Annotated in this window: 99 protein-coding genes, 1 tRNA gene and 1 pseudogene (2 of these 101 running past the window's edge); 36 read left to right on the forward strand and 65 right to left on the reverse strand. The window is 62.7% G+C overall.

Annotation, left to right across the window (positions count from 1 at the left end; genetic code table 11):
* From CAF70_RS05260 to gnd, 3 genes are all read right to left on the reverse strand, one after another.
* Window positions 1–239, reverse strand: the 5' end (the start) of a protein-coding gene (locus tag CAF70_RS05260) for a glycoside hydrolase family 15 protein (RefSeq protein WP_085621907.1). Its footprint begins 1,558 nt before the window's first position; the window shows 239 of its 1,797 coding nt (coding positions 1–239); its start codon is at window positions 237–239; its stop codon lies beyond the left edge, outside the window.
* A gap of 252 nt (window positions 240–491) precedes the next feature.
* Window positions 492–1,997: a glucose-6-phosphate dehydrogenase gene (zwf, locus tag CAF70_RS05265; RefSeq protein ID WP_085621906.1), complete on the reverse strand. Its 1,506-nt coding sequence runs from the start codon at window positions 1,995–1,997 to the stop codon at window positions 492–494.
* Window positions 1,994–3,001 (reverse strand): phosphogluconate dehydrogenase (NAD(+)-dependent, decarboxylating), encoded by a 1,008-nt coding sequence (gene gnd, locus CAF70_RS05270; RefSeq protein ID WP_371915940.1) that lies wholly within the window; start codon window positions 2,999–3,001, stop codon window positions 1,994–1,996. The genes zwf and gnd overlap by 4 nt, the downstream gene beginning before the upstream one ends.
* A gap of 180 nt (window positions 3,002–3,181) precedes the next feature.
* On the opposite strand from gnd, the gene CAF70_RS27655 reads away from it, so the two are divergent.
* From CAF70_RS27655 to CAF70_RS05310, 9 genes are all read left to right on the forward strand, one after another.
* Window positions 3,182–3,349 carry a DUF6026 family protein gene (locus CAF70_RS27655; protein WP_256573245.1) on the forward strand — a complete coding sequence of 56 codons (168 nt, stop codon included), beginning with the start codon at window positions 3,182–3,184 and terminating at the stop codon, window positions 3,347–3,349.
* Between the two features lie 514 nt (window positions 3,350–3,863).
* Window positions 3,864–5,423 (forward strand): glycogen synthase GlgA, encoded by a 1,560-nt coding sequence (gene glgA / locus CAF70_RS05275; RefSeq protein ID WP_085621904.1) that lies wholly within the window; start codon window positions 3,864–3,866, stop codon window positions 5,421–5,423.
* A gap of 14 nt (window positions 5,424–5,437) precedes the next feature.
* Window positions 5,438–7,180 carry a malto-oligosyltrehalose trehalohydrolase gene (gene treZ / locus CAF70_RS05280; RefSeq protein ID WP_085621903.1) on the forward strand — a complete coding sequence of 581 codons (1,743 nt, stop codon included), beginning with the start codon at window positions 5,438–5,440 and terminating at the stop codon, window positions 7,178–7,180.
* A complete protein-coding gene (malQ, locus tag CAF70_RS05285) occupies window positions 7,177–9,246 on the forward strand; it encodes a 4-alpha-glucanotransferase (protein ID WP_085621902.1) in 2,070 nt (689 codons plus the stop codon). The genes treZ and malQ overlap by 4 nt, the downstream gene beginning before the upstream one ends.
* Complete coding sequence (locus CAF70_RS05290; RefSeq protein ID WP_085621901.1) at window positions 9,243–12,017, forward strand: malto-oligosyltrehalose synthase; 2,775 nt, start codon at window positions 9,243–9,245, stop codon at window positions 12,015–12,017. The genes malQ and CAF70_RS05290 overlap by 4 nt, the downstream gene beginning before the upstream one ends.
* A 14-nt stretch (window positions 12,018–12,031) precedes the next feature.
* Window positions 12,032–12,316: a DUF2934 domain-containing protein gene (locus CAF70_RS05295; protein WP_085621900.1), complete on the forward strand. Its 285-nt coding sequence runs from the start codon at window positions 12,032–12,034 to the stop codon at window positions 12,314–12,316.
* Between the two features lie 149 nt (window positions 12,317–12,465).
* Entirely contained in the window at window positions 12,466–14,619 is a 2,154-nt protein-coding gene (gene glgX / locus CAF70_RS05300; RefSeq protein ID WP_085621899.1) for a glycogen debranching protein GlgX, read from the forward strand.
* A gap of 178 nt (window positions 14,620–14,797) precedes the next feature.
* A complete protein-coding gene (locus tag CAF70_RS05305) occupies window positions 14,798–15,592 on the forward strand; it encodes an endonuclease/exonuclease/phosphatase family protein (RefSeq protein ID WP_085621898.1) in 795 nt (264 codons plus the stop codon).
* A gap of 316 nt (window positions 15,593–15,908) precedes the next feature.
* On the forward strand, window positions 15,909–16,985 hold the full coding sequence (locus CAF70_RS05310; RefSeq protein ID WP_085621897.1) for an autotransporter outer membrane beta-barrel domain-containing protein: 1,077 nt from the start codon (window positions 15,909–15,911) through the stop codon (window positions 16,983–16,985).
* A gap of 100 nt (window positions 16,986–17,085) precedes the next feature.
* Here the strand turns inward: CAF70_RS05310 and glgB are convergent, their stop codons facing one another.
* The 3 genes from glgB to CAF70_RS05330 all read right to left on the reverse strand — a co-directional run bounded on the left by glgB (window position 17,086) and on the right by CAF70_RS05330 (window position 24,805).
* A complete protein-coding gene (gene glgB, locus CAF70_RS05315) occupies window positions 17,086–19,296 on the reverse strand; it encodes a 1,4-alpha-glucan branching protein GlgB (protein WP_085621896.1) in 2,211 nt (736 codons plus the stop codon).
* On the reverse strand, window positions 19,297–22,614 hold the full coding sequence (treS, locus tag CAF70_RS05320; protein ID WP_085621895.1) for a maltose alpha-D-glucosyltransferase: 3,318 nt from the start codon (window positions 22,612–22,614) through the stop codon (window positions 19,297–19,299).
* Window positions 22,615–22,786: 172 nt separating this feature from the next.
* Window positions 22,787–24,805, reverse strand: a complete 2,019-nt coding sequence (locus CAF70_RS05330; protein ID WP_085621893.1) for an alpha-1,4-glucan--maltose-1-phosphate maltosyltransferase — start codon at window positions 24,803–24,805, stop codon at window positions 22,787–22,789.
* A gap of 141 nt (window positions 24,806–24,946) precedes the next feature.
* On the opposite strand from CAF70_RS05330, the gene CAF70_RS27660 reads away from it, so the two are divergent.
* A complete protein-coding gene (locus tag CAF70_RS27660; protein ID WP_170030651.1) occupies window positions 24,947–25,108 on the forward strand; it encodes a hypothetical protein in 162 nt (53 codons plus the stop codon).
* A 139-nt stretch (window positions 25,109–25,247) separates the two neighbouring features.
* On the opposite strand, the gene CAF70_RS05335 is transcribed toward CAF70_RS27660, so the two are convergent.
* Entirely contained in the window at window positions 25,248–26,930 is a 1,683-nt protein-coding gene (locus CAF70_RS05335) for an AMP-binding protein (protein WP_085621892.1), read from the reverse strand.
* Window positions 26,931–27,252: 322 nt separating this feature from the next.
* On the opposite strand from CAF70_RS05335, the gene CAF70_RS05340 reads away from it, so the two are divergent.
* The 4 genes from CAF70_RS05340 to CAF70_RS05355 are packed head-to-tail and all read left to right on the forward strand — an operon-like array spanning window position 27,253 to window position 32,810.
* Window positions 27,253–28,416, forward strand: coding sequence for an isovaleryl-CoA dehydrogenase (locus tag CAF70_RS05340; RefSeq protein WP_085621891.1), 1,164 nt, complete (start codon window positions 27,253–27,255; stop codon window positions 28,414–28,416).
* A gap of 19 nt (window positions 28,417–28,435) precedes the next feature.
* Complete coding sequence (locus CAF70_RS05345) at window positions 28,436–30,043, forward strand: carboxyl transferase domain-containing protein (RefSeq protein ID WP_085621890.1); 1,608 nt, start codon at window positions 28,436–28,438, stop codon at window positions 30,041–30,043.
* 2 nt (window positions 30,044–30,045) lie between these two features.
* Window positions 30,046–30,861, forward strand: coding sequence for a gamma-carboxygeranoyl-CoA hydratase (locus tag CAF70_RS05350; protein ID WP_085621889.1), 816 nt, complete (start codon window positions 30,046–30,048; stop codon window positions 30,859–30,861).
* On the forward strand, window positions 30,858–32,810 hold the full coding sequence (locus CAF70_RS05355) for an acetyl/propionyl/methylcrotonyl-CoA carboxylase subunit alpha (RefSeq protein WP_085621888.1): 1,953 nt from the start codon (window positions 30,858–30,860) through the stop codon (window positions 32,808–32,810). Before CAF70_RS05350 ends, CAF70_RS05355 begins: the two co-directional genes overlap by 4 nt.
* Window positions 32,811–32,948: 138 nt before the next feature.
* On the opposite strand, the gene CAF70_RS05360 is transcribed toward CAF70_RS05355, so the two are convergent.
* A complete protein-coding gene (locus CAF70_RS05360) occupies window positions 32,949–33,602 on the reverse strand; it encodes a LexA family transcriptional regulator (RefSeq protein WP_085621887.1) in 654 nt (217 codons plus the stop codon).
* Window positions 33,603–33,732: 130 nt separating this feature from the next.
* On the opposite strand from CAF70_RS05360, the gene CAF70_RS05365 reads away from it, so the two are divergent.
* The 3 genes from CAF70_RS05365 (at window position 33,733) to CAF70_RS05375 (ending at window position 36,666) form a co-directional block, all read left to right on the forward strand.
* Complete coding sequence (locus CAF70_RS05365; RefSeq protein WP_085621886.1) at window positions 33,733–34,044, forward strand: DUF6124 family protein; 312 nt, start codon at window positions 33,733–33,735, stop codon at window positions 34,042–34,044.
* A 436-nt stretch (window positions 34,045–34,480) separates the two neighbouring features.
* Complete coding sequence (locus CAF70_RS05370) at window positions 34,481–34,996, forward strand: DUF4880 domain-containing protein (RefSeq protein ID WP_085621885.1); 516 nt, start codon at window positions 34,481–34,483, stop codon at window positions 34,994–34,996.
* A gap of 443 nt (window positions 34,997–35,439) precedes the next feature.
* Window positions 35,440–36,666: a hypothetical protein gene (locus CAF70_RS05375; protein WP_143491521.1), complete on the forward strand. Its 1,227-nt coding sequence runs from the start codon at window positions 35,440–35,442 to the stop codon at window positions 36,664–36,666.
* A gap of 38 nt (window positions 36,667–36,704) precedes the next feature.
* Here CAF70_RS05375 and CAF70_RS27665 read toward each other — a convergent pair whose 3' ends face one another.
* On the reverse strand, window positions 36,705–36,935 hold the full coding sequence (locus CAF70_RS27665) for a hypothetical protein (RefSeq protein ID WP_178076342.1): 231 nt from the start codon (window positions 36,933–36,935) through the stop codon (window positions 36,705–36,707).
* Window positions 36,936–37,397: 462 nt separating this feature from the next.
* Here CAF70_RS27665 and CAF70_RS05380 point away from each other — a divergent pair, with 462 nt between their 5' ends.
* Together CAF70_RS05380 and CAF70_RS05385 are read left to right on the forward strand one after the other, a co-directional pair.
* The gene (locus tag CAF70_RS05380) at window positions 37,398–37,802 is read left to right on the forward strand and encodes a hypothetical protein (protein ID WP_085621883.1); all 405 of its coding nucleotides are present in this window, start codon (window positions 37,398–37,400) and stop codon (window positions 37,800–37,802) included.
* A 44-nt stretch (window positions 37,803–37,846) separates the two neighbouring features.
* Window positions 37,847–39,334 (forward strand): hypothetical protein, encoded by a 1,488-nt coding sequence (locus CAF70_RS05385; RefSeq protein ID WP_085621882.1) that lies wholly within the window; start codon window positions 37,847–37,849, stop codon window positions 39,332–39,334.
* Between the two features lie 132 nt (window positions 39,335–39,466).
* Here CAF70_RS05385 and CAF70_RS05390 read toward each other — a convergent pair whose 3' ends face one another.
* From CAF70_RS05390 to CAF70_RS05490, 21 genes are all read right to left on the reverse strand, one after another.
* Window positions 39,467–39,913 (reverse strand): hypothetical protein, encoded by a 447-nt coding sequence (locus tag CAF70_RS05390; protein ID WP_085621881.1) that lies wholly within the window; start codon window positions 39,911–39,913, stop codon window positions 39,467–39,469.
* Window positions 39,903–40,622, reverse strand: coding sequence for an oxygen-regulated invasion protein OrgB (locus CAF70_RS05395; protein WP_178076352.1), 720 nt, complete (start codon window positions 40,620–40,622; stop codon window positions 39,903–39,905). The genes CAF70_RS05390 and CAF70_RS05395 overlap by 11 nt, the downstream gene beginning before the upstream one ends.
* Window positions 40,594–41,166 (reverse strand): hypothetical protein, encoded by a 573-nt coding sequence (locus tag CAF70_RS05400; protein ID WP_085621880.1) that lies wholly within the window; start codon window positions 41,164–41,166, stop codon window positions 40,594–40,596. The genes CAF70_RS05395 and CAF70_RS05400 overlap by 29 nt, the downstream gene beginning before the upstream one ends.
* Complete coding sequence (locus CAF70_RS05405; protein ID WP_085621879.1) at window positions 41,150–41,872, reverse strand: EscJ/YscJ/HrcJ family type III secretion inner membrane ring protein; 723 nt, start codon at window positions 41,870–41,872, stop codon at window positions 41,150–41,152. Before CAF70_RS05405 ends, CAF70_RS05400 begins: the two co-directional genes overlap by 17 nt.
* Window positions 41,869–42,132, reverse strand: coding sequence for a type III secretion system inner rod subunit SctI (gene sctI, locus CAF70_RS05410; RefSeq protein WP_256573244.1), 264 nt, complete (start codon window positions 42,130–42,132; stop codon window positions 41,869–41,871). The genes CAF70_RS05405 and sctI overlap by 4 nt, the downstream gene beginning before the upstream one ends.
* Before the next feature lie 113 nt (window positions 42,133–42,245).
* Window positions 42,246–42,506, reverse strand: coding sequence for an EscF/YscF/HrpA family type III secretion system needle major subunit (locus tag CAF70_RS05415; RefSeq protein ID WP_085621878.1), 261 nt, complete (start codon window positions 42,504–42,506; stop codon window positions 42,246–42,248).
* 15 nt (window positions 42,507–42,521) lie between these two features.
* Window positions 42,522–43,688, reverse strand: a complete 1,167-nt coding sequence (locus CAF70_RS05420; RefSeq protein WP_178076358.1) for a PrgH/EprH family type III secretion apparatus protein — start codon at window positions 43,686–43,688, stop codon at window positions 42,522–42,524.
* A 128-nt stretch (window positions 43,689–43,816) separates the two neighbouring features.
* Window positions 43,817–45,202 carry a winged helix-turn-helix domain-containing protein gene (locus CAF70_RS05425; protein WP_085621877.1) on the reverse strand — a complete coding sequence of 462 codons (1,386 nt, stop codon included), beginning with the start codon at window positions 45,200–45,202 and terminating at the stop codon, window positions 43,817–43,819.
* Window positions 45,202–45,699, reverse strand: coding sequence for a type III secretion system translocator chaperone SicA (gene sicA / locus CAF70_RS05430; protein ID WP_085621876.1), 498 nt, complete (start codon window positions 45,697–45,699; stop codon window positions 45,202–45,204). Before sicA ends, CAF70_RS05425 begins: the two co-directional genes overlap by 1 nt.
* Before the next feature lie 139 nt (window positions 45,700–45,838).
* Window positions 45,839–46,870, reverse strand: coding sequence for an EscU/YscU/HrcU family type III secretion system export apparatus switch protein (locus CAF70_RS05435; protein WP_085621875.1), 1,032 nt, complete (start codon window positions 46,868–46,870; stop codon window positions 45,839–45,841).
* Between the two features lies 1 nt (window position 46,871).
* On the reverse strand, window positions 46,872–47,651 hold the full coding sequence (gene sctT, locus CAF70_RS05440; RefSeq protein WP_085621874.1) for a type III secretion system export apparatus subunit SctT: 780 nt from the start codon (window positions 47,649–47,651) through the stop codon (window positions 46,872–46,874).
* A 6-nt stretch (window positions 47,652–47,657) separates the two neighbouring features.
* Window positions 47,658–47,912, reverse strand: a complete 255-nt coding sequence (locus tag CAF70_RS05445; RefSeq protein ID WP_085621873.1) for an EscS/YscS/HrcS family type III secretion system export apparatus protein — start codon at window positions 47,910–47,912, stop codon at window positions 47,658–47,660.
* A 9-nt stretch (window positions 47,913–47,921) separates the two neighbouring features.
* A complete protein-coding gene (locus CAF70_RS05450; protein ID WP_085621872.1) occupies window positions 47,922–48,584 on the reverse strand; it encodes an EscR/YscR/HrcR family type III secretion system export apparatus protein in 663 nt (220 codons plus the stop codon).
* Window positions 48,577–49,485, reverse strand: a complete 909-nt coding sequence (locus CAF70_RS05455) for a FliM/FliN family flagellar motor switch protein (protein WP_085621871.1) — start codon at window positions 49,483–49,485, stop codon at window positions 48,577–48,579. The genes CAF70_RS05450 and CAF70_RS05455 overlap by 8 nt, the downstream gene beginning before the upstream one ends.
* Window positions 49,482–50,462: a hypothetical protein gene (locus CAF70_RS05460; RefSeq protein ID WP_178076354.1), complete on the reverse strand. Its 981-nt coding sequence runs from the start codon at window positions 50,460–50,462 to the stop codon at window positions 49,482–49,484. The genes CAF70_RS05455 and CAF70_RS05460 overlap by 4 nt, the downstream gene beginning before the upstream one ends.
* Entirely contained in the window at window positions 50,459–50,914 is a 456-nt protein-coding gene (locus CAF70_RS05465) for a hypothetical protein (RefSeq protein WP_085621870.1), read from the reverse strand. The genes CAF70_RS05460 and CAF70_RS05465 overlap by 4 nt, the downstream gene beginning before the upstream one ends.
* Complete coding sequence (gene sctN / locus CAF70_RS05470) at window positions 50,898–52,184, reverse strand: type III secretion system ATPase SctN (RefSeq protein WP_085621869.1); 1,287 nt, start codon at window positions 52,182–52,184, stop codon at window positions 50,898–50,900. The genes CAF70_RS05465 and sctN overlap by 17 nt, the downstream gene beginning before the upstream one ends.
* A gap of 11 nt (window positions 52,185–52,195) precedes the next feature.
* Window positions 52,196–54,247, reverse strand: coding sequence for an EscV/YscV/HrcV family type III secretion system export apparatus protein (locus tag CAF70_RS05475; protein WP_085621868.1), 2,052 nt, complete (start codon window positions 54,245–54,247; stop codon window positions 52,196–52,198).
* A gap of 21 nt (window positions 54,248–54,268) precedes the next feature.
* Complete coding sequence (sctW, locus tag CAF70_RS05480) at window positions 54,269–55,372, reverse strand: type III secretion system gatekeeper subunit SctW (RefSeq protein ID WP_085621867.1); 1,104 nt, start codon at window positions 55,370–55,372, stop codon at window positions 54,269–54,271.
* 1 nt (window position 55,373) lies between these two features.
* Window positions 55,374–57,032 (reverse strand): type III secretion system outer membrane ring subunit SctC, encoded by a 1,659-nt coding sequence (sctC, locus tag CAF70_RS05485; RefSeq protein WP_256573243.1) that lies wholly within the window; start codon window positions 57,030–57,032, stop codon window positions 55,374–55,376.
* Complete coding sequence (locus CAF70_RS05490; protein WP_371915936.1) at window positions 57,022–57,570, reverse strand: helix-turn-helix domain-containing protein; 549 nt, start codon at window positions 57,568–57,570, stop codon at window positions 57,022–57,024. The genes sctC and CAF70_RS05490 overlap by 11 nt, the downstream gene beginning before the upstream one ends.
* A gap of 306 nt (window positions 57,571–57,876) precedes the next feature.
* Here CAF70_RS05490 and CAF70_RS27565 point away from each other — a divergent pair, with 306 nt between their 5' ends.
* Window positions 57,877–58,041, forward strand: coding sequence for a hypothetical protein (locus CAF70_RS27565; RefSeq protein ID WP_158090308.1), 165 nt, complete (start codon window positions 57,877–57,879; stop codon window positions 58,039–58,041).
* Window positions 58,042–58,555: 514 nt separating this feature from the next.
* Here CAF70_RS27565 and CAF70_RS05495 read toward each other — a convergent pair.
* The 3 genes from CAF70_RS05495 to CAF70_RS05505 form a co-directional block, all read right to left on the reverse strand.
* Window positions 58,556–58,966: an SRPBCC family protein gene (locus CAF70_RS05495; RefSeq protein WP_085621865.1), complete on the reverse strand. Its 411-nt coding sequence runs from the start codon at window positions 58,964–58,966 to the stop codon at window positions 58,556–58,558.
* 72 nt (window positions 58,967–59,038) lie between these two features.
* Window positions 59,039–60,049, reverse strand: coding sequence for an aldo/keto reductase (locus CAF70_RS05500; RefSeq protein WP_085621864.1), 1,011 nt, complete (start codon window positions 60,047–60,049; stop codon window positions 59,039–59,041).
* Window positions 60,050–60,232: 183 nt separating this feature from the next.
* Window positions 60,233–61,153 (reverse strand): LysR substrate-binding domain-containing protein, encoded by a 921-nt coding sequence (locus tag CAF70_RS05505; protein ID WP_085621863.1) that lies wholly within the window; start codon window positions 61,151–61,153, stop codon window positions 60,233–60,235.
* A 196-nt stretch (window positions 61,154–61,349) separates the two neighbouring features.
* Here CAF70_RS05505 and CAF70_RS05510 point away from each other — a divergent pair, with 196 nt between their 5' ends.
* The 4 genes from CAF70_RS05510 (at window position 61,350) to CAF70_RS05525 (ending at window position 65,337) form a co-directional block, all read left to right on the forward strand.
* Window positions 61,350–62,099: an SDR family NAD(P)-dependent oxidoreductase gene (locus CAF70_RS05510; protein ID WP_085621862.1), complete on the forward strand. Its 750-nt coding sequence runs from the start codon at window positions 61,350–61,352 to the stop codon at window positions 62,097–62,099.
* 74 nt (window positions 62,100–62,173) lie between these two features.
* Window positions 62,174–63,472 (forward strand): MFS transporter, encoded by a 1,299-nt coding sequence (locus CAF70_RS05515; protein ID WP_085621861.1) that lies wholly within the window; start codon window positions 62,174–62,176, stop codon window positions 63,470–63,472.
* A 21-nt stretch (window positions 63,473–63,493) separates the two neighbouring features.
* Complete coding sequence (locus CAF70_RS05520) at window positions 63,494–64,342, forward strand: transketolase (protein ID WP_085621860.1); 849 nt, start codon at window positions 63,494–63,496, stop codon at window positions 64,340–64,342.
* A complete protein-coding gene (locus CAF70_RS05525; protein ID WP_015271019.1) occupies window positions 64,339–65,337 on the forward strand; it encodes a transketolase family protein in 999 nt (332 codons plus the stop codon). The genes CAF70_RS05520 and CAF70_RS05525 overlap by 4 nt, the downstream gene beginning before the upstream one ends.
* 209 nt (window positions 65,338–65,546) lie before the next feature.
* On the opposite strand, the gene mdeB is transcribed toward CAF70_RS05525, so the two are convergent.
* Together mdeB and CAF70_RS05535 are read right to left on the reverse strand one after the other, a co-directional pair.
* The gene (gene mdeB / locus CAF70_RS05530) at window positions 65,547–68,207 is read right to left on the reverse strand and encodes an alpha-ketoglutarate dehydrogenase (protein ID WP_085621859.1); all 2,661 of its coding nucleotides are present in this window, start codon (window positions 68,205–68,207) and stop codon (window positions 65,547–65,549) included.
* Between the two features lie 103 nt (window positions 68,208–68,310).
* A complete protein-coding gene (locus CAF70_RS05535) occupies window positions 68,311–69,342 on the reverse strand; it encodes a D-cysteine desulfhydrase family protein (RefSeq protein ID WP_178076355.1) in 1,032 nt (343 codons plus the stop codon).
* 102 nt (window positions 69,343–69,444) lie between these two features.
* Here CAF70_RS05535 and CAF70_RS05540 point away from each other — a divergent pair, with 102 nt between their 5' ends.
* A complete protein-coding gene (locus CAF70_RS05540) occupies window positions 69,445–70,326 on the forward strand; it encodes a LysR substrate-binding domain-containing protein (protein WP_085621858.1) in 882 nt (293 codons plus the stop codon).
* A 51-nt stretch (window positions 70,327–70,377) separates the two neighbouring features.
* On the opposite strand, the gene CAF70_RS05545 is transcribed toward CAF70_RS05540, so the two are convergent.
* Genes CAF70_RS05545 through CAF70_RS05560 form a run of 4 tightly spaced genes read right to left on the reverse strand, consistent with a single transcriptional unit; the run spans window position 70,378 to window position 73,220 of the window.
* Entirely contained in the window at window positions 70,378–71,112 is a 735-nt protein-coding gene (locus CAF70_RS05545) for an amino acid ABC transporter ATP-binding protein (protein ID WP_046615618.1), read from the reverse strand.
* Complete coding sequence (locus tag CAF70_RS05550) at window positions 71,099–71,746, reverse strand: amino acid ABC transporter permease (RefSeq protein WP_063912638.1); 648 nt, start codon at window positions 71,744–71,746, stop codon at window positions 71,099–71,101. The genes CAF70_RS05545 and CAF70_RS05550 overlap by 14 nt, the downstream gene beginning before the upstream one ends.
* Window positions 71,747–72,412: an amino acid ABC transporter permease gene (locus tag CAF70_RS05555; protein WP_085621857.1), complete on the reverse strand. Its 666-nt coding sequence runs from the start codon at window positions 72,410–72,412 to the stop codon at window positions 71,747–71,749.
* A 22-nt stretch (window positions 72,413–72,434) separates the two neighbouring features.
* A complete protein-coding gene (locus CAF70_RS05560; RefSeq protein WP_085621856.1) occupies window positions 72,435–73,220 on the reverse strand; it encodes a transporter substrate-binding domain-containing protein in 786 nt (261 codons plus the stop codon).
* A 263-nt stretch (window positions 73,221–73,483) separates the two neighbouring features.
* Here CAF70_RS05560 and CAF70_RS05565 point away from each other — a divergent pair, with 263 nt between their 5' ends.
* Window positions 73,484–74,170 carry a FadR/GntR family transcriptional regulator gene (locus tag CAF70_RS05565; protein WP_063912641.1) on the forward strand — a complete coding sequence of 229 codons (687 nt, stop codon included), beginning with the start codon at window positions 73,484–73,486 and terminating at the stop codon, window positions 74,168–74,170.
* On the opposite strand, the gene CAF70_RS05570 is transcribed toward CAF70_RS05565, so the two are convergent.
* The 13 genes from CAF70_RS05570 to CAF70_RS05630 all read right to left on the reverse strand — a co-directional run bounded on the left by CAF70_RS05570 (window position 74,171) and on the right by CAF70_RS05630 (window position 91,536).
* Window positions 74,171–75,553: an MFS transporter gene (locus CAF70_RS05570; RefSeq protein WP_085621855.1), complete on the reverse strand. Its 1,383-nt coding sequence runs from the start codon at window positions 75,551–75,553 to the stop codon at window positions 74,171–74,173.
* Entirely contained in the window at window positions 75,550–76,761 is a 1,212-nt protein-coding gene (locus tag CAF70_RS05575) for an acyl-CoA dehydrogenase family protein (protein WP_085621854.1), read from the reverse strand. The genes CAF70_RS05570 and CAF70_RS05575 overlap by 4 nt, the downstream gene beginning before the upstream one ends.
* A gap of 240 nt (window positions 76,762–77,001) precedes the next feature.
* Window positions 77,002–78,714, reverse strand: a complete 1,713-nt coding sequence (locus CAF70_RS05580) for an ABC transporter ATP-binding protein (protein ID WP_085621853.1) — start codon at window positions 78,712–78,714, stop codon at window positions 77,002–77,004.
* Window positions 78,711–79,574 carry an ABC transporter permease gene (locus CAF70_RS05585; protein WP_085621852.1) on the reverse strand — a complete coding sequence of 288 codons (864 nt, stop codon included), beginning with the start codon at window positions 79,572–79,574 and terminating at the stop codon, window positions 78,711–78,713. The genes CAF70_RS05580 and CAF70_RS05585 overlap by 4 nt, the downstream gene beginning before the upstream one ends.
* Window positions 79,571–80,557, reverse strand: coding sequence for an ABC transporter permease (locus CAF70_RS05590; protein ID WP_085622667.1), 987 nt, complete (start codon window positions 80,555–80,557; stop codon window positions 79,571–79,573). Before CAF70_RS05590 ends, CAF70_RS05585 begins: the two co-directional genes overlap by 4 nt.
* Window positions 80,554–82,188, reverse strand: coding sequence for an ABC transporter substrate-binding protein (locus tag CAF70_RS05595; protein WP_085621851.1), 1,635 nt, complete (start codon window positions 82,186–82,188; stop codon window positions 80,554–80,556). The genes CAF70_RS05590 and CAF70_RS05595 overlap by 4 nt, the downstream gene beginning before the upstream one ends.
* A 313-nt stretch (window positions 82,189–82,501) precedes the next feature.
* Complete coding sequence (locus CAF70_RS05600) at window positions 82,502–84,151, reverse strand: ABC transporter ATP-binding protein (RefSeq protein WP_085621850.1); 1,650 nt, start codon at window positions 84,149–84,151, stop codon at window positions 82,502–82,504.
* Window positions 84,148–84,996 (reverse strand): ABC transporter permease, encoded by an 849-nt coding sequence (locus CAF70_RS05605; protein WP_085621849.1) that lies wholly within the window; start codon window positions 84,994–84,996, stop codon window positions 84,148–84,150. The genes CAF70_RS05600 and CAF70_RS05605 overlap by 4 nt, the downstream gene beginning before the upstream one ends.
* 140 nt (window positions 84,997–85,136) lie before the next feature.
* Window positions 85,137–86,192, reverse strand: coding sequence for an NADP(H)-dependent aldo-keto reductase (locus CAF70_RS05610; RefSeq protein WP_085621848.1), 1,056 nt, complete (start codon window positions 86,190–86,192; stop codon window positions 85,137–85,139).
* A 99-nt stretch (window positions 86,193–86,291) separates the two neighbouring features.
* Entirely contained in the window at window positions 86,292–87,614 is a 1,323-nt protein-coding gene (locus CAF70_RS05615) for an LLM class flavin-dependent oxidoreductase (RefSeq protein ID WP_085621847.1), read from the reverse strand.
* Between the two features lie 14 nt (window positions 87,615–87,628).
* On the reverse strand, window positions 87,629–88,873 hold the full coding sequence (locus tag CAF70_RS05620; RefSeq protein ID WP_085621846.1) for an acyl-CoA dehydrogenase family protein: 1,245 nt from the start codon (window positions 88,871–88,873) through the stop codon (window positions 87,629–87,631).
* Between the two features lie 21 nt (window positions 88,874–88,894).
* Window positions 88,895–89,827, reverse strand: coding sequence for an ABC transporter permease (locus CAF70_RS05625; RefSeq protein ID WP_085621845.1), 933 nt, complete (start codon window positions 89,825–89,827; stop codon window positions 88,895–88,897).
* Window positions 89,824–91,536: an ABC transporter substrate-binding protein gene (locus tag CAF70_RS05630; protein WP_085622665.1), complete on the reverse strand. Its 1,713-nt coding sequence runs from the start codon at window positions 91,534–91,536 to the stop codon at window positions 89,824–89,826. Before CAF70_RS05630 ends, CAF70_RS05625 begins: the two co-directional genes overlap by 4 nt.
* A gap of 386 nt (window positions 91,537–91,922) precedes the next feature.
* Between CAF70_RS05630 and CAF70_RS05635 the strand changes: the two genes are divergently transcribed.
* The 5 genes and pseudogenes from CAF70_RS05635 to CAF70_RS05650 all read left to right on the forward strand — a co-directional run bounded on the left by CAF70_RS05635 (window position 91,923) and on the right by CAF70_RS05650 (window position 98,550).
* Window positions 91,923–94,034 (forward strand): TonB-dependent receptor domain-containing protein, encoded by a 2,112-nt coding sequence (locus tag CAF70_RS05635; protein ID WP_085621844.1) that lies wholly within the window; start codon window positions 91,923–91,925, stop codon window positions 94,032–94,034.
* A 200-nt stretch (window positions 94,035–94,234) separates the two neighbouring features.
* Complete coding sequence (locus CAF70_RS05640; protein ID WP_085621843.1) at window positions 94,235–94,552, forward strand: hypothetical protein; 318 nt, start codon at window positions 94,235–94,237, stop codon at window positions 94,550–94,552.
* 165 nt (window positions 94,553–94,717) lie between these two features.
* Window positions 94,718–96,964 (forward strand): bifunctional diguanylate cyclase/phosphodiesterase, encoded by a 2,247-nt coding sequence (locus CAF70_RS05645; protein WP_085621842.1) that lies wholly within the window; start codon window positions 94,718–94,720, stop codon window positions 96,962–96,964.
* Window positions 96,961–97,290, forward strand: a pseudogene (locus CAF70_RS28075) (PAS domain-containing protein); the annotation flags it as partial. The gene CAF70_RS05645 and the pseudogene CAF70_RS28075, both read left to right, overlap by 4 nt.
* Window positions 97,291–97,410: 120 nt before the next feature.
* A complete protein-coding gene (locus tag CAF70_RS05650) occupies window positions 97,411–98,550 on the forward strand; it encodes a methyl-accepting chemotaxis protein (RefSeq protein ID WP_371915941.1) in 1,140 nt (379 codons plus the stop codon).
* A 350-nt stretch (window positions 98,551–98,900) separates the two neighbouring features.
* On the opposite strand, the gene CAF70_RS05655 is transcribed toward CAF70_RS05650, so the two are convergent.
* The 8 genes from CAF70_RS05655 to CAF70_RS05690 all read right to left on the reverse strand — a co-directional run bounded on the left by CAF70_RS05655 (window position 98,901) and on the right by CAF70_RS05690 (window position 103,965).
* Window positions 98,901–99,164 carry a hypothetical protein gene (locus CAF70_RS05655; RefSeq protein ID WP_085621840.1) on the reverse strand — a complete coding sequence of 88 codons (264 nt, stop codon included), beginning with the start codon at window positions 99,162–99,164 and terminating at the stop codon, window positions 98,901–98,903.
* A gap of 152 nt (window positions 99,165–99,316) precedes the next feature.
* Window positions 99,317–99,392: transfer RNA gene (locus tag CAF70_RS05660), tRNA-Gly, on the reverse strand.
* A 63-nt stretch (window positions 99,393–99,455) separates the two neighbouring features.
* Window positions 99,456–100,016: a CDP-diacylglycerol--glycerol-3-phosphate 3-phosphatidyltransferase gene (gene pgsA, locus CAF70_RS05665; RefSeq protein ID WP_085621839.1), complete on the reverse strand. Its 561-nt coding sequence runs from the start codon at window positions 100,014–100,016 to the stop codon at window positions 99,456–99,458.
* Window positions 100,017–100,048: 32 nt separating this feature from the next.
* Window positions 100,049–101,872 (reverse strand): excinuclease ABC subunit UvrC, encoded by a 1,824-nt coding sequence (gene uvrC / locus CAF70_RS05670; RefSeq protein ID WP_085621838.1) that lies wholly within the window; start codon window positions 101,870–101,872, stop codon window positions 100,049–100,051.
* Between the two features lie 6 nt (window positions 101,873–101,878).
* Window positions 101,879–102,517 (reverse strand): UvrY/SirA/GacA family response regulator transcription factor, encoded by a 639-nt coding sequence (gene uvrY, locus CAF70_RS05675; protein WP_003251380.1) that lies wholly within the window; start codon window positions 102,515–102,517, stop codon window positions 101,879–101,881.
* Window positions 102,518–102,580: 63 nt separating this feature from the next.
* Complete coding sequence (locus CAF70_RS05680) at window positions 102,581–102,970, reverse strand: helix-turn-helix domain-containing protein (protein ID WP_085621837.1); 390 nt, start codon at window positions 102,968–102,970, stop codon at window positions 102,581–102,583.
* 117 nt (window positions 102,971–103,087) lie between these two features.
* Window positions 103,088–103,519, reverse strand: coding sequence for a GNAT family N-acetyltransferase (locus tag CAF70_RS05685; RefSeq protein ID WP_085622663.1), 432 nt, complete (start codon window positions 103,517–103,519; stop codon window positions 103,088–103,090).
* A gap of 59 nt (window positions 103,520–103,578) precedes the next feature.
* Complete coding sequence (locus CAF70_RS05690; RefSeq protein WP_085621836.1) at window positions 103,579–103,965, reverse strand: DUF488 domain-containing protein; 387 nt, start codon at window positions 103,963–103,965, stop codon at window positions 103,579–103,581.
* Window positions 103,966–104,093: 128 nt separating this feature from the next.
* On the opposite strand from CAF70_RS05690, the gene CAF70_RS05695 reads away from it, so the two are divergent.
* On the forward strand, window positions 104,094–105,710 hold the full coding sequence (locus CAF70_RS05695) for an inorganic phosphate transporter (protein ID WP_085621835.1): 1,617 nt from the start codon (window positions 104,094–104,096) through the stop codon (window positions 105,708–105,710).
* A gap of 135 nt (window positions 105,711–105,845) precedes the next feature.
* On the opposite strand, the gene CAF70_RS05700 is transcribed toward CAF70_RS05695, so the two are convergent.
* The 3 genes from CAF70_RS05700 to CAF70_RS05710 form a co-directional block, all read right to left on the reverse strand.
* Window positions 105,846–106,541: a glutathione S-transferase N-terminal domain-containing protein gene (locus CAF70_RS05700; RefSeq protein ID WP_085621834.1), complete on the reverse strand. Its 696-nt coding sequence runs from the start codon at window positions 106,539–106,541 to the stop codon at window positions 105,846–105,848.
* Window positions 106,542–106,628: 87 nt separating this feature from the next.
* Window positions 106,629–107,126, reverse strand: a complete 498-nt coding sequence (locus CAF70_RS05705; protein WP_085621833.1) for a PaaI family thioesterase — start codon at window positions 107,124–107,126, stop codon at window positions 106,629–106,631.
* 57 nt (window positions 107,127–107,183) lie between these two features.
* Window positions 107,184–108,566 carry an amino acid permease gene (locus CAF70_RS05710; RefSeq protein WP_085621832.1) on the reverse strand — a complete coding sequence of 461 codons (1,383 nt, stop codon included), beginning with the start codon at window positions 108,564–108,566 and terminating at the stop codon, window positions 107,184–107,186.
* A 255-nt stretch (window positions 108,567–108,821) separates the two neighbouring features.
* On the opposite strand from CAF70_RS05710, the gene gcvA reads away from it, so the two are divergent.
* The gene (gcvA, locus tag CAF70_RS05715) at window positions 108,822–109,718 is read left to right on the forward strand and encodes a transcriptional regulator GcvA (protein ID WP_015271044.1); all 897 of its coding nucleotides are present in this window, start codon (window positions 108,822–108,824) and stop codon (window positions 109,716–109,718) included.
* Window positions 109,719–109,953: 235 nt separating this feature from the next.
* Window positions 109,954–111,204: an aspartate aminotransferase family protein gene (locus CAF70_RS05720; protein WP_085621831.1), complete on the forward strand. Its 1,251-nt coding sequence runs from the start codon at window positions 109,954–109,956 to the stop codon at window positions 111,202–111,204.
* A gap of 3 nt (window positions 111,205–111,207) precedes the next feature.
* On the opposite strand, the gene CAF70_RS05725 is transcribed toward CAF70_RS05720, so the two are convergent.
* Window positions 111,208–111,510 (reverse strand): hypothetical protein, encoded by a 303-nt coding sequence (locus tag CAF70_RS05725; RefSeq protein ID WP_015271046.1) that lies wholly within the window; start codon window positions 111,508–111,510, stop codon window positions 111,208–111,210.
* Window positions 111,511–111,755: 245 nt separating this feature from the next.
* On the opposite strand from CAF70_RS05725, the gene CAF70_RS05730 reads away from it, so the two are divergent.
* Window positions 111,756–112,181 (forward strand): hypothetical protein, encoded by a 426-nt coding sequence (locus CAF70_RS05730; RefSeq protein ID WP_085621830.1) that lies wholly within the window; start codon window positions 111,756–111,758, stop codon window positions 112,179–112,181.
* Between the two features lie 73 nt (window positions 112,182–112,254).
* Window positions 112,255–114,366, forward strand: a complete 2,112-nt coding sequence (fusA, locus tag CAF70_RS05735; protein WP_085621829.1) for an elongation factor G — start codon at window positions 112,255–112,257, stop codon at window positions 114,364–114,366.
* 113 nt (window positions 114,367–114,479) lie between these two features.
* On the opposite strand, the gene CAF70_RS05740 is transcribed toward fusA, so the two are convergent.
* On the reverse strand, window positions 114,480–115,343 hold the 3' portion of the coding sequence (locus CAF70_RS05740) for a SulP family inorganic anion transporter (RefSeq protein ID WP_085621828.1). The gene runs 579 nt beyond the window's last position; the window shows 864 of its 1,443 coding nt (coding positions 580–1,443); its start codon lies beyond the right edge, outside the window; its stop codon occupies window positions 114,480–114,482.

Below are 115,343 nucleotides of genomic sequence, written 5' to 3' on the forward strand. Positions count from 1 at the left end.
GTAACCCAGGTGGTTTCCAGCACCAGGGTGTCGTCCAGGTACTGGCGGCTGCTGTGTTCGACCGGGTCACAGGGGGCCAGGCGCCAGCGGCCGTTTTCTTCGTTGCCCAGTAGTGCGGCGAATACCGCGGGGGCGTCGAAGCGTGGCAGGCACAGCCAGTCGAGCGAGCCATCGCGGCTGACCAGGGCGGCGCTGCGGCAGTTGCCCAGCAGGGCATAGTCTTCGATGTGGGCAGGCATCAGGGCTCCTTTGAGTGGCTGCCTGTGACGGCCTCTTCGCGGGCTCGCCCGCTCCCACAGGTACATCACAGGCCTTGAAACCAGTTGCATATCTGTAGGAGCAGCCTTGTGCTGCGAAGAAGGCAGCAAGGCCGGCACATCTCAACTGGCTTACTGGCCCTTTCGCAGCACAAGGCTGCTCCTACAAGTAGGTGGTGCACCTGTGGGAGCGGGCGTGCCCGCGAAAGGGCCGGCACAGGCTTTACAGAAACCTCACCCCAGGCGATGCCACTCGCGCTTGTCCCGGGCCAGCAATTCATTGCCGGCCTCGGGCCCGTCTTCACCGGCCGGGTACTCATGCACCTCGCCGCCCTGGGCCCAGGCATCGAGGAACGGCTGCACCGCGCGCCAGCCGTTCTCGATGTTGTCAGCCCGCTGGAACAAGGTCTGGTCGCCGGTCAGGCAGTCGTAGATCAGCGTCTCGTAGCCGGTCGCCGGGGTCATCTTGAAGAAGTCCTTGTAGGCAAAGCCCAGCTCGACATTCTCCATCACCAGCTCCGGCCCGGGGCGCTTGGCCTGCAGGTCGAACCACATGCCTTCATTGGGCTGGATCTGGATTTTCAGGTAATTGGGCTTGGGCCGCTCCAGCTCCGACTCGCGGAACTGCGCATAAGGCGCGGGCTTGAAGCAGATGGCGATTTCAGTATCACGCACGCTCATGCGCTTGCCGGTACGCAGGTAGAACGGCACGCCGGCCCAGCGCCAGTTGTCGATCATCACCTTCAGCGCCACATAGGTTTCGGTCTGGCTGTCGGCTGCGACGTTGGCCTCGTGGCGGTAGCCGGGCAACTGCTTGCGCCCCAGCTTGCCGGCGCTGTACTGGCCGCGCACGGAGTTTTTCAGGGCCATCTTCACCGACCACGGGCGGATGGCGCCGACCACCTTGGCCTTTTCGCTGCGCACCGCATCGGCGGCGAACGCGGCCGGCGGCTCCATGGCCACCATCGCCAGCAGCTGGAACAGGTGGTTGGGCACCATGTCGCGCAGCGCCCCGGTGCTGTCATAGAACGCACCACGGGTCTCGACACCGACGGTTTCCGCGGCAGTGATCTGCACATGGTCGATGTAGTGGTTGTTCCAGAACGATTCGAACAAGCCGTTGGAGAACCGGCTGACCAGGATGTTCTGCACCGTCTCTTTGCCCAGGTAATGGTCAATGCGGTAGATCTGCCGCTCGCCCATCACCTTTAGCAGGCAGGCATTGAGCGCCTCGGCGCTGGCCAGGTCGGTGCCGAAGGGCTTTTCGACCACGACGCGGCGAAAGCCGCCGGCCGATTCGTCGAGCAGCCCGGCCTGCCCCAGGCGCTGCGCCACCTCGGGGAAGAAGCGCGGCGAGGTCGCCAGGTAGAAGATGGCGTTGCCATGGCGGGTTGTGTCGATGCGCTTGGCGAGCGCCTGGTAGGTGGCCGGGTCGAGGAAATCGCCGGTCTGGTAATCCAGGCGCTTGGCCAGGCGTGCCCAGAGCTTCTGATCCAGGCATTTGGCCTTGCCCTCGCTACCTTGGTCACGCTCGGCCATGAACGCATGCAGGCGCCCGGCGAATTCCTCGGCAGTGGCGGGGTTATGGTCGACACCGACAATGCGCAGGTTGCGGTCCAGCAAACCGTCACGGCTGAGGTTGTACAGCGCCGGCATCAGCAGGCGCTTGACCAGGTCGCCATTGGCGCCGAACAGGAACAGGGTGCATGGTGGTGCGGCCGGAATGCGCTGTTTGGTCATTCGCCTTTCTTCTCGACGTGGCCACCAAAGCCCAGACGCATGGCCGAAAGAATCTTGTCGCCATAGGTGCCCTGCTGCTGGCGCGAGCGGAAGCGGGCGAACAGCGCGCTGGACAACACCGGCACCGGTACCGCCTGTTCGACCGCGGCGTCGATGGTCCAGCGGCCTTCACCACTGTCGGACACCGAGCCACTGAACTGCGACAGCTGCGGGTCGGCCACCAGCGCATCGGCGGTAAGGTCGAGCAACCACGAGGTGACCACGCTGCCACGCCGCCACACTTCGGCGATTTCCGCCACGTTCAGGTCGAAACGCTGGTCCTCGGGCAGTTCGTTGCCGCCCTTGCTGCGCAACAGGTCGAAGCCTTCGGCGTAGGCCTGCATCAGGCCGTATTCGATACCGTTGTGCACCATTTTCACGTAATGCCCGGCGCCGGGTGGGCCGGCATGAATGTAGCCGTGTTCGGCACGCTGGTGCTCGCCACTGCGGCCATGGGTACGCGGAATGTCACCCACGCCCGGGGCCAGCGCCTTGAACAGCGGCTCCAGGCGCTCGAATACGTCCTTTTCGCCCCCGATCATCATGCAGTAGCCACGGTCCAGGCCCCACACCCCGCCCGAGGTGCCGACATCCAGGTAATGCAGCCCGCGCCTGGCCAGCTCGGCGGCGCGGCGCACGTCGTCCTTGTAGAAGGTGTTGCCGCCATCGATGATCGCATCGCCCGGTTCCAGCAATTCGGCCAGTTGGGCAATGGTCTGCTCGGTCGGCTCGCCGGCGGGCAGCATGACCCACACCGCACGCGGTGCTTTCAGCTTCTGTACCAGCGCACCAAGGTCGTGCGCGCCTTGGGCGCCCTCGCCCTCCAGGCCATCGATGGCCTCGCGGTTGCGGTCATGCACCACCGTACGGTGGCCGGCGCGCATCAGGCGCCTTGCGATATTGCCGCCCATGCGGCCCAGCCCGATGATTCCCAGTTGCATGAGCCGATGCTCCCCTTTCGAAATAAATGACAACACAATCCAGCTTTTCAGATTAGTCCAGCGAACCGATGGAGGGTTCAGCGACGAACGGCGAGACCACGATAAACAAAAAAGTTCCCATGGCCTGTAAAAGAATTCAAAATGCGCCCCGCGTGAAGCGTCTACGCTTTAACTTGTCACCAGCCAAAACCGCGAGGTGTGCTAATGGGTACCTTGATGCCTGCAACCCCAACCCAGACCCTCTATGTCTCCGTGCGCCGTGATGAGCTGCGTAAACTGAAGGACGAACGCGACCAACTGCGTCAGCAGGTCGCCCAACTGAACCTGCTGCTGGCGCAACAGCGCGCTGAAGACAACACCGTCAGCCTCTGATTCTACCTTCTTCCTGTGGGAGCTGAATGGCTCCCACCCCTGCTGATTGCTCTCTCGCCCCATTCTGGTGCATCAGCACCGCAAAGCCACTCTTTGGCGCATCCCTCAAATACCTCGGCTTGTCCCTGTTCACATCCGGTCACATACGCCAACGTTTGCGTCTATTTCGCGCATGGCAATAGTGACCAGCGGGTCACCTTTTTGCCTTTTTCTCTCCTACACTCGGATTTCGGCCCGCCATTTGCTCAGTGGAAGAGTGACGAAAAAAAGTCGAACTTTCGGGAACACCGGCAGGTCAGGAACTAAGTAGGCCAAACGCAAGGGACATTCCCTGGCTCGGCCCACCCATCCCAACCAGTCCAATCGCCTTCGGCCGGAGTGCTGATCGCGTTGTGCCTGCGCGCACGACCCTGGGGCATGGAACGCACTACGCAGAATTCAGAAACAGAGAGAACCAGCACGAAACATCGCCACGGGTGCCAGCACCCGACCAAGCATAGGGACGGAGAGAAGTATGATCAGTGCCGCTGTCGAGCCACACGTAGATTCATTCAACCCGGACAACCGCGAACCGCTCACCCCGGACTTCGCCACGACAGGCAAGGCACCCGGCGCCCAGCGCCAGCACAACCGCAACAAGCGCAAGATACTGTTCGTGACCTCGGAAATCGCCGACCTGGTGAAAACCGGTGGCCTGGGTGACGTGTCCGCCGCCCTGCCCCGCGCCTTGGCGCACCTGCACGATGTGCGGGTGCTGATCCCCGGTTACCGGCAGGTGATGGAAAGCGACAACCCCATCCACATCGTCGGTGAACTGGGTGGCCACGCCGCCCTGCCACCGTGCAAGATCGGGCGCATGGACATGGCCGACGGCCTGGTCATCTATGTGCTGATCTGCCCCGAGCTGTACCAGCGCGACGGCACCCCCTATGGCGCCAACAACGGCCGCGACTGGCCCGACAACCACATCCGCTTCGCCCGCCTGGGCCTGGCTGCCGCCGAAATTGCCGCCGGCGAAGGCAGGATCCACTGGAAGCCCGAAGTGGTGCACGCCCACGACTGGCCTGCCGGCCTGGCACCGGCCTACATGCACTGGCGCGGGCTGAGCACGCCAACCCTGTTCACCATCCACAACCTGGCCTACCAGGGTGTGTACAGCCGCGGCTGCAGCCCGGAACTGGCAATCCCCGAGCATGCCATGCAGCAGGAAGGCATGGAGTTCTACGGCAAGCTGTCCTTCCTCAAGGCCGGGCTGGCCTATGCCAGCCACATCACCACGGTCAGCGCCACCTATGCCCGGGAAATCACCACCCCGGAGTTCGGCTGCGGCCTGGACGGTTTCCTCGCCAGCAAGGCCCAGCAAGGCCTGCTCGGCGGCATTCCCAACGGCATCGACGAAAGCTGGGACTCGGCCACCGACAAGCACCTGCAGCACAACTTCAGCATCAATGACTGGGAAGGCAAGGCGCGCAATGCCCAGGAAGTGCGCGAGTTGTTCAAACTGCAGCCCTCCGAAGGCCCGCTGTTCGCCGTGGTTTCACGCCTGGTCTACCAGAAAGGCCTGGACCTTACCCTGGGCGTGGCCGACTACATCGTCGAGCAAGGCGGGCAGATTGCAATCATCGGCCGTGGCGAGCCGGAAGAAGAACAGGCCATGCGCGAGTTGGCGCTACGCCACCCGGGCCGCATCGGCGTGCGCATCGGCTTCAACGAAACCGATGCCCGGCGCATGTTCGCCGGCAGCGACTTCCTGCTGATGCCGTCACGCTACGAGCCATGCGGCCTCAGCCAGATGTACGCGCAGCGCTTCGGCTCGCTGCCGGTGGCGCGCAAAACGGGCGGCCTGGCCGACACCATCGAGTGCGGTGTAACCGGCTTCCTGTTCAACGAGTCCACCGTCGAGAGCTATCGCCAGGCCCTCAGCCGCGCCTTCTATGTATACGGCAAGAAGGACCTGCTGAACGCCATGCGCTGCCTGTCGATGACCCAACCGTTCAACTGGTGCCAGGCCGTGGAACCCTACGCCCGCCTGTACGAAGACCTGGTCAAGCAGGCGCAGCACAGCCACTACTGAACGGGGAGCAGAAGATGCACAGGCATGGCGCACACCTGCTGGACGCCACGTCGGCGCGCTTCGCCCTCTGGGCGCCGGATGCGCGCAGCGTGAGCGTGGAACTGGAGCAACAGCCGGCCATCGAGCTGTTGCCCGATGATGAAGGCTGGTACACCGGCGTGGCCCCGTGCCAGGCCGGTGACCGTTACCACTACCGTATCGACGGTGAACTGCAGGTAGCCGACCCGGCCTCACGCTACCAGCCCGATGGCGTGCAGGGGCCGAGCCAGGTGGTGGATGTGGCCAGCTATGCCTGGCAGCACCCCTGGCAAGGCCGGCCTTGGCACGAGGCGGTCATCCAGGAGCTGCATGTGGGCCTGCTCGACGGCTACGCCGGGGTCGCCCGGCAACTGCCGCGCCTGGCCGAGCTGGGCGTCAGCGCCATCGAACTGATGCCGCTGGGGCAGTTCCCCGGCGAGCGCAACTGGGGTTACGACGGCGTGCTGCCCTATGCGCCGCAAAATACCTACGGCAGCCCCGAGCAGCTGTGTGCGCTGGTCGACCAGGCACATGGCCAGGGGCTGATGGTGCTGGTCGACGTGGTGTACAACCACTTCGGCCCCGACGGCAACTACCTGCACCAGTACGCCAGCCCGTTCTTCCGTGAGGACCGGCAGACCCCATGGGGCGCAGCCATCGACTTCCGCCGCCCGCAGGTGCGCGAGTATTTCATCCAGAACGCCCTGATGTGGCTGTGCGACTACCGCTTCGATGGCCTGCGCCTGGATGCCGTGCACGCCATCGACCAGCCCGACTTCCTGGTCGAGCTGGCGCAAAGGGTACGCGCTGCCGTGGAGCCGGGCCGCCACGTATGGCTGGTCCTGGAGAACGAGCACAACCAGGCCTTCCTGCTGGAACAAGGCTTCGATGCCCAATGGAACGACGACGGCCACAATGCCCTGCATGTGCTGCTGACCGGCGAAACCGAAGGCTACTACGCCGACTACCAGCAGCGCCCCATCGACCAGTTGGCCCGCTGCCTGGCCGAAGGTTTCGTGTTCCAGGGCCAGGTCAACCGCCATGGCACGCCCCGCGGCGAGCCAAGCGGGCACTTGCCGCCCAGCGCCTTCGTGCTGTTCCTGCAGAACCATGACCAGGTCGGCAACCGCGCCCTGGGCGAGCGCCTGACCCGCCTGTGCCCGCCGCAGGCGCTGCGGGCGGCCACCGGGCTGTTGCTGCTGGCGCCGATGATTCCGCTGCTGTTCATGGGCGACGACGATGGCAGCTGCCAGCCATTCCTGTTCTTCACCGACTTCCATGACCAACTGGCCGACGCCGTGCGAGAAGGCCGGCGCGGCGAGTTCGCCCATTTCGCCGCCTTCGCCGACCCAGAGCAGCGCCAACGCATCCCCGACCCCAACGCAGTACAGACATTCGAGGCCTCCCGCCCGCAAGCCAGGGAAGTGATCGCTGGCTGGCACGGCTTGTACCAGCACCTGCTCGAACTGCGCCGCCGCCATGTCATCCCGCACCTGCCCGGCAGCCGCGCGCTGGGCGCCGAAGTACACGGCGACAAGGCCCTGACCGCACGCTGGCGCCTGGGCAACGGCACCACCCTGCGCATTGACCTGAACCTGGCCGCCACCCCGCAGGAGGTCGCGTTGCCGGCGCCAGCCAACCGCCTGTTCGACAGCAGCGACACCCGACACCCCGATACCCATCTGGCCGCATACAGCTGCGTGGTCAGCCTGCTTTCCCCTGCCCAGGAGCGCCCATGAGCGAAACCGCCCTGCACCGTCTGGCGACCCGCGTCGGGCTGAGCCGCGACTGGATCGACGCCAACGCCCGGCCCCAGCGAGTCAGCGACGAGGTACTGCGCAACATCCTCGAAGGCCTTGGCCACCCTGCCACCGATGACGCCGCCATTGCCGCCAGCCTGCGCGCCGTGGACGCGGCCGAAGACAGTGAGCACCTGCCGCCGCTGCTGACCGCCGACCTCGGCCAGCCACTGGCACTGGCGCGCTATTTCAGCGCCGCCAGCGTCGCGCACTGCACCCTGGAGGACCACAGCGCCCTCACCCTCAGCCTCGACGACCAGGCCCGCCTGCCCGGTGCGCTGCCCATCGGCTACCACCAGGTGGAAATCGACAGCCGCCGCTTCACCGTGGCCGTGGCCCCGCCACGCTGCCACAGCCTTGAGGACCGGGTGCAGCAGCCGCCAGCGCGCTGCTGGGGCCTGGCGGTACAGCTGTACAGCCTGCGCCGCCCCGGTGATGGCGGCTATGGCGACTGCCTGGCCCTGGAGCAACTGGCCCGCGCGGCCGCCGAGCGCGGTGCCGATGCCTTGGCCATCAGCCCGATCCACGCGCTGTCGGCCATCGACCAGACGCACTACAGCCCCTACTCGCCCTCCAGCCGCCTGCTGCTCAATACCCTGTACGCCAGCCCGGCCGCGCTGCTGGGCGAGCGGGAGGTGCGCGTGGCCATCGAAGCCTGCGGCCTGGAGCAACAGCTGGAAGACCTGGAACAAGCTCCGCTGGTCGACTGGCCGCGTGCCGCCAGCGCCCGCCTGCGTCTGCTCGAAGCCCTGTACCAGGGTTTCAGCCAGGGCGACCACCCGCTGCGCAAGGACTTCGACAGTTTCCGCGAAGCGGGCGGCCAGGCGCTGGAGCTCCACTGCCGCTTCGAAGCGCTGCAGGCCCAAGCAGTGGAGCACGGCCTGGGTGCCGACTGGCGCCACTGGCCCAAGGCCTGGCACGACCCGTACCACCCGGAAGTGGAGGCCTTCGCCAACACCTACCCGGCCAGGATCGAGTTTCATGCCTTCTGCCAATGGCTGACCGAACGGGGCTTGCAACGCGCCCAGGAAGCGGCCCGCGGCAACGGCATGGCGGTCGGCCTGATCGCTGACCTGGCGGTGGGCGCAGATGGGGCCGGCAGCCAGGCCTGGAGCCGCCAGGACGAGCTGCTGGCAGGCCTGAATGTGGGCGCGCCACCCGACATTCTCAACCGTGCCGGTCAGGACTGGGGCATTTGCGCCTTCTCGCCCGAGGGCCTCAAGCGCAACGGCTACCGCGCCTTCATCGAAATGCTGCGGGCCAACCTCGCCCACGCCGGCGGCCTGCGCATCGACCATGTGATGGGCCTGCGCCGGCTGTGGCTGATCCCGCAGGGAGCCAAACCCAGCGAAGGCGCCTACCTCAACTACCCGCTGGACGACCTGCTGCGCCTGCTGGCGCTGGAGTCGGTGCGCCACCAGGCAATCATCCTCGGCGAAGACCTGGGCACCGTGCCGGACGGCCTGCGCGAACAACTGGCGGCCAAGGCCGTGCTGGGCATGCGCGTGCTGCCCTTCGAGCAGACCCAGCCTGGCCATTTCAAGCCGATTCTCGACTGGCCGGACAACGCCCTGGCCACCACCGGCACCCACGACCTGGCGCCGTTGGCCGGCTGGCTGGAAAACCGCGACATCGACTGGAGCCACCGCCTGCAACTGATCGATGCGGCCGCCGAACTGCACTGGCGCCACGAGCGGCAGAAGGAGCACGATGGCCTGCGCCGCACCCTGGAGGCCAACTACGGCGCCCTGGCGGACAACGACGCGTTTATCGACGCGGCCATCCGCTACGTTGGCCACACCCGCGCACCGCTGGTGCTGGTACCGCTGGAAGACTTGCTGGGCTGCGACGAGCAACCCAACCTGCCCGGCACCACCGCCGGCCACCCCAACTGGCGCCGACGCTTTGCCCGGCCGGTACGTGAACTGCTCGACGACGCTGACGCAGCAAGGCGCCTGGAACTGCTGGCCCAGGCCCGCGAACAGGCCTGGGAGCGTGACCGATGAAAGCGCTGACCGCGACCCTGCGCCTGCAGTTTCACAGTGAGTTCACCCTCGATCACGCCGTGCCACTGGTGCCGTATTTTGCCCGGTTGGGCATCAGCCACCTGTATGCCTCGCCCATCCTCAAGGCCCGCGCCGGCTCGCGCCATGGTTACGACGTGGTCGACCCGACTTGCGTCAACCCCGAGCTGGGCGGCGAGGCGGCGCTGCAACGGCTGGTCGCCGCCCTGCGCCAGCACGGCATGGGGCTGATCCTCGACACGGTGTCCAACCACATGGCCGTGGGCGGTGCCGACAACCCCTGGTGGCAGAGCTTGCTGGCCTGGGGACGACGCAGCCCGTACGCCGAGTTCTTCGACATCCAGTGGCACTCCAGCGACCCACTGCTGGCCGGCCAGTTGCTGTTGCCGTTCCTGGGCAGCGACTATGGCGTGGCGCTGAAAAATGGCGAGATACCGCTGGAGTTCGACAGGCAAACCGGGGTGCTGCAAATCGCCCACTACGAACACCGCTTCCCGATCTGCCCGGTCGACTACGGCTGGATTCTCGCGCTCAGCCCGGACCCGGCCCTGAATGCCCTGGCCGAACGCTTCACCGCGTTGAACGCAGCGGCCACGCCACTGGCCGACGCCCTGCCCCTGCACGCCGAACTGGCGCGCCTGGTCGCTGAAGGTGCCGACCTCGAATCGGCGCTGCAGGCCTTCGACAGCCGCAACGAGCATGGCTTCAAGCGCCTGCACCTGCTGCTGGAACGCCAGACCTACCGTCTGGCCAGCTGGCGTACTGCCGCCGATGACATCAACTGGCGGCGCTTCTTCGACATCAACGAACTGGGCGGCCTGCGGGTCGAACGGGCGGTGGTGTTCGAGGCCACCCACGCCAAACTGTTCGAGCTGATCGAACGCGGCTTGGTAGATGGCCTGCGCATCGACCATATCGACGGCCTGGCCGACCCGCGCGGTTACTGCCGCAAGCTGCGCCGGCGGGTCGATGGCCTGCTGGCGCGGCGGCCGTTGAACGCCGCCCTGGAGCACTTCCCCATTTACGTGGAGAAGATCCTCGGCGCCAACGAACACCTGCACCGCGACTGGCTTACCGATGGCACTACCGGCTATGAGTTCATGAACCAGGTCTCGCTGCTGCAGCACGACCCGGCGGGCGAAGCAGCGCTGACCGAGCTGTGGGCCAATGTGAGCGAACGCCCGGACTTCCCCGAAGAAATTCGCCAGGCCCGTCACCTGGTGCTCAATGCCAGCCTGGCCGGCGACTGCGAGTCAGTGGCCCAGGCGCTGTTGCAGGTGGCGCGCAACGACCTGATGACCCGCGACCTGACCTTGGGCGCTATCCGCCGCGCCTTGCAGGCGCTGGTGGCGCATTACCCGGTGTACCGCACCTACTTCAATGCCTGCGGGCGCCCGGCCGAAGACGAAGGGTTTTTCCAGCAAGCCCTGGCCAATGCCCGTCAGGACCTCGGTGAAACCGACTGGCCGCTGCTCGAGCAGCTTGAACAATGGCTAGGCGGGCAAGCCTGGCGCAACCTGCCAGCGGGCCGGGCGCGCAAGCAGCTGCGTCACGCCTGCGTGCGCTTCCAGCAGCTGACTGCGCCAAGCGCCGCCAAGGCCGTGGAAGACACCGCGTTCTACCGCAGCGCACGGCTGCTGTCGCGCAACGACGTGGGCTTCGACGCCGAGCGCTTCAGCGCCCCGCTCGAGCACTTCCACAACGAGGCCCAGCGACGCCTGCGCGACTTCCCCGACAACCTGCTGGCCAGCGCCACCCATGACCACAAGCGCGGCGAAGACACCCGTGCGCGATTGGCCGTGCTCAGCGAGCGCGGCCCGTGGCTGGCCAGCCGAGTGGAACACTGGCGCGAACTGGCCACGCCGTTGCGCACGCCACTGGACGACGGCCTGGCGCCGAGCCCCGGCGACGAGCTGATGCTGTTGCAGACCTTGCTCGGCAGCTGGCCGCTGGACCTCGACCTGCATGACGAAAATGCCCTTGGCCAGTACGCCGAACGCATTCGCCAGTGGCAGCAGAAGGCCCTGCGCGAGGCCAAGCTGCGCAGCAGCTGGAGCGCGCCGAACGAGGCCTACGAAAGCGCCTGCGCGCGCTACATCGACGGCCTGCTGCTGGACAGCGAGAATCAGCAACTGCGCAAATCCCTGGCCGATGCCGCACACCTGCTGGCCTGCCCCGGTGCCCTCAACGGCCTGGTCCAGGCCCTGCTGCGCATGACCACACCCGGTGTGCCCGACCTGTACCAAGGCAACGAATACTGGGATTTCAGCCTGGTCGACCCGGATAACCGCCGCGCCGTGGACTACGCTTGCCGACGGCGCACCCTGGACGATGCAACGCCGGTGGCCGAGCTGCTGGCGCACTGGCGCGACGGCCGCCTCAAGCAGGCGCTGATCGCCCGGGTGCTGGACTGCCGCCAGGCTCACGCCGAGCTGTTCCGCCGTGGCGCCTACCTGCCGCTGACCGTGCATGGCCGGCATGCCGACAAGGTGGTTGCCTTTGCCCGCCTGGGCGACGGCGAACGGGCCGTCATCATCGCGCCACGCCTGGCCAGTACCCTGCTGGCGGATGCACCGATACCCCTGATCCCGGCACAGAACTGGGACGACACCCGGGTAAGCCTGCCGTTTGCCTTGTCGCCTGCCAACTCGACGGGACTTTTCCCCAGTGCTGCGGTCAGCTCTTCCAGGGAGCTGCTGTTGAGCGCCGTGCTGGCGGAGTTTCCGGTCAACCTGCTGATACAACAATCTTGAGCATCAGGAGCGTCATGATGAGTGTTGATGAAAAGCGTATCCGCGAATTTGCCTACCAGATCTGGGAGTCCGAGGGCAAGCCCGCCGGCCAGGAAGACCGCCATTGGGACATGGCGCGCAAGCTGGCCGAAGCCGAGGCGCTGGCACCCAAGGCAGCGCCGCGCAAGCGGGCCCCGGCCAAGCCAAAGGTAGCGGCTGAGCCGACGGCGCCTGCCGAACCCAAAGTGGCCGCCCTGCCGGGGGTTAAACCGGCTGTGGCGAAAAAGACCCGGGCGGTGAAAAAGCCTTCTGCCGGTTAAGCCTGTCCCGGCCCTATCGCCGGCAAGCCGGCTCCCACAAGTACAGCGCCCGTTTCGAGACCTGTGGAGACCTTGTGGGAGCTGGCTTGCCGGCGATAGGGCCAGGACAGGACTACGCTCCCCTTCACCACGGCCATTAGAGGACCGCCATGAGCCCCCGTACCCCGAAGAAAACCCGCTCGGTCGCCCCGTCGCGTATCCGCGAAGGCCTGCCCTTCCCCCTCGGTGCCACCTGGGATGGCCTGGGGGTCAACTTTGCCCTGTTCTCGGCCAACGCCACCAAGGTCGAGCTGTGCCTGTTCGACTCCACTGGCGAGCATGAGATAGAACGCATCGAGCTACCCGAATACACCGACGAGATCTACCACGGTTACCTGCCCGACGCGCACCCAGGGCTGGTCTACGGCTACCGCGTGCACGGTCCCTACGAACCGGAGAACGGCCACCGCTTCAACCCCAACAAACTGCTGATCGACCCCTATGCCAAGCAACTGGTTGGCAGCCTGCAATGGTCCGAAGCACTGTTCGGCTACACCATCGGCCACCCCGACGGCGACCTGTCGTTCGACGAGCGCGACAGCGCGCCCTTCGTGCCCAAGTGCAAGGTGATCGACCCTGCCTTCACCTGGGGCCGCGACCAGCGTGTGCTGATCCCCTGGGAACGCACGATCATCTACGAGGCCCACACCCGTGGCATCAGCATGTGCCACCCGGCAGTACCGGAAAACCTGCGCGGCACCTTCGCCGGCCTGGCCAATGACGAGTTGCTCAAACACATCAAGGAACTGGGCGTTTCCAGTATCGAACTGCTGCCGATTCACGCCTTCGTCAACGACCAGCACCTGCTGGACAAGGGCCTGAACAACTACTGGGGCTACAACAGCATCGCCTTCTTTGCCCCGCACCCGCGTTACCTGGCCAGCGGCAAGATCGCCGAATTCAAGGAGATGGTCGCGCACCTGCACGACGCCGGGCTGGAGGTGATCCTCGACGTGGTCTACAACCACACCGCCGAAGGCAACGAGCGCGGCCCCACGCTGTCGATGCGCGGCATCGACAACGCTTCGTACTACCGCCTGATGCCGGACGACAAGCGCTACTACATCAACGATTCCGGTACCGGTAACACCCTGGACCTGAGCCACCCCTGCGTGCTGCAGCTGGTCACCGACTCGCTGCGCTACTGGGCCGGCGAAATGCATGTGGACGGCTTCCGCTTCGACCTGGCGACCATCCTTGGCCGCTATCACGACGGCTACAGCGAACGCCACGGCTTTCTCGTCGCCTGCCGCCAGGACCCGATGCTAAGCCAGGTAAAGCTGATCGCCGAGCCGTGGGACTGCGGCCCGGGTGGCTACCAGGTGGGCAACTTCGCCCCGGGCTGGGCAGAGTGGAACGACCGTTTCCGCGACACCGTGCGCGCCTTCTGGAAAGGCGACGAAGGCCAACTGGCCGACTTTGCCTCGCGCATGACCGCCTCGGGGGACATGTTCAACAACCGTGGCCGGCGCCCCTATGCCTCGGTCAACTTCATCACCGCCCACGACGGTTTCACCTTGCGCGACCTGGTGTCGTACAACCACAAGCACAACGAAGACAACGACGAGAACAACCAGGACGGCACCGATAACAACCTGTCGTGGAACTGCGGTGTCGAGGGCCCCACCGACGACCCGGGCGTGAATGCCCTGCGCATGCGCCAGATGCGCAACTTCTTCGCTACCCTGCTGCTGGCACAGGGCACGCCGATGATCGTCGCTGGCGACGAGTTCAGCCGCACCCAGCACGGCAACAACAATGCCTACTGCCAGGACAGCGAGATCGGCTGGGTGAACTGGGACCTGGACCAGGAGGGCCAGGAACTGCTGGCCTTCGTCAAGCGCCTGACCCGCCTGCGCCTGGCCTACCCGGTACTGCGCCGCTCACGCTTCCTGGTGGGCGACTACAATGAGGCAATCGGGGTCAAGGACGTGACCTGGCTGGCACCGGATGGCAACGAGATGAGCGTGGAACAATGGGAGGACCCGCACGGGCGCTGCCTGGGCATGCTGATCGATGGCCGCGCGCAGGTCAGCGGCATTGCCCGGCCAGGCGCCGAGGCCACCGTGCTGCTGATCGTCAATGCCCACCATGACACCGTCCCGTTCAAATTGCCGACCGTGCCCGAGGGAGATTACTGGAGCTGCTTGGTCGATACCGACCGGCCAGAGCTGCGCAAGGGGCAGCATCTGCAGTTCGACAGCACCTTCGAGGTGAAGGGGCGGTCGTTGCTGCTGATGGTGTTGCAACGCGATGAGGAGTGAACCGTAATGGCGCAGGCAGGTCGTAAATTTTGATCGCCCCATGCTATCCCTGTGGGAGCGGGTTTACCCGCGAATGCGCCAGTCCAGACAACCCAAATGCCTGATTGGGCCTCTTCGCGGGTGAACCCGCTCCCACAGGGTTTGGTCATATCAGTCAGGAACACCAGCAGGAGTAACCGTGAACCCCGAAGCCGGCAGTAAAGGTTTCGCCAGCATCAACCAGGCTCCGGCCGTGAAGCGACTGCGGGTGCTGACGGTGAATACCCACAAGGGCTTCACCGCCTTCAACAGGCGCTTCATCCTGCCGGAACTGCGCGAGGCAGTGCGCAGTACCCAGGCCGACATCGTCTTCCTTCAAGAGGTACTCGGCAGCCACGACCGCCACGCCGCCCGCTACCCCGGCTGGCCGCAGACCTCGCAGTACGAGTTCCTTGCCGACAGCATGTGGAGCGACTTCGCCTATGGCCGCAACGCGGTCTACCCCGACGGCCACCACGGCAATGCGCTGTTGTCGAAATACCCGATCATCGAACACCGTAACCTCGACGTGTCGATTACCGGTCCCGAACGTCGTGGCCTGCTGCACTGCATTCTCGACGTGCCCGGCGAGCGCCAGGTACATGCCATCTGCGTGCACCTGTCGTTACTGGAAAGCCACCGCCAGAAGCAACTGCAACTGCTGCGCAAGCTGCTCGAATCCCTTCCCGCCGACGCCCCGGTAATTATCGCCGGTGATTTCAACGACTGGAAATCCCATGGCAACCGCACCTTGGGCTTGCAACGTGACCTGCACGAGGCCTTCGAACGCCACCATGGCCACCTGGCCCGCACCTATCCCGCGCGCCTGCCACTGTTGCGTCTGGACCGCATCTACCTGCGCAACGCCGAAAGCCATGGGCCGCGGATTCTGGGGCACAAACCTTGGTCGCACCTGTCGGACCACCTGCCGTTGGCAGTGGAAGTGAGGCTCTAGCAATCATTCTTCATAGCCACGGCACGGCAAATAACGAACCCCGCTATGCCTTACACATTCGTTCGGCAATTCAACAAGTTGAATAAAACCACGAAACCTGAACACCGCCTTCACGCTTTCTTGACGCAAGCGGCGCGCTCTCCTTAGATGAACATATCAAAGCAGTAATGATCTCGCGCCGGGCCTCTAGCCCGCGCCTTCGTGCGCGCCCGCGAAAGCTGGCGTGCTGGTTTGGGTCGCCCACTGTTTTTGCCGTACAGCTCGTGACCTCAGGCCAGGTCCCAGGGCTGTAACCCAAAAACAAAGGAGATCCGCCATGAATAGCACCTCGAACCTCTTGCGCTTCGACAGCATTTTCTACGCGGTTTCCACGTCGCTGCTTCTGGCAACCCCGGTGGAAACTATCGCGTATGAACTGCAGGACGACCCGACCTCGCCCGGCTTCCTGCACCAACCGGCAGTACCACAGCTATCGCTCGACCCGGTCAGCGCCAGTGGCTTGAGCATGGGTACCTTGAACGCATTCTCGCAAAAGATGAGCGAGCGCCACGGGCAGGCTGCACCGGACATGGTCGCCAGCCAGTGGGCGCAGTTCTTTCCGACCACCCCACGCAATGGTGCGCAGCCGCCAGACCAGCTTGAATCCCCGAGCCAGCAACTGACGATCGGCCCGGACCTGTTCGTGCGTGAAACTGCGGCGGGCAACGTGCACCGCGCAGGGATCTTCGTCGGGCAGAACAACCTGCAGACCAGCTTCAACGGCATGCGCCGGCAGCTGGGCGACAAGCAGCGCAACGCGGTGAACCTCAGTGGCGAAAGCCTGGGGGTGTACTGGAGCATGACCCATGAGCAGGGCTGGCACCTGGATGCCGTGGCCATGGGCTCGCGCATCGACGTCAATGGCCGTGGCGAGAATGGCCAGCGCCTGGACGACAGCGGCCATGCGATGACCTTCTCGCTGGAGGGCGGCATCCCCATCGGCCTGGGTGGTGGCTGGGTGATCGAGCCGCAGGCGCAATTGATCAACCAGCAATTCTTCCCCGGCAGCCGGGCGCAGGAGGAGACCTTGCAGGCCTTCGACAGCCAGCCGAGCTGGAGCGGCCGGGTAGGTGCCAGGTTGTCCGGGCGCTACGATGTGCGCGGCATGCCGATCGAGCCCTATGTGCGGACCAACGTGTGGTATGACTTCAGCAATGCCGATGAGGTGAAGCTGGACCAGGTCGACAAGATCTCCGGCTCGCGCTACTCGACCACGGTGGAGCTGGGCTTGGGGCTGGTGGCGCGGATGACGCCTTCAGTGGCGCTGTTTGTCAGTGCCGATTACAGCAGTGACGTGGACGACAATGACCTGAACGGGTTGATTGGCAGTCTTGGGGTGCGGATGCGGTGGTAGGCAGGTTCGGCCCTTTCGCGGGCACGCCCGCTCCCACAAGGCACGGTGCGATACCTGTGGGAGCGGGCATGCCCGCGAAGAGGCCAGTACAAGCAATACATCAAGCGGGTTTCATTATCAGAACCCCAAGTGGCGGCAGGTTCAGGGCCAGCGACTGCGGCTGCCCATGGCTGGCTATCTGGTCACTCTGCACAACCCCCAGGTTGCCGACATTCGACCCGGCATACAGCTCGGCATCGCTGTTCAGCAGCTCCTGCCAGCGTTCGCCGAACGGCACGCCAATGCGATAGCCCTCGCGCGGCACCGGGGTGAAGTTGGCCACCACCAGCACCGGCTCGCCACTGCTGCTCCAGCGCAGCCAGGCGTACACGCTGTTCTGGGCATCATCACCGATCAGCCACTGGAAGCCCTGCGGCTGACAATCCTGTTCATGCAGCGCTGGTATATCCCGGTACAGCCGGTTGAGGTCGCTGACCAGGCGCTGCACCCCCTGGTGCTCAGGGTACTGCAGCAGGTACCAGTCCAGCTCGCCATCGTGGTCCCACTCACGCCACTGGCCGAACTCACAGCCCATGAACAGCAGCTTCTTGCCCGGATGCGCCCACATGAAGGTGAGGTAGGCGCGCAGGTTGGCGAACTTCTGCCAGCGGTCGCCGGGCATCTTGTCGATCAGCGAATGCTTGCCGTGCACCACTTCGTCATGGGAGATGGGCAGGATGAAGTGCTCGGAATAGGCATAGATGAGCCCGAAGCTCATCTCGTTGTGGTGGTAGGTGCGGTGCACCGGGTCGTTCTGGATGTAATGCAAGGTGTCGTGCATCCAGCCCATGTTCCACTTGTAGGCAAAGCCCAGGCCGCCCTGTTGGGTCGGCTGGCTGACGCCGGGCCAGGCGGTGGACTCCTCGGCGATGATCAGCGTGCCCGGGGCCTCATGGGCCGCCACGCCGTTGAGGTGGCGGATGAAGTCGATGGCCTCCAGGTTCTCGCGCCCGCCGTGGCGGTTGGGCACCCATTCGCCGGCCTTGCGCGAATAGTCACGGTACAGCATCGAGGCCACCGCATCCACGCGCAGGCCGTCGATGTGGAAGTGCTTCAGCCAGTGCAGCGCCGAGGCCATCATGAAGCCGCGCACTTCGTTGCGGCCAAGGTTGTAGATCAGCGTGTTCCAGTCCTGGTGGTAGCCCTCCAGGGGATTGTCGTATTCGTACAGGGCGGTGCCGTCGAAACGCGCCAGGCCGTGTTCGTCGGTGGGGAAATGCGCCGGTACCCAGTCCAGCAGCACACCGATACCGCCTTGGTGGCAGGCGTCGATGAAGGCGGCAAAATCCTCGGCGCTGCCGTAGCGCGAGGTGGGCGCGAACAGCGACAGCGGCTGGTAACCCCAGGAGCCGCCGAACGGGTGCTCCATGATCGGCAGCAGTTCGATGTGGGTGAAGCCCAGCTCCTGAACGTAAGGCACCAGGCGCTCGGCCAGCTCGCGCCAGTTGTAATAGCGCCCGACCTCGCCCGCCTCATCCAGCTCGCAGCGCCACGACCCCGGGTGCAGTTCGTAGATCGACAGCGGCGCGCTATAGGCATGACGCTGCGCGCGTTGCGCCATCCAGTCGTGGTCCTGCCAGTCGTGGCTGAGCGCCCCCGCTACCTTGGAGGCGGTGCTCGGCGGCAGTTCGGTGGCGCGCGCCAGCGGGTCGGCCTTCAGCGGCAGGATGCCGTCCTTGCCCAGCACCTCGAACTTGTAGGTTTCACCCACGCCCAGGCGCGGCACGAACAGCTCCCACACCCCGGCGCTGTGGCGCAGGCGCATGGGGTGACGACGGCCATCCCAGTTGTTGAAGTCACCTACCACCGACACCCGCCGGGCGTTCGGCGCCCATACCGAGAAACACACGCCGTCGACGCCATCGACCTGGATGGGTTGAGCGCCGAAGCGCCCGGACAGGTCGCGATGGTTGCCTTCGGCGAACAGGTAAAGGTCCATGTCGCCCAGTTGCGGGCCGAAGCTGTAGGGGTCTTCGGTAATCTGCTCGCCACCGGCCCAGCCGATCTGCAGCAGGTAGGGGTGCGCCTCATCGAGGTGCGCGGTGAACAACCCGGGCAGGCTGCCCTGCTCCATTTCGGCGAGCATGCGCCCGTCATGCCGGGCCAGAATGCGCACATTCAGGGCATTGGGCAGGAAAGCGCGGACCACCTGCCCGCGCGTACCATCGCCATGGGGGCCGAGTACCGAAAATGGATCGGCGTGCTCGGCGCGGGCCAGGGCATCGAGGTCCCGTTGCCGAAGGCCGCCGTTTTCACGCGTGGTTGCATTCATCTATGACTCTCCCCAGGTACTGATCAGTCCATGCAGGCCATGCAAAGGCACGGCCAGCCAGCTCGGACGGTTCTCGGCTTCGTATGTGATTTCGTAGGCGGCTTTTTCCAGGCAGAACAGCTCCAGTGCAGCCCGCTCGCCCTCGGCCTGCTGCCAGGCGTGAGGCATGGCCGCGGTGGCCAGGCCATAGGCTTCGACAAAGGCATGCCGCGATTGGTGCAGATACTGCCTGGCAACACGTTGCCGGGCTTGGCGTGCCGGGTCGGAAAGGTCGACCGCAGAGGCGTTGCGCAAGATCATGGCAGCAGCATAGTCGAAGGAGCGCAGCACGCCGCTGACATCCTTGTACGGGCTGTGTTTTGCCCGGCGCTCTTGTAGCGGCCGGGCCGGTTCCCCTTCGAAGTCGATAAGGTAGGCGTCACCCTGCACTACCAGCACCTGGCCCAGGTGCAGGTCGCCGTGTACGCGCATCAGCAAGCCGCCCTGGGCCTGGCCGGTCAGGTTGGCGATGTGCTGGGCCAGGCCGTCGCGCTGTTGCTGCAAATCGTCGACCAGCGCCTGGCTTTCGCTGTCGAGGCTGTCGCGGTTCTGGGCCAGCAAGTCGAGGGCATGGGTGAGTTCGGCACTGATCTGCGCACTCCAGCGTTCGCTGTCGTCGGCATCGCTTGGGCGCGGCTGGAAGGCCTCGTCACTGGTCGGTGCGGCCAGCAGCAGGTGCATCTCGCCCAGGCGCTGGCCGAGCAAGGCGGCAAAGCCGGTGAGTTCAGCCAGTGCATCGGTGTGCACATCGGTATCCAGGCTGGACGGCTCCATCTGGTCGCGAATGGCTCGCTCCAGGGTGTTCTGGGTCCAGGCCCAGGCATCACCCTGGTTGCTCAGGTAACCCTGGGCGATCATCAGCAAGTGCGGCGCGCCCTGCTCGTCCACCCGGCTGACCCAGGCCAGCAGCGGCGAAATGTTGGCAAAGCCCGCGGCGGTCAGGTAGGCACTCATTTCCAGCTCCGGGTGCACACCCGGGTTGACCCGGCGGATCATTTTGAGCACCACCTGGTCGCCGATCACCACCGAACTGTTGGACTGCTCGGCGCTGAGGTAGCGCACGCTGCTTTCTTCGTTCAACGCCAGGCCCGCCAGTTGCTGCGTGCTTTCAAAGCGCAGCTCGCCCTCGCCATTGCCACAAGGCAGATGCATGCCCTGCTCACAGGCACGCAGCACCGCACGGATGAAGGGCTCGAGGACAAAGGCGTCGGTAATCAGGCCCACCTGATGGGCCCGGCGCACCCGTGACAGCGCCAGTTGCTGCGGCAGTGCGCTGTTGATCTGCTCCTCGGGCAACAAGCCGAACGGCAGCTGGTAGCGGTTGGCCACGCCGTCGCTGAGTACTTCGATTTCACCGAGCAGCACCGGTGTGGTGGCCGTGCCGAAGCGTACGCCGTAGCACAGGCGCACCGCGTCGATCGGCCCTTCCTTGCCGGCGAACCAGCGCCGCTTGGGCAGGTACTGCGGCAGGATGGCGCTTTGCAGGGTATCGCTGGCGGGGGCTTGCAGCAGTTCTTCCATGCGTTTGCGCAGTACCAGTGTGTTCAATTCGGGTAACCCCTCGGTGGCCTGGATGTGCCAGCTGGGCATGCGGTCGTGGCTGGCCAGCAGGAACCAGTAGAAGGCGTAGGGTGGCAAGGTCAGCAGGAACGGCAACTGCCCGATCGGCGGAAAGGCGCTGCCGCCGAGCATCTCCACCGGTACCTTGCCGGCATACTGTGACAGTTCCAGTTCCGCCGCCTGGGCGGCGCGGGAGACGTTGGCCACGCACAGGATGACTTCGGTGTTGCCATCAGCGTCGGTGTACTCGCGCAGGTAGGCGAGGATGCGCCGGTTGTTCGGCGTGAGGGTACGCAGGCTGCCGCGGCCGAAGGCCTTCTGCTGCTTGCGCACCGCCAGCATGCGCCGGGTCCAGTTCAGCAGCGAGTGCGGGTCGGTGGCCTGGGCTTCGACGTTGACGGTCTGGTAACCGTACAGCGGGTCCATGATCGGTGGCAGCACCAGGCGCTGCGGGTCGGCGCGGGAGAAACCGCCGTTGCGGTCCGGTGACCATTGCATGGGCGTGCGCACACCATCGCGGTCGCCCAGGTAGATGTTGTCGCCCATGCCCAGTTCGTCGCCGTAATACAGGGTGGGTGTGCCGGGCATCGACAGCAGCAGGCTGGTGAGCAGCTCGATGCGGCGGCGGTCGCGCTGCAGCAGCGGTGCCAGACGCCGACGGATGCCCAGATTGATGCGGGCGCGGCGGTCTTCGGCGTAGTAGTTCCACAGGTAGTCGCGCTCGCGGTCGGTGACCATTTCCAGGGTCAGCTCATCGTGGTTGCGCAAGAAGATCGCCCATTGGCAGTTGGCGGGGATCTCCGGGGTCTGGCGCAGGATATCGGTGATCGGGAAGCGGTCTTCCATGGCCAGCGCCATGTACATGCGCGGCATCAAAGGGAAGTGGAAAGCCATATGGCATTCGTCACCCTCGCCTTCGCCGAAATACGGGCGGGTGTCTTCGGGCCACTGGTTGGCCTCGGCCAGCAGCATGCGATCGGGGTAGTTGGCATCGATTTCGGCGCGGATCGCCTTGAGCACGTCGTGGGTTTCGGCGAGGTTCTCGTTGTTGGTGCCGTCGCGCTCGATCAGGTACGGGATGGCGTCCAGGCGCAGGCCATCGACACCCAGGTCGAGCCAGAAGCGCATAACACCGATCACGGCCTTGAGCACTTGCGGGTTATCGAAGTTGAGGTCGGGCTGGTGCGAGTAGAAGCGGTGCCAGAAGTACTGCCCGGCGACCGGGTCCCAGGTCCAGTTGGACTTTTCGGTGTCGAGGAAGATGATGCGGGTGCCGTCGTACTTCTGGTCGTCATCCGACCACACATAAAAGTCCCGCGCCTTGCTGCCGCGCTTGGCATGGCGGGCGCGCTGGAACCAGGGGTGCTGGTCGCTGGTGTGGTTGATGACCAGCTCGGTGATGACCCGCAGGCCGCGCTTGTGCGCCTCGGCGATGAAGCGGCGGGCATCGGCCAGGTTGCCGTAATCGGGGTGCACGGCCTTGTATTCGGCGATGTCGTAGCCGTCGTCGCGGCGTGGCGACGGATAGAACGGCAACAGCCACAGGGTGTTGACGCCCAGCTCGGCGATGTAGTCGAGCTTGCTGATCAGGCCAGCGAAATCGCCGATGCCGTCGTTGTTCGAATCGAAGAACGACTTGACGTGCAGCTGGTAGATAACGGCGTCCTTGTACCACAGCGGGTCGTCGATGAAGGCTGCCGGGCGGGAACGCTTGGCCATGTGCGACTCCTTTCAATTCCAGGTTGCTCTGGCCCCGAGGCACACGCAACTGACTTGAGACGATCCCTGTGGGAGCGGGTTTACCCGCGAACACCGGCGAAGCCGGTGCCATGATCCGCGGCGCCTGCTTCGCGGGTAAACCCGCTCCCACAGGGGATGGCGTATCCCGGCGCTAACGGGCCTTTTCGATACGCCAGATACCGAACGGCAGGTGCCAGGGTTCGATGCGCATCCATTGGGTCTTGCCGTACCACGACCAGCGGTGGCCGTTCATCAAATCCTCGCCATGGGTTTCGGCGTTGTCGTCAAGCCCAAGCTCCCACAGCGGCAACTCGAAATGCGCCTCCTGGGCGTTGTGCGGGTCGAGGCTGACTGCCACCAGAATGTAGTTGTCGCGCTCGGGCGTGCGCTTGGCGAAGTACAGGATGTTGTCGTTCCAGCAGTTGAAGAACGCCACGCCCAGGTGAGTCTGCAGTGCCGGGTTCTGCCGGCGAATGCGGTTGAGCTGGGCGATCTCGGCAATGATGTTGCCCGGCTGGGTGTAATCGCGCGGGCGGATCTCGTACTTCTCCGAGTCCAGGTACTCCTCCTTGCCCGGCAAAGCCGCCGCCTCGCATAGTTCGAAGCCCGAATACATGCCCCACAAGCCCGACCCCATGGTTGCCAGGGCGGCCCGGACAAGAAAGCCGGCGCGCCCGGAATGCTGCAGGAAGAATGGGTTGATGTCCGGCGTGTTGACGAAGAAGTTGGGCCGGTAGCATTGGCTCCAGGGCGGCTGGTTGAGTTGTTCGAAGTACTCGCGCAACTCTTGCTTGGTATTACGCCAGGTGAAATAGGTGTAGCTCTGCGCGTAGCCGACCTTGCCCAGGCGCGCCATCATCGCCGGCTTGGTGAACGCCTCGGCGAGGAAGATCACGTCCGGGTAGTGGCTGCGCACATTGGCGATCAGCCATTGCCAGAACGGCAGTGGCTTGGTGTGCGGGTTATCGACGCGGAAGGTCTTCACCCCCTCCTCGACCCAGCCGATGATCACGTCGCGCAAGGCCAGCCACAGGCCTGGCACCGCATCGGGGGCATAGAAGTCGACGTTGACGATGTCCTGGTACTTCTTCGGCGGGTTTTCGGCGTAGCGGATGGTGCCATCCGGGCGCCAGCTGAACCAGCCAGGGTGTTCCTGCAGCCACGGGTGGTCCTGGGAGCACTGGATGGCGAAGTCCAGGGCAATTTCAAGGCCGTGCTGGGCGGCTGCCGAGACCAGACGGCGAAAATCTTCCCGGCTGCCCAGTTGCGGGTGAATGGCGTCATGGCCGCCCTCCGGACTGCCGATGGCATACGGGCTGCCGGGGTCGCCGGGCTGGGCCTGCAGGGAATTGTTGCGGCCTTTGCGGTGCTTGGTGCCAATCGGGTGGATGGGCGGGAAATACAGCACATCAAAGCCCATGTCGCGGATCATCGGCAAGCGTTGGTGCACATCATTGAAGGTGCCGTGGCGCTCGGGGCTGTCGGTGCAAGAGCGCGGGAACAGCTCGTACCAGCTGGCGAACTGCGCGGCCGGGCGATCCACATCCAACGGGTACTCGATGCTGCGGGTCAGGTAGCTGCGGTGCTCGGCTTCGGCCATCAGCCGCGTGGTCTCGGCCCCCAGGAACAAGGCGACCTGGTCGTCTTCAGCGAGACTCGGCAGCCGGTCGGCGAGCGCCCGCAACTGGTCGCGCAAGGCACCGCCGCTCAACTCGATACCCTTGCCAAGCAGCAGGCGCCCTTCTTCGAGTTCGAGCCTGATATCGACGCCGGCCTGGTACTTTTTCTCCAGGTCGTGGCAATAGGTGGCAAAGGGGTCGATCCAGGCCTCGATGCTGAACAGGTGTGGGCCGATTTCGGTGGGTATTAACTCGGCCAGCCACAGGTCGTTGCCCGCCGGGGTCATCGGCACGCAATGAATGCGCCGGCTGCCGGCCTGGCGCCAGTTCAGCATCACCGCCATGCGGTCGTGGCCGTCGCTGAATACCTTGCTGCTGACCGCAACCGGCTGGTTGCTGATGGCCTTGGCCGCGAATGCGCCGCCTTCGAGCACCGGCTGGGTGTCTTCGATGACAATGCGCGGCGCCAGCAGGGCCTGGGACAGGCTGATGACCTGGTCCGGGTGGTCATTGGCCATGGGCACGCTTTCGAAGGGCTCTTTCAGAGACATCAGGCCTTGCTCCCTTGGGCTGGTGGCAGTAAGGGTTCAGAGCCATGCGCAGGCGCGGGGGTTCAAAAAAATTGAGCGAACGGCAGCTGCCAGGTGTCGAAGCCTGCAGCACCTCTTCAATTACCCACGCGAGGTCAGGCCATGAACATTCCCATTCCACCGGAGACGCCCGATCCCAACATCGACGACCCGAGCCTGCCGCCACCGGTGCCGGAAGAGGACCCGGACGAGCTGCCGATCAAGCCGACCGTGCCGCCGACGGTGGGTGACCCACCAAGCCAGGAGCCACCGGTGAAGGGTTAAGGGTAGACCAGGATTTTGTGCTGACAGGGCCGGCCTCTTCGCGGGCACGCCCGCTCCCACAGGTATTTTACAGTGCCCAGGGCAGTGAAGTACCTGTGGGAGCGGGCGTGCCCGCGAAAGGGCCGGAACAGCCAACGCATCAACCAGCAGTAACCGCCGAGATCTCCGCCACACTGATCTCGCGCATGCGGAACTTCTGCACCTTGCCGGTCACCGTCATCGGGAACTCGTCGACGAAACGGATATGCCGCGGCACCTTGAAATGCGCGATGCGCGCCTTGCACCACGCCTGCAACTCCTCGACCGTGGCGCTGTGCCCCGGATGCAGCTTGATCCAGGCGACGATCTCTTCGCCATACCGGCTGCACGGAATGCCGATCACCTGCGCATCAGCCACCGCCGGGTGGGTGTAGAAGAACTCCTCCAGCTCACGCGGGTAGATGTTCTCGCCACCGCGAATGATCATGTCCTTGTTGCGCCCGACGATGCGCACATAGCCCTGCTCGTCCATTATCGCCAGGTCGCCCGAATGCATCCAGCCGGCCGGGTCGATGGCCTCCGCCGTGGCCTGCGGGTTGTCCCAGTAGCCGAGCATCACGCTGTAGCCACGGGTGCATAGCTCGCCGATCTGCCCGCGCGGGACAATGCAGCCGTCGGCGTCCACGACCTTGTTCTCCAGTTGCGGTTGGGTACGGCCAACGCTGGTCACACGCAGCTCCAGGTCGTCGTCCGGGCCGGTCTGCAGCGATACCGGGCTGGTCTCGGTCATGCCGTAGGCAATCTGCACTTCGGCCATGTGCAGCTGGTCGATGACCCGGCGCATCACCTCGATCGGACAGGTGGCGCCGGCCATGATGCCGCTGCGCAAGGTGGACAGATCCACGTGTGCTCGCAAAGGGTGGTCGAGCATGGCAATGAACATGGTCGGCACGCCATAGAGAATGCTGGCGCGCTCTTCGGCCACGGCGCGCAGGGTGAGCTCGGCGTCGAAGGCGTCGTTGGGGTAGATCATGGTGCTGCCATGGGTGATGCAGCCGAGGTTGGCCATGACCATGCCGAAGCAGTGGTATAGCGGCACCGGGATCACCATGCGGTCAGCTGCGCTCAGGCCCAGGCTTTCGCCGACCATGAAGCCGTTGTTGAGAATGTTGTAGTGGCTGAGCGTGGCGCCCTTCGGCGCGCCGGTGGTGCCGGAGGTGTACTGGATGTTCACCGGCTGGTCGAACTGCAGGCTTTGCTGGCGTGCCGCATAGGCCTCGGTCGAGGTCTGCCCTGCCCGCCCGGCCAGCGCTTGCCAAGGCAGGAAGCCTGCCGGCGGGTTGGCGGCCAGGCTGACCACACCGCGCAGCTCGGGCAGCCGTGCACTGGCCATTTCGCCCGGGGTGGCACTGGCCAGCTCCGGTGCCAGTTCCTGGACCATGGCGTGGTAGTCGGACGTCTTGAAGGCATCGGCACACACCAGCCAACGGCAGCCAGACTGGCGCAGCACGTATTCCAGCTCGCCCACTCGATAGGCCGGGTTGATGTTGACCAGGATGGCACCGACCTTGGCGCTGGCCAGCTGCAGGATGCACCACTGGGCGCAGTTGGGTGACCAGATGCCCACCCTGTCACCGGTATTCACGCCCAGGGCCATCAAGGCGCGGGCATGCACCTCGACCTGTTCGGCCAGCTGCCTCCAGCTGTAACGCAGGCCCTGGTGGCGCGACACCAGGGCCTCGCCATCGGCACACCGGGCCACGGTAGCGTCGAAGGCCTGGCCGATGGTCTGGGTCAGCAAGGCTTGGTCCTGGCGACCGCGGGTATAGCTTGGTTGACTCATGGGTGTCCCTTCTTGTGGTTGTTCTGGGCACGACTGAAGCAAGCGGGGAATACTCTGGCGCAGATTTACGTTTACGTAAAGGTGATGAGTCGATTGACAGCGGCCGACTGCAGGTTTACGTTAACGTAAAGGTGAAAACGACACCCCCTCAGGCTTGACGCCGAACCCTGTGGGAGCGGGCATGCCCGCGAATGCGATCACTCAGGCAATGACGGTGGTCCTGCTGACGCATTCGCGGGCACGCCCGCTCCCACAGGGTCCGGCGCCAGATCCATGAACCATGGGTGTTTCCCATATTCCAAGAACAACAAGGTGCCCCAGCATGCATTACCCCACCCTGAACTTCGCCCTGGGCGAAACCATCGACATGCTCCGCGACCAGGTGCGCACCTTCGTCGCCGCCGAACTGGCTCCGCGCGCCGCGCAAATCGACCACGACAACCTGTTCCCCGCCGACATGTGGCGCAAGTTCGGCGACATGGGCCTGCTGGGCATCACCGTACCGGAAGAATACGGCGGCGCCGGCCTGGGCTACCTGGCGCACGTGGTGTCGATGGAAGAAATCAGCCGTGGCTCGGCCTCGGTGGCGCTGTCCTATGGCGCCCACTCCAACCTCTGCGTCAACCAGATCAACCGCAATGGCAACCACGAGCAGAAGCTCAAGTACCTGCCCAAGCTGATCAGCGGCGAGCACATCGGCGCCCTGGCCATGAGCGAGCCCAACGCCGGTTCCGACGTGGTATCGATGAAACTGCGCGCGGAAAAGCGCGGCGACCACTATGTGCTCAACGGCAGCAAGACCTGGATCACCAACGGCCCCGACGCCAATACCTACGTGATTTACGCCAAGACCGACCTGGACAAGGGCGCGCACGGCATCACCGCGTTCATCGTCGAGCGTGACTGGAAAGGCTTCAGCCGCAGCAACAAGTTCGACAAGCTGGGCATGCGTGGCTCCAACACCTGCGAGTTGTTCTTCGACGGCGTCGAAGTGCCGGAAGAAAACATCCTCGGCCAGCTCAACGGTGGCGTGCGCGTGCTGATGAGCGGCCTGGACTACGAGCGCGTGGTGCTGTCGGGCGGCCCGACCGGCATCATGCAAAGCTGCATGGACCTGGTGGTGCCCTACATCCACGACCGCAAGCAGTTCGGCCAGAGCATCGGCGAATTCCAGCTGATCCAGGGCAAGATCGCCGATATGTACACCCAGCTCAACGCCAGCCGCGCCTACCTGTATGCCGTGGCCCAGGCCTGCGACCGTGGCGAGACCACCCGCAAGGACGCCGCCGGGGTGATCCTGTACACCGCCGAACGCGCCACGCAAATGGCCCTGGAGGCGATCCAGATTCTCGGCGGCAATGGTTATATCAACGAATTCCCGGCCGGCCGCCTGCTGCGCGACGCCAAGCTGTACGAGATCGGTGCCGGCACCAGCGAAATCCGCCGGATGCTGATCGGTCGCGAACTGTTCAACGAAACCCGCTGAGCACAGGGGACGGGCGCACATGGCTACCTTGCACACTCAGATCAACCCGCGTTCGGCGGAGTTCGCCGGCAACAGCGCGGCCATGCTCGAACAGGTCCAGGCCCTGCGCGGCCTGCTCGCCCAGGTGGCCCAGGGCGGCGGGCCCAAGGCCCAGGAGCGGCACACTTCACGTGGCAAGCTGCTGCCACGCGAGCGTATCGACCGCTTGCTGGACCCGGGCTCGCCGTTCCTCGAAATCGGCCAACTGGCCGCCCATGAGGTATATGGCGAAGACGTGCCCGCCGCAGGCGTGATCGCCGGCATCGGCCGCGTCGAAGGCGTGGAATGCATGATCGTGGCCAACGACGCCACGGTCAAAGGCGGTTCCTACTACCCGCTGACGGTGAAGAAGCACCTGCGTGCGCAGACCATCGCCCTGCAGAACCGCCTGCCGTGCATCTACCTGGTAGACTCCGGTGGCGCCAACCTGCCCCGCCAGGACGAAGTGTTCCCCGACCGCGAGCACTTCGGGCGGATCTTCTTCAACCAGGCCAACATGAGCGCACTGGGCATCCCGCAGATCGCCGTGGTGATGGGCTCGTGCACCGCCGGCGGCGCCTACGTGCCGGCGATGGCCGACGAAGCGATCATGGTGCGACAGCAAGCGACCATCTTCCTCGCCGGCCCGCCACTGGTAAAGGCTGCCACCGGTGAAGTGGTGAGCGCCGAAGAGCTCGGCGGCGCCGATGTGCACTGCCGCACCAGCGGCGTGGCCGACCACTACGCCGACAATGACGAACACGCCCTGGCCTTGGCCCGGCGCAGCGTGGCCAACCTCAACTGGCACAAGCTGGGCAAGCTGCAACGCCTGGCCCCGGTGGCCCCCCTGTACGCCGCCGACGAGCTGTACGGCGTGGTGCCGGCCGATGCCAAGCAACCGTTCGACGTGCGCGAGGTGATCGCGCGCCTGGTCGACGGCTCGGTGTTCGATGAATTCAAGGCGCTGTTCGGTACCACCCTGGTGTGTGGCTTCGCCCACCTGCACGGCTACCCGGTGGCGATCCTGGCCAACAACGGCATCCTGTTCGCCGAGGCCGCGCAAAAGGGTGCGCACTTCATCGAGCTGGCCTGCCAGCGCGGCATCCCGCTGCTGTTCCTGCAGAACATCACCGGCTTCATGGTCGGTAAAAAGTACGAAGAAGGCGGCATCGCCAAGCACGGCGCCAAGCTGGTCACCGCCGTGGCCTGCGCCCAGGTGCCGAAGTTCACGGTGATCATCGGAGGCAGCTTCGGTGCCGGCAACTATGGCATGTGCGGCCGGGCCTACGACCCGCGCTTCCTGTGGATGTGGCCCAACGCGCGGATTGGCGTGATGGGCGCCGAACAGGCCGCCGGCGTGCTGGCCCAGGTCAAGCGCGAGCAAAGCGAGCGCAGTGGCCAGCCGTTCAGCGCCGACGACGAAGCCCGGCTAAAACAGCCGATCCTCGACCAGTACGAGCACCAGGGCCACCCCTACTATTCCAGCGCCCGCCTGTGGGACGACGGTGTCATCGACCCGGCACAGACCCGCGACGTGCTCGGCCTGGCGTTGTCTGCCGCGCTGAACGCACCGATCGAACAAAGCCGCTTCGGCATTTTCCGGATGTGACCATGAGCGATTTCAGCACCCTCGAAGTGATCCGCGACCCGCGCGGTTTCGCCACCCTGTGGCTGAGCCGCGAGGACAAGAACAATGCCTTCAACGCGCAGATGATCCGCGAACTGATCGTCGCCCTCGACCAGCTGGCCGAGGACGCCAGCCTGCGCTTTGTGCTGTTGCGCGGCCGTGGCCGACACTTCAGCGCCGGCGCCGACCTGGCCTGGATGCAGCAGTCGGCGCAGCTGGACTTCAACACCAACCTGGATGATGCCCGCGAGCTGGGCGAGCTGATGTACGCCCTGCACCGCCTCAAGGCGCCGACCCTGGCCGTGGTGCAAGGCGCGGCCTTTGGCGGCGCGCTGGGCCTGATCAGCTGCTGCGACATGGCCATCGGTGCCGAGGACGCCCAGCTGTGCCTGTCGGAAGTGCGCATCGGCCTGGCCCCGGCAGTGATCAGCCCGTTCGTGGTCAAGGCCATCGGTGAGCGCGCCGCACGCCGCTATGCCCTTACTGCCGAGCGTTTCAGCGGCGTGCGGGCCCGCGAACTGGGCCTGCTGGCCGAGGTGTACCCGGCCAGCGAACTGGACGCCCAGGTCGAAGCCTGGGTGACCAACCTGCTGCAGAACAGCCCGCAAGCACTGCGCGCCACCAAGGACCTGCTGCGCGAAGTGGACGACGGCGAACTCAGCCCGGCCCTGCGCCGCTACTGCGAAAATACCATTGCCCGCATCCGCGTCAGCGCCGAAGGCCAGGAGGGCCTGCGCGCCTTCCTGGAAAAACGTCGCCCCGCCTGGCAAACCGACGACAAGAAGGAGCCGCGCCCATGAGCCGCCCCGCTTTGACCACCCTGCTGGTTGCCAACCGCGGCGAAATCGCCTGCCGGGTGATGCGCACCGCCAAGGCCATGGGCCTGACCACTGTCGCCGTGCACAGCGCCACCGACCGTGACGCCCGGCACAGCCGCGAAGCGGATATCCGTGTCGACCTCGGCGGCACCAAGGCCGCCGACAGCTACCTGCTGGTCGACAAGCTGCTGGCCGCCGCCAAAGCCAGCGGCGCCCAGGCCATCCACCCGGGTTATGGCTTCCTGTCCGAGAACGCAGGCTTTGCCCGCGCCATCGAAGAGGCCGGGCTGATCTTCCTCGGCCCACCGGCCAGCGCCATCGACGCCATGGGCAGCAAGTCGGCGGCCAAGGCGCTGATGGAAGCCGCTGGCGTGCCGCTGGTGCCGGGTTACCACGGCGAAGCCCAGGACCTGGACACCTTCCGCACCGCCGCCGAACGTATTGGCTACCCGGTACTGCTCAAGGCCAGCGCCGGCGGCGGTGGCAAGGGCATGAAAGTGGTCGAGGAAGAAAGCCAGCTGGCCGATGCCCTGGCCTCGGCCCAGCGTGAGGCTCAGTCATCGTTCGGCGATGCGCGCATGCTGGTGGAAAAGTACGTGCTCAAGCCGCGCCACGTGGAAATCCAGGTATTCGCCGACCAGCACGGCAACTGCCTGTACCTCAACGAGCGTGACTGTTCGATCCAGCGCCGTCACCAGAAGGTGGTGGAAGAAGCCCCTGCGCCAGGCCTGTCAGCAGAATTGCGCCGGGCCATGGGTGAGGCGGCAGTACGCGCGGCCCAGGCTATCGGCTACGTGGGCGCCGGCACCGTGGAGTTCTTGCTCGATGCCCGTGGCGAGTTCTTCTTCATGGAGATGAACACCCGGCTGCAGGTGGAGCACCCGGTCACCGAGGCCATTACCGGTCTCGACCTGGTGGCCTGGCAGATTCGTGTGGCCTGCGGCGAGGCCCTGCCGATCACCCAGGAACAGGTGCCGCTGATCGGTCACGCCATCGAAGTGCGCCTGTACGCCGAGGACCCGGCCAACGAATTCCTGCCCGCGACCGGCACGCTGGCGCTGTACCGCGAGTCGGCAGCCGGCGAAGGGCGACGGGTGGACAGCGGAGTCAGCGAAGGTGATGTGGTGTCGCCGTTCTACGACCCGATGCTGGGCAAGCTGATCGCCTGGGGTGAAGACCGCGAGCAGGCGCGCCTGCGCTTGCTGGCCATGCTCGACGAGTTTGCCATTGGCGGGTTGAAGACCAACATTGCCTTCCTGCGTCGCATTCTCGCCCACCCGGCGTTTGCTGCAGCGGAGCTGGATACCGGGTTCATTCCGCGTCATCAGGAGGTTTTGCTGCCCGCGCCTCAAGCGCTGCCGGCAGGCTTCTGGGAAGCCGCGGCCGAGGCCTGGTTGCAGGGCCAGGCCGCACACCAGCGAGACGACGACCGTAGTTCGCCGTGGGCCGAACGCAACGGCCTGCGCCTGGGCCTGCCGGCGCGCAGCAGCCTGCACCTGATCAGTGGCGGGCAGGACCAGGCGGTTGCCCTGGAGCGCAGCGCTGCGTCTACCTGGCAACTGGTGGGCGAGCAGTTGGTGCATGACCAGGCGGGCGTGCGTCGCCAGCATCTGGCGATCCGCCGCGGTGGCACGCTGTACTTGCACTGGGACGGCGAGATGCACGCCATCGAAGCCTTCGACCCGATTGCCGAGGCCGAGGCCAGCCACAGCCACCAGGGCGGCCTGGGCGCGCCCATGAACGGCAGCATTGTGCGCGTGCTGGTTGAACCGGGGCAGGTGGTGGAAGCGGGTACGCCGCTGGTGGTGCTGGAGGCCATGAAGATGGAACACAGCATTCGCGCGCCGCATGGCGGCACGGTGAAGGCGTTGTTCTGTCAGGAAGGGGATATGGTCAGCGAAGGGACGGTGCTGGTCGAACTGGCGGAATAAGGGTACCGGGGGCTGCTTTGCGGCCCTTCGCGACACAAGGCCGCTCCTACAAGGGTCCGCGCTGGGCATCAAACCCGGCGCGATCCCCTGTAGGAGCGGCCTTGTGTCGCGAAAGGGCTGCACAGCAGCCCCGGCAAGCTAGAAGACCTCATGCCCCCGCACGACCACTCCCAGAAACTCGCAGCCGTCTTCACACAGGACTGTCGGATAGCGCGTATTCAGCGGTTTGAGCATCCTGTCTCCGCCCTCCTCGACCAACTGCCGCAACACTGCCGGCCGCCCGGGCTGTCGCGCAATCACCAACCGCCCTGGCTCTGCCGGCAGGCCAGTATCCACCAACACACGCATACCCTCAGGTATGCTCCTGCCGCTGGTGGCATTCATCGAGTCGTTTTCCACCACCAGCCAGAACGCATTTCCGGCGGGCATGTAGTCAGTCTGCTCGTGGGCCTTGCTTGTTTCTGGCAAGGTCCCCTGCAAGTCAGCCCAACCCAGCACCGGGAAGCGGAAGCTCGCGTAAAGCAGTGCTTCTGCCGAAACCGGCTGCTCAGCCGCATAGTGACCAGGCGATTCGCGCACGATATCGCGCTCCACCACCATGACTTGGGCTTCCAGAAACACCAGCCCAAGTTTTTCGAGCTTTTCGTTGATGGTTTCGAGCGTCGGCCGCCGCGTACCACGCAGCCAATGCCCCACGCCCCCCTGAGTCATGCCCAGGCGCTCGGCCAGCTTGAGCTGGCTGAGATTGTGTTCGCGCTTGTAGCGCTTGAGAAATGCGTTCCAGTTTTCCATGAGGGGCAACAATACGGACTGTATTACTCGCAGCAATACACAATCTGAATTATTTATTTTGAGATAGATAGTACAGACTGACCTATCCTCTGATTCCTCTGTGTTTGAAGGGAAAACAGAAGGTATCGCGATGAAACCACCGAAAAACGACGAAACAGATCTCGACAGCGAAGCCGCCCGCCGCGCCCTCGACTACTACCTCAACCCCAACCCCCCGCGTCCCACCCTGGAGAACAGGATCTGGACCCTGCACGAGGGCGTAACCACCGACCAGGCCCGGGAGCACGCCATCGCCCTGCTGCGCTGCGCCGCCGCCACCGCGCAGGAAACCGCCACCCACCAGCAGGGCAGCCAGCGCGAGCTGACCTTCGCCTTGATGCACATGATGGACATGGCCCGCGCACTGCTGGAGCACAAACGCACCGGGGAAACGGGTTTGTAGATACGAAAAGAAGGGAGAGAACGTGATGGCCGGGTAACGGCAAAGGCCCCGATTGCCGGGACAAGGAAGCGCACCGGTAAAACTTTTTTACCGGATTAGCGAAAATTCATTTGACTGGCAAATGATAACGATTATTATTGCACTCAGCTGATCGCAAGATCTGCTGGATAACCTGGAGCTTAGGTCGCTCTCAGATTATCTCCTCATCAGGCTAATCACGGTTTTTGACCCAGCTTTTTGCTGGGTCTTTTTTTTGGCTCTTCAGGCTAATGAAGATCGTGATGGCGCGCATGATAGCAAAAGTGTTTCAGAGCGTGAACGCTCATTACAAAACTTTGCGGAATCAGCACTTGAGAATCAATCTCGTTTCACCTACGCTGATCACGCATCACGGAAGATGCCCCCACCCCTCCCCATTTAAAGCAAGGAGCTGTCCATGGCCCGTTTGCTGCTGCCCCATGGGCATCCAATCACTGGTGCCGAACACAAGGCCGACGATGCCCTGCTGCATGCCCTTAAGCGGCTGCCACGGCGCGTACAGCAAGTGTTCCTGCTCAGCCGTCTCGACCAGCTGGACTTCGCCGCCATCGCTACCCGCCTGGACCTGCCATTGGCCAGTATCGAGCGGAACATGGACCAGGCACTGCAGGTCGGCCGCTCGCGCCGGGATGTGCTGGCGAGTGTGGCCGGGCAATGGTACGTGCGTTTGCAAAGCCCACAGGTGACCGCGTGCGAGCGTATCGACTTCCGCCGCTGGCTGGATGCGGACCCGGCGAACTTGCAGGCGTTTCACGAGACGGAATTGCGTTGGCGCAGCCTGCTGGCACCGGCACGGCAGCTTGGCCATGATGGCTGGTACCGGCAAGGCCGGGCTGCGCTGTCGCTGGGCGGTTGTTCGGTTGCGCTCGGGCTCGGTGTGGCGGCGTTGGTTCTGTCCGGGTTGTGGGCCTGATCATCCTGCAGAAAACCGTCAACGCTCAGGCTATTCATAACTGTTTCGAGCACAGCGCGCCCAACTCAAAACGACGGAGTTCAGCACTTTGACACCACGGTTCGACCGTCACTGTTGATTCCTTTCCTTCATGGCCGCACTGTCGAACACTTGCCCGCCGCAATGCGGTCCGATCGTGACTCTCCAAAAGGGAGACTTCAGAGCCGTGTATCACACACTCCAATCTAGTCGGGCAAGTTGCTACCGTTGAAGGTCGGCTTGCAATCGCGGCTGAAAAACCACACCCATGAGCTTTTTGTGAAAGCGGGGCGCTCGGTTTCGATGCATCTTTAGTCCTGCATGAAATGTCCTGAAACGAAGATGAGTCTGTTCTCAACACAGCATCACCGCGTCAAGGCTTTTCATGCAGAGCATAACCTCCCCTATTGCGAACCGACCTGATCATGCAAATATCAACTATTAATACCCGGCCATTGGTGCAAACTTCCACAGCCGATAACACTCCTGCCCGCGTCACTAATGAATCCGAAACCAAAGCGGCACACAACGAAAAAATCTATCAAAACACGTTCACGATGATCACCAATCGATATCGAGATTTCAACCCGGGTACGGAGCTCGGCTTTCAACAACGCCCTGGTGTGACCGAAGATATCGAACCCATTTCCAAAGAGGATATCATTTCCATACTCGAACACATCAAGAACGACGACAAATTATTGGAAGGCTGCAAGAACAAATCAGCTAAAGCTGCTTTTTTTAACAAATTCTACTTGATGTCCAACGCGGAGCAGGGCTGGAATCTCCGTCTTCATTCCTTTAGCGTCAGAGGTAGCGGTCTCGGAGAGGAGGACAGCCCGCACTATCATCGGTGGACATTGGCATCAAAAATACTGGCGGGAGGATATCTCAACGTCAACTACCAGGAAGGTCCGAAAACAGATTCAACCGTACAAAAAGATACTTTCTCCAAATATGAACTTAGCGCTTCAAAGTCGCAAACAAGCGCTGGAACCCGTGAGGCCAGGTACCTCTCAGAAGCAGAGATGAAAGTCACAGACAAAACCTTGTACGCGCAAGGCGGCCTTAAACACTTCCCCCTAGCTACACCTCACAGCGTGGAAGCCCATGCAGACGTCATGGGAACTACACTGACCCTTGCGCATACGAGCAAACCGGCTCTCGAAAGTTCGATTTCGTTCAAACGAACCGACAATATTGAAGCGATCCCAGAGATAAAAATCGAAAGCAATGAAGCGTTCAAGACAATGCTTCAAGATCAGATAACGCACCTACAGGTGCTCGTATTAAGCGACAAACTCAATACTTCACTTGCAGAAAAATTTGAGCAAGGTTCTCCCTTGACACCTGGGGAGGAAAAGCATCTGACCGACTACAAAGAACCAAACTATGTAGAAACCTCACTCCTGCCAGCGCTTGCCATATACCAAATGGAAACGCTTCACGACATTGAGCACAGTGAGTTTTCCAACGACACCGCAACGCTCATCGACACTGCACTGACCGAAATAGATCGCGACGCCTTGGATAGATTGATTGCAAACAACCAACTCGACCTTTACGACAAGAAGCTCACCATCGAAATCAATGATCCTGAGCTGGCCAGACAATTGGGTGAACAGGCTAATCAAACGATTACGATGCACTGATCAGAGCCATTAAAAAATCACCCTTAAGGAAGCCCCGATCAAGCTTCCTCGAACGCGCAATTAGTCGCATCCCGACGCCGCACGGCCATCTTTTCAGTCGCGAACTGTTTCAAAACCAGGGCTTTGCCCTGGTTTTTGCCAGCTAAAGGTACACCTCTCCCGCAGCGCTCATTAACTGCCGTCGCGCCATCCACAGATTCGACAGCGCGAACAGCGTGACTTTGAGTTTTCCCAAATGTCTTCAAAAGCCTTTTCTTGCGCAACTGCACGCCTCCTCCAGGAAACCGACTGCAAACCCGATTCTACTTCTTACGAGAGCTGATTTCAGGAGGAAATATCGCCCAACCCATGCACCATCACTGCTGTTACCTATTGAGGTTCAAGCGACGCCCATATAGCTCCAAAAAATTTCGCTCAATTTTCACTTTTTGAGCGTTTTTTGAAAGACCTGGCCATTTGCAAAATCTAGGCTGCAAGAAATTTCAAAAAACGCACTTTACAAGAGCGAGAATTATGCATAACCACGCTAGAACATATTATCCAGCAACAACATTCAGCGTATCCCCATTCATACTTGCCGCGCGCCGGACCAATCCGCAGAAAAAATTGACGGCGACGTAGAAGGGAGCCCTCCTGGAAAAATCATCGCGATCGCTAAAGCGAAACCAGCAGCAGATGTCAGTGCCAGCCTCTGTTTACGGCGAAGATGAAACCCCAAGAGACCGCAGGCAATGAACCAAAATATCTCGGAAACCCTACGCACGACCTTGAGAAGCCTTGGCGCTTCCCAGGAAAGAATCAACGCATTCGATCACCACTCATCTATAGAGTTAAACTTCAAAACCATCAATCCAATCATTATCACAATAAAGGGCAATATGACCTGGATGTGGAGCGAACTAAAAGACCTGAATAGCTTGAACATCAACTTTCATGCAGAAAAACTACTCGACTCACTGCAGCACGCTTTGCCAGGCGTATTGACGGGGCAAGCGGTACTGGGGAAAGCAAATGATTGCTACGAAATAAAAGCACTGCTTGCCGAGGAGTGCATTGAATCACCCGACCAGCTACGCCTGGCACTGGATGCGTTTTACAGCCTGATAATATCAATTCAACAGAAACTTAACCCCTGAGCGACCGTTCCAGAAAGCTTAGCCATATTATAAAGAAAATAAAAATGCCAATTTATAACAACATAACACGAATGCCTCCAGCCACTGCGGAATATCACGTCGAGGACAACGGAACCAAGAACGCTGAATTTGTCGAAAATTTCGATCTGGCAAGAAATAGCTCCATTGAAATCGCATCAAATGAAACACCCACCCCGCCTATAAAATACGGCAACGAAGATTATACCGCTCGCTTCCGCCGCGATGAAAATAACTCCCCACAAGTCCGGAGCGGCACTATTTATAACGCCATTATTGACAGTGACATTACTGAAAAACAGTCGAACGACCTTATCCCTGCGGGTGGGGCGTCCGTCAACGATGGTGCGCTGAATACCGGCATACACAGGCTCAGGGTTTCGCCCCCTGAATACACGGATAAACAAGAACTTCTCGTCAAAAATTCTATCCCTCGTAAAATAACTCACACCAACCCGGCAGGTCCGCACACGCTGAGAGAGACAAAGGATCTAGCCATGAAGCAAACTACAGAAGGAAGAAGGGTTCTTTATAGCCCGGGCAACGCGCTCCTCAAAGAACTGGGCACTGCAGCCAGCGTATTGCACCAAGTCGTTTCAAACCTGAGTTCCAGCAACCAAAGGATCATCGGTGCTCGCTTACTAGGGGAAGAGGGTCTGCTCAACGGAAAAACAATCGCAGATTTGCTCGCTACTCTACAACGAGTCAGTACAAAAAATAATTCATCGAGTGCGGTGGCAGCCAGTGCTACAGACAGAGCCGCGGTGATTGCTCTGATGGGAGATATCGGCGTATTTTATTCTCGCCCTGCCGAAGCGAAGGTCGAACTGATGACTGAATTTAACAGTCAACTGGCAGCAGCTGGCCTGTATGTGCCAGATGAATCGGATATGAAAATAATGCGAAAGACCGGCGGCTCTCCGAATGTAGGACCCGATAAAAAGGCTGAGCGAAAAATCGCCGATTTTGCCCCTCCTGCAGACATCCCTTTCCGGGCGGGCATTCATAATATGGGTCTGGAAGCAGATAAGGTACTAGGTATTGCTGAACACAATCGTATTCCAGAAAGCCGTTGGCCGGTCTATGACATCAGTACGTCCCGCATCCAGGAAACTACAGAGCCGTTTGTCGGGCACATGTCGGGTTCGCCAGCCGAGATCTTGCAGACTTGGGACATGTTATGTGGGGTAACCGGGGAGGATCAGTATGTGGGAGCCCTGAACCACAGTTCGGCTCGTCAGGAGGACGAGAAGTTCCGTCACCCGCTGTCTGGCCTGACCTCGGCCCAGCAAACGCAGCGCTATGCTCGCGCGGCAGGTGCCAGCGCCTTGTTAGTTGGTCTGGGTTACCACAGTGCCGTCGAAGTGCTTGAGGGCATTCTCGTCTATACGGGGCAAAGCATCAGGACAAAAGGAATATTGTCTCAATCACAACGAGATGCCGCTCATGTGTTTGGGCATGGTGCAGCGACGGATCTCATAACCGAGTTATTCAAAACCAATACAGCACCCTAGGGTGCTGCAATCTCGAGAAGTTTGATAGCCCCTCACCTTGGGTCGGACCGATCTGGCCTGTCTCGCCACGATACTTCAGCGCAAAGCGTCCCTGCCTAGACAGCTTCTCGCCCACTAAAAACAAATATCCACTTACCAACTGATATTCTCGCGACTGTCTTCGTCCTCAGATGGCTTGAACACCTCCTGCATAAACTCCTTGACGAACATATTGGCCGACGAAACCGATACCAGCGCAGTTCTTACCTCCTTGTAAGCCAAACTTTCTTCCAAGCCCTGCTCTTTCATCCGCACCATCACCTGCGTCAACGCATCCATTTGCTTTTGCGTCGTTTTATAGGGCAGTTCGCCACCAGCATTGGCGTATTGTTTCAAGTAATCCCGAATACTGCCCGGCGTGGGCGTCGTGGACGCTAACCACGTCGTGAACGCGTCGTAGAACCGAGCAAACTCAGGATCTGGATCAGCGTTGGCTTCCGCGCCCTGAAGCCCCATGCGCTGGTCCAAAGGCACAACCGCTTCGGTGCCTCGGGGCAAGGCCTGGCCGATACCTGCGAGCGAGTGGTTTTCAATGCTCATCACTGTTATCCGACTTCGAAAAATGAATCGCGCTATTACCTTCCTTGTTCAGTTCGCCAGCCCATTCGACAAACACGCGCTTCGACGCCTCATCAAGCTGGCGCACGCGCTCTGGCAACTGCCTGAGCTGGGCGATCAAACGCGGCGACAGGCGCTCCTGAGTGGCGCCGATGTCGAGTTCGACCACCTGGTCCGCCAAGCGAAACAGATAACGTTCCTGGGCGTGGAAATGGATATCCACACGTTCGATTCCCCTGCCCCTCAGCTGGCTTTCAAGCGCCACCCGTTGGGCCTTGCACCGCAGTGGCAGGATAATCTGCAGCGGCTCGCGACCTTTACCTGCCCATTCATCCTGCCAGCGCTGCAGCAGCGTATCGAGCAGTCGTTCATCCATCAGCACATCTCCCAGCATTGAGCGGGCGGCCTGTGCCAGTTCAGTTTGCAGCGCGCTCGCCATCAGCCGCGATTGCAGCAGAAGCCCGCTCAGGTCAGCAGCGACTTGTAGCACCCCCTGGGAATATCCCTCCTGAAAGGCGTTCGCACGAACCCTGTCTGCCTCATGTTGTGCGTCTTCCATACAGGACTTGGCGCGCTCGCGCGCTTGCTGCATCAACAACCGGCGATTGCGCGCAGCCGTTCGCTCTTCATGCCGCAGCAGCAGCGCATCCTTCGCCGGAATATCAACAAGCGTTCTGATGGAATCGAGCATGTTGTACCGCCAGAATGAAAAGTGATGGATTCGGCGCGAGTAGCGGCAAGGTTTGCTGCAACTCGACCACGCGTGGCGAGAACTGCAGGAACAGACGCTGCATGAGCGCCTCCGGGATGTGTTGATGCCAGGCTGCCAAGGCAGCAAGTCCCATGGCGCCGAGCGATTGCTCAAGGCCATCCGTTTCGCTTACCGCCACCGCTGGCCGCTGGCGCAGATCGATACGGGCGAATGCTCTTGTCGGCACATTCAGCTCACGCATCCGTGCTCCGCGAGCCAGCTGTGGCCACATCAGGTATGCCCCCATGAGGCGGGCGACTGCGGGCAAATGCTGCCAATGTACGACCCAGCAATCAGTCCATGGATTGCGCTTGAGCTGCTGCGGATCGGGACAACTGAGTGCCAACCCTCTTAGCAACGATTGATTGAGCAACGCGCGGGCTGCCGGCTCGTCAAACAGCGCAGGCACAACACCTCGGTGCGGATGCAGGTAGTCCAGCGGCTGCTGCAGGATGGCGCGCAGCGCTTCAGTTGCGCGGAGCATGTTCGACCTCTTTCGGCTGTCGATACCGCATGACCAGGTACGCCACCGCAGCCAGAATGCCCACGACGAAAATGCCATAAAGCCAGGCAGGCGCAGAGGCGCGTGGCTCCATGAAGGGAGCGGCATGCTGAATTGCCGCCCGCTTGGACAACACCACCGAAATGTGGTCGTAATCCACGGCAGAGAAACTGTTCTTGAGAAAACGCTTGATATCGTTGACCAGTCGCTGGGGCTCGCTATCAGGCTCATAGACCACCAACGCCGACAGATGTATCGGCGCAACCTTGCGACCGCTTTCTCCGGTTTCCAGGTCGTAACTCACATGCACCCGTGCCGAGACCACACCCACCAGGGTGTTCACCGACTGCTCCAGGCGCTGCTCCAGCGCACTGTACAAACGCGCCTTTTCCGCTCGCGGCGAAGCGACCAGGGAGTCGGCAGGAAACATCTGAGCGATTTCGACACGCGGCCTGGAAGGCAACGAATACAGGGCCAGCAGGTCGACCGCCGCCGCGAAATCCGCTTGCTCGATATGCACCGAGTATCCGGCCTTGCCGTTATTTACCTTGGACGCAGTAATGTTATTGCGCTGCAGCACGGAGATCACTTCATTGACCTGCTGTTGGTCAAGGCCCTCGAGCAAACTCGGTTGTCGACAGCCAACCAGCATCAGGCAGAACAGCACAAGACAGCCATATAGCTTCATGACGAACGTAACAAGGTTTCGGCCGTGGTCACCGTTTTACGGACCAGGACGTTAAGTAAGGATACATCGATGTTGTATTGCGCCGTGAGCAACTGCAATTCGCTCAAGACTTCCGGGCTGGTAATATCCGGGCGCTTCAGCATGGCATTGATCCTTGCGTGATCACGCTCGGTAGCCACAGCAGAGCTGGCGAATCCCTCGATCAAACGCCCCTCCAGGGAAACCACCGGGCCAGGCTCGGGCAGCGCCAGTTCAACCATCCGAAGCGAACTCGGGGTCACTGGAGCCAAAGAAGAAACAGACATAGGAACACCCACAAAAAAGTACTCGGCAGGCGTACTGAACGACTACCAGCCGAGAGGAACCACAAAACTTAACGCGCGGCGGAAACTATCGCCGTATCAATCTCCTTGAAGCCCTTGATCGTATTGGTCGCAACGTTTCGGAAAACATTGTAGGAAGAGAATGCAGCCTGATAAGCCGCCAACAGCGTGGGGTCCGACGCATCTTTATGCAATGCAGCCAATGCCTCATCGAGTTTGGTCTTTAGATCGGTAGCGCCATCCTCGAAACCCTGGGCCTGTCGGCCCAGGAAATCATCATGAAACTCAATGGGATTCGAAACACCACTCATATAGCACCCGTATCATCAAAGGGATTTAGGAAAGTACCAGGATGACGGCGTCATCTTGATGTAGCCCTGCGGGCCATACCGGAACGACTTGCCCTTCAGCCGATCATCTTTGAGTTCGATTGCGAAATGAACGTATCGCTCACCCCACTGCCGACCGAATTGCGCGACAAAGTCGTTAAGGGCTTGCAACTCAGCGTCCTCAAGCGTGCCCTCGACGGTGAAAGTCACGCCGTCAGCATGCGCATGCCGAGTAAAGCGCAGTGCCAAGCGCTGCAAGCCTTGCTCGGCCAGGCGGATGAGTTCGTCGTCGTCACTGGGTACGATCTTTATTTCGCGAGCGTAGGGTGCTACTGCGCCTAGGGCACTCTCGAGACGACTTTGCAATCGGGGCGTCAGCACACTACGTTGCCGACTGATCAACAATCGCGGAACCAGCGGATCACTGAGGTCCATACGGTGATAGGCGAGTTGCGGCGCAAGGCTGGACACCAGACTCTCCAGGCGCAGGCCCTCGTCGTATGTGGTCATTACCTGAGTCGCCGAGTACCCATTGCGCACCAATACCTGCCTTCCCCACCCGGCATCGCGTTCGGTATCGGCGAAGACGTAAATCGCCTGGTCGCGCCCATGCACCACGGCCATGCTGTTGTTGCCCCCGGCAATCAGTGCCTCGACTTTCGACACAGGCGTGGGGCGCGAAGCGTACCAGCCGAATATTGCCAACCCGGCCAGCGTCACCAGCACCGCGCCAGCAGCCACTCGCCGCCAGATGCTACTGGCCACCCGAGCCGGCTCGGGCGCTGCCAGCACAGCCGGCCCTCGTTTCAACAACTCGCTCCGCCATGCCTCAGCGGTCGGGCGCACGGCGATCAGCAACCCGGCTATATTTTCCAGAGACTGGAATGGAATGTGCTGCTCAACGACACTTTCGTCGCCCAGGATATGCACGACACACCCCAAGCCGTCATGATCGCCGAGTACGACCTCGAAGTTTCGACCACCGCACTCCAGCGGAATGTAGATCGCATCTTCCGGAACTGTCAGCGGGTGCTCGATCGAGCAAAACGTTGCTTCGGAGCCCACGACAAAAAGAGTACGCGGCTGCGCCAGATCAAATTCGCAACCCTGCAACGGGCCACTGAACACCCTCAGGACACATTGCGTTGCAGGAACATCCTGCATGCTGTTCACCACCCGGTCTATCAACTATGAAAAGCGCCTGGCGCTTCGACGTGCAATCAAGAATAAGGCGTGACAGGCAGACAATCCTGATCGAACCATGAGGGAAACGTGATGTGAACGAGCCCTGATCAGTTACACACGTTCTGAGGCACGATCAGCAAACCGCTCAGACTGGACTGCGCCAGGGGATAAGAGCCACACTGCCATGACGTCGCACGCAAGCCCGGCACACGCTGTGCCACCAGAGCAATCAAACGTTGCAATGCTTCTTCCCGCCCACCGCTCGGCACCAGCGTTTCACTGTGCAGCAGTGCATGATTGCGCCCACGAACCAACTCGACCGCCAAGGCCCAGCAGCCCGCCCCAGCGATACAATGAACGCAGAGATAATAATCAGGCATCATCCTTTCAACTATCGACAGGCAATCATCTGAAGCTTGTGCAAAAGCTGTCAGCCCCGCCGGCATCACACAAAGACTTTCACCGAACGCGGCGGCCAGTTGGTGGACCACTTCGCGCTGCATTTCCAGGCCACATGCCTCAACTTTCGCCAGCACCGGCAAGACCAATAACGAGGGCACCGATGACGGCGATGATGGCAGGGCCGCGCGTTCCTCGACCTCCCCTGCAAAGCGATAACCCTTGCCATAGACCGTCTTGATATAGTCATTTTCACGCCCGAGCAATTTGCGCAGCGCATAAATGCAGCGGGTCAGGGACTCCTCGGCCACGTCGCAGTTGCGCCACACCTGGTCCAGCAGCCAGTCCTTCGGAACCAGCGAGCCCGCCGCCCCCAACAGTAGCCGAAGTACATGCAACTCCTTGGGTGGAAGATGGAGTCCTTTGCCAGCCTCACCCGCTTCCTTGACTGCGGCCTGATGTTCCAATTTGGCCTTGCCCAGATGTTGTTGGGCACCGGTCAACTTGCCTTGTGCCAGATCGCGGGCTGCCAGGGCTTTGGCATGCTCGGAAGTACCCGGCTCGGTTTGCTCCAGAGCCGATTCGGCATCGTCCAGCGCCCTTTGCGCACTGTCGACGTTCGCCTTGGCTTTCTCGAGCTCTTCCGCGGACTTGCCCGCAGCGGCGACCGCCGCTTCCAATTCCGCCACCGCATTCAGATATTTGTCTGATAACGCCTTGTTGCCATCAGCGCTGGCCTTGGCTACTGACCTAAGGATATCCATGAGCGTCTTGGTCGACTTCATGCTGACGTCACCCAACAAGTTGATGAGCGAGGCAATCAACTTGGTGAACGTGTCTTCAGAACCCTTTTCCGCACGCTTGGCACCTGACGCTGGCAAAGCCAGAACCGGCCTACCCGATGCAGCAGCATTACCACCTTGCGACTGACCGGCGTAGTTCACACCTTGCAGGTTGGCCAGTGCGATATCGGCAGCGCGCTGATAGGCCTTGGTGTTCGCCGCTTTACTCGCCGCGTTGGCATAGCTTTGCGAGTCGGCCCGACTGGCAAGTGTTTCTGGGGATATACGTGAGTACAAAGCCCTGATATCCATTACAACTGTTCCTCCGAATGGTCGGCGTCGACATTGCTTAACGCATTCAGGTAAGCCTGGGCCTGCTCCCGCATACCCGGCTCATGCACGCGCTCGATGACATACTCAAAACACAACTTGGCCTTGCCGGGTTTTCCCAGCGCAAGCTGGCATTGGCCGGTATAGAGCATTGGCCGGTAATCATGCTTGCCCTGGGCAAAAGCCACCGCATACAGATCAACCGCTTTCTGATAGTTCTGCTTGAGCTGATGCACCGCCGCCAGGCCCATCCAGTACTGCGCGTTGTAGAAGTCGTAGATACACAGGAAATGGAAAAATTTTTCCGCATCGTCCAGGCGCCCTTGCTCATAGAACTCATAGGCAAAGGCGTAAAGGCTATCCATCTGCTCGGTACTGACCCCGCGCAGATCCTTGAGCGATGCACCATCAAGTACGGCTTGCATCACCTGCTCGGCAATCCGGTCCTCTTCCTGTTCCGTGTGTTTTCGACGGCTCATGACTAATTACTCCTGAATGTTTCTTCAGCGGTGCTGACAACGCTATTGAGCCAGCTGAGGGCAAAGGGCGCCGTCACAAAACGCTCATCGTGGTGTTCGTGAGTCGCTCATTCCTGCAAGCGATTTCGCAGGGAACCCATCAGGCCTGCTCGACTTGCTCGAGCCAGACCAGCAGTCGCAGAACGCTTTCGATTTCCTGCATCTGGATAAAGGTGTAGCGCTGATGGGTCTTGAAGATGCGTCTGGCCAGGGCAATGTCACTGATCACCGGCACGCCTACTTCAGCCGCGTACTTGCGCACCGCCAATGCCCGCTGGTTGGTTTCCATCAGTGAGATAAACGGCATCACGGTGACTTCCGGCCGGAAGTAGATCCCCACGGCGATGTGCGTGGGATTGGCGACAATCACTCGCGAACCACGAATGTCGGATTTGACCTGTTCGGATAACAGCTCCTGGTGCAGTTCGCGCCGCCGCCCCTTGATTTCCGGATTGCCGTCCTGCTCCTTGTGTTCACGCTTGACCGACTGCTTGTCCATCTTCAGATCCTTGATGTACAGCCAGTACTCGCACAGCGCATCGAGCATGACGACCAACAATATGCAGCCCAGAAACGCCAGCACCAGCACCAGCAACAAATGAGCCCAGATCGGAAACAGGTCGACAGGTTGCGCATACAGTTGCGCAAACAGTAAATGCCGCTGAGTCAGCCAGACCATCCAGAATGCGATCACGAAACTACCCAGATACAACAAGGCTTTAACGGCATCCTTCAGTGTTCTGAGACTGAACAGTTTTTTGAAACCGTTAATCGGGTTCAGTGCTCCAAAGTTCAGCTTCAGGGCCTCGCTGGCAATGGCCAGACCGGTCTGCAACAACGTGGGCAAGGCGCTGGCGAGAAAGCACACAACGATCAGCGGCGCCACGACCTTGAGCATCAGCACCCCGAGCTCTGCAGCATAGCGCTGCTGATCGGCGGCGAAACCCAAGGCAATGATGCGTCGATAAACCTCCATCACCTCCAGCAAGCTACCGTTGCTCGTCAGATAGATGATCGCGCATAGCATCAGGCAGGAACTGGAGAGATCCTTGGCCTTGAAGGTCTGGCCCTTTTTCGCCGCGTCGCGACGCTTCTTCGCCGTGGGTTTTTCGGTTTTCGAGGCGCTGGACATTTCAGCGGGCCTCCGGCGGGACGATCCAGTCTGCAAGCTGATCCGGCTTGGTGGCCATGCGCAGTATTTCGTCAGGCAGGTGTGCACTGAAATACAGAATCAACACCAGCAACGCGATGGCGCCCTTGACCGTGAGCGACACCGAAAATGCGTTCATTTGCGGCGCAAAACGCGCCAGCAGGCCGAGCAGCGCCTCGCTGAGCAACAAGGTCGCCACCACCGGTGCGCTGATCATCAGCGTTTTGCTGATCAACGGATCGAGCAGCCCGAGCAACGGCTGGATGCGCAATTCGCAGCCCAAAACCGGCGAGCAGAGTTGGTAGCTGCGGCTCAAGGTTTCCACCAGCAACCTCATGCCTCCGCCCTCCAGGTAGATCACTGCCGCGAACAGCTGGAGAAAATTGGCCAGCTCCGAGGTGTCGTCGCCGTTGGCCGGATCGACCGTGCTGCTGAGCATCGCGCCGCGCTGGTTATCAATCAGGTTGCCCATGGCGTGCAGCACCCAGAACGGCCAGGACAACAGGCAGCCGAGAATCACCCCCACTCCGGCCTCTCGCAGCAGCAACCCGTAGAAGCCAAGCGAGTCCAGACGAGGCAACGTGCCAGCGGTATAAGGCCACAGTGCCATGCCAACCAGCACGATCACGGCGTTTCGCGGTGCGCCGGTGAGCGCGCGACTGTTGAGAAACGGCAACATGAAGAACACCGGTGCCAGGCGAGCGAAGCAAATCATCGCACCGGCCAGCCAGCCATGCAGGTCAAAAAAAAGGCTTAGGTTCATCGCGATTCACTTCAGGGCCAGGCGCATGACTTCCCGGCTGAAGCTCAGCAACGTCTCGCCGTACCAGCCAGAAAGCAGAAACAGACAGACCGACACCGCGAGCAGTTTGAAGCCGAAGGGCAAGGTTTGCTCCTGCAACTGAGTCACGGTCTGAAACAGACCGATGAGCAACCCCACCAGTGTGGCGACGATGATCGGCCAGGCCACCAGGATCAATATCAGGTACAAGGTTTTGTTTCCGGCAAACACCAGGTCATTCATCGCGGCGTCTCATTGAGCCAAGGACAGGTATTGCCCGACCAGCCCGGTAGAAAGCAGGGCCCAGCCATCCAGCGCAACGAACAGCACCAGCTTGATAGGTACGGAGATGATCACCGGGCTCATCATCATCATGCCCAAGGCAAGCAAGATGCTGGAGACCACCAGATCGACAATGACGAAAGGCAGATACAGGTAGAAACCGATCTTGAAGGCGGCTTTGATTTCGCTCAGTGCATAGGCTGGCAGCAGTGCGAACAACGAGGGTTCCAGTTGCTCATCGAACTCGACATCGGCAGCCCTGGAGTCCTCGCGCGTGATCTGTGCCCGTTCGAAGAACTGTGCAAGCTCCGGGTCGGTGTACCTGGCCAGGTATTCGCGATAGCCGCCCAGACCGTTATCGAGGAACGCCACCACCGCATCGATGCTGGTGAACGCCACACGGTTTTCCTTGTAATAGTCATAGCCTTGCTGCACCACAGGGCTCATGACGAACATCGCCAGCAACAGCGCAACGGCGTTGAGGGTCATGTTCGAGGGCACCTGCTGCAGGCCCAGGGCATTTCGCACTATCACGAAGACGATCGAGAACTTGATGTAACAGGTGCCCGCGGCAATCAGGAATGGCAGCAACGAAGCCACTGCCAACAGCCCGATCATTGAAATGTCATTCATTACCCATGCCCCGCCCCACCTCACGCAGTTCGACACCCAGGCGATCGCCAAGCCGGACCAGCTCACCCACTGCGATACACATGCCACCGACACGAACTTCGACGTTGCTCGCGGCCGTAGCCTCCAGCGGCAGAACCTGGCACTCGATGAGCTCGTTGAGCGCAGCCATGCTCAAGGTGAGTTCGCCCAGCACGAATTCAAGTTTGACCGGCAGCTCCGGTAGCACGCAGGGCTTGCTCGGCAACGGGTTATCCGGGATGGTGAGTTCCATATGCAGACCTTCCTTGACAAAGGTGAACCGGCCGATGCACACATCGGCCATGAAGAGTTGTCGGGTTTGCTCGGCGATGACCAGCACATCGCCCCTCGCCAGTTGCCGAGAGGGCAACCGCGCCAGTTCGCTGTTGCCGAGCACGATTCGCAGGGCCAGTGGCAATGCCTGCAGCCAGGCCTGCAGCAGGCGCGACGGCGCCTTGCGCTGGCTCGGCCCTTCCATGACCCATAAATCGCCCTGGGGCGTACTGATGCAGGGCAGAACCGCCGCTTGCAATGCTTCCCCCGGAATGAGCCGGCACTCGAACAGGCGCTGGTAGTCCAGCAGGTCGGGCGCGATTTCGACGGGCCGGCTCACCGCCGAGAACAGGTCCAGAACCTGCTGGCCCGCGCCCTCCTGATACAGCCATTGCGACCATTGCGGCCCCACGGCCTGCAGCCATTCGCAAGCCCCGATCATGCCTTGCCAGCTACCGTGGCAACCTTGCGCCCGGAAGGCGATGTAACGTGTCTGTGGCGACGGTTGGCTCAAGCGCACAGGGTGCCCCTCACGCTGCCAGCGGGCCACCGCCTGGCGTCGCACATAATCAACTGACGCAACGCCACGCAACAACAGGGTGGCTGTCACGTCTGCTGCTCTCCCCGCTGACTTCTCCTTCGCAGCGCTTGCCGGCTCTGCTCTTCGGCTTCCTCATCCGGCCGCTCTTGCTCATGACCGTGGCGAGATTCATGCCCCTGCTGATCAGTCAGACGCCAGCGCGGATCCGGCGCCTGCGCCAGGCTGTCGCTCAAATGGCTGAACACCAGGGGGCTGCTTGGATTGAGCAGCAAATGCTCAGGGCGTTCGGCCCCATCCTTGCTGACCGTGATCAGACCAACAGCATTACCTTTACTGAAGGGCACCTGGAGGTAGTTGCCGGCACCCTTGGCGGTGCTGAGGTCAGGGGCTGAGTTCGGTTGGGGGGTCGCCCTGGGTGGCACCGCCAGACGTGTCACGGGGTGCAAGTACAATGGCTTTTCCTGCAAAGGCAATGGCTGCGCCGGCAATGCCTGAGGGGTTTCCTGCTTGACCGGCCTATCGGCGACATCTTGATCGGAGGCCCGAGGCGCGCTGGCAACGGCGATCCGGTCTGGCACTTGCGTGTGCACGGCGATCGGCAAGCGGATAGGCGACAATGGCGCTTTCTGCTCGGTCAGCACATCGACGCCAGCCCGGTCGGGCGTGGCGGGCGCACTGGCAACGGGCACCTGAAGCGGCACCTGCGCAGCGATCGGCAAGCGGGCAGCCAGCGCCAACCCAGCATTGAACAGGGCCGGCGACGAAGATGCGGGTGGCGGCTTCATGGGTATAGGCATCGTCTGATCCACCGAGAAGTTGGCCAGCCGGGTGTCAGCCACCGAACGCTGCGCTGCCAGCGATAACTTCAGGGGGTGTTCGAGCAATGGTTGCAATTGCGCCAGCAACACAAGTGCACCCTGCGGCAACTCGTCCAGTGCATTACGGTCTTCAGTGGCCGGCGATGGGGCCTTGTGGCCGGGCTCATCGCCGGGCAAAGGATCGATGACCGGAAGAAGCGCCGCTGCTGGAGGTCTCACTGTGCTCATTTGCAACTCACCAATAGTTCATCAAGATCATTTTCTTCCTCGCGCCACCGGCGTGAACGACGCTCGCCCAGCAAACGCTCCTCCAGACGCCGGTACTTCAAGTGCTTGCGCTGCAGCGTCATGCGATGCTGTCGCAAACGCTCGACCCCTTGCGCCACCTCCTGGTGCTGGCCCACCACGCGGACGCGTTCCAGCGCGAGGTTACCGATCTGCCGCCGAATGACCGCCTGACGTCGCAACAGCGCCAGCAACTGCGCATGGCTCAACCGTTGATTCTCGGGACGCTGACTTACCAGGAGTTCATTCAGGCCATGAGCCTGCTGCTCGATCGCTTGCAACTCTCGCTCTAGCGGCACCAATGCACGTAAGGCCTTATCAAGCCCACGCTCACACTCGTGCTGCCGGCGATCGCTGAACGCCAGCAGGCGTCGGACATTAGCCAAGGAGATCATGCAGGCTCTCCAGTGCGGCCTGAGGTGCACATCCCTCACCCAAATCCTGGCAAAGCCATGCCATCAACGCTTCGCGACAGGCCATGGCCTGATCATCAGCCGCATTCTCCCCGGATCGGTACTCCCCCAGATCGAGCAATACCTGCAGCGCCTCGAGACGAGCCAACACCTTGCGGGTACTCGCCGCCAGTTGCTGAACAGCGTGCCCGGTAACCTGATGCGCCACCCGGCTGGCGCTGCGTAGCACATCGATTGCCGGGAAATGACCACTGGCGGCCAACGTGCGGCTCAGGTAGATATGCCCATCGAGGATGGAGCGAATCTCCTCGGCAATGGGGTCAGGGTCATCGTCGCTTTCCATCAATACGGTGTAGAACGCGGTGATACTGCCGGTGGCGGTCACACCCGGACGCTCCAGCAAACGCGGCAGGGAGTCGAACACCGAAGCGGGATAACCGCGCCGCGCCGGCGCTTCCCCCGCCGCCAGCGCAAGGTCGCGGCGAGCGCGGGCATAACGACTCATGGAGTCGAGCATCAGCACCACCTGCCGGCCTTGATCACGGAAATACTCAGCGATTGCCGTTGCCTGTAACGCTGCGTTGCAGCGGTCAATCGAGGAGAAATCCGAGGTCGCGTAGACCACCACGCAGCGCGTGCATTGATCCGAATGCCGCAACGCCTCGACAAACTCGGTAACCTCCCGCCCCCGCTCACCGATCAACCCGATAACGAACACATCCGCTTCGCTGTGGGCGATCAGCATGTTCATCAATGAAGTCTTGCCCGATCCCGCCGCGGCAAAAATGCCGATGCGCTGGCCAATGCCGCACGTGAGCAGGGCATCGATCGCCCGTACGCCGGTGGCCATCGGCTGGCTCACCGGACGACGCTGGTTGTAGGCTGGCGGCGCAGCATCCACCGCACAGTCGCGCCCCTCGAATGCATCGCCCGGGGCCAAACGTTCGACTACCCGCCCCTGAGGGTCGATCACGCTACCGAGCATGGCAGTACTGCAATGCAGGCTGAGCAGCGTACCGGTCGGCACAATCAGCGACTCGCGGGACAAGCCTCGCGCATCACCCAACAAGCTGAGCAATACCGCATCGGGGCTGAAGCCGATCACCTGCGCTCGAGCGCTCACCGCAGTGTCCCGCCAGTCGCCACGCACCTCGCACACTTCGCCGATAACCACATTGTGCAGTGCCGCTTCAAGCAGTGGCCCATTCAAACGCAGCGGGTGGGCAGCACGGCGCTCCAGTGAGTGTTGCATAGCGCACTCTCCTAAAGGGTCTTGATCACTTTCACTGAAATGGCATCGGATATTTCGCCAAACGAAACCACGTCCAGTTCCCGAAAACGGCCTTCGATCAGTTTCTTGATGTAGCGCCGCACATCCACCGAGGCCAGGATGACCATGTCTTTCTGGGGGATGTGCAGGCTATCGAGCCCGACAGCCAGCCGGTCCATCAGGTCTTCACTGGCCGAGGGCTCCAGGTTGAGGAAGCTGCCGCCAGAGGTCTGACGTATGCCCTTGCGCACCACGTCCTCGAACTCCGGCGAGAGCAGCAACACGCGCAGGTCGTTGCCGTTGGCAAATTTGTTACTGATGTAGCGCGCCAGGCCGCCGCGTACGTGCTCGACCAAGGCAATCACGTCCTTCTCGCGCGAAGCCCAGTGCGCCAGCGTTTCAAGAATCAGCTTCATGTTGCGCACCGAGATACGCTCGGCGACCAGGCGCTGCAGCAACTCCGCGACTTTCTGCACCGAGGCATGGCGATAGACTTCCTTGACCAGGTCCGGGTAGCGCGCTTCCATCTCGTCGAGCAGGACCTTGCTCTCCTGTACGCCGAAAAATTCCGAGATATTGCGCGCCAGCAGGGTCACCAGGCAGCGATAGAACTCGTCGTAGGCCGGACGCAACTGATGCCCCAGGTTCTGCAGTTTTTCGCGTTCGCTGCTGCGCACCCAAACGCTGGTTTGCCGGTTGCTGTCGACACCCGTAGTCATATCCAGACCTAGATGCTCAAGCTCCGGCTTGTAATCGACAACACGCAGCAGATCGAAGTGGATATCGAACTGGTCGGCACGAACCTCATTGATCAACACCGCAACTTGCCCCAACGGCAGTGAGTCGGCACCGCGCAATTGGGGTTGGGGGATGCGGATGCCGTAGTCGATGAAGAACTGACTACGAAAACGTTCACATAATTGAGCTGCGCGCAGTTCCTCGACGCGGGCGCTTGGCACCAGCAGCATCAAGGCAACGGTTTCGGTGGCCATGTCATCGACGTTCTCGATCAGGCCCAATCCACTTTCGGTATCGTTTTTTTCACTCGCCAAAGGCGTGACGGCGGCAGTACCCAAGGTGTTCCTTTCCAGCCGGTAGCGAAAGAACAGTAACGCCAGCAGCGCACTGGCAATAATCAGAAACACCGCGACCGGGAACCCTGGCAGCATGGCCACACCGACCGCCAGCAAGGCAGTAATACCCAGCACAAAAGGATGCCCCAGCAGCTGGGTCATCATGTTGCGCCCCAGGTTGGCCTCGTCTCCGTTGACACGGGTCACGATGAAACCCGCACCGATGGCGATCAACAACGCGGGAATTTGCGCCACCAGGCCGTCACCGATTGTCAGCAACGTGTAGGTCGACAGTGCCTCGGACATGTCCATGCCCAGTTGGCCGACACCGATTGCGATCCCGCCAAGAAAATTGACGAAAATGATGATGATGCCGGCGATCGCGTCCCCTTTGATGAACTTCATGGCGCCATCGAAGGATCCATACAACTGGCTTTCGCGCTCTAGCGTACTGCGCCGCTCGCGCGCCTCCTTGGCATCGATGACACCGGCCTTGAGATCGCCATCAATACTCATTTGCTTGCCGGGCATACCATCGAGGGAAAACCGCGCCGCCACTTCCGCTACGCGCTCCGACCCCTTGGTAATGACGATGAACTGCACGATGGTGACGATCGCGAAAATCACGAAGCCCACCACCAGGCTGTCGCCAATCACGAACTCACCGAAAGACGCGATGATCGCACCGGCATCAGCCTGCACCAGGATAAGCCGGCTGGTACTGATCGATAACGCCAGACGGAACAATGTGGTGATCAACAACAGCGCGGGAAAGGTGGAAAAACTCAGGATCCGCTCGATGTAGAACGAGCCCATGAAGACCAGGATCGCAATGACGATGTTCAGACCGATCAGAAAATCCACCAGCGGCGTCGGCAAGGGAATGATCAGCATGGCGATGATCATCACCATCAGCGTAAGGATCAGCAGCTCGGGGCGAGAAATGAGGCTGCGCAAAAATTTATCGAACATGATAAGTACAAACCTTGAAAACTAAGCGGTGCAGCGAGCTACCAGCGCGGCATGCCGCTCAACGGTTTCATGGGCAAACACACGGTCGGCCAGGTGCGTGAATTGCTCAGCGATCCGCTCCAATGCCTGGTCATCGCCAAACAGCTGAAGCGGCAACGCCAGGCAGTTCAACCGCAACAGTTGCAGCAGTTGCGCACGCTCGTGATGCGCAACCAGCAACAATCGCTCCGCAAAGACACCTGACAGCAACGGGTCGAGCTCGTCGGGAAACTGCAACAGCCCCAGCAGGAACACCAACCAGTCCGGCTCGCTGGCGTTATGCCGGCAAACCAGTTCGTCTGCGAGCAACGCCTGGATGAACACAACATCGACCGAACGCAGACGCTTGATATCACCCAGTTTTTTCAGCAACTGCCCAAACTCGTCGCGCGAACAGCTGGGGTCCTGGGCATCGATGTCCGTCAGTAATGCAGCCTCGATAAACTCCAGCACCGGGCCTCGATGCTGGTAGCCGTAGATGGCTATCCAGTCCTCGTAGGCCTCGGCAGGCCCGCCACCAAACTCCAGGAACGATCGATAGGTGTCACGCAGCAAGGCCGCTCGCAACGCCAGGGCCTTGCCGAACATCTTGGCTTTGAGTGCCGAATTGATACCGGCCTTCAAACGCTTGGGTGGCGACTGATCGAGCACCTGTTGCAGTAGCGCCTGCAGGCGCTGGCGAGTCGCCTGCGCCATCACTTTTTCACGCAACAGTTCGCGCAGTACCAGCACCAGGTCGCTGTCATCAGGGAACAGCCCCCGGGCCTGCGCCAGCAACCATTCGACGCTGCGCTCGGCAAGGCTGGCCAACGACTGAATCTGCCGGGCCTTGGGAATCACATCTTCATCCAGGACCCGCTCGAAGCTTTCCGCCAAGCCTTCGAACTTGCTGCCGAAATCGCCCCTACGGCGAAACTGCGAACGCAGGGCAGCCGCCATCTCATCGCTGTTTTCAACAAACCGCTGGACGCTGGCTGCCGGAGTAGCATCATCTTCTGGCCCTTCAGCAACCCTTGCCTGGGGCTCGCTAACCTGATGCGGGCGCGACATCGGCACGCGCAACGGCACTTGGCCAACAGCGGCCATATCAACGCTCCAGCACGCGAAGTACCGCGCGGTCGGCCGGGTCACGGGTCACCTTGCCGATCACCTGCGATCCAATTTGCATCGTGTCTGGTTCCAACGGGCTATCGAGCTCTTTCGGTTGAATCAGGAACACCCGGACCGTGTTGGATTGACGGGTCTGCCTATAGCTGAACACCCGCCCCAGATAAGGAATATGCCCCAGCACCGGGATACGCTTGATCACCTCGCCAGTCTCGTCACGGGTAAAGCCGCCAACCAGCAGGCCTTTACCCCGCGGCACCCGGGCAACAGTACTGATGCGCGTTCGGCCAACCGTCGGCAGCGTGTCGGTCCCTGTCTGCTCCCTGACCGACTCGACCTCACTGCCGTCCTCGATGTCGAGTGCCATCTCGATTTCTCCGGATGCTGAAATCCGTGGCAAGACACTGACCAGGGTGCCGTAGGTGACGTGTTCAAGTTCAACACTGCGCTCACCGATCAATCGTGCGTAGAACGTGCGGTTGTTGTCGAAAATCGCCGGAACATTTTCTTGAGTCAGCACGACCGGCCGCGAAACGACCCGTGCGCGATTGTCGGTTTCCAGCGCTGAAATGGCAGCCATGAACGAAGAGCTGTCCAGTGTGCTCAGCGAGCCGCCATTCAGCGATGCCGCCACCTTCGAGCCAAGCTTGAACGACCCCTTCCAGTCCACGCCCAACTCATTGAGATCGTCCTTGTGCAGGTCGATGATCCACAGGGAAAGCTCGACATGACGCTTTGGTTCATCGAGCGCAGCGACAAGGTTCTCAATAAAATGCACCTGCTCCGGGAGCCCCTTGACCAACAGGCTGTTGGTATCGGGGTAGGCCACTACGCGGATATTGCCTGCTGCCAGATCGCGAGCGATGGTCCGCGGCGCCGTGTTGTCGGTAGATGCAGATTCGAGGGCACCCAGCTCCTCCAGTGGGAAGCTCGGCATGCCACCCGGATGCCCTTCAGCGCCCTTGTTTATCACTGCGTCGACACTACGGTTTTCACCCTTGAGCAGCGTCTCGATAGCCGTCGCAATACCGGGTACCGTGATGCTCTGGTCGCGCAACTCGTACTTGCGATCAGCAACGAAGGTGTTGCGCAAGTTGATAACGCCAATACGCTGCTGCCCGAGTTGCAAGCCGGCACTTTGGTTGTCCATGAACTGCGCGGCCTGTGCCACCAGGTCGACATAGATCGGCGGACCAGAAATATAGAAGGTCCGCAAGCCATCGTGACGCAGAGGGTAGCGGGCATCGCGCAAACCGGAGCTGCGCAGGAACGCCTCCAGCTTCTGGACAGTGATGGTATTCAGCGAGATAACGGCGCTTTTCGCCTCGGCCGCCTCATAGACATACAACGTCTGACCATCGCTGTACCAGATCAGCGCCATTTGCCGAACAACATGCTCCAGCGTCTGCTGCGGTGCGACCATCGAAAAATCGCCACTGATGGTGCGCCGAGCGGCTGCTTTGCTGAGAATGACCGGCTTGTCCAAAGACGCTGACAGCGCATCGAAGAACGTACGCAGGCCCTCCTGGCGAGCCACATAGCCCTCTTCAGCACGCACAGCGGCAACCGACGAAGCCATCGGCAACACACAACAAAGCGCCAGCATCACCGCTCGCGGACAAATACGTTTAACCATCATGAGTTGATTCGCTCGAAAGGCGGGTTATATCGATCAAACTACTCGGCGCCACTCCGACCAGCTCTCGAATCTCCTTGGAAAAATGCGAGGAGGAGGCATAACCAAACTCCAAGGCAACGTCTGTCAGGGACGCCGCACCTTCAGCCATGCTCAGAAGCGCCCGGGCCGTACGCCACCCACGTAACTCGGACTTGGCAGCACCACCCAGTGCCTGACGGCAAAGCCTTCTGAAATGCGAGACTGATACGCCATACCGCACCGCAAGATCCTGGAGCTTTTCCCTGCCCGAACCTTGTTCCAGCAAAAAACCGAGCAGCTGATAACTCTCACTACTGCGCAAGTGACAGGCGAAAGCTCGATAGGCCTCGTCACCTTGCAGCGCCAGGGTGAGATACCAGGACTCCAGCCCCGGGGCCGCTCGACCCTGACTACGATCTTCGCTCAGTACGGCCCAGGGCTCGCTTCCAACAGGTCGCATCCCTGGCTCGCCCCCCTGATCGATAAAAAACTGCAATTTGAAAAGACTCATTTGCGACATCGGGAGCACCCAGGCACTCCCACTGAGCACTTGCAACCCCGGACGTAGAACCAACAGGCCCTGCCACCCAGGCGCCAGGCGCAACAAGGCCGAACTCTCGCGATGCTCCAGGCACAGAATGTCAGGACCATTGCGAATACGAAGAACTTGCTCACCCGTCTTCCCAAGGGCACACCAATGCCTCAGGGTTACCGCTGAGTCCGGTCTTTCGCCCGCTCCCACATCAGCCGCCACCATCACAATCACCCGGAATACATTCGCAGCCACTATGCTGAAGACGCACCGGGCAATCTTGATGAGAAACTGATGGCAATTGCCGATGCGATGGGCACGCGCGCCTATCGCCGCGCAGATCTGGAGGCTGGTGCAGGATGGCTGAAGATATTTTTGAGGCTACGGGTCAACCGCCAGCTTGAGTCGGGGCAAAAATGCGCAAGGTATAAATTTCAGGCGCAAAAAAGAGGCCCTTAAGGCTAATGCCAGTCAGTTAAGGCTTCCACAGGCTTTACTGGGGCTGCAGCCCATCGCCGGCAAGCCAGCTCCCACAGGTACAGCGTGAACCTCGAGACAGCGCCGTCCCCTGTGGGAGCGGGCAAGCCCGCGAAGCAGGCGACGCGCTGGCTGGCACCGGCTGCGCCGGTGTTCGCGGGCATGCCCGCTCCCACAGGGTTGCGCCGCTTTTAGAAATTGAGCAAGACAGTTGCTCCCACCTCGACCGCATTGACCCCAAGCCATGTGCAGTACCTGTGGAAGCTGGCTTGCCGGCAATGGGCCGCAAAGCGGGCCCAAATAGCTCGACTGACAGGCATTTTCATTTTGCGGGTGAGGTAGGACGTATTGCGTCGCTGATGCCTGCAAATCGGCGAGACAACCGGCAAGTTGCCCGGATGATTCAGCGACGTGGGAGGGTGATAGCCGGACCCCAGCGACGTCTCAGGATTCGAATCCTGACACTGTCGCCGGGCAAGCCCTTCCAGGAAACCGCTTAGCCTTCCAGCCCTTTCTTCAGCGCCGCCAGGCCATCTTCATAGATCCCAGCGAACAGCGCAGTTGCTTCAGCGTCGCTGATACCCACCGGCACGAACGAACCGGACCATTCCACGCGAGATCCGCTACCTTCAGCCACCACACGCAGGGTCGACTGGTAGTCACGTACTGGCGCCGGGCCGCTGAGAATGGTGTAGCCGTAGCTGCGGCCCGCTTCGTTGAAGTCCAGCAGGCGCTCGATGATGGTGTCACCGGCCACGCTCTTGAGGGTGCGGACGCGGCCGCCTTCGCTCAGGGTGCTTTCGGGGATGAACGGCAGCCAGTCGGGTAGCGCGTCGAAACCGCCAATCAGTTGCCAGACGCGGTTGGCATCGGTTGCCAGGGTGATGGAAGCTTGTGCAGTTGCCATGGTGATTCTCCTCGGGGCGTGGCCCCATTGATTCGGGTAGTCAGGACCGCAATGCGGCCCTGCAAGATCGCTTTAAACAGCAGGTACCGGGGCCTGGGCGTTGATCAGCCCTTGCTGGCGCAGGTCGTTCCAGAACGCCATCGGGATTTCCTTGCCCAGGGCGGCGAAGTCTTCGTTGGCGTGCGCAGGGCGGGTGGAGCCCGGGATCACCGAGACCACGGCCGGGTGGGCCAGGGCGAACTGCAGGGCGGCCGCCTTCACATCCACACCATGGGCACGGGCCACGGCACGGATGCGCTCGAGCTTGGCCAGCACCGCCTGGGTGGCCTTCTGGTACTCGAAGTGCTCGCCGCCGGCGGTGACACCCGAGCTGTACGGGCCACCCACGACAATGCCGACACCCTGCTCCACTGCTTGCGGCATGACGCGTTGCAGTGCGCGATCATGGTCCAGCAGCGAGTAGCGCCCGGCGAGCAGGAAGCCGTCGGGGCGCGGCTCGTCCAGGTCGAGGGTCAGTTCGATCGGCTCGACGCGGTTCACACCCAGGCCCCAGGCCTTGATCACGCCTTCCTCGCGCAACCGAGAGAGCACGCGAAACGCACCAGTGCGGGCAACTTCGAACTGGCTCAGCCATTCGTCACCGTAGAAGTCCTGGGCGATGTCGTGGATCCAGACAATGTCCAGGCGGTCGGTCTTCAGCCGGCGCAGGCTGTCTTCGATGGAGCGCAGGGTGGCGTCAGCGCTGTAGTCGTTGACGATGCGGTTGCGGTTGCCGTGCTCGAACAGACCGCTCTTCTCGCCCAGTTCACGGGCCGCCGGGTCTTCCAGTTCGTCGAGGATGATGCGGCCGATCTTGGTGCTGAGCACGTATTCGTCACGCGGGCGACCGGCCAGGGCATTGCCCAGGCGGCTTTCGGAGAGGCCGGCACCATAGAACGGCGCGCTGTCGAAGTAGCGCACGCCGTTGTTCCAGGCGGTATCGACGGTAGCCTGCACTTCGTCTTCAGGCACATTGCGGAACATGTTGCCCAGTGGGGCGGTACCGAAGCCCAGCGGGTTGGCGATAAGGGATTTGAGGTTCATGTGCATTTTCCTGATGAGGGAGTCGGTTGTGAACTCCAGTGGCTGCAATGCTATGCGCCACCCACCAAGACCGTCCAAGTCATATTTCGAACTACTTGAGACCTTTTAAGCAACACCATTCAATGGTGCTTCGCGGTGCCTGTATACCTTGGTGCCTCCAACAGTCTGTCGTGCGGACTGCGCTCAGTAATTGAAATCGTGGCCTAGCTGGCCCTGCACCCATTCAAGGAATTGTCGAACCCTGCGAGTTTCAGCATGGCCTCGAGGAAAGACCAGGTGGTGGGCACTGACGGGCGTCGCCAGGTCTTCTGCAAATACCGGTACCAACTCGCCTCGGGCGATATAGTCCTGCGCCAGCAGGGAACTCTCCAACGCCAGCCCATACCCGTGGCTGGCGGCCTCCAGGCTCATGTAGGAGCGATCGAAGCTCAGTGCATAAGGGTTTTGTGGCAACGCCACACCTTGCTGGGCGAACCACTGGGGCCATTGCACCAACGCGGCTTCCGACAGGATCAGGTTCTGCCCCAGCAGGTCGCTGGGCTGCCTGACAGGTGTACGCGCTAGAAGCTGTGGCGAGGCCAGCACCGTTGCACGTTCATGCCGGATGGTGCGCACTTCCAGGCTGGGCCAGTTGGGGTAACCATGACGGATATCCAGGTCGATCTGATGGCGGCCGAAGTGCAGCGACTCGTAGGAGCACGACAGGTTGATCTGGATTTGCGGGTGACTGTTACGAAAATGGTCCAGGCGCGGCAGCAACCAGAGTAGGCCGAAGCTAGGCGCGGAATGAAGCCGCAGGCAATCGAAGCCCACCGAGTTGCCAGCGCGCTCGGTGGCAGTAGCCAGGCTCTGCAATATGCCCGACACCTCGCGCAGGTACTGCTCGCCTGCCGGGGTCAGCGCAACACCACGTGCCTCGCGAATGAACAGTGGGCGACCGATCAAGGCTTCCAGGTTGGCAATCTGGTGGCTCACCGCAGAGGGTGTGAGGTTCAACTGCTCAGCGGCACGTGCAACGTTGGCGAAACGCGCAACTTGCTCGAAGGCCTGAATTGCTTTCAGGGAAGGGAGCTGAGGAAGTTTTCGAAGGTTGTCCAGGCTCATGGCCATTCCTGAAGGATGCGCAGCGGTACCAAGGCTTTTACCTTCCTGTAAGCCCCAGGCACAAGTCGAGGGCTGAATTTTTTTCAGCACCGGGTGAAAGAGGCAGCGTTGCTCGGGGTGCTGTCCGGGACGAAGCTGTGCCTATCGGTTCTGCCGGAACCGTCGCTCACAACAATAATCATCTGGAGCAACCTCGATGCTGTTAACAGGAAAATTTGCCGTGATCACCGGCGCGGCCTCTGCCCGAGGTATCGGCCGGGCAACAGCCCAGGCGTTTGCCGACCAAGGCGCCAGAGTCGCCATCCTCGACCTGGACGCTACTGCCGCAGCCGAAGCTGCCGCTTCACTTGGCGAAGGCCACCTTGGCCTGGCTGCCAACGTTGCCGATGAAGCACAGGTACGTGATGCCATCGCCCAGGTACTCGCGCAATTCGGTCGGATCGACGTGCTGGTAAACAACGCCGGTATCACTCAACCGGTGAAAACCCTGGAAATCACCGGGGCTGACTATGACCGGATTCTCAACGTGAACCTGCGTGGCACATTGTTGATGTCCCAGGCGGTGATCCCAGCCATGCGTACGCAACGCGCCGGCAGCATCATCTGCATGTCGTCGGTGTCTGCCCAACGTGGTGGCGGCATCTTCGGTGGCCCCCACTACAGCGCAGCGAAGGCTGGCGTGCTCGGTCTGGGCAAGGCGATGGCCCGTGAACTGGGACCGGACAATATTCGCGTCAACTCGATCACGCCAGGCCTGATTCACACTGACATCACCGGTGGCCTCATGCAGGATGAGCGCCGTCACGCCATCATCGAAGGCATCCCGCTGGGCCGCCTGGGTGAGGCGCGCGATGTCGCCAATGCGGCATTGTTCCTGGCCAGTGACCTGTCCAGCTACCTGACGGGCATCACCCTGGATGTCAACGGCGGGATGCTGATCCACTGAGCATCCGGTGCATCGTGACCTGCACCTGACCCGGCGCAGGTCACGCGTTCGATAACAACAAGAGATCAGAACGAATGACCACAATAGCGCTCGATGCGGCATCCGCCGCACGCAGCAGCGCCTACCGTAAAACGGCCTGGCGACTGATGCCTTTTCTCATGCTCTGCTACCTGTGCGCCTATCTGGACAGGGTCAATGTCGGCTTTGCGAAGCTGCAGATGATGGACGACCTTGCCCTTTCCGAAGCGGTCTACGGACTGGGCGCTGGCATGTTCTTCATTGGCTACTTTCTCTGCGAGGTGCCCAGCAACATCATTCTGCACAAAGTGGGCGCTCGACGCTGGATCGCTCGCATCATGATCACCTGGGGCATCATCTCGGCGATGTTCGCCCTGGTAGAGACAGCCTGGCAATTCTATACCCTGCGCTTTTTGCTGGGGATCGCCGAAGCAGGCCTGGCACCGGGGCTTCTGCTGTACCTGACCTATTGGTTCCCGTCTTACCGCCGGGCGAAGATGACCGCGCTGTGGTTCATCGCGATTCCGCTCTCGGGCATGATCGGTGGCCCCTTGTCGGGCTGGATCATGGAGCGCTTTGCCGGCGTGCACGGCTGGGCGGGCTGGCAGTGGATGTTCCTGCTCGAAGCCATCCCCACCGTGCTGGTGGGCATCCTGGTGCTGAGCTACCTGAAGGATGGCGTCGATCAGGCCCATTGGTTGAGCGACGAAGAAAAAGCCCTGGTGCGCAAGGAACTGGCTGAAGACGAGCAACACAAGGTGAACCACGGCTCGGTGGCCGAATTCATCCGCGACCGTCGGCTCTGGTTGCTGGCGGGTATCTACTTCTGCGTGGTGATGGGCCAGTACGCAATCACGTTCTGGCTACCTACGCTGGTACGCAATGCCGGCGTCAACGAACCTTTGCACATCGGCCTGCTGACCAGCCTGCCGTACCTATGTGCCATTGTCGCGATGCTGTTGGCCGGGCGCAGTGGCGACCGTCACCGTGAACGCCGCTGGCACCTGGCGATCCCCATGCTGATCGGCGCACTTGGCCTGAGCCTCGCCGCAGCACTGGGCAGCAGCCTGATGCTGTCGATCCTCAGTCTGTGCCTGGCTGCGGCAGGGGTGCTGTCCGCCTCCTCGCTGTTCTGGATGCTGCCCACCACGTTGCTGGGAGGTGTCTCGGCGGCAGCAGGCATCGCGGCGGTGAACAGTTTTGCCAACCTCGCCGGTTTCTGCTCGCCGTACCTGATCGGCTGGGTCACTACCACCTTGGGCAGCAATGCCATCGGCATGTATCTCATCACGGCCGTACTCATGTTTGGCGCCTTCCTGGTGTCGCGAGTACCGGCCCATCTGGTCAATCGCTGATTCGATAAAGGAGTCACCTCAATGACTGCTGTGCCTACCTACACTGAGGCGCTGCCGCTGGCTGTGCGCGCCCGAAATATCCGCCACCACGCATTGCGCATGGGGCAAGTCCAGGGCCAGGGCTATGTCGGCCAGGCTCTGGGCGCCGCCGACTTGCTGGCAGTAGCGTATTTCCATGCGCTGCGCATCGACCCCGGCAACCCCGAATGGGAGCAACGCGACCGCTTCTACCTGTCCATCGGGCACTACGCGATCGCCCTCTATGCCGCACTGATCGAGGCCGGCGTAATCCCCGAGGAGGAGCTTGAAACCTACGGTAGCGACGACAGCCGCTTGCCCATGTCCGGTATGGCTGCCTACACCCCAGGCATGGAGATCACCGGTGGCTCGCTCGGCCACGGCTTGGGCATCGCCGTCGGCGCTTGTCTCGGGCTCAAACGCAAGGGGTCGGACAGCTGGGTGTACAACCTGCTGTCCGATGGCGAGCTCAACGAGGGCTCGACCTGGGAGGCTGCCATTTCGGCCAGCCATTGGCGGCTGGACAACCTGATCGCCATCATCGATGTGAACAACCAGCAGGCGGATGGTCATTCCAGTGAGGTACTGGCCTTCGAGCCAATCGTCGACCGCTGGCAAAGCTTTGGCTGGTTCGTCCAGCGAGTGGACGGCAATGACCTGGATGCGCTGGTCGGCGCCTTCGACCAGGCCCGCGCCCACACCGGGGCACAACCGCGCGTCATCATCTGCGATACCCGCATGGGCAAAGGCGTGCCTTTCCTGGAAAACCGCGACAAGACGCACTTCATTCGCGTCGATGAAAACGAATGGGACCTCGCCCTCAAAGCGCTGGACGCCGGGAGCCAAGCATGAGCACTGTGAACTCACCCAAGAAACGCCTGACCACCTCGGCCATGATCGCCTCGATTGCCGCCGACGGTCAGCCGACCCGCCCTGCCCCGTTCGGCCATGCCTTGGCAAGCCTGGCCGAGCAACGTCAGGATATAGTTGGACTGAGTGCCGACCTGTCCAAGTACACCGACTTGCACATCTTCGCCAAAGCCCACCCCGAGCGCTTCTATCAAATGGGCATGGCCGAACAATTGCTGATGAGCGCCGCCGCCGGCATGGCACGGGAAGGCATGACCCCCTTTGCCACCACTTATGCGGTGTTCGCTTCCCGTCGGGCTTATGACTTCATCTGCATGGCAATCGCAGAAGAGAACCTCAACGTCAAGATCGTCTGTGGGCTACCTGGCCTGACCACCGGTTATGGCCCTAGCCACCAGGCCACGGATGACCTGGCCATCTTCCGGGCGATGCCCAACCTGATGATCGTCGACCCCTGCGATGCGCTGGAGATCGAACAGGCTGTGCCAGCGATCGCCGCCCATCAGGGTCCGGTCTACATGCGGCTGCTGCGCGGCAACGTACCCTTGGTGCTCGATCGCTACGACTACCAGTTCCAGCTGGGCAAGGCACAGGTGCTGCGCGGTGGCCGAGACGTGCTGTTGATTGCCAGTGGCCTCATGACCATGCGCGCCCTGGAGGCTGCGGAGCAGTTGCAAAAGGACGGCGTGGATGTGTCGGTGCTGCACGTGCCTACCATCAAACCGCTCGATGAACAGACCATCCTCGCCGAGGCACGCAAGCCTGGCCGCCTGGTGGTCACGGCGGAAAACCATTCGATCATAGGGGGCCTGGGGGAAGCAGTGGCGGGCGTACTGCTGCGCAATGGGGTCACACCCACCTTCCGCCAGATCGCGCTACCGGATGCGTTTCTCGATGCGGGTGCACTGCCGACTTTGCATGACCGATACGGGATCTCCACTGACGCTGTGTCGAGGCAGATCAAGGCGTGGCTTTAACCGTAACGACGGATAGAACCTGAGGCGGCGGATGGCACCGGCTTTGCCGGTGTTCGCGGGTGAATCGGGCTCCCACAAATTACGCGCAAGGTTCAAGGGCTGCGCAAATCTTGTGGGAGACTCCATGGAATCTTTAGCACGCCAAATGCTGGGGCAACCGGCTGGCCCCGCGGGTTGCCGGCCAAGCACGCTGGCCGGCTTGCAGATACTCAGCGGTTCCAGGGTGCCTCGGCGTGTGCGTCGATGCCATAACGCAGCCGCGCTGCGGCGTGCTTGCCAGGATCGATGCCTGCCAATGCCGCCAGGGCAATGTGCTGACGATCAACCTCGAAGAAGCGACGCAGTGCCGAGCGCGTGTCACTCCGGCCAAAGCCATCGGTACCCAGGGCGGTGAACGGCGCGCTGACATGGGCAGCGATCAACTGGGCATAAGCACGCACGTAGTCGCTGGCCGCCACCACCGGCACAGGCCCGGGCAGGCAGCGCTGCAAGTGGCTCTGCCCTTCGCACTGGCTGCCGAAAAGGCGCTGGCGCTCTACCTCGCGAGCATCGCATGCCAGCTCCGAGAAACTGGTGACACTCCAGATCTGGCTACTGATACCCCAGTCCTGCAGCAACAAATCGGCGGCGGCGATCACCTCCCGCATGATGGCGCCGGAACCCAGCAGGCGTACCGCAGGCTCATCGGCTCCGCGCGTGCCGTACAGGCGCATGCCACGGATCACATCGTCGTGTTCGCTGTTCTGCAGCGGGGCCTGGGTGTAGTTCTCGTTGGTCACCGTCAGGTAGTAGAACTCATCGCATTGCTGCTCGAGCATGCGTCGGCTGCCATGGTCGATGATCACGGCCGCCTCGCTGGCGAACGCCGGGTCGTAGGCGCGGCAGTTCGGCACCGTGGAGGCGATGAGCTGGCTGGTACCGTCCTGGTGTTGCAGGCCCTCGCCTGCCAGGGTGGTGCGGCCAGCGGTGGCGCCAATCAGGAAGCCACGGGCGCGCTGGTCGGCAGCCGCCCAGATCAGGTCGCCGATGCGCTGGAAACCGAACATCGAATAGTAGATATAGAACGGCAGCATCGGCTCGCCGTTGACGCTGTAGGAGGTCGCTGCGGCGACCCACGAAGAGACAGCACCGGCTTCGGTAATGCCCTCCTCCAGCAACTGGCCGTCGGTGGATTCCTTGTAGTACAGCAATGCACCGGCGTCTTCCGGTTCGTAGAGCTGGCCAACCGGTGAATAGATGCCAACCTGGCGGAACAGATTGGCCATGCCAAAGGTACGCGCCTCGTCGGCCACGATGGGCACGATGCGTGGGCCGAGCTGCTTGTCCTTGAGCAGGTTGGTGAAGAGCCGGACCACAGCCATCGTGGTGGAGATTTCCCGATCGTCAGGGGCCAGGGCGAACCGCGCATAGTCGGCAAGCGGCGGTACCGCGATGCTGGGGGCCAGGCTGGTGCGTCGAGGCAGGTAACCACCCAGCGACTGCCGACGGGCATGCAAGTAGCGCAGTTCTGGGCTGTCATCGTGCGGTCGATAAAAGCGCATCTCCTCCACTGCCTGGTCATCCAGCGGTAGCGCAAAACGGTCCCGAAACGCCTTGAGCGCCTCGACGTCCAGTTTCTTCTGTTGGTGCGCGGTGTTGCGCGATTCGCCGGCCTGGCCCATGCCAAAGCCCTTCTTGGTCTTCGCCAGGATGACCGTCGGGTGCCCCTTGTGGCGCTTCGCTGCGTCGAATGCAGCGTGCAACTTGCGAAAATCGTGGCCGCCGCGACGCAGGCCATCGATTTCGGCCGGGCTCATGTGAGCGACCAGCGCGTGCAGCTCCGGGTCGAGGTCGAAGAAATGCGCAAGGTTGTAGGCTGCATCGTTGGCACCCAGGGCCTGGTACTGACCATCGACGGTGCTGGCCAGGCGGCGCAGCAGAACGTGGTGGTGATCCCGGGCGAACAGGGCATCCCAGCCCGAGCCCCAGACCACTTTGATAACGTTCCAGCCAGCACCCTTGAACAGCGATTCCAGCTCCTGGATGATTTGCCCGTTACCGCGCACAGGCCCGTCAAGCCGCTGCAGGTTGCAGTTGATCACGAAGGTGACATTGTCCAGCTTCTCCCGTGCGGCAAGCGACAGTGCTGCGACCGATTCCGGCTCGTCCATCTCGCCGTCGCCGAATACCCCCCACACATGACGCCCTTCGGTCGAGGCAATGCCACGGTGTTGCAGGTAGCGCAGGAAGCGGGCCTGATAGATCGCGCTGATCGGGCCGATGCCCATGGAGCCGGTCGGAAACTGCCAGAAGTCCGGCATGAGCCAAGGGTGGGGATAGGAGCACAGCCCGCCGCCATCCACCTCCTGCCGATAACGCTCGAGTTGCTGTTGCTCCAGCCGGCCCTCCAGGAAAGCGCGGGCATAGACACCTGGCGCGGAATGCGGCTGGAAATACACCAGGTCGCCTTTGCCTTGTGCAGTATCGGCACGGAAGAAATGGTTGAAGCCCACTTCGAAGATTTCCGCGGCAGAGGCGTAACTGGCGATATGGCCGCCCAGCCCATAGGCCTTGTTCGCCTTGGCCACCATGGCCAGCGCGTTCCAGCGAATGATCGAGGTAATGCGCTCTTCCATCGCCAGATCACCGGGGTACTCCGGTTGCTGTTCCACGGCGATGGTGTTCTGGTAAAGCGAGTATGGGTTGGCAGCGATTCGAGCCCCCAGGTGGCCGGCATGCTCGGCCAGGCGTTGCAGCAGGAATTCCACCCTCCCACTGCCCTCGGTGCGTGCTACGCCCTCCAGGGCATCCAGCCACTCGTTCGTCTCGACGGTATCAACATCTTCAGTACCTTGATCGGCGATCCTGGGCACTTGAATCGGGTTACTCATTTCACACGACCTCAGGTAATTGAAACGACAGCCGCGGGTGCGCCTACTCAAGGTAGACCCCACATTCATCATGCGCAGGCATAAGCACCCGGCGCACTCGTACCTATGCGCCCTGCAGGGCCGACCGATAAGCGAAGATCCCCGGCGCCCCACCGGTCATCAGCAGCAAGATGTTGTCACCCTGTGCGTACAAGCCGCTTTCCAGGTCAGCGACCAGGCCGGCGAACGCTTTTCCGGAGTAGACCGGATCAAGCAACAGCCCCTCGGAACGGGCCATGAGTTGCAACGCCGACAACATGGCTTTCGTCGGAACACCATAGCCCGCGCCGCGATGTGCACCATCGACGGCAATCATTGGCGGCTCGATAACCTGCTCGCTGCCAAGCAGTTCCAAGGTCTGCCGGGTAAGTTCAAGCGTGCGACGGTGCGATTCAGGCGCTTCGGCAAGTACCGCAAAGGACTTGATGAAGCCCGGCGCCCGCCCCATCGCAGCAAACCCGGCGGCCATGCCCGCATGGGTGCCGGAACTGCCATTGGCCATGACCATGTGCGTGAACTTCAGGCCCATGCTGGCTTCCTGCCGGGCGATTTCCAGCGCGGCCTTGGCATAGCCCAGGCCCCCCACGGCTGTCGAGCCGCCGGTGGGAATAACCTTGACCTTGCAGCCCTGCATTTGCAGTTCCTGTGCACGGGTGTCGGCCCAACTCGCCGTGGTAAAACCTTCAGGCACGATATGCACGACGGCCCCGAACAGCTCATCCAGAAGCACATTGCCGTTGTGCTCGTACTCTTCATCGTCCCGGGGTACGGCACGGCCCAGCACAAGTTCGCAACGCATGCCCAGCTTCGCACAGGCTGCCGCAGTCAAACGTGCATGATTGGATTGCAGCCCACCCATTGTCACGACCACATCCACCTTGTCTCGAAGGGCCTCGCCAAGGTGAAACTCAAGCTTTCGCAGCTTGTTGCCACCGCCGCCCAGGGCCATGTAATCGTCACGCTTGGCGAACAGCTTGATGCCGCGCTTAAGCAGCCCGAGCGAATGCTCAAGGCCTTCAAGGCGCTGAATGGGTGTTGGCCGGTCGACGAGGCTGACTTGTGGAAAATGTTCGAGCAGCGAATGCAAGGGCGCCACGGGGCATACCTCATTGATGACTTGACAGTCTTCACGGTAAGCAAAAACAATTTGTTAATAAATACAGGTATTGTTCAATCATATTTAACCAGGAGTTAAAATATGGACCGCCTGCGCGCCATGGAGGTGTTTGTCAGCGTCGCCGAACAGGGCAGCTTCAGCCAGGCCGCCGAGCACTTGGACCTGTCAGTGGTAATGGTGAGCAGGTATATCCGCCAACTTGAAGATGCAATGCAGGTCGAACTGATCCAGCGCAGTACCCGGCGCATGCACGTCACCGAAGCAGGCCGCGTGTTCTACGAAGAGTCCAGGCAGGCACTGGACCAGGTTCGCAAGGCCTATGAGCGCGTTGAAAGCTTGCAACAGGCACCCAGCGGACTATTGCGTATCAGCGCCCCCATGACCCTGGGCTCGTCGCTGCTCGCGCCGCTGGTTGCCGGCTTTCTCATCGAACACCCGGACGTGCGCGTTGATCTGGTGCTCAGCAACAGTGTCGTCGACCTGATGGCCGAGGGGTTCGATGCTGCTTTGCGCATTGGCAACCTGGGTGATGCAGATCTGGTGGCCAAAGCACTGCGCCCCTATCGGATGGTGATCTGCGCCGCCCCCGGCTACCTGGACAGGCACGGGCGCCCAGCCGTTCCGGCAGACCTGGCCGGGCACAGGTTACTGGCGCACTCCACATGGACCAACCGTTTCACCTGGCCCTTGCTGGACGCTGGCAAGGAATACCCCTGGCCGGAACACTGGGTGCTGAAAAGCAACGATGGCCAGGCACTGCGGCTGGCCGCCCTGGCAGGCAACGGGATCCTGCTGCAACCCGAGTTCCTGGTGGCCGAGGACCTTCGCGCAGGGCGTCTGGTCACGCTGCTTGACGACTTCCTGCCCGCTACCCGCCCGGTCAACCTGGTCTATCTGCGCCAGCGCAGCGCGCTACCCAAACTGGATGCCTTCATTCGCTACATCCTGAGGCATGCGGGGTAAGGGGCCGCGCCGAATCGGCATTGGCGCCTTCGCAGGGCAACACGATGGACCCTAACCCCCTGCCACGCTACCGATGAAGTTCGCCAGCTCTGCTGTCCGGGGGGCCGCGAAAACCTCGCGCGGATGGCCCGTCTCGTGGACCTTGCCCTGATGCATGAAGACCAGCTTGTCACCGACTTCCCGGGCAAAACGCATTTCGTGGGTGACCATGATCAGGGTCATGCCTTCACTGGCCAGCTGGCGCACCACACCGAGCACCTCATTGACCAGCTCGGGGTCGAGCGCCGAGGTGATTTCGTCGCACAGCAACACCTTGGGCGACATGGCAAGCGCCCGGGCAATCGCCACCCGCTGCTGCTGGCCGCCGGAAAGGCGGTCCGGGTAGGCGTCGAACTTGTCGCCCAGTCCAACCCTGGCGAGCATCTGTTCGGCCAACTGGCGGGCCTCGGCCTTGCCGGCCTTCTTCACCACCTGGGGCGCAAGCATGACATTCTGGCCCACGGTCAGGTGCGGGAAGAGGTTGAACTGCTGGAACACCATGCCAACCTTCTGCCGCAGCGAGCGCAAGTCGGCGCGGCTGGCATCCAGGTATTCGCCATCCACCTCGATCACCCCGTCGCTGATCGACTCCAGGCCGTTGAGGGTACGCAGGAAGGTACTCTTGCCGGAACCGCTACGGCCGATGATGGCGACCACCTCGCCCTCCTCGATCGCCAGGTCGACCCCCTTGAGCACATGGTTGTCGCCATAGTACTTGTGCAATGCGGACACTCTAAGCAGGGGCATGCAGCCTCCTCTCCAGGTAACGGGCGCTCAGCGAGAGCGGGTAGCAAAGGACGAAGTAACCCACGGCCACCAGACCGTAGATCAGGAACGGTTCAAAAGTGGCGTTGGCCAACATGCCGCCAGTCTTGGTCAGCTCGGTGAAACCGATGATCGAGGTCACCGCCGTGCCCTTGACCACCTGCACCGAGAACCCGACTGTCGGTGCGACGGCAATGCGCAGGGCCTGGGGCAGGATCACATGGCGCAACTGCTCCAGACGGCTCATGGCCAGGCTGCCGGAGGCCTCCCACTGGCCATGTGGTATGGACTCGACACAGCCCCGCCAGATCTCGGCGAGAAAGGCACTGGTGAACAGCGTCAAGGCGATGGCCGCCGCCATCCAGGCCGACACATCGATGCCGAACAGGGCGATGCCGAAAAACACCATGAACAGCTGCATCAGCAGCGGCGTCCCCTGGAACAGCTCGATGTAGCTCCTCGCCGCGCCACGCAGCAACCGGCTATCGGAGATGCGCGCCAACAGCAGCAACAGCCCGGCAATACCACCACAGACGAATGCCACCAGCGACAGCAGCAAGGTCCATTGCAAGCCTGCGAGCAGGTTGCGCACGATGTCCCACAAGGTGAAATCCATTCAGCGTCTCCCCATCAACGCGCGTCGACCGAACCATGCCAGCAGTTGGCGCACCAGGATGGCCATGACCAGATACAAGGCCGTGGTCAGCAGGTATGCCTCGAAAGCCCGGAAGTTGCGCGACTGGATGAAGTTGGCAGCGAACGACAGTTCCTCTGTGGCGATCTGCGAGCATACCGCCGACCCGAGCATGACGATCACGATCTGGCTCGACAGGGCCGGCCAGACCTTGGCCAGTGCAGGTTGCAGCACCACATGGCGAAAAGCCTCGAAACGGCTCATGGCCAATGCCGCCGCAGCCTCCAGTTGCCCTCTGGGGATGGCCTGGATACCCGCCCGAATGATCTCGGTGGAATAGGCGCCAAGGTTGATCACCATGGCCAGTACCGCCGCCTGCCATTCCGTCAACCGAACGCCAAGCGCGGGCAGGCCGAAGAAGATGAAGAACAACTGGACGATGAAGGGCGTGTTGCGGATCAGCTCCACGTAAAGGCCGAACAGGGCATCGAACGGCCGTAGTCGCCAGGCGCGTACCAGCGCACCAAGCACACCGATGGCCACCCCGAACAGGGTGCCGATCAACGTCAGCTCAAGCGTGAACACAGCCCCTTCGAGCAGCAGGCCGCCCTGGGCCAGCACCGGGGAAAAGTCAAATTGATAGGCCATGGGTCAGCGACTCCAGGGCTGTTCAAAGGTCGGCCGGCAATGGCTGCTTCAGCCATTTTTCGGCATTGCGGTTGAGGCTGCCGTCGGCCTTGGCCGCATCCAGGGTGGCGTTGACCTTCTCGAGCAAGGCCGGCTCCTGCTTGGCCAGGCCCACGTACACGGGCGAGTCCTTGAGCTTGACCTTCATCACCGGCACCTTGCCCGGGTTCTTCTCGGCAATGACAGCCATCACCACGCTGCCGCTGGCGATCAGCTCGACCTGGCCCGACAGGTAGGCGGCGATGGTCGAGTTGTTGTCCTCGAAGCGCTTGATGATCGTACCCTGTGGGGCGACCGCGGATAACGCCATGTCCTCGATCGAGCCACGCGTGACACTGATGGTCTTGCCGGCAACGGCACCGATATCGTCGACCGACGTCTCGGCCGGCCCGAACACTGCCAGGTAGAACGGTGCGTAGGGGCGGGAAAAATCGATCACCGCTTCTCGCTCGGCGTTCTTGCCCAGGCTGGAAATCACCAGGTCGACCTTGCCGGTCGTGAGGAACGGAATGCGATTGGTGCTGTTGACCGGGGTCAGCACCAGCTTGACGCCGAGCCTGTCAGCCAGCAGTTGCGCGGTGTCGATGTCCAGCCCGCGGGGTTTGAGGTCCGGCCCTACCGAGCCGAAGGGAGGGAAGTCCTGGGGTACGGCGACCTTGAGCACGCCCCGGGCAGTGATGTCGGCCAGCGCATCGGCCTGGGCCTGGGAAACGCTCATGACGCCGCCGCAAAGCAGGGTGGCCAGAAACAGGGTACGGATGTTTTTCATGGAAAATGCCTCGGGTGCATGCGAAGAAGTTGCCTAGCCCGAAAAGCACAGGCCGTGCCAGTGTTGCCCGGCAGCCCCGGAATACGCTTTCGCCCCTTGGCATCACGCGGTCTTACTGGTCTGAACAGATAGCACCAATCGCTCTGCCATCGCCCCCCTTTCGTGCAGCCACCTGCCCCGTTGCGTCAGCGTGGGGCGAGACTTGCCAGGCAACCGCTAAAGCCTTTAAAAAGCGCAGACCCCTTGCCAGCTGGTCTGAACAGATGCTCGACACACTCCCCCGTGCAGTTCCGGAAATCGCTTTGCAGGCTATCCGCAGGCTGATCCAGGACGGCGACTACCAGCCTGGTGATGCCCTGCCCTCCCAACGTGACCTGGCAGAGCAGTTGGGTGTAAGCCGCGCCTCCCTGCGAGAGGCGCTGTCCTCCTTGAGCGCCTTGGGGCTGGTGAGCGTACAGCCGGGCAAGGGGGTATTCGTCCAGGCGCCGCCACCCGCTACCGGTTTCTCCTGGCCCTATGCCGAACAGGTATCCGCCGTCGATACGTTCCAGTTGCGCTATGCACTCGAAGGGTTTGCCGCCGGCTTGGCGGCGCTGTACCTGACGGCAGCGGACATCGATGCGCTCGAAGCCAATGTCGAGTCGATGCGCCAGGAGCTGCGTGCTGGCCATTTCGAGGCCGCCGCGCGCCTGGACTTCGCCTTTCACCGTCGCCTGCTGGAAGCGAGTGGCAACCACGCCATGCTGCAGGTGATCACCACCAACCAGGACATTTTCCTGGAGAGCCAGAAGCTGCCGTTCATTCGCCCGGAACGCGCCATGGAGACCTGGCAGGAACACCGCAAGATCCTGCGCCAGCTTGCCCGTGGCAACCAGGCCGGGGCGCAGCGTGCGATGCAAGAGCATATCCGCAACGCGGCATCGCGCACGAACGTGGTGTTCGCGTGTTGACTAGTCCGCCAAACGCCGGAACACCAAACCGGAAACTCCACACATGACAGCGCACAGCACCATCACCGTGGCAATATCTGCCACAGAGGTTTCGCTACGCCCGTCCAACCCGGCCAGCATCCCCAATAGCCCCCCTGCCAGGCTCACCGACATGGCCATGGTCAACTGCACGGACATCGCCGACAACGAACTGGCCGCGGCCGAACGCTCACCAGGCACGTCCTGATAACTGGCAGCCCCCAACGTCGAGAACTGCAGTGAACGCAGCAGGCCTGCGGCGAACAGCACCGCAGCCATCAGCCACACGGCAGTATCCCGATCGAAACTGGCGCACAGGGCAATCGCCGCACCACTGAGCACGGCATTGCAACTGAGCACCCGGCGATAGCCGTAGCGCCGAACCAATGGCACCGCCAATAGCTTCATCAGCAACGCGCCAACCCCACCGCTGATCACCAGCCATCCCGCAGCCAGCGGGCTCAGGCCCAGGCAGTTCTGCAGCAGCAGCACGATCAGGAACGGCTGGGCTGCCGAACCCAGGCGGAACAGCCCGCCACCGGCCTGGGCCACGCCAAAGCTGCGCAGGCGCAATAGCGACAGGTCCACCAACGGATTGGGGTGTCGTCGTGCGTGCAGCAGATACCCCAACGCACAGGCTAGTCCACCGGCCACCAGCACCATGGCCCAGACCTGCGGCAACTGCCCCAGCCCCAGCGCTTCCAGGCCGAACACCAGCATGGCCAGGGCCCCGCCGCTGAGCAGCAAGCCACGCACGTCCAACGGTGGCACCGGCCGTGCCGGATAGTCCGGCACATGGCGCAGGACCAGCCAGCAACCGAGCAGGCAAATGGGCAAGTTGACCAGGAAGATCCAGTGCCAGGACAGCACCATCACCAGCAAACCGCCGAGCAACGGCCCGACCAGCGGCCCCACCAGTGCCGGCAAGGCCAACCACGACATGGCTTGCAACAGCTGCTCGCGGCTCGACCACCGCAGGATGATCACCTGCCCCACGGGTGTCATCAATGCCCCGGCCGCCCCCTGCAACATGCGCCCCAGGCACAGTTGCCAGAGCGTATCGGCCAGGGCGCAAGCCAGTGAGGCACAGGTGAACAGGCCCATCGCCAACAACATCACCTGGCGCGGGCGAAAGCGCTCGGCGGCCCAGCCACTGACCGGCACGCACAGGGCCAGGGCAAGCATGTACAGCGACACCACCAGATTCATGCGCAGCCCCGGTTCGCCGAAATCCGCGGCCATCCGCGGCAGGGCGGTCATCACCGCTGTGCTGTCGAGCAGCTCCATGAACAACGCGGCGCCGATGATCACCGGCACCTTGGGGCTTTGCACATGGCCGGCCAGCAAGGCCGGCTGGGCGGTCAAAACAGCCCCGAGACAGGTGGGCGAGTGCCCTTGAGCTGCCAGGCACCGACCACCGCTGCCTTCCATTGGCGCGGGTTATGGTTGGCCACGGTGCGGGCATTGCGCCAATGGCGGTCGAGGTTGTGCTGGCGCCCGGTGGTGGAGGCACCGCCAACGTCGAACAGCGTTTGCGCAGCCTGAAGCGCCAGCTCGGCAACCAGGTACTGGGTTTGCGCCACCTCGATCGCGGCCTGCTCCACGGCGGTTTCATCCAGTTGCGCGGCCCAGGCCTTGTCGAGGGTTGCAGCGGCCTTCACGACCATGGCCTCGGCGCCATAGGCACGGGCAGCGATATCGCCTACCGACAGCTCAACATAGGGGTCATCCACCGAGCGGCTGGCCGTGCTGTGCTTGATCGGGCGGGCATGCTCACGGGTGAAGCGGGTAGCGTCGTCCAGCGCATTGCGGGCGATACCAGCCAGCACGGTGGCAAGGAACAGCTGCAGGAATGGCGTGACGATGGTGCGCTTGCCCTCCTCCACGGTGCGCGTGCGGATATCGCTGGCCTCGACGCGCACATTGCGCAAGTGGGTGGTGCCGCTGGCGGTCAGGCGCTGGCCCATGGCGTCGAAGTCGTCGACCAGTTCCAGGCCCTCGCGGTCACGCGGCAGGATGAACGACACCGGCTGCTCGTCCTCGTCCAGGGCAACGGCACTGACATAGTCGGCGAACAATGCGCCCGTGCTGTAGAACTTGCTGCCGTTGGCGCGAAAGTGTTCGCCCTCGCGCACCAGACGCGCGGCGATGGCGCCGTTGGCACCGCCCAGTTCCCAGCCCGCGTTGCCGATCACCGCCCCCTGCAGATAGCGCGCGAACCAACGCTCGCGCTCCTGCTCGGCGCCTTCGGCCTGTGAAGCCAGCAGGCCTTCGACAAAGGCAAAACCCGGGCGCAGGGCCTGGGCCACGTTGGAATCGACCGAGGCGACTTGCAGCAGCAGTTCGATCACATCGCTGACATTGCCGCCGGGGCCGCCGTACTGCCCGGGGATACGCACGGTGTAAAGCCCGGCTGCCGCAAGCTGGGCAATGGCCTCATGGGGCAGCTGGCGTTCGCGCTCGCGCTGCGCGGCACCTTCGCCGATGGCGGGCAACAGGGCCACGATGCGGGCCTTCAGCTCCGCAACGCTGGTGGCCGGAGCCAGGGTTGGGAAACGTTGAAATGTGGTCATGGTTCAGTCCTTTAAGTACATCTTTCGTTTAGGCGACCCGAGCCCTGTGGGAGCAGCTGTCTTGCCAATTTCTCAAGGCTGGCACGATCCCTGTGGGAGCCGCGCTTGCCTGCGATGGGCCGCAAAGCGGCCCCGGCGATTCATGCAACAGCCTTGAAATCGTGGGGCCGCTTCGCGGCCCATCGCAGGCAAGCGCAGCTCCCACAGGGTCGGCGCAGGGCTTGGCGTCTCAGTTCACCTTCAAATGGCGATCTTCCACAGGCGGGTTTCGTCGAACAGGTCGAAGGCTTCGTGTTCCAGGTCCAGCGGTGGCACCACCAGTTCGGCGCCGCTGCCGGGCAGGCGCGGCACCGCGCCGAGCAATCGCTGGGTGTATGCGTGGGCCGGGCTCTCGAACAACTGCTCGACCGGTGCCTGCTCCACCACCTGACCGTGGCGCATCACCAGCACGTCATCGCTGACATGGCGGATCACCCCCAGATCGTGGGAAATGAACAGGTAGGCCAGGCCCAGTTCGTCCTGCAGGTCGGCCAGCAGGTCGAGCACCTGGGCCTGCACCGACACATCCAGGGCCGACACCGGCTCGTCGCAGATGATCACCCTGGGTTCGCTGGCGATCGCCCGGGCAATTGCCACCCGCTGGCGCTGGCCGCCCGACAGTTGCAACGGTCTGCGCTGGCCGAGTTCTGCCGGTAAACGCACCTGGTTGAGCAGCACAGCAATACGTGCCGGCCTGGCGGGCGCCTCGATACCGGCTACCTGCAAGGCGTCATCAAGAATCTGCGCCACGCTCCAACGCGGATCGAACGAGCCCAGCGGGTCCTGGTAGATCACGCTGATCTCGCGACGCAGCGGCCTGCGCACTGCCTCGCTCACAGCATTGCCCGGGCGGTTCCAGGGTTGCCCGCGATAAAGCACATCACCCTCATCAGGCTGCAGCAGGCCGAGGGCAATGCGCGCCACGGTGGTCTTGCCCGAGCCGGACTCACCGACAATGCCCAGGGTGCGCCCGGCACGCAGGCTGAAGTCGACCCCCTGCACCACCTGCCGCACCAGCCCGTCCGGGCCGAGGTAGCGCTTGCCCAGGCCACGGCCTTCGAGCAGCACGTCGCTGTGCGAGCGTGCCTGCGGTGCGCGGCGTACGCCAGCCCGCTCGGGTGACAGCCGGCTGCCGCGCGGGTGCTCGGCCGGTACTGCCGCCAGCAAGGCCTGGGTGTACGGGTGACGCGGCTGGCGCAGCACCTGCCGCATCGGCCCCTGCTCCAGCACTTCGCCATGACGCAGTACCACCACCTCATCGGCCAGTTGGGCGACCACTGCCAGGTCGTGGCTGATGATCAGCAGCGAGGCGCCGCGGGCCTTGATCTGCTGGAACACTTCGAGAATCTGTGCCTGTACGGTGGCGTCCAGCGCGGTGGTCGGCTCGTCGGCGATCACCAGCGCCGGGTCCAGGGCCAGGGCGCTGGCGATCAGTGCACGCTGGCGCAGGCCACCGGACAATTGCCCGGGACGCTGGCGAGCGCGCAGCTCGACATCCGGCACGCCTACCCGCTCGAGCAACGCATGCACACGCGCAGTACGGCTGTGGCGGTCACCGTATCGGTGGGTCTGCAGCACTTCGAGAATTTCCTTGCCTACCGGGCGCAACGGGTCCAGCGACACCAGCGCATCCTGCAGCACGAAGCCAATGTCCTTGCCACGCACCGCGCGCCACTGACGCTCACTGAGGTCGAGCAGGTCGTGGCCGCCGAAACTCAAACGACGAGCACTCACCTGCGCGCGCTCTCCGGCCAGCCCGACCAGGCAGCGGGCACTGACGCTCTTGCCCGAGCCGGACTCGCCGACCAAGGCCAGGCAACGGCCCGGCTGCAAGGTGAAAGACAGATCACGGACCACGCTGACGCCATCAAAGGCCACGTTCAGCCCTTCGACGATCAAGGTCTTGTCGCTCATGGCAGGCGCCCCTCCAGGCGTTGTTGGATATAGCGGCCCGTCACGGTGGTCGCCAAGGTGGTGAGGACGATGAACAGGCCTGGGAAGAAAGTGAGCCACCAGGCATTGGCGATGAAGTCGCGCCCCATGGACAACATCGTCCCCCACTCCGGCGCCGGCGGCCGCGCGCCCAGGCCGAGGAAGCTCAGCGCCGAAGCCCAGACGATGGCCTGGCCAACACCCATGGTCAGTGTCACCACCAATGGCCGCATGGCGTTGGGCAGCAATTGGCGCAGCACGATGCGCGAAGTCGGGTGCCCCAGCGCCCGCGCCGCTTCGATGTAACCGGCGTTGCGTACCGCCAGCACCTGGCCACGGACCATGCGCGCATAGCCCGGCGCCCCACCCAGCCCGGTGGCGACGATCAAGGGGCCGACGCCGCTGCCGAACACCGCCACGAACAGCAACGCCAGCACCAGGCTGGGGAAGGCGAACAGCACCTCCAGCAACCAGCCCACCGCACGGTCCACGCGTGCGCCGCCAAGGCCACCGAGCAGACCGAGCGCGATGGCGATAACCATGGAAATGGCTGTAGCCGCGATACCGATCAACAGGCTCTGCCGGGCGCCGTGGACGACCCGCGCAAAGATATCGCGGCCTGACTGGTCCGTGCCCAGCCAGTGCGCCCAGCTGGGCGGCTGGAAAGCTTCCCGCGGGACGATCGCCAAGGGGTCGATGCGAGTGAACAGCCCCGGCATCAACGCGGCCAGAAGCAATGCGAACAGAAACAGGATCGCCAGGCTTGCGCCCAGTGGCGGCAGGGTCAGATGACGCTGCCGGCGCAACGATGCCAAGGCTTGATCATGGGTCAGGTCTGTCATGCTGCAGCCTCCTGCTGCCGAGGGTCGATCCACTGGTACAGCAGGTCGACCAGAATGTTCGCCAGTACATAGCCGGCCGCCACTACCAGGCTGATGCCTATCACCAGTGGCAGGTCCTGGGCCTGCACCGCCTGGTACAGCTGGCGGCCCACCCCCTTGCGGGAAAAGATCACCTCGCACACCACCGCGCCACTGATCAGCGCGCCGATAGCCCAGCCCGACAACGACACCCCTGGCAGCAAGGCATGGCGCAAGGCATGCCGAAAACGCACGGCCAGGTCACTCAGGCCCCGTGTGCGGGCAGTGAGCACGAAGGGTTGATCGAGGGTCAGTTCCAGCGACTCCCGGGTGACCTGGGCGATGAAGCCGGCCAACGGAATCGCCAGGGACAACGCCGGCAGTATCAGGCTGGCGAAGCTGTCGCTACCGGCCGGTGGGAACCAGCGCAGGCCGAAGGCGAACACCGCCAGCAACACCACGCCGAGCCAGAAGTGCGGCAGCGCCGCGCTGAGGGTTTCCGCCAGCGAGGCGATGCCGCCGACCAGCCTGCCGCGCCCGGCAGTGACCACGGTCAGCAGCAGCACCAGCAACCAGGCCAGCAGCAGGGCGGCAACGGTCAGTTGCAAGGTCGCCCCGCCCTGCTCCGCCAGCACACGGGTGACTGGCAGGTGCTGCGAGTAGGACACCCCCAAGTCACCTTGCAGCAGGCGCCCGAGGTAGAACACGTACTGCACGGCCAATGGCTTGTCGAGGCCGTACTCCACGCGCGCGGCTTCAATCGCTTCCGGCGTCGGGTTGCCACTGGGGCCACCAAGAATCGCCAGCACCGGGTCACCCGGCATCAGCCGCAGTGCGAAGAAGGTCAGGGTCGCCACCGCCCACAGCACCAGCACGCCACCGGCCAGGCGGATGGCGGCGCGCCGGCCCAGGGCAGCCAGGCGCTCGCGACGCAAGTCGGTCACCGTGCGTGTCGTCGTAGTCATTTGTTCACCCATGCGTCATAGAGGTAGGTCACCGCCAGCGAAGGCTCCAGACGCACGCCATGGGCGGTCTTGTAGATGCCCAGGCGCGTGCTTTGCGGATAGGTGGTGAGTTGCAGGTACTGCGCGGCGGCCTGTTGCTGTGCCTGGAAGTAGCGCTGGCGGCGCAGGCCCGCGTCCTGGGTGGCCAGGGCGCTGTCGAGCAGCGCGTCGTAGCCCGGGTCGGCGTAGCCGGAGGAGTTCTGGTGATAACCGCCAACTCCGGCCGGCTGCACGAACGCGGTGGTGAAGATGATGCGCAGCACATCGGGGGTGTTGGTGTTCCAGTAGCCGATACGGATGTCATAGTCCCAGGCGGCCTGGCGGGCGGTGACCTGGGCATCGCTCATCTGGTCCAGCACCAGCTCCAGGCCCGCCTGCCGGGTTGTGGCCTGTACCTGTTCCCACAGGGTCAGTTCCGACGGCGGCGTGCGCGCACCGATCAGCACGACGGCGCGCAGTCGCTGGCCGTTCCTGGTGCGGTAGCCTTCGCTGTCGCGGCCGGTCCAGCCGGCCTCGTCGAGCAGCCTGGCGGCGCGGGCCGGGTCGTAGTCCTGGCTACGCTCGAAGGCACCGCTGTAGAACGGCGTGGCCAGGCTCAGCGGGCCACCGGCGCGGGGGAACTCGCCGAAGTACACACTCTTCAGCGCCCCCTCGACATCGGCGCTGCGAACGAAAGCCTCGCGTACCCGGATGTCGTCGAACGGTGCACGGCGCAGGTTGAAGGTGCCATTGGTGGGGTTGCCCGGGCGCTGGGCGATGATCAGTTTCACGTCCGGATTGCGCCGTGCTGCTTCGTGCGACTCTGGTGGCAATGCTTCGATCACATCAACCTCACCGGCCTGCAGCGAGGCGAAGCGCACCGACGGTTCCTGGATGAACTTCCAGACGATGCGCTCAAGGTACGCAGGGCCCTGGTGTCGTGCGGTCGGTGGCGCCCAGTTGTAGGCCGGGTTGCGCACCAGCTCCACCTGGTTCTGCCGGTCCCAGCGCACCACCTTGAACGGCCCGCTGCCGACCGGGCTTTCGCAGTTCTGGTCACGGCTGCGTTGCAACGCCGTGGGCGACTGGATGCCGAGAAAACCCTGGGCCAGCACTTCAAGGAACGCCGCATAGGGTGTCGCCAGGGTGACTTCGGCAGTGTAGGTGTCGAGCACCTTCGTGCCGCGGTACTGGCGGATGTAGCCACCGGCGGTACTGGATTGGGTCTTGGGGTTGGCCATGTGGTCGAGGTTGGCCTTGACCGCTTCGGCATTGAACGGCGTACCGTCGGTGAACTGCACGTCGCGGCGCAGGTGGAAGGTGTAGCGCAGGCCGTCTGGCGAAACCTCCCAGCTTGTCGCCAGCCAAGGCCCTATCTGGCCGTTGCTGTCCATCGACACCAGCGAATCGAGGTACTGCTGGGCGAGGAATACCTGCGGCATGTCGCCGGCCACATGTGGGTCCAGGCAGGTGGGCTCGCGGTCGGTGGCGTAGACCAGGGTGCCGCCCTGCTGCGGCTGGGTGCTTTGCGCCGTGTGCTGCTCGTTCGGCTTGCAGCCGAGCAAGGCCAGTACGGTGCAGAGCGGGATAAGTGGGAGGGTGGGTGTGTTCAAGAGCGCTCCTGCGGTGACTGGGCTTCAATAGGCCTGTTGCAGGAGTTGTGCCGGGCTCAAGGGCTTGATTTTTCTGAGGTTTGCCGAGGGTGAGGTGCTGTTGCGGGGGCAAAGTGTGCGGGGGGTGTTGGTGGGGCGACAGTGAACTGTGTTTTGTTTGTGGTCATCGATGCCTCTCCTGTAGTGGTCCTGCGGCTTTAGCCGCGAAGAATCCAATGCGGTGCATGGCACCGGCTGCGCCGGTGTTCGCGGCTAAAGCCGCTCCCACAGTGTCCCTGCCAATTCAATGAGTTATGTGCGGGCTGGCACGGGTTTACACGGCAATCCGCGCAAACCAGCTTGACCGCGCCGCCGGAAGATGAGGCACGGCGTCGAGCAAAGCGCGGGTATAGGCATGACGCGGCTGACCGAGCACCTGGGCTGCCGCCCCTTGTTCCACCACCCTTCCTCCCTGCATCACCAACACCTGGTCGCTGACCTGCTCCACCACCCCAAGGTCGTGGGAGATGAACAGGCAAGCCAGGTTCAGCTCCGCCTTGAGCTCGGCCAGCAATGCCAGGATGCGCGCCTGCACCGACACATCCAGTGCCGATACCGGTTCGTCCAGCACCAGTGCCCTGGGCTTCATGGCCAGCGCCCGGGCAATCGCGATGCGCTGCCGCTGTCCGCCCGACAACTCCAGCGGGCGGCGGTCGAGCAACCCCGCCGGCAACTGCACCCGTTCCAGCAACGCCGCCGCCTCGGTGCGCTGCAACGCACGCGGTACACCCGCATGCGCCAGCGCTTCGGCCAATACCCGTAGCACGGTGTAGCGCGGATCGAACGAGGCCAGCGGGTCCTGGAACACCACCTGGATCCCTTGCCGCGCCTGGCGCTGCTGCGCGGCAGACAACGCAAGCCAATCCTGCCCGGCCAGGTGCAGGCTGCCTTGCTCCGGCCGTTCCAGCCCCAGCAGGATGCGCCCCAGCGTGCTCTTGCCGGAGCCGGACTCGCCCACTACGCCAAGGGTTTGCCCGGCACGCAACTGCAGCGACACATCGCTCAGCACCTGACGCAGCCGCCCGTCCGGCCCGGCAAAGGCCTTGCTCAGGCCGCGCGCCTCCAGCACCACGGGTTGCTTGTCCACGGTGTCCTCCACCAGCGCCAGGGCCGGCGTCGCCGGTCGTTTGAAATGTACCGCCCGCGCCGCGCTCAACAGGCGTTGGGTATAGGGGTCCTGCGGGTCCTGCAGGACCTGTTCGACACTGCCCTGTTCCACCACCACCCCATGGCGCATCACTGCCACCCGGTCGGCCAGGCGTGCGACCACGGCCAGGTCATGGCTGACCATCAACAGGCTGTTGTCGCGCTCGCGCAGTTGCTCCAGCAGGTCGAGAATCTGCGCCTGCACCGTGGCGTCCAGCGCGGTGGTGGGCTCGTCGGCGATCAACAGGCGCGGCTGACAGGCGATGGCCGAAGCAATCAGGGCGCGTTGCCTGAGGCCTCCGGAGAGCTGCCACGGGTATTGCCGGGCACGCACTTCGGGTTCAGGTACTCCGACCTGGCGCAACAACTCGAGCACCCGCAGACGGCGCTGCTCCGCAGCCAGATCGGTGTGCAGCAACAATGGCTCCTCGACCTCTGCCCCCACACGGCGCAGCGGGTCGAGCGAGCCCAACGCATCCTGCATGACAAAGCCGATGTGCTCGCCGCGCAAGCGCTGCCACGCGCGCTCATCGAACTGCCGCAGGTCCTGCCCGGCAAAGGCCAGGCGCTGCGCCTGCACATGGGCACCGGCGCCGGTCAGGCCGACCAGGGTACGCGCCGTGACGCTCTTGCCCGAGCCCGATTCGCCCACCAATGCCAGGCACTGCCCGGCATGCAATTGCAGGTCGACGCCGTGCACCACTGGCACACCCTTGAAGCTCACGTGCAGGCCGCGGATGTCCACCAGCGGTGCCTGGTTCCTCTCGAAGATGCTCATGCGTGTCTGCCCTCGCTACGGCGCAGCCAGTCTCGGCCAATGACAGTGATGGAAATGACAGTCAGGGTGATCGCCAGCGCTGGCCAGGCCATCAGCCAGGGTGCGTTGGCCATGAAGTTGCGCGCCACTGCCATCATCGCGCCCCACTCCGGCGCGGGTGGTGGTGCGCCGAAGCCGAGGAAGCTCAGCGCAGCGGCGGCGGTGATGGCGCCACCCAGGCCGATGCAGGCCAGGATCAGCACGGGTTGCACGGCATTGGGCAGTACATGCCAGAACACCACGGCCAAGGGCCTGCGGCCCAGCGTGACTGCCGCTTCGACGAAGCTGGCACGCCGGATGGTCAGGGTCTGGGCGCGTACCAGGCGGGCATAGCGCGGCACCGAGGCAATGCCGACGGCGAGGATCAGGTTGCTGGTGCCCTGGCCGAACAGGGTGATGATGACCAACGCCAGCAACAGGTCCGGGAAGGCCAGCAACACATCGACGGCGCGCATCAGCAGGTTGTCCAGCCAGGCTGGAGAAAGGCCGGCGAGCAAGCCGAGCAGCGTGCCCAGGCCAAGCCCGACCAGGGTGGCAGCCAGGCCGATGTAGAGCGATGGGCGGGCGCCATGGATCAGCCGGCTGAGGACATCGCGGCCGTTCTCGTCACTGCCCAGCCAGAAGGCGGGGCCTGGCGGGTAGTAAGCCAGGCGGGCGTCGGCAGCCAACGGGTCGGTTGGCGAGAGCCAGTCGGGGAAGGTTACTGCCAGCAGTATCAGGCCCAATATGATCCAGGCCAGCGCCAGGCCTGGGCGAACCTGCCTCCTGCTGGTCACTGTGTCTGGTATGGATACGATTGCGTTCATGTCTGTCCTTCTTGTGTCGCCTGTACCGGCCTCTTCGCGGCTGAAGCCGCTCCCACAGGATCACCGCAAAGGCTGAATCCGTGCGGTCCCTGTGGGAGCGGCTTCAGCCGCGAACAAGGGCGAAGCCCTTGCCATGTGGGCTACGGGGCCGGGTTGGGAATACGCCGGTGCACGGCCTGGATCTCGGCCAGCACTTCATCGCTCAATTGCACATCCAGTGCGCTCAGGTTCTCCTGCAGTTGCAGCAAGGTGGTCTGCCCGGTGATCGCACTGGCCACGAACGGCTGGCGTATGACGAACGCCAGGGCCAGTTGCGCCGGTGTCAGCCCATGCTCCCGTGCAATCTGCACATAGCTGGCAATCGCGCTGTTGGCCTCTTCGCTGCCATAGCGATTGAACGTGCGATACACCGACGACAACCGCGAACCCTCCGGCCTTGCCCCGTTCAGGTACTTGCCGGTCAACGCCCCGAACGCCAGCGGCGAATAGGCCAACAGGCTGATCCCTTCGCGATGGCTGAACTCCGAAAGGCCGTTCTCGTACAAGCGATTGAGCAGGCTGTACGGGTTCTGGATGCTGGCAATCCGCATCAGGCCCTTGTCCTCACTGTGCCGCAGAAACTGCGCCACACCCCACGGTGTTTCGTTGGACACACCGATATGACGCACCTTGCCGGCCTTGACCTGCTCGTCCAGCACCGCAAGGGTTTCTTCGATGGCTGCCGTTTGCGGATGGTCGTCGACGTAGGGGTATTCACGGATACCGAAGAAGTTGCTGGTGCGATCGGGCCAGTGCAGTTGGTAGAGGTCCAGGTAATCGGTCTGCAGGCGGCGCAGGCTACCCTCCAGGGCCGCGACGATGTTCTTGCGGTCGTGGTGCGACAGGCCATCGCGGATGTGCGCCTGGCCACCGGGGTCGCGGGCCGGGCCGGCGATCTTGCTGGCCAGCAGGACTTTGTCGCGGCTGCCACGGGCGGCGAGCCAGGTGCCGATATAGCGCTCGGTGGTGGTCCAGGTTTCAGCGCGGGTGGGCGTGGGGTACATCTCGGCGGTGTCGATGAAGTTGATGCCGGCGGCGATGGCGGCGTCCAGTTGCTGGTGGGCATCCTGTTCGCTGTTCTGGTGGCCCCAGGTCATGGTGCCGAGGCTGAGCAGGCTGACCTGGAGGTTGGTGTGGCCGAGTGGGCGGTAGCGCATGGGTGCATCCTTGTGAAGTGTGTCGGGTTTCAAATCCTGGGGCTGCCTTGCAGCCCATCGCCGGCAAGCCAGCTCCCACAGGTGGGGCGCAGTGCGCCCCTAGGCAGCGAACTGGTTGTGTGCCCTGGGCAGCCCCAGGTGCTCGCGCAAGGTGGTGCCGGTGTATTCGGTGCGGAACAACCCACGCTTCTGCAGCAGCGGTACCACCTCTTCGACAAACACCCGCGCACCCGACGGGAACATGTCGGGCATGATGTTGAAACCATCTCCCGCGCCCGCCAGAAACCACTCGGCCAGGGTATCGGCGACCTGCTCTGGCGTGCCGACGGCCAACCGGTGCCCGACCAGAATCCGCCGCGACAGCTGGCGAATGGTCAGGTTCTCGCTGCGCGCCAAGTTCAACTGCGCCTCCAGAAAACCCTGCGACCCCCGCTCGAAGTCCGCCACCGCGCCAATCCGCGCCCAGGGCAATGGCGCATCCGGGTCCAGTTCACTGGCATCGATGCCGATACGCCCCGCCACTTGCTGCAACAGGCCGTGCTCGCCTTGCCAGGCATTGAGCTCGTCGAAGCGTGCATGGGCCTCGGCCTCGGTGCTGCCGATCACGGTCGACAGGCCGGGCATGATCTTCAGGTGCTGCGGGTCGCGGCCCCAGGCTTTGGCCCGTGCCTTCATCTCCCGATAGAACGCCTGCCCATCGGCCAGGGTGGTCTGGGTGGTGAAGATCGCATCGGCATAGCGTGAACCGAGTGCCTTGCCACCTTCGGAAGAGCCGGCCTGCACCAGGACCGGCCTGCCCTGCGGCGAGCGTGGCAGGTTCAGCGGCCCCTTTACCTGAAAGTGCTTGCCCTTGAAATCCACAGTGTGGACCTTGCCCGGGTCGGCAAAACGGCCAGCGCCGCGATCACCGATGATCGCGTCGTCCTCCCAGCTGTCCCAGAGCTTCAAGGTCACCTCGACGAACTCCTCGGCCCGCCCATAGCGGTCTACATGCAACGGCGCGCCAGCCAGGCCGAAGTTATGTGCCGCCGCATCACCGGCATTGGTGACCACATTCCAGGCAGCACGACCGCCGCTGATATGGTCCAGCGAGGCAATTCGCCGGGCCAGGTTGAAAGGTTCGTTGTAAGTGCTGGAGCAGGTCGCGATCACGCCGATGCGCTCGGTAGCAGCCGCCACTGCAGTTAGCAGCACAGTCGGTTCCAGGCGCCCGCCTGGCTGGGCGGACACATCCGGCGGCAACGCCGGGCCATCGGCGAGGAAGATCGCATCCAGGCAACCGCGCTCGGAAATACGTGCGATATCGCGGTAATAGTTGACATCGATATAGGCGTCGATTGCCGCCTCACCCTGGCGCCAGGCGCCGGAATGCGAGCCGAAGCCGAGGATGTTCATGCCCAGGCTCATCTGTTTGGTAGTCATGCCGATTCTCCTGATCAGACTGCGCTGGCTTCGTCGCCGCTGCCCTGCCCTTCGCTGGCGCCGGCATGAAGGGCACGCCAGGCCTGGGCCGGGCTGATGCCATTGAGGTAGTAGTTGCCCAACGCCTGCTCGCGGTAGATCGCCGGGTTGTGCGAAGCCAGGGTACGGGCATTGCGCCAGTGGCGATCGAGGCGCCGGGCATTGCTGGTGGCCGATGCGCCGCCGACTTCGAACAGCAAGGTGCTTGCCTCCAGCACCTGCGGCAGGACGATCTGCTGCGCCTGGAACGTATGGATCTCGGCATCGGTATACAGCTGCTCGGCCACCTCGCCCTGCTGCCCGGCTTCGAACACCGTCTGCAGGCTCTGGCCCACGGCGGTAACTTGCGCCTCGGCGGCGAAGGCCAGGCTCGCCAGGCGTCCGATCACCGCCTGCACCCGCGGGTCTGCGGCCGGCTGCGACTGCCCCGGCACACCGAAGGCGCGGGTGCGGCCCTGGACGAACGCCACCGCATCGGCCAGCACTGCACGCCCGATACCCGCCAGGGTGGCCAAGTGCACCGCCTGGTAGAACGCGGTGAGGTACGACTCGGCGCGCAGCTCGCCCTTGGCGAAACGGCGCAGCACATGCTGCGGCTGCACGCTGACCCGGGTGAAACGGGTGGTGCCGCTGCCGGTCAGGCGCTGGCCAAAGCCGTCCCAGTCGTCGACCCGCTCCACCCCCGATGCACGAGTCGGCACCACCAGGCTGACAAAGTCGTCGCCGTGGTTGGCCACTGCCGCCACCCAATCGGCGTACAACGTGCCCGTGCAGTAGTACTTTTCACCGTCCAGGCGGTAACCACCCTCGTCTTCGCTCAACTGCACGGTATTGCCGGTACTGTCGGTACGCTCGGCCATGGCCGCACCCCACAGTTCACCGGCTACCACGCGGGCGAACCAGTAGTCCTGGGAGGCGGCGTCGCCGGACGACAGCCGCCCTTCGACGAAGCCGAAGTGGGCACGGAAGATCTGCGGCAGGTTGGAGTCGGCCTGTCCCAGGCGCACCAACTGGCGCAGCAGCTGCGGCAAGGTTGCGCCTGAGCCACCGTGGCTGCGCGGCACGCGCAGAGCACCGAAACGGGCTTCGCGCAACCAGGCCACCGGCTCATGGGCCAGGGTGCGCTGCTGCTCGCGGGCCACCGCGCCTTCGGCAATACGCGCGAAGATCGGCGCGAAACGCGCATCCAGTTCGGCATCGGTTATCGTGGTTTGGCTCATGATGTGTCCTTTTTCGTAAATTCAGGGTTGTGCGCTGCGGGGGTCGATGGCCTGGGTCGCGAGGTCCACCAGCAGGTTGACCAGCACGTAGATCGCGGCCGCCAGCAGGGTGACGCCGAGTACCACTGGCACGTCCTTGCTGGCGGTAGCGTCGAGCATCAAACGGCCAATGCCCTGGCGGCCGAACAGCAGCTCCAGCACCACGGCACCGCCGAGCAGGCTGGCGAACACGTAGCCGGCCAGTGTTACCAGCGGCACCAGGGCATGACGCAGGGCATGGCGCAGACGCACAGCGAAGTCGCTCATGCCACGGGCACGGGCCTGGGTGATGAAGGGTTGTTCCAGCACCTGCTCCAGCGCCTGGCGCAACACCTGGGCCAGTACCGCGGCGATCGGCAGCGCCAGGGCCAGGCTTGGCAGTACCAGCGAACGCCAACCGCTTGACCCGGACGGCGGCAACCAATGGAAGTGGAAGGCGAAGGCCAGCAATAGCAGCGTACCGATCACGAAATTGGGCGCCGATGACAGCAACAGCTCGATGCCCGACACCACCGCCCGCAAACGCCGCCCACGGTTGGCGGTGAGCAGCGCCGAGGCTACCGCCAGCAGCACTGCCAGTACCGCCGCGCTGCTGGCCAGCGCCAGGGTCGCGCCGGCCTGCTCGCCAATCGCCTGGCCGACCGGTATGCGCAACCGGTACGACTCGCCCAGGTCGCCCTTGGCCAGGCGCACCAGGTAGTGGCCGTACTGCACCCACAGCGGTTGATCGAGGCCGTACTCGGCGCGAACCTGGGCCAGCAGCGCTTCGCTCGGCATGGCATCCGGGCCGCCGAGGATCGCCAGGGCGGTATCGCCGCCGCTGTGCTGCATGCCGAAGAAGGTCAGGCTGGCCGCCGCCCATAGCACGATCACACCGTCACGCAGGCGGCGCAGCAAGATGATCAGCAGTGTCATGGTTGCTCCTTGGCCAGCCACACGCTGGTGAACAGGGGAACGTTGTGCGAGCCATCGAACAGCACACCGCCGACCGCGTTGCGGTAGGCCAGCAGCATCTGGCTTTCCATCGAGGGCACGGCCGGCACGGTCTCGCCCAGGCGTTGCTGGGCCTGGCGGTACAGCTCGCGGCGTTGGGTCGGGTCGGTGCTGCGCCGGGCGGCGCCGAGCAACCGGTCGAGGGTGGCGTCACGGAAGTGGCCGACGTTCTGGCCGATCATGCGTGCGCTGGGGATGGACTGGCTGTGGTAGAGGATGTACAAGCCATCGGCCGTGTTGGTGTGCCAGTAGCCGCCGCCGATGGCGTCGAAGTTGCCGCGGTAGCGCAGCTCCATGACCTTGCTGAGCGGCAGCAGCTCGATGCGCAGGTCGAAGCCGACCTTGCGCAGGTCCGCCTGGGCTGCCACCGAGACATTGGCCGGGAACGCCGGGTTGTCATAGGTCAACAAGATCGCCCCGAGGCGCTGGCCAGCACGGGTGCGATAGCCTTCGGCATCACGCCCGGTCCAGCCGGCAGCGTCGAGCAGGCGCCCGGCTTCGGCCGGGTCGAAGGCCAGGGTGTCGCGAGCCACCGGGTCATAGCCGGGCGTATTCACGGCAAGGAAGTCGCCCTTGGCCAGGTATTCGCCGAAGCCGGAAATCCACGCCAGGCCATCACGGTCGATAGCCTTGGCCACGGCCTGGCGCACCCGCACGTCATCGAACGGCGCACGCTCGACATTGAAGGTGATGCTGCGCGACGGGTTGCCCTTGCGAATGCGGTTGCGCAGGGTCAGCTGTGGGTTGGCACGGATCGCCGCGGCATTCTGCGCGGGGGCGTCCAGGGCCATGTCGTTGTCGGCGGCTTCCAGCGAGGTGTAACGGATCATCGCTTCGGGCACGTAGCTCAGCTCGATGCCGTCCAGATACGCCTCGCCCTGGTGGTTGATCGCCGGCGGCGCCCAGTTGTACCCCGGGCGGCGGGCAAAGCTGGCACGCTGGTCGCGCACCCAGCCGGTCAACACGAAAGGCCCGGTGCCGATGGGCTGACTGGCGATGGTCTTCGGCGCCTGGAGGATCTGCCGCGGCGATATCATCCCCAGCCAGGCCTGCGACAGCACATCCAGAAACGGCGCATAGGGTGCACGCAGGGTCGCTTCGAACGTGTACTCGTCCACGACCCGCCCTTGCAGGTACGGCGCAATATAGGCGGCAGCCAGCGGCGACTTGGTCACGGGGTCGCGCATGTGTTCGAGGTTGACCCGCACGGCCTCGGCGTTGAAGCGCTCGCCATCGCTGAACGTGACGTCGTCACGCAGGTGGAAGGTGTAAGTCAGGCCGTCGGCGCTGATGTCCCAGCTTTTCGCCAGCCACGGCGTGAGGGTGCCGTCTTCGGCCTGGTACACCAGGCAGTCGAACAGGATGCGGCCCATCCACTGCATGTTGCCATTGGACAGCGCATGGATATCGAAACTGCCAGCGTCGCTCGCCGCTGACACACGCAGGGTGCCGCCGCGCTTGCCGGGCTGCTGCTCGATGAAGTCGCTGGCCGGGTAGCGCATCACGCCATTCACTTCGCTGAGCGCTTCGCCCTTGAGCGGCACCTGGCCCTGCGGTGGCGTGGCGGGTGAGCAGGCGGCAACCAACAGCGCACTGGCTAGCAGGCATGTATTGAACAATCGGGAATTCAGCTGCACAACGGGCCTTTTATATAGACGGCTACATAAAGGGCTATTGCAGTTGTCGTGCCAGCGCTAAAACGGCGCATTCATTGAGGTTAGTTTAAGCCGCCTGGCTCATTAAACATACAAACTGTTCCATCCCTGTTGCCCTGACAACATCCCGTAGGGCGCCCCCTCTCCTTTGGATATTTGGATATAACCGGCACTGTTCCGCAAACAACAGGGGCGCAACAAAGTTTGCTGTTTTATTCAGCACTTCACAGCAAAACTTTGGCCACCCCCGCAACTTCCGGCCTTTCGCCAGCTGGCACAAAAACTGCTCTTACACATTTTGACAGGCCTGACTATTCCCATAGAACGCCGAGGACCTACGATGACTTGCAAGGAATTGAACGATGCGTGCGATTCAAACCCACCCACTGCGCTTGGCCATCCGCCACGCCGCCCTGGCCACCGCGGCCACGGCCCTGCTGGCCCCGGTCACGGTACTGGCCGCTGAGCAAACCCTGGGCACGGTGACCGTGCAGGCAGCCAAGCAATCCGAAGTACAACAGGCCGCCAGCGCCCTGGCCGAGGTGCCGGGCGGCACCAGCGTGGTCGACAGCGAAGAAGTCGCCAAAGGCCGCACTGCCACGCTGCAGGACACCCTCGGCTACCAGCCCGGGGTATTCGTGCAGTCCACCGGCGGCAACGACGCTGCGAAGATCTCGATCCGCGGCTCCGGTGCCAATACCTCGCCCGGCTACTTCCGTGAAGGCATCAAGTTCCTGTTCGACGGCCTGCCGCTGACCGGCCCTGGCGGTACACCTTACGAATTCCTCAATGCCAGCGGCGTCAACTACACCGAGATCCTGCGCGGCGCCAACGCCTTCCAGTATGGCGCGCTGACCCTCGGCGGCGCGGTCAACTTCGTCAACCACAGCGGCTACAGCGCCCCTGGCCTGCGCGTGCGCGCCGAAGCCGGCAGCTACCACTACCAGAAGCAGAGCATCAGCTACGGTGGGGTCGAGGGCGACCTGGACTACTACCTGCAGGCCGACAACTACCGCAACGAGGGTTACCGCGACTACAGCCTGTCGAAAAGTTCGGGCATCGTTGCCAATGCCGGCTATCGCTTCAGCCCCAAGCTGGAAACCCGCCTGCTGCTGCGCTACCGCGACGAAACCCACAACGACCCCAGCGCCACCACCCTCAACGCCGCACTGCACCACCCACGTCGTGCCAGCGCCACCGCCGAGAGCAGCGGTGCCGGTGCGCGCCGCCCGGGCAGCATCTGGGTAGGCAGCAAGACCACTTATACCTTTGACGACGATGCACGGCTGACCTTCGGCCTGTCGTACCACGACTATCGCCATACCAACAGCCCGCGCAGCCCGAGCAACCCCAGCTACTGGGACTGGCACGACCTCGGCCTGCTGTTGGGCTACGACCGGGTCGACTACCTGTTCGGCCACGAAAGCCGCAGCAACATCGCCGTCACGTCCACCCAGCATCTGCGTGGCGGGGTGAATTCGGCCAACGACAACAAGGTGTCGCTCAAGCAGGTCAATTACAAGGATTCGTTCGACCGGGTGATTGCCCTGGGCAACGATATCAACCTGGTCGACAACCTCTGGCTCACCAGCGGCGTGTCGTTCATCAACGTGCGGCGCAACATCAACATCGACCACGCGGTGAACCCGAACACCACCACCTTCCCGCAGCACGTGGACTACGACAACTGGAGCACCGCCCCGCGCATCGGCCTGCGCTACGAGTTCAGCCCGAACCTGCAGGTATTCACCAACTTCAGCCGCAGCATCGACCCGCCGGCTTCGTGGGAATACTCGGGCTCCGGCCCGACCCTGCCTTACATCCGCCCGTTGGTGGAGCAGAAGGCCAACACCTTCGAGGTCGGTATCAAGGGCTCGCACGGCATCTTCGATGGCAGCCTGGCCCTGTACCGCTCGTGGATCCACGACGAGCTGCTGAACGTGCAGATCATCCCCGCCACCTCATCGTCGGCGGCAGTCACCGGCGCCTTCAACGCCTCACCGACCATCCACCAGGGTGTCGAAGCCGGCCTCAACACCCGCCTCTGGGAGAACCCGCAGGGCGACCTGGTACGCTGGCGCCAGGTGTACACCTACAACGACTTCTACTATCGGCATGACGACACCTTCGGCGACAACCAGTTGCCGGGCGTGCCCAAGCACATCTACCAGGGCGAGCTGCAGTACCAGGACCACAGCGGCTGGTACACCGGTGTCAACGTACAGTCAGCCTCGCGTACGGCCGTGGACTATGCCAATACCCTGTATGCGCCGTCGTACACCATCTGGGGGGCGAACCTGGGATATGAAGCGCCGAAGGGCAACTGGAAGGTATCGCTGGATCTGAAGAACCTGGCGAACAAGGCCTACGTGACGGCGGTGACGCCGGTGTACAACGCGCGCGGGCAGGATACCGCGTCGTTCTGGCCGGGGGACGGGATTGGCGCGTACGTGGGGGTCGAGTTCAGGTACTGAGCAGGCGGCCACACGTTTGACAGGACGTTCGTTGCCCATTCGAAACCGAGCGCCGCCCCACGGCGCTCGGTTTCCAGAAACACTGTTCGCGCCGAAGGGCTTCACAGGCCAAATGGAAAGGTTTCAGCATTGATCTGAATCAATCAAACGCCATGGGCGGTGTTGTAAACAGCACACCGAACATTGGGGAATGAAGTTTGATGCGCGAGTCCAACCCGGCAACCAGAATTATCTGCAACAATCTTGAACTGGCCGATCAATTGCGCCAGCTGTTGGCGCCTGTCGCACCCGATTGCGAGGTGCTGAGTACGCCTGCCAATTGCAGCGCGGCACCGCTTTGCCGCTGGCTCGGTGAAGCCCGGTTGGGCTCGGCCGGGCAGGTACAAGCTGCCTTGCTGGATGCCACCGAGGTGCTCGAACAGACCCGACACGCCTTCAAATCCCGCGAACTGGGTTTGCTGCGGCGACGCTTGGTTGCATTGCTGGACAAATTGTCGGAAGATCCCCCAATGATGTGAATGTGCCATCACCAGGTTCCGCCCTGCGGGAACCGGCTTTGCCGAGCAGGATAATAGGCCTGAAAGACGAAGCGCCGTGGCAACAAGTTCTCGAGCGGAACTTGTTGCCACGGCGCTTTTTTTTGTTCTGCAAAAAGGAATCTCCACCACCACCGGGGGATATGAATGAAGGTGACAAAAGACCTCGAGGAACTGCTCAAGCGTATCCGTCTCGACCACGCGGAGATTGTCGAACGCTTTCGCTTTCTCGACTGGAGCGCCGATGATGCCAGACGACTAGGCGCAGCAGCTCAGCAGATGGCCCCGTCCCAGCAGGCTTTCGTCGACCATCTGTACCGTCACCTGGCGGAATTCGCCACGCCGTCCGCTTTGCTTCGCACGCCGGAGGTCACCGCCCGTTTGAAACAGAGCCAGGCTGAGTATTACCAGCGCTTGTGGAGCGGCCCCTACGATGAAACCTACGTCAACGGCCGCCTGCGCATCGGTGTGATCCATCAGCAGATCGGCCTGGAGCTGAAGTGGTACCTCGGCAGCTACCGGCTTTACCTCGACGACATGCTTGAAAGCGTGTTCGGCGACAGCCCGGATGTGACGCTCTATTCAAGCCTGTTGAAGGCGGTGTTCTTCGACATGACGCTGGCCATCGATACCTACAGTGCGGCCCAGCACAAGGCGCTGGAAGATAGTGAGGCTCGCTTCGCCCGCGCGCTGCGCGGTGCCAACGACGGGCTGTGGGACTGGCATGTGGACCAGGACCGGCTTTACGTTTCTGAACGCTGGGCCAGCATGCTCGGCCTCAGCCGCGACAGCATCGGCGAGAGCAGTGCCAGTTGGTTCGGCCGCGTGCACCCGGACGACCTGCCGGATTTTCGCCATGCCATCAATGCCCATCTACAAGGGCAGACATCCTCCGTTCACTACGAGTACCGTATCCGCAAGCACAACGGCGACTACATCTGGGTCCTCGTGCGAGGGGTCGCCGAAATGACCAACCCCGGCGAGCTACGCATGGCTGGCTCGCAGTCTGATATCAGTGCACGCAAGGATGCCGAGCAGCGCCTCCAGCACACCGCCCAGCATGACCCGTTGACCGGCCTGGCCAACCGCATCCGGCTTGACGAGCAGATGCAGAAGACCTTCAGGAAGCAGCGCAAGGGCGGTGACTACGAGGCGCTACTATTCATCGATCTGGACCGCTTCAAGCTGATCAACGACAGCCTCGGCCACAACGTCGGTGATCGTGTGCTGGTGGAAGTTGCAATGCGCCTGAAAGAGTCGCTGCGCCCCACCGACCAACTGTTCCGCTTCGGCGGAGACGAGTTCATCGTCCTGCTTCATGACCTTACCTGCGACCGCGACGCCGAACAGATATCCCAGCGCATCCTCGACAACTTGCATAAGCCGCTGCACATGGACGGCCGAACCCTGGTGGTCAGCGCCAGCATCGGCATCGCGCCATTGCACGACAATGGCAAAGCCCTGGATGTCCTGCAGGCGGCCGATCTTGCCCTCTACCGAGCCAAGTCTGCCGGCAAGGCGCGCTTCGCCCACTACGACGAAACGTTGCAAGACACCGCACAGCAGAATCTTGAACTGGAGTCCGCGCTAGGCCAGGCACTGCAACGCAATGAGTTCGAACTGTATTACCAACCGATCTATCGTCTGGACCCAGGGGCGCCGCAGGTGACCGGGGTCGAGGCGCTGCTGCGCTGGCGCCATGGTGAACGCCTGATCTCGCCATTGGAGTTCATCCCGGCGCTGGAGGAGTCGGGGGAGATCATCCGCGTCGGCGAATGGGTATTGCGCCAGGCCTGCCAGCAGACCCGGCTCTGGCAACTGGCCGGAAATGGCCTTTTACGCTGCTCGGTGAACATCTCCAGCACCCAGCTGCAACAAGTCGACTTCACCCTTCGGCTTATCGACATCCTGCAGGAAAGCGGCCTGCCGCCCGCCAGCCTGATCCTGGAAATTACCGAAAGCCAGCTGATGCATGACGACACGGACACATTGGCCTGTCTGCATGAATTGACCAGCCTCGGCGTACTGCTGGCCCTGGACGACTTTGGCACCGGCTATTCCTCGCTGGGCTACCTCACCCGCTTTCCGCTGCACATCCTCAAACTGGACAAGAGCTTCATCAACGGCGTGCCTTGCGAGAGCAAACAGAGTGCGATCAGCCAAGCGATCATCGGCCTCGGCCGTAGCCTTGGCCTGGAAGTGGTGGCCGAAGGCATCGAGAGTTCGGCGCAGCTCGAATTCGTGGTCGGTGAAGGCTGCCACTACGCCCAAGGCTACTGGTTCAGTCGGCCACAACCTGCCGCCCAGATACAACATCTGCTCAGCACAGAAGACCGTTTCGAGGAAAGCGCAGTTACCCGGCGCGTACCCGTCAGTTCAGGAGAAAAACAATGAAAACCAATCTTCCGGTCAGTGGTCGTGCCGTCGAATTCAGCGCAAACGCGAACATCCTTTCCACAACCAATACCAAAGGCGCCATCACTTACGTCAACCCCGATTTCATCAACATCAGCGGCTTCAGTGAAACCGAACTGCTCGGCGTCAATCACAACATCGTGCGCCACCCGGACATGCCCCCGGAAGCCTTTGCGCATCTGTGGCAAACACTCAAGGATGGGCGCTCGTGGATGGGGCTGGTAAAAAATCGCTGCAAGAATGGCGACCACTACTGGGTCAGCGCCTACGTCACGCCGATGCAGCGCGATGGCGAAACAGTGGAATACCAATCGGTTCGCACGCTACCGGCCACAGCGCTGGTGCAAGCCGCAGAACATCTTTACGCGCAGCTGCGTAGCGGTAGAAAGGCCAACTGCCTGCGTATGTCACGGCTATCCGTCGGCATGCGCCTGGCACTCGCCAGCACTGGCGTCAACCTGCTGTGCTTCGCTGCCTTGGGCTCGCTGGGCGCGTTGGCCTGGAGCCATGCCGCTCTCTCCATGATGCTGTCGAGTTTGCTGCTCGGCGGCCTTTTGCGCTTCAGCCTGCGCCCCCTCGACGCCCTTGCGCGCAAAGCCAGGAAGATCGCCGACAACCCGCTGAGCCAGATCCTCTACAGCGGCCGCCGCGACCAATTTGGCCAGGTCGAGTTCGCCCTGCAAATGCTCGAAGCCGAGACCCGGGCAATCGTCGGACGCATTGCCGATTCGTCCCGCCAGTTGAACAAGGAAGCCGAAGAGCTCGTGTCTGCAGTGGACGATAACAATTGCGCAACCCTGCGGCAGCAGGGGGAAACCGCCCAGGTAGCCAGCGCCATAGCCCAGATGGCCAGCAGTGTGCAGGAAGTGGCGCGCAACGCCCAGCTCACCGCCAGCGCGGCGAACCTGGCCAATGAGGAATCGGACCGCGGTCAGCACCTGGTCGAGCAAACCCGCCAGCACATCGACAGTCTCGCCAGCGAGGTGCAACAGACCAGCGCGGTGATCGATCAACTGGAACAGCATGGAAGTGAAATTGGCCGGGTACTGGAGGTCATTCAAAGCATCGCCGAACAGACCAACCTGCTGGCCCTCAACGCCGCCATCGAAGCTGCTCGCGCCGGTGAGGCGGGCCGGGGTTTCGCCGTGGTCGCCGACGAGGTGCGCGGGCTGGCTTCGCGAACCCAGCAATCCACCGCCCACATCCAGGGCACTATCGAAACCTTGCGCCGCTCCACCGGTAATGCCGTGCTGGCGATGCAGCGCAGTCACAGCAAGGCCGAGGTCAGCGTCGAACAGGCACTGCTGGCCGCCCGGGCGCTGGATGGCATTACCCGGCGCGTCGATGAGATAAGCGGTATGAGTGTGCAGATCGCTGCCGCTGTAGAGGAGCAGAGCGCGGTGGGTGACAGCATTCAGGGCAGCCTGGCGGACATCAGCCAAACCACCCGCAACAGTGTGCTTGCCAGCAGCCAGAGCCGTACTACTGCGGCCCATGTGGCCAACCTGGCCGAGCGCCTGCAACTGCTGTCGGCACAACTTTGGAGGCGCCAGGGCAACGAGTGACGGGTTCGGGCTGGCGGTTTGGCGCTGAAACGAAAAAGGGCCCGAAGGCTAATGCCAGTCAGTTAAGGTTTCTAAAGGCTTCACTGGGGCTGCTTTGCAGCCCATCGCCGGCAAGCCAGCTCCCACAGGTACAGCGCAGGGCTCAAGAGTTGCACTATACCTGTGGGAGCTGGCTTGCCGGCGATGGGCCGCAAGGCGGCCCCAAATATCTTAACTGACAGGCATTTGCCCGAAGGCCCTTTCTTCCACGACTTACAGACGCTTTATGGCAATCTGCAGATCTGGGTCTTTGGGTTGCTGGGCACTTTGCAGGTACCCTGCCACCTCGAAATCTCCGAACGGATCGAAGCTCATGCGCGGATCGGTTTCCTGGTGCGCCGTTTTTCGGCGAGATAGCGCCCTTGCAGTGCCATGATCTCAACCTTGCTGAGCACGCCTTTTCTTTTAAGGTTCACCAGCAACTGTTCGACGACGTCCAGGTTGATGATATCACCAGCCAGACGACTGATAGTCACAGCCATACCACTCACCCCGTCACGCTCCGCGGTAACATGGTGCTTTTTGGCAAGGTTTCTGACTTCAGTGGCAACACTGGTATTAGAAGATCGGGTCATCTCAAGCCTCCTTTGATGACCAGATCTTAGCGTGGCGTCGATCAAGCAGACAGGCGTGGCGGCGGAGGGAAAAGAGCAAATGACAGAAACGAAAAAAGGCCCCGAAGGGCCTTCTTTCTTGCCCCACCGAAATGCTTCGATAAGGGCCAATTTGGAGCGGGAAACGAGACTCGAACTCGCGACCCCGACCTTGGCAAGGTCGTGCTCTACCAACTGAGCTATTCCCGCGTCGTGATGGGTGCCATTCTAGCGAATTCCAAAACGGCGTCAACCCCTTGATTCAAAAAACTTTTATTTCTGTTCCGAACCTTCGCGCAGGTGCGGCCAGGCGGCCATCAGGTAGTGCACCATCGACCACAGGGTCAGCCCCGCCGCTACCAGCAACAATGCATAACCCAGGATTACCCAGAAGGTCACCGCAGGCGGGTTGGCCAGCAGGATCACCAGTGCCAGCATCTGTGCCGCGGTTTTCCACTTGCCAAGGTTGGACACCGCCACATGCGCCCGCGCACCCAGTTCGGCCATCCACTCGCGCAGCGCCGACACCACGATCTCGCGGCCAATGATGACCGCGGCCGGCAGGGTCAGCCAGAAGTTGGCGTGGGTCTGCACCAGCAGCACCAGGGCCACCGCCACCATCAGCTTGTCGGCCACAGGGTCGAGGAACGCACCGAACGGCGTGCTCTGCTGCAGGCGACGCGCCAGGTAGCCGTCCAGCCAGTCGGTGGCGGCGGCAACGGCGAACACACTGCTGGCTGCCATGTAGCTCCAGTGGTAAGGCATGTAGAACAGCAGGATGAAGATCGGGATGAGCAGGACGCGTAGAACGGTGAGCAGGTTTGGAATATTCATCGGTACGACTGGCCGCAAGTTGAGCCCGCATTCTACTCGCTATGCAGGCTGGCATAAATCGACTCGGCAAGCTTTTTACTGATGCCGGGTGCTTTGGCGATTTCATCGATACTGGCGCGGTTGAGCTCTTGCAGGCCGCCGAAATGTTTCAGCAGGTCGCGCCGGCGCTTGGGCCCTACCCCGGCCACGTCCTCCAGGCTCGACACCCGGCGGGCCTTGCCACGGCGGGCGCGGTGGCCGGTAATGGCGAAACGGTGGGCTTCGTCGCGGATCTGCTGGATCAGGTGCAGGGCCGGTGAGTCGCCCTTGAGGGTGAACTCATGGTGCACATCGTTCAGGTACAGGGTTTCGAAACCGGCCTTGCGCGTCACGCCCTTGGCCACGCCAAGCAGGGTAAGGTCGCTGAAGCCCAGTTCCTGCATCACGTCACGGGCCATGTTCAGCTGGCCTTTGCCGCCGTCCACCAGCAGCACGTCTGGCAGCTTGCCCTCACCGTCCTTGATGCGCCCGTAACGGCGGGTCAGGGCCTGGTGCATGGCGGCGTAGTCGTCACCCGCCGTGACACCTTCGATGTTGAAACGGCGGTAGTCGGACTTGAGCGGGCCTTCAGGGCCGAATACCACGCAGCTGGCCACGGTGGCTTCGCCGCTGGAATGGCTGATGTCGTAGCACTCCAGGCGCTGCGGCACCTCGTCCAGCTGCAGCACCTCGGCCAGGGCCTCGAAACGTGCGGCCATGTGCTGGCGGTTGGCCAGGCGGGCATTGAGCGCCTGCTCGGCGTTGGTCACCGCCAGTTGCTGCCAGCGGGCGCGGGTACCGCGCACCCGGTGGCTGATGGTCAGCTCGCGGCCACGCAGCGTGTGCAGCGCTTCAGTGATGGCCTCGAAGTCTTCGTGCACCACGTTGACGATCAGTTCGCCCGGCAGTTCGCGCTCGGCATTGCCCAGGTAGTACTGGGAAAGGAACGCCGCCATCACTTCGGCCACCTCCTCCTCGATGCCCACCTGCGGGAAGAAGTTCTTGCTGCCCAGCACCCGCCCGCCGCGCACGCTGATCAGGTGCACGCAGGCGCCACCGGGGTTGACGAAGGCGGCGATAACGTCGACATCGCCGCTGCCGCCTTCGATGTACTGCTGGTCCTGGACCCGGCGCAGCAAGGCGATCTGGTCGCGCAATTCGGCGGCCTTCTCGAAATCGAGGGCCATGGCGGCCTTCTCCATCTCGGCATTCAGCTCGTTGCCCAACTGCTGGCTCCGCCCTTCGAGGAACATCACCGAATGGCGCACGTCCTCGGCATATTCCTCGGCGGTTACCAGGCCCGTGCAGGGGCCTTTGCAGCGCTTGATCTGGTACTGCAGGCACGGCCGGGTGCGGTTGGCGTAGTAACTGTCTTCGCACTGGCGCACCGAAAAGGCCTTTTGCAGCAGGCTGAGGCTTTCACGAATGGCCCCGGCACTGGGGTAAGGGCCAAAGTAGCGGCCCTTGGCCTTCTTCGCCCCACGGTGAATACCCAGCCGCGGGAACTCGCCGTCGGAAAGGAACACGTAGGGGTAGGATTTGTCGTCGCGCAGCAGGATGTTGTACGGCGGCCGCCATTCCTTGATCAGGTTCTGCTCCAGCAGCAGCGCCTCGGTTTCGTTGGCGGTGATGGTGGTTTCGACCTGGGCGATGCGCGCCACCAGCGCGGCGGTCTTGGGCGCCAGGCCGGTCTTGCGGAAATAGCTGGCCAGGCGCTTCTTGAGGTTCTTGGCCTTGCCCACGTAAAGCAGCCGGGCTTCGCCGTCGAACATCCGGTATACGCCCGGGCGACCACTGCAGGTCGCCAGGAATGCGCTGGCATCGAAAATTTGGGACATGAGGTTTTACAGGCTTGCGTCGACCATACCGTGGCGAACGGCCAGCAAGGTCAGTTCGACGTCGCTGGTGACCGAGAGTTTTTCAAAGATCCGATAACGGTAAGTATTGACGGTCTTGGGTGAGAGGCACAACTTGTCGGAGATGATCTGTACCTTCTGGCAGCCGACGATCATCAGGGCAATCTGGATTTCCCGCTCCGACAAGGCGTCGAACGGTGAACCCTGTGGCTGGAACGGTTTCAGCGCCAGCTGCTGGGCGATCTGCGGGCTGATGTAGCGCTGGCCGGCAAAGGCCAGGCGGATGGCCTGGACCATTTCGTCAAGGCCGGCGCCCTTGGTCAGGTAGCCGGCAGCGCCGGCCTGCAGCAGGCGCGTGGGGAATGGGTCTTCCTCGCACACGGTCACGGCAACCACTTTGATGTCCGGGTGGCTGCGCAGCAGCTTGCGGGTAGCCTCCAGGCCGCCGATACCGGGCATTTTCACGTCCATCAGCACCACGTCCGGCTTCAGCTCGCGGGCCAGCTTGAGTGCCGATTCGCCCGAATCACCCTCACCCACCACCTGCAGGCCATCGATGTCGGCCAGCATGCGGGTAATACCGGTTCGTACCAGATCGTGATCATCGACCACTAAGACCCTAATCAAGCACACACCTCGTCAGCAGGGCGATTGGATCCTGCCACCTTAACAAAATTTTTCACGGCGGACCTAACGCATTCCTTCCGTAAGAAACGCCTGACGTTCAACCGGCAGCGGCCTCACTGCCTGCCGGGATTTGTCGGGGTGGGTCAAACGCCTCAGCAAGTGCCAGAGTGCCGCCTGATCGTCGCCCGACAACTGCCGGAACGCATCCAGTAAACTGGACTCATCGGTGTTCAGCCCTTCGAGCGGTGCCGGGGTGCGGATACCGCTGAGCACATATAGCGCATCCACGCCTCTGCTCGCCAATGCCGCCAGGTAATCGACCCGCGGCGAGCGTTCACCACTCTCGTATTTGCCCTGGGCATTGGGTTCGACCCCGCCGATGTCACCAAACACGCGCTGGGTCATCCCAAGACGCTCACGCTCTTCCCTCAACCGCGGACCGATTCCATTCATGGGGGGCTCCTTTTCCCTGTTCACACGCTGGTACTGCCTACCCACCGGCAGGCAGCCGTAAACGCCTGAGTTCACTATGCCCATGCCCACTCGTCGCGACAAGCCATCATTGCGCTATTAGTCGATCGTACGCTGCATGCGCACAAAACAGTCGTCCTCACCCATTTCGACGAAACCCTGGCGCCGGTACAGCACACGCGCCGGGTTGCTGCGAAACACCATCAGCCGTAGCAGCGGCAGATGCCGCTGGCGGGCCCACAGCGCCAGCTGCTCCAGCACCCAGCTGCCGACACCACGCCCACGGTGCTCGGGTAGCAGGTGCAACTCACGGATGAACAGCGCCTGGCGGTCCTGGCTGAGGCTGCAGTAGCCGAGCACGCGATCGCCTTCAGTCACCAGCCACTGTTCGCGCCAGCCCCAGGCTTCGTCGAAGGCTTGCTCTATCCACAGCAGGTCGTATTCGCGGTAGTACGGCAGCATGGCGCGGCGCGTGAGGTCGCGGGCGAAGGTGCGGTGGGTGCCGTTGGCGGGGGTCAGGTTCAGGGGCAGCACATTGCGGACTCTTCAGTTGCCAGGCCAGGCCCTATCGCCGGCACAACAAATATCAATCATGGGGCGTAGCACACCGGCGAAGTACCAGGCCCACGCCGGTCCAGCTCGTCCTCCAGCCACTCAGCCAGCACCCGGGCATTATTGTGCTCGGTGTCCTTGCCCGCATAAAGCAATGTCAGCGTGCCCTTCCCCGCCAAGTCCAACAGCGGGTACCAGTGCTCTGGGCGGGCCGCCAGTTCCTGTTGGTAGCGCCGGGTGAAGCCGGCGAAGTCCACTTCACCCTGGTGAAACGCCTTGCGTAACTCAGCCGAGGGTGCAACTTCGCGCAACCACTGCCCGTGCAGGTCTTCCTTGCGCTTGTTACGCGGCCACAGGCGATCGACCAACACGCGCTGGCCATCGTCCGGCTCAACCGCGTCATAGACACGCTTGCAGCGAATCATGGGTTTCTCCTGCCATTACCGTCCGTCTTGAGCCTAGATAAATCATTGATCGAGGTCACGGCCGGGTTACGAATTGTTTCTATGCTCAAGGCCTTCGGCACCTTCGCCCCCTGCCAACCGGAGCCCCCATGGCAACCCCGTCACTGGCCAGCCAGCCGCAACTGGCCCAACGCGACTCCCGCCCGCAGCTTGCCCACAAGCCGGGGCGTGCCAGCCTGGTGCTGTTCTTCGGCCTGCTGCTGGCCGGCATCGCCTACACCGCCTGGAGCCTGAAGCAGGATGTGACGGCCAGCGGTACGGTAATCACCACGGTCACGCCATTTCTGCTGCTGGGCCTGGCGTTGCTGATTGCCCTGGGCTTCGAGTTCGTCAATGGCTTCCACGACACCGCCAACGCAGTGGCCACCGTCATCTACACCCATTCGTTGCCGGCACCGGTCGCCGTGGTCTGGTCCGGGCTGTGCAACTTCCTCGGCGTGCTGCTTTCCAGCGGCGCGGTGGCGTTCGGCATCATCGCGCTGCTGCCGGTTGAGCTGATTCTGCAGGTCGGCTCCTCGGCCGGCTTCGCCATGGTCTTCGCCCTGCTGCTGGCGGCGATCATCTGGAACCTCGGCACCTGGTGGCTGGGCCTGCCGGCCTCATCCTCGCACACCCTGATCGGTTCGATCATCGGCGTGGGCGTGGCCAATGCGCTGATGCACGGGCGCGACGGCACCAGTGGCGTGGACTGGGCCCAGGCCAGCAAGGTCGGTTATGCCTTGCTGTTCTCGCCGCTGATCGGCTTTGCCTGCGCTGCCCTGTTGCTGCTGGCCCTGCGCGCGCTGGTCCGGCGCAAGGCGCTGTACCAGGCGCCGGAAGGCCAGACGCCGCCACCGTGGTGGATCCGCGGCATGCTGATCCTGACCTGCACCGGCGTGTCCTTTGCCCATGGCTCCAACGACGGCCAGAAAGGCATGGGCCTGATCATGCTGATCCTGGTTGGCACCCTGCCGATGGCTTACGCACTGAACAAGACCATGCCCAATGAGCAGGCCTTGCAGTTTTCCGCCGTCGCCGAGGTAACCCGCCAGGCACTGGTGCGCAACAACCCGCAAACGGCCCCGGCCGACCCGCGCCAGGTGCTGACCACGTTCATTGCAGAACCCAAGGCCAGCCCGCACCTGGCACCGGCGCTGGCAGCGCTGACCGGCATGATCGGCGATGAGGTCAAAGGTTATGGCTCGCTCAAACGGGTACCGGCCGAAGCCATGGCCAACGTGCGCAACGACATGTACCTGACCAGCGAAGCCATCCGCCTGATCGAGAAGAACCAGCTGGTGGTGTTCGATGCCGACACACGCAGCAAGGTGCTGCTGTTCAAGACCCAGCTGGACGATGCCACCCGCTACATCCCGCTGTGGGTGAAAGTGGCCGTGGCCATCGCACTGGGGCTGGGTACCATGGTCGGCTGGCGGCGCATCGTGGTGACGGTAGGCGAGAAGATCGGCAAGACCCACCTCAGCTATGCCCAGGGGGCTTCGGCTGAAGTGGTGGCGATGTGCACCATCGGTGCGGCGGACATGTTCGGGTTGCCGGTGTCGACCACCCACGTGCTGAGCTCCGGGGTGGCCGGGACCATGGTGGCCAACGGGTCGGGGATTCAGAAGCGCACGCTGATCAATCTGCTGATGGCCTGGGTGCTGACCTTGCCGGCAGCGATGCTGTTGGCCGGCAGCCTGTACTGGTTGCTGCACCATATTTTCTGAGCCGCTGGAGTACATTGTTGGCTCTAAGGGCGCTATCGCCGGCAAGCCAGCTCCCACAGGTACACCACAGGCCCCAGGCCTTGTGCATTACCTGTGGGAGCTGGCTTGCCGGCGATAGCGCCCTTACAGCCAACATCAACCTGGAATCTTTAGCCCACGCTGCACGGCCGGCCGCTCGAGGAATGCCGCCAGCACCCGCTGCACGTTCTTGAACTGATCGAAGCCGACCAACTCACGGGCGTTATAGCGCTCCACCAGGTTGCGCACCCAGGGGAAGATCGCGATGTCGGCAATGCTGTACTCGTCGACCATCCACTCCCGGCCCTTCAAATGCCGGTCCAGCACACCGAGCAGGCGCCTGGACTCGTTGACATAACGGTCCCGCGGGCGCTTGTCCTCGTATTCCTTGCCAGCGAAGAAGTGGAAGAAGCCAACCTGGCCGAACATCGGCCCGATACCGCCCATCTGGAACATCAGCCACTGCAAGGCCTGGTAACGCTGGGCCGGGTCCTGGCTGAGCAACTGGCCGCTCTTCTCCGCCAGGTACTGCAGGATCGCCCCGGACTCGAACAGCGGCAGCGGCTTGCCGCCTGGGCCATTGGGGTCGAGGATGGCGGGAATCTTGTTGTTGGCGCTGAGCGAGATGAATTCGGGGCTCAGTTGGTCATCGTTGTCGAAGCTGACCTTGTGCGGCTCATAGGCCAGGCCGATCTCTTCGAGCATGATCGACACCTTGACGCCGTTGGGCGTCGGCAGCGAGTAAAGCTGCAGGCGCTCGGGGTATTTCGCGGGCCACTTGCGGGTAATGGGGAAAGCACTGAGATCGGTCATGATCAACCTTGCCTGGGGAATGAACCTCTCACTCTAGAGGCATCCCCGGCCGCTGACCATCACCGACCCTTTATCAGCATGCGCGTTTCAGGCCTGGCCGTGGGCTTTGAGCTTGAGCTTTTCGGTATCGACGCGAACGAACACCGAGTCGGCAGTGACGGTCAGCACATCGTCGGCCCACACTTCACAAATTACCCGGCTCTTACGCCCTACTTCGCCTTCCACACGTGCCTTGAGCAACAGCTCGACGCCCATCGGCGTGGGTTTCAGGTAGGTCAGGTTGAGCGTGCCGGTAACGCAGTCGATACGCGGCAGGCTACCCGGCTCGCGACCTTCGTTACGGTAGTGGTAGGCCATCGCCGTCCAGTTGGAGTGGCAGTCGACCAGCATCGCCAGCAGGCCGCCATAGACCAGGCCAGGCCAGCCGATGAAGGTGCTGTCGGGCAGGTGCCTGCACAACAGGTGGATGCCGTCGGTATCCCAGTGGCTTTGCAGGTGCAGGCCGCTGGGGTGGGAGCAACCGCAGCCGTAGCAAGTGCCATCGGGTGCAGCGAGGGCCTGTAGAGAAAGGGAGTGGTCGTTCATACGCTTCCTGTGCTTGTTCGAATGGGGGCGCGCAACGCCCCCATTAAAGCAGAATCATCAGGCCGCCTGGGCAACCACCTTGGCGCCCCGCTGGGTCAGCGAAACCAGCAGGATGAATGCAGTCACCCCGGCAGTCATCAGTGTCTCGTAGCGGTAGGCATCGCTGAACAGCATGTAGCCCAGCACCATGACGATGGTGCCGATAACCAGCCAGGTCAGCCACGGGAACAGCCACATCTTCAGCTCCAGCGGCCGCCCTTCACGCTCGGCACGGGCACGCATGCGCAGCTGCGACACGGCAATCACCAGGTACACCAGCAAGGCGATGGCGCCAGTGGTGGACAGCAGGAAGCCGAATACCTTGCCTGGGAACACATAGTTGACGAAGCACCCGGCAAAGCCGGCCAGGGTCGAGAAGATGACCGCCACGGTCGGTACGCCAGAGCCGGAGATACGCTTGGTAACGCTCAGCGCCTGGCCACGGGCGCCCAGCGAATACAGCATGCGCGACGCGGTGTACAGGCCCGAGTTCATGCAGCTGGTCACGGCCACCAGCACCACGATATCCACCAGCAGCTTGGCGCCCGGCACGTTCAGCACCTCAAGCACACGCTGGAACGAACCCACTGCTTTCAGCCCCGGGTCGTTCCAGGCCACCAGCGACACCACCAGGAAGATCGACGCCAGGTAGAAGATGGCGATGCGGTACACGACCAGGTTGGTGGCGCGCCGGATCTTGTCTTTCGGGTTGGCGGTTTCGTCAGCGGCGATGGTGACGATTTCGGCGCCGAAGAACGAGAAGATGGTGATCAGCACGCCACCGAGCACAGTGCCGAAACCGTTGGGCATGAAGCCGCCGTTGTCCCACAGCCGGCTGACCCCGGACACCTCGGCCAGCGGCCAGACGCCGAACACCGCCAGGCTGCAGACCACGATGAAGGCGATGATCGCCACCACCTTGACCAGCGCGAACCAGTACTCGAAGGCCCCGAAGTTCTTCACGCTGATCAGGTTGGTACCCGACAGCACCAGCATGATCAGGAAAGCGAACAGCCACGACGGCACACCGGGGAAGTAGGCATGCAGGATATCGGCGCCGGCAATGGCCTCGACCGGAATGATCAGCACCCAGAACCACCAGTACAGCCAGCCGATGGTAAAGCCCGCCCAAGGGCCGATGGCCTCCGAGGCATAGGTGGAAAACGAGCCGCTGTTGGGGTTGGCGATGGCCATTTCGCCCAGCATGCGCATCACCAGCAAGACCAACAGGCCGGTCATGGCGTAGGAGATAAGGATGGCCGGGCCGGCGGTGGCGATGGCGTTGGAGGAGCCGATGAACAGGCCGGCGCCGATGATGCCGGCGATGGAGATCATGGATACCTGACGGGACGTCAGGCCGTGCTGCAGGGAACGCTGTTTGTTGTTGTGTTGCGAAGCCATGAAGAACCCTCGAATGGGTCGGCCGCGGCGGGAGCGGCTGAAGACTGGAGCAGAATTCTTATAAATTTCTGATGTTCGTTGTTGTTGTTTTGCAGATGCCGGAAGCGGGTACTGACCTCCTCTTCGCACGACCGGTTGTAATCGTTGATCCAGGTCAGTATTAATCTATAGGGCGGGGTCAACAAACGACCTTTTCGAAACACATGATTCCGTTATGGAATGAACTCCTTCCTTTTTTGCTCGGATTTGCCCGTCATGTCCAAACGCCTGATGCCTTCGACCACCGCCCTTCAGTGCTTCGAAGCGGCCGCCCGCCACCTCAGTTTCACCCGCGCGGCCCAGGAACTGCACCTGACCCAGAGCGCCGTCAGCAAGCAGGTGGCACAGCTCGAGGACATGCTGTCGCACTCGCTGTTCCAGCGCATTCGCCGGCGCCTGCACCTGACCCCGGCCGGCGCGCTGTACCTCACCGAAGTGAACAAGATTCTCACTCAGATCGACATTTCCAGCCGTTACATTCTCAGCTATGGCGACGAGACTGAAGTGCTGCGCATCGCCACCCAGCCCACCTTCGGCGCGCGCTGGCTGGTACCTCGGCTGAAGGGTTTTGGCGACCGCTACCCGCGCATTCACCTGGATATCCGCAATGAGCTGGAGCCGTTCGACCTGGTGCAGGCCAAGGCCGACATTGCGTTTTTCTTCGGTCAGGGCACCTGGCCCGGGGCAACCTGCATCGAGCTGTTCAGCGAGGAAGTGGTGCCGGTATGCAGCCCGCAGCTGCTGGCCAACCACCGGTTCGACAGCGCCCAGGCACTGACCGAACACCGCCTGTTGCAGTGTGTGTCGCGCCCGGAGGCCTGGCACGAATGGTTCCTGGGGCTGGGGTTGCATAGTCAGAACAGCTACCACGGGCCGCGCTTCGACACGTTCTACCTGTGCATCCGCGCGGCCATTGCCGGCTGCGGTATCGCCCTGATTCCGCGCTACCTGGTGGCCGAAGAGCTGAGTGAGGGCAAACTGGTGGTGGCCTGGGACCACCCGGTGGCGAGCAATGGCCGGCACTTCATTGCGCATGCCGAGCATGCGGCGGAAGTGCCCAAGGTGCGGGCCTTCGTGCAGTGGATTCGGGAGCGCGTGGCCGAGGGGGACTGATTCAACCTGTACCGGCCTCTTCGCGGGTGAACCCGCTCCCACAGGGATCGCACAGCTTTCAAGCGTGACGCCGTACCTGTGGGAGCGGGTTCACCCGCGAAGAGGCCAGTGCTAGCAATACAAAATCAGCCAAGATCAAGAATTCAGGGAATGACCGCAATCGAATAATTCGTTTGCGGAATAACCCGCCGACACGCTTGGATAATAAGAAACTCGAACAAAGGTCCGCGTGCCCATGAACCAGGAAAGTATCAGCCAGTCCATTGCCATCGTTCACCCGATCACACTTTCCCATGGCCGTAATGCCGAAGTCTGGGATACCGACGGCAAACGTTACATCGACTTCGTCGGCGGTATCGGCGTACTCAACCTGGGCCACTGCAACCCGGCCGTGGTCGAGGCGATCCAGGCCCAGGCCGCGCGCCTGACCCACTACGCCTTCAACGCGGCCCCGCATGGCCCTTACCTGGCGCTGATGGAGCAACTGAGCCAGTTCGTGCCAGTCAGCTACCCCTTGGCCGGCATGCTCACCAACAGCGGCGCGGAAGCCGCGGAAAACGCCCTGAAAGTGGCCCGCGCGGCCACCGGCAAGCGCGCCATCATCGCCTTCGACGGCGGCTTCCACGGTCGCACCCTGGCCACCCTTAACCTCAACGGCAAGGTCGCCCCGTACAAGCAGCGGGTCGGTGAACTGCCGGGGCCGGTTTACCACCTGCCCTACCCCAGCGCCGACACCGGGGTAACCTGCGAACAGGCGCTCAAGGCCATGGACCGCCTGTTCAGCGTCGAGTTGGCCGTGGAAGACGTGGCGGCGTTCATCTTCGAGCCGGTGCAGGGCGAAGGCGGCTTCCTCGCCCTTGACCCAGCTTTCGCCCAGGCCCTGCGCCGCTTCTGCGACGAGCGCGGGATCCTGATCATCATCGACGAAATCCAGTCGGGCTTTGGCCGCACCGGCCAGCGCTTCGCCTTCCCGCGCTTAGGGCTCGAGCCCGACCTGCTGTTGGTGGCCAAGAGCATTGCCGGCGGCATGCCGCTGGGTGCGGTGGTCGGACGCAAGGAATTGATGGCAGCACTGCCCAAGGGTGGCCTGGGCGGCACCTATTCGGGCAACCCGATCGCCTGCGCCGCAGCCCTGGCCAGCCTGGCGCAGATGACCGACGAGAACGTCGCCACCTGGGGTGAGCGCCAGGAGCAGGCAATCGTGCGCCGCCACGAGCGCTGGAAGGCTTCTGGGCTGAGCCCGTTCATCGGCCGCCTGACCGGCGTCGGCGCCATGCGCGGGATCGAGTTCGTCAATGCCGACGGCAGCCCGGCACCGGCGCAACTGGCCAAGGTGATGGAAGAGGCACGCGCCAAGGGGCTGTTGCTGATGCCCAGCGGCAAGGCGCGGCACATCATCCGTCTGCTGGCACCACTGACCATCGAGGCCGAAGTGCTCGAAGAGGGTCTGGATATCCTCGAGCAGTGCCTGGCCGAGCTGAACTGATACTTACAAGCCCAGTTCTGCCGGCGTGAGCATGTCGGACTCGAAGGCAATCCAGCCGCCTTCGAGTTCGGCGTGGCCGTTGACGATCGGGCCGTAATAGGTCAGGCCGTTTTCCAGGGTCACGCAGATGTGCGTGGCGTTCTTTTCAGGGGCCGCGAGCGTACCGACGAAGTGCACCTTTTTCAGGGTTTCGGTCACCGCTTCCAGGCCAACGCGCATGTTGGGGTTTTCGGAGGCCTCGGCGTCGCCACCACGGTCTTCGGCGCTGACGGTGATGGTGGCGATGTACGGGTACTTGGTGCTCAAGCGGGGTTACCTCTGTGGGTGTTTGGCGTTTGGGCGCGTAGAGTACGGCAGGTGGTCTCTATTGTCTCTACCGGCCTGTTCGCGGGCATGCCCGCTCCCACAGGAATCGCATGTTGCTCAGATTGTGCACGGCACCTGTGGGTGCGGGCGAGCCCGCGAAGGGGCCAGACCTGCAAAAGGTGATCTGCAGGGCCCGATCTGTTAGGGTGCCCGCCGATGCACGCCACACCACACGAGGATCCCGAGTGAGCGCCGAAGAACCCCTGATCGCCGACCTGTTCGAAGTCGACAAACGCCTGTCCCTCAAGCCCGTGGTGGACTTCAACAGCTACCTGCGCAACGCCTTCGGCGAAGGCCCATGCCGTTGCCACCGCTGCGCCGAAGGTGGCGACCAGAACACCTACAGCCACGCCCATACCTTCACCTTCGACGGCAGCCAGTGGCACCGCCGCTTCGCCAGCACCGCCGGCAGCGACGTGGCCCAGGTCCTGAAAAAGGCCTGGCTGTCGTACACCAAGGCCGACCTCAACCTGGTCGGCGCACTGGACCTGACCACCCTCAAGACCTTCACCGAAGCCGCCCTGCACGCGCGCCTGCTGGCCCTGCTGCCTGCCAGCGGCCTGGCCCGCGAAGTGGATGGCCAGTGGCTGCTGCAGGCTCAGGCCGACTGACGGCCCGGCGGTAAAGCAGGATTCTCCCGTTCTGCTACCGTGGGAGAATCCGCTCACCCGCAGGTAGTCCGCCATGGCCCGTACAACGCCCATCGAGCTGTACCGCAATATCGGCATCGTCGCCCACGTGGATGCCGGCAAGACCACGACCACCGAGCGGATCCTGTTCTACACCGGGGTCAACCACAAGATGGGCGAAGTGCACGATGGTGCGGCGACCATGGACTGGATGGCCCAGGAGCAGGAACGCGGCATCACCATAACCTCGGCGGCGACCACCGCCTTCTGGCAGGGCTCGACCAAGCAGTTCGCCCACAAGTACCGCTTCAACATCATCGACACCCCCGGCCACGTCGACTTCACCATCGAGGTGGAGCGCTCGCTGCGCGTGCTCGATGGCGCGGTGGTGGTGTTCAGTGGCGCGGACGGGGTCGAACCACAGTCCGAGACCGTATGGCGCCAGGCCAACAAGTACCACGTGCCGCGCCTGGCCTACATCAACAAGATGGACCGCCAGGGCGCCGACTTCCTGCGCGTGGTCAAGCAGATCGACCAGCGCCTTGGCCACCACCCGGTGCCGATCCAGCTGGCCATCGGCAGCGAAGAAAACTTCCAGGGCCAGATCGACCTGGTGAAGATGAAGGCCATCTACTGGAACGATGCCGACCAGGGCACCAGCTACCGCGAAGAAGACATCCCCGCCGAGCTGCAGGCGCTGGCCGACGAATGGCGCGCGCACATGATCGAGGCGGCAGCCGAGGCCGATGACGAGCTGACCCTGAAGTTTCTCGATGGCGAGGAACTGAGCATCGAGGAGATCAAGGCCGGGCTGCGCAAACGCACCCTGAACAACGAAATCGTGCCGACCATCCTCGGCTCATCGTTCAAGAACAAGGGCGTGCCGCTGATGCTCGACGCGGTCATCGACTACCTGCCCGCCCCTTCGGAAATCCCGGCCATCCGCGGCACCGACCCGGATGACGAAGAGAAGCACCTGGAGCGCCACGCCGACGACAAAGAGCCGTTCTCGGCCCTGGCCTTCAAGATCGCCACAGACCCGTTTGTCGGCACCCTCACCTTCGCCCGGGTTTATTCCGGCGTGCTCAGCTCCGGCAACGCGGTACTCAACTCGGTCAAGGGCAAGAAGGAACGCATCGGCCGCATGGTGCAGATGCACGCCAACCAGCGGGCGGAAATCAAGGACGTGTGCGCCGGTGATATCGCCGCGCTGATCGGCATGAAGGATGTGACCACCGGCGATACCCTGTGCGACATGGACAAGCCGATCATCCTCGAACGCATGGACTTCCCCGACCCGGTCATTTCCGTGGCGGTGGAACCGAAGACCAAGGCCGACCAGGAGAAAATGGGCATCGCCCTGGGCAAGCTGGCCCAGGAAGACCCGTCATTCCGCGTGCGCACCGACGAGGAGACCGGACAGACCATCATCTCGGGCATGGGTGAGCTGCACCTGGACATCATCGTCGACCGCATGCGCCGCGAGTTCAACGTCGAGGCCAATATCGGCAAGCCACAGGTGGCCTACCGCGAAAAAATACGCAACACCTGCGAGATCGAAGGCCGCTTCGTCCGCCAGTCCGGTGGCCGTGGCCAGTACGGTCACTGCTGGATCCGCTTCGCCCCCGGCGACGAGGGCAAGGAAGGCCTGGAGTTCATCAACGAAATCGTCGGCGGCGTGGTGCCGCGCGAGTACATCCCGGCGATCCAGAAGGGCATCGAGGAGCAGATGAAGAACGGTGTGCTCGCCGGCTACCCGCTGATCAACCTGAAGGCGGCGGTGTATGACGGCTCGTACCACGACGTCGATTCCAACGAAATGGCCTACAAGATCGCCGCCTCGATGGCCACCAAGCAGCTGTCGCAGAAAGGTGGGGCGGTGTTGCTGGAGCCGGTGATGAAGGTGGAGGTGGTGACCCCGGAAGAGTACCAGGGTGACATCCTCGGTGACCTTAGCCGGCGCCGCGGGATGATCCAGGATGGTGACGAAACGCCGGCCGGCAAGGTGATCCGTGCCGAGGTGCCGCTGGGCGAGATGTTCGGCTACGCCACCTCGATGCGCTCCATGACCCAGGGTCGGGCCAGCTTCTCGATGGAGTTCACCCGCTATGCCGAGGCACCGGCGAGCATTGCCGATGCCATCGTCAAGAAGAACCGCGGGGAATAAATCTTTCTCCTGCGCCGGCCTCTTCGCGGGCACGCCCGCTCCCACAGGGATCGCATAGCCTCTGTGGGAGCGGGCGCGCCCGCGAAGAGGCCGGCACAGACAACAACCAACCCTCAGTGCTGCTCCCCAGCCCGCTTCAACAGCTTCTTGCAGCGCTCCGACAAATGCACCACCCGCAACTGCTTGCCCGCCCTGGCATACCGCTCACGCAAAGTCTTCAACGCAGCAATCGCCGAATAATCGACAAAGCTCAAATGCTGGCAGTCCAGGGTCACCTTGGCCGGATCATTGGCCGGGTCGAACTGGTTCAGGAACGGCGTGGTCGAGGCAAAGAACAGCGTGCCATGCACCTGGTAATGTTTGCCCCCTTCCCCATCATCGTGGCTGTCGGCATACAGCTCGCGCGCATGCTGCCAGGCAAAGTTCACCGCTGCGATGACGACACCGAACAGCACCGCCATGGCCAGGTCGGTAAACACCGTAACCACGGTCACGGCAATAATCGCCAGCACATCGCTGACCGGCACCTTGTGCAGTACCCGCAACGACGCCCAGGCAAAGGTCTGCTGCGCCACCACGAACATCACCCCGACCAGCGCCGCCAGCGGAATGCGCTCGATCAGCGGCGACAGGAACAATACGAACAGCAGCACCATCACCCCGGCCACCACGCCCGACAGCCGTCCACGGCCATTGGAGCTGAGGTTGATTACTGTCTGGCCGATCATCGCGCAACCACCCATGCCACCGCACAGCCCGGAAACCATATTGGCCGCGCCCAGCGCCACGCATTCGCGGTCCGGATAGCCCCGGCTTTCGGTGATTTCATCGGTCAAGTTGAGCGTAAGCAGGGTTTCCAGCAGGCCGACCATGGCCATCAGCACCGCGTAAGGGATGATGATCTTCAGGGTTTCAAGATTCCACGGTACGTCCGGCAGGGCCAGGTGTGGCAGGCCACCGGCGATGTGCGCCATGTC

The organism is Pseudomonas sp. B19(2017), assembly GCF_002113165.1.
GTDB lineage: Bacteria > Pseudomonadota > Gammaproteobacteria > Pseudomonadales > Pseudomonadaceae > Aquipseudomonas.

Coding starts and splice junctions, on each gene's coding strand:
- CAF70_RS05435 (WP_085621875.1), bottom strand. CDS start 46,870: ATGTCCAGCGCCTCGAAAACCGAAAAACCCACGGCGAAGAAGCGTCGC.
- CAF70_RS05510 (WP_085621862.1), top strand. CDS start 61,350: ATGCTGTTAACAGGAAAATTTGCCGTGATCACCGGCGCGGCCTCTGCC.
- CAF70_RS05520 (WP_085621860.1), top strand. CDS start 63,494: ATGACTGCTGTGCCTACCTACACTGAGGCGCTGCCGCTGGCTGTGCGC.
- CAF70_RS05705 (WP_085621833.1), bottom strand. CDS start 107,126: ATGAACGACCACTCCCTTTCTCTACAGGCCCTCGCTGCACCCGATGGC.
- CAF70_RS05610 (WP_085621848.1), bottom strand. CDS start 86,192: ATGCGCTACCGCCCACTCGGCCACACCAACCTCCAGGTCAGCCTGCTC.
- CAF70_RS05545 (WP_046615618.1), bottom strand. CDS start 71,112: ATGCCCCTGCTTAGAGTGTCCGCATTGCACAAGTACTATGGCGACAAC.
- CAF70_RS05625 (WP_085621845.1), bottom strand. CDS start 89,827: ATGACACTGCTGATCATCTTGCTGCGCCGCCTGCGTGACGGTGTGATC.
- CAF70_RS05540 (WP_085621858.1), top strand. CDS start 69,445: ATGGACCGCCTGCGCGCCATGGAGGTGTTTGTCAGCGTCGCCGAACAG.
- CAF70_RS05370 (WP_085621885.1), top strand. CDS start 34,481: ATGGCCCGTTTGCTGCTGCCCCATGGGCATCCAATCACTGGTGCCGAA.
- pgsA (WP_085621839.1), bottom strand. CDS start 100,016: ATGAATATTCCAAACCTGCTCACCGTTCTACGCGTCCTGCTCATCCCG.
- sctW (WP_085621867.1), bottom strand. CDS start 55,372: ATGGCCGCTGTTGGCCAAGTGCCGTTGCGCGTGCCGATGTCGCGCCCG.
- CAF70_RS27565 (WP_158090308.1), top strand. CDS start 57,877: ATGGCAATTGCCGATGCGATGGGCACGCGCGCCTATCGCCGCGCAGAT.
- CAF70_RS05590 (WP_085622667.1), bottom strand. CDS start 80,557: ATGACTACGACGACACGCACGGTGACCGACTTGCGTCGCGAGCGCCTG.
- gcvA (WP_015271044.1), top strand. CDS start 108,822: ATGTCCAAACGCCTGATGCCTTCGACCACCGCCCTTCAGTGCTTCGAA.
- CAF70_RS05290 (WP_085621901.1), top strand. CDS start 9,243: ATGAAAGCGCTGACCGCGACCCTGCGCCTGCAGTTTCACAGTGAGTTC.
- sctN (WP_085621869.1), bottom strand. CDS start 52,184: ATGCAACACTCACTGGAGCGCCGTGCTGCCCACCCGCTGCGTTTGAAT.
- CAF70_RS05575 (WP_085621854.1), bottom strand. CDS start 76,761: ATGACCACATTTCAACGTTTCCCAACCCTGGCTCCGGCCACCAGCGTT.
- CAF70_RS05645 (WP_085621842.1), top strand. CDS start 94,718: ATGAAGGTGACAAAAGACCTCGAGGAACTGCTCAAGCGTATCCGTCTC.
- CAF70_RS05580 (WP_085621853.1), bottom strand. CDS start 78,714: ATGAGCGACAAGACCTTGATCGTCGAAGGGCTGAACGTGGCCTTTGAT.
- CAF70_RS05345 (WP_085621890.1), top strand. CDS start 28,436: ATGGCTACCTTGCACACTCAGATCAACCCGCGTTCGGCGGAGTTCGCC.
- CAF70_RS05560 (WP_085621856.1), bottom strand. CDS start 73,220: ATGAAAAACATCCGTACCCTGTTTCTGGCCACCCTGCTTTGCGGCGGC.
- CAF70_RS05495 (WP_085621865.1), bottom strand. CDS start 58,966: ATGGCAACTGCACAAGCTTCCATCACCCTGGCAACCGATGCCAACCGC.
- CAF70_RS05360 (WP_085621887.1), bottom strand. CDS start 33,602: ATGGAAAACTGGAACGCATTTCTCAAGCGCTACAAGCGCGAACACAAT.
- CAF70_RS05385 (WP_085621882.1), top strand. CDS start 37,847: ATGCCAATTTATAACAACATAACACGAATGCCTCCAGCCACTGCGGAA.
- glgX (WP_085621899.1), top strand. CDS start 12,466: ATGAGCCCCCGTACCCCGAAGAAAACCCGCTCGGTCGCCCCGTCGCGT.
- CAF70_RS05640 (WP_085621843.1), top strand. CDS start 94,235: ATGCGCGAGTCCAACCCGGCAACCAGAATTATCTGCAACAATCTTGAA.
- CAF70_RS05405 (WP_085621879.1), bottom strand. CDS start 41,872: ATGAAGCTATATGGCTGTCTTGTGCTGTTCTGCCTGATGCTGGTTGGC.
- CAF70_RS05380 (WP_085621883.1), top strand. CDS start 37,398: ATGAACCAAAATATCTCGGAAACCCTACGCACGACCTTGAGAAGCCTT.
- mdeB (WP_085621859.1), bottom strand. CDS start 68,207: ATGAGTAACCCGATTCAAGTGCCCAGGATCGCCGATCAAGGTACTGAA.
- CAF70_RS05525 (WP_015271019.1), top strand. CDS start 64,339: ATGAGCACTGTGAACTCACCCAAGAAACGCCTGACCACCTCGGCCATG.
- CAF70_RS05450 (WP_085621872.1), bottom strand. CDS start 48,584: ATGAATGACATTTCAATGATCGGGCTGTTGGCAGTGGCTTCGTTGCTG.
- CAF70_RS05500 (WP_085621864.1), bottom strand. CDS start 60,049: ATGAACCTCAAATCCCTTATCGCCAACCCGCTGGGCTTCGGTACCGCC.
- glgB (WP_085621896.1), bottom strand. CDS start 19,296: ATGAATGCAACCACGCGTGAAAACGGCGGCCTTCGGCAACGGGACCTC.
- CAF70_RS05620 (WP_085621846.1), bottom strand. CDS start 88,873: ATGAGCCAAACCACGATAACCGATGCCGAACTGGATGCGCGTTTCGCG.
- CAF70_RS05420 (WP_178076358.1), bottom strand. CDS start 43,688: ATGCAGGATGTTCCTGCAACGCAATGTGTCCTGAGGGTGTTCAGTGGC.
- CAF70_RS05355 (WP_085621888.1), top strand. CDS start 30,858: ATGAGCCGCCCCGCTTTGACCACCCTGCTGGTTGCCAACCGCGGCGAA.
- CAF70_RS05340 (WP_085621891.1), top strand. CDS start 27,253: ATGCATTACCCCACCCTGAACTTCGCCCTGGGCGAAACCATCGACATG.
- CAF70_RS05515 (WP_085621861.1), top strand. CDS start 62,174: ATGACCACAATAGCGCTCGATGCGGCATCCGCCGCACGCAGCAGCGCC.
- CAF70_RS05295 (WP_085621900.1), top strand. CDS start 12,032: ATGATGAGTGTTGATGAAAAGCGTATCCGCGAATTTGCCTACCAGATC.
- CAF70_RS05565 (WP_063912641.1), top strand. CDS start 73,484: ATGCTCGACACACTCCCCCGTGCAGTTCCGGAAATCGCTTTGCAGGCT.
- CAF70_RS05490 (WP_371915936.1), bottom strand. CDS start 57,570: ATGTCGCAAATGAGTCTTTTCAAATTGCAGTTTTTTATCGATCAGGGG.
- zwf (WP_085621906.1), bottom strand. CDS start 1,997: ATGACCAAACAGCGCATTCCGGCCGCACCACCATGCACCCTGTTCCTG.
- CAF70_RS05310 (WP_085621897.1), top strand. CDS start 15,909: ATGAATAGCACCTCGAACCTCTTGCGCTTCGACAGCATTTTCTACGCG.
- CAF70_RS05710 (WP_085621832.1), bottom strand. CDS start 108,566: ATGGCTTCGCAACACAACAACAAACAGCGTTCCCTGCAGCACGGCCTG.
- CAF70_RS05655 (WP_085621840.1), bottom strand. CDS start 99,164: ATGACCCGATCTTCTAATACCAGTGTTGCCACTGAAGTCAGAAACCTT.
- CAF70_RS05330 (WP_085621893.1), bottom strand. CDS start 24,805: ATGTCTCTGAAAGAGCCCTTCGAAAGCGTGCCCATGGCCAATGACCAC.
- CAF70_RS05425 (WP_085621877.1), bottom strand. CDS start 45,202: ATGGATATCAGGGCTTTGTACTCACGTATATCCCCAGAAACACTTGCC.
- CAF70_RS05550 (WP_063912638.1), bottom strand. CDS start 71,746: ATGGATTTCACCTTGTGGGACATCGTGCGCAACCTGCTCGCAGGCTTG.
- CAF70_RS05720 (WP_085621831.1), top strand. CDS start 109,954: ATGAACCAGGAAAGTATCAGCCAGTCCATTGCCATCGTTCACCCGATC.
- CAF70_RS05475 (WP_085621868.1), bottom strand. CDS start 54,247: ATGTTCGATAAATTTTTGCGCAGCCTCATTTCTCGCCCCGAGCTGCTG.
- uvrC (WP_085621838.1), bottom strand. CDS start 101,872: ATGTCCCAAATTTTCGATGCCAGCGCATTCCTGGCGACCTGCAGTGGT.
- CAF70_RS05695 (WP_085621835.1), top strand. CDS start 104,094: ATGGCAACCCCGTCACTGGCCAGCCAGCCGCAACTGGCCCAACGCGAC.
- sctT (WP_085621874.1), bottom strand. CDS start 47,651: ATGAACCTAAGCCTTTTTTTTGACCTGCATGGCTGGCTGGCCGGTGCG.
- CAF70_RS05600 (WP_085621850.1), bottom strand. CDS start 84,151: ATGAGCATCTTCGAGAGGAACCAGGCACCGCTGGTGGACATCCGCGGC.
- CAF70_RS05615 (WP_085621847.1), bottom strand. CDS start 87,614: ATGACTACCAAACAGATGAGCCTGGGCATGAACATCCTCGGCTTCGGC.
- CAF70_RS05400 (WP_085621880.1), bottom strand. CDS start 41,166: ATGCTCCGCGCAACTGAAGCGCTGCGCGCCATCCTGCAGCAGCCGCTG.
- CAF70_RS05690 (WP_085621836.1), bottom strand. CDS start 103,965: ATGATTCGCTGCAAGCGTGTCTATGACGCGGTTGAGCCGGACGATGGC.
- CAF70_RS05505 (WP_085621863.1), bottom strand. CDS start 61,153: ATGAGCCTGGACAACCTTCGAAAACTTCCTCAGCTCCCTTCCCTGAAA.
- glgA (WP_085621904.1), top strand. CDS start 3,864: ATGATCAGTGCCGCTGTCGAGCCACACGTAGATTCATTCAACCCGGAC.
- CAF70_RS05335 (WP_085621892.1), bottom strand. CDS start 26,930: ATGAGTCAACCAAGCTATACCCGCGGTCGCCAGGACCAAGCCTTGCTG.
- treZ (WP_085621903.1), top strand. CDS start 5,438: ATGCACAGGCATGGCGCACACCTGCTGGACGCCACGTCGGCGCGCTTC.
- treS (WP_085621895.1), bottom strand. CDS start 22,614: ATGGCCAAGCGTTCCCGCCCGGCAGCCTTCATCGACGACCCGCTGTGG.
- CAF70_RS05605 (WP_085621849.1), bottom strand. CDS start 84,996: ATGAACGCAATCGTATCCATACCAGACACAGTGACCAGCAGGAGGCAG.
- CAF70_RS05395 (WP_178076352.1), bottom strand. CDS start 40,622: ATGCTCGATTCCATCAGAACGCTTGTTGATATTCCGGCGAAGGATGCG.
- sicA (WP_085621876.1), bottom strand. CDS start 45,699: ATGAGCCGTCGAAAACACACGGAACAGGAAGAGGACCGGATTGCCGAG.
- CAF70_RS05465 (WP_085621870.1), bottom strand. CDS start 50,914: ATGATCTCCTTGGCTAATGTCCGACGCCTGCTGGCGTTCAGCGATCGC.
- CAF70_RS05445 (WP_085621873.1), bottom strand. CDS start 47,912: ATGAATGACCTGGTGTTTGCCGGAAACAAAACCTTGTACCTGATATTG.
- CAF70_RS05375 (WP_143491521.1), top strand. CDS start 35,440: ATGCAAATATCAACTATTAATACCCGGCCATTGGTGCAAACTTCCACA.
- CAF70_RS05680 (WP_085621837.1), bottom strand. CDS start 102,970: ATGAATGGAATCGGTCCGCGGTTGAGGGAAGAGCGTGAGCGTCTTGGG.
- CAF70_RS05365 (WP_085621886.1), top strand. CDS start 33,733: ATGAAACCACCGAAAAACGACGAAACAGATCTCGACAGCGAAGCCGCC.
- malQ (WP_085621902.1), top strand. CDS start 7,177: ATGAGCGAAACCGCCCTGCACCGTCTGGCGACCCGCGTCGGGCTGAGC.
- CAF70_RS05415 (WP_085621878.1), bottom strand. CDS start 42,506: ATGAGTGGTGTTTCGAATCCCATTGAGTTTCATGATGATTTCCTGGGC.
- CAF70_RS05350 (WP_085621889.1), top strand. CDS start 30,046: ATGAGCGATTTCAGCACCCTCGAAGTGATCCGCGACCCGCGCGGTTTC.
- CAF70_RS05555 (WP_085621857.1), bottom strand. CDS start 72,412: ATGGCCTATCAATTTGACTTTTCCCCGGTGCTGGCCCAGGGCGGCCTG.
- CAF70_RS27655 (WP_256573245.1), top strand. CDS start 3,182: ATGGGTACCTTGATGCCTGCAACCCCAACCCAGACCCTCTATGTCTCC.
- CAF70_RS05650 (WP_371915941.1), top strand. CDS start 97,411: ATGCGCCTGGCACTCGCCAGCACTGGCGTCAACCTGCTGTGCTTCGCT.
- sctI (WP_256573244.1), bottom strand. CDS start 42,132: ATGGTTGAACTGGCGCTGCCCGAGCCTGGCCCGGTGGTTTCCCTGGAG.
- CAF70_RS27660 (WP_170030651.1), top strand. CDS start 24,947: ATGAACATTCCCATTCCACCGGAGACGCCCGATCCCAACATCGACGAC.
- CAF70_RS05390 (WP_085621881.1), bottom strand. CDS start 39,913: ATGAGCATTGAAAACCACTCGCTCGCAGGTATCGGCCAGGCCTTGCCC.
- CAF70_RS05460 (WP_178076354.1), bottom strand. CDS start 50,462: ATGAGCACAGTGAGACCTCCAGCAGCGGCGCTTCTTCCGGTCATCGAT.
- CAF70_RS05700 (WP_085621834.1), bottom strand. CDS start 106,541: ATGACCGATCTCAGTGCTTTCCCCATTACCCGCAAGTGGCCCGCGAAA.
- sctC (WP_256573243.1), bottom strand. CDS start 57,032: ATGATGGTTAAACGTATTTGTCCGCGAGCGGTGATGCTGGCGCTTTGT.
- CAF70_RS05585 (WP_085621852.1), bottom strand. CDS start 79,574: ATGACAGACCTGACCCATGATCAAGCCTTGGCATCGTTGCGCCGGCAG.
- fusA (WP_085621829.1), top strand. CDS start 112,255: ATGGCCCGTACAACGCCCATCGAGCTGTACCGCAATATCGGCATCGTC.
- CAF70_RS05635 (WP_085621844.1), top strand. CDS start 91,923: ATGCGTGCGATTCAAACCCACCCACTGCGCTTGGCCATCCGCCACGCC.